102 protein-coding genes and 2 pseudogenes (1 of these 104 running past the window's edge) are annotated in these 115343 nt (G+C 36.1%); 11 read left to right on the forward strand and 93 right to left on the reverse strand.

Annotated features, from left to right (window positions below; genetic code table 11):
* Positions 1-30 precede the first annotated feature (30 nt).
* The 8 genes from PGY05_RS09665 to PGY05_RS09700 form a co-directional block, all read right to left on the reverse strand.
* Positions 31-189, reverse strand: a complete 159-nt coding sequence (locus PGY05_RS09665) for a hypothetical protein (RefSeq protein WP_158547688.1) — start codon at positions 187-189, stop codon at positions 31-33.
* A 30-nt stretch (positions 190-219) separates the two neighbouring features.
* The gene (locus PGY05_RS09670; protein WP_158547687.1) at positions 220-375 is read right to left on the reverse strand and encodes a hypothetical protein; all 156 of its coding nucleotides are present in this window, start codon (positions 373-375) and stop codon (positions 220-222) included.
* A gap of 138 nt (positions 376-513) precedes the next feature.
* Positions 514-1677, reverse strand: a complete 1164-nt coding sequence (locus tag PGY05_RS09675; RefSeq protein ID WP_117500936.1) for a radical SAM/SPASM domain-containing protein — start codon at positions 1675-1677, stop codon at positions 514-516.
* A gap of 2 nt (positions 1678-1679) precedes the next feature.
* Positions 1680-3338, reverse strand: a complete 1659-nt coding sequence (locus PGY05_RS09680; protein WP_117500935.1) for an ABC transporter ATP-binding protein — start codon at positions 3336-3338, stop codon at positions 1680-1682.
* Positions 3319-4617, reverse strand: a complete 1299-nt coding sequence (locus tag PGY05_RS09685; protein WP_117500934.1) for a radical SAM/SPASM domain-containing protein — start codon at positions 4615-4617, stop codon at positions 3319-3321. The genes PGY05_RS09680 and PGY05_RS09685 overlap by 20 nt, the downstream gene beginning before the upstream one ends.
* A complete protein-coding gene (locus PGY05_RS09690) occupies positions 4598-5752 on the reverse strand; it encodes a radical SAM/SPASM domain-containing protein (protein ID WP_117500933.1) in 1155 nt (384 codons plus the stop codon). Before PGY05_RS09690 ends, PGY05_RS09685 begins: the two co-directional genes overlap by 20 nt.
* 12 nt (positions 5753-5764) lie before the next feature.
* Complete coding sequence (locus PGY05_RS09695) at positions 5765-6769, reverse strand: S8 family serine peptidase (RefSeq protein WP_117500932.1); 1005 nt, start codon at positions 6767-6769, stop codon at positions 5765-5767.
* A gap of 1467 nt (positions 6770-8236) precedes the next feature.
* A complete protein-coding gene (locus tag PGY05_RS09700; protein ID WP_158547686.1) occupies positions 8237-8383 on the reverse strand; it encodes a hypothetical protein in 147 nt (48 codons plus the stop codon).
* 606 nt (positions 8384-8989) lie between these two features.
* On the opposite strand from PGY05_RS09700, the gene PGY05_RS09705 reads away from it, so the two are divergent.
* Complete coding sequence (locus PGY05_RS09705) at positions 8990-9241, forward strand: hypothetical protein (protein ID WP_270475762.1); 252 nt, start codon at positions 8990-8992, stop codon at positions 9239-9241.
* A gap of 1017 nt (positions 9242-10258) precedes the next feature.
* Positions 10259-10945, forward strand: coding sequence for a sensor histidine kinase (locus PGY05_RS09710; RefSeq protein ID WP_243246641.1), 687 nt, complete (start codon positions 10259-10261; stop codon positions 10943-10945).
* A gap of 513 nt (positions 10946-11458) precedes the next feature.
* Here PGY05_RS09710 and PGY05_RS16785 read toward each other — a convergent pair.
* Together PGY05_RS16785 and PGY05_RS09715 are read right to left on the reverse strand one after the other, a co-directional pair.
* Positions 11459-11602: a transposase gene (locus tag PGY05_RS16785; RefSeq protein ID WP_117500931.1), complete on the reverse strand. Its 144-nt coding sequence runs from the start codon at positions 11600-11602 to the stop codon at positions 11459-11461.
* A gap of 276 nt (positions 11603-11878) precedes the next feature.
* On the reverse strand, positions 11879-12448 hold the full coding sequence (locus PGY05_RS09715) for an accessory gene regulator ArgB-like protein (RefSeq protein WP_117500930.1): 570 nt from the start codon (positions 12446-12448) through the stop codon (positions 11879-11881).
* Positions 12449-12656: 208 nt separating this feature from the next.
* Between PGY05_RS09715 and PGY05_RS09720 the strand changes: the two genes are divergently transcribed.
* Positions 12657-13391, forward strand: a complete 735-nt coding sequence (locus PGY05_RS09720) for a LytR/AlgR family response regulator transcription factor (protein ID WP_117500929.1) — start codon at positions 12657-12659, stop codon at positions 13389-13391.
* A gap of 457 nt (positions 13392-13848) precedes the next feature.
* Here PGY05_RS09720 and PGY05_RS09725 read toward each other — a convergent pair whose 3' ends face one another.
* The 17 genes from PGY05_RS09725 to PGY05_RS09805 form a co-directional block, all read right to left on the reverse strand.
* Positions 13849-14319 (reverse strand): hypothetical protein, encoded by a 471-nt coding sequence (locus PGY05_RS09725; protein ID WP_133300848.1) that lies wholly within the window; start codon positions 14317-14319, stop codon positions 13849-13851.
* Between the two features lie 97 nt (positions 14320-14416).
* Positions 14417-14626, reverse strand: a complete 210-nt coding sequence (locus tag PGY05_RS09730; RefSeq protein ID WP_117500927.1) for a hypothetical protein — start codon at positions 14624-14626, stop codon at positions 14417-14419.
* Between the two features lie 14 nt (positions 14627-14640).
* On the reverse strand, positions 14641-15897 hold the full coding sequence (locus tag PGY05_RS09735; RefSeq protein WP_270475763.1) for a DUF3560 domain-containing protein: 1257 nt from the start codon (positions 15895-15897) through the stop codon (positions 14641-14643).
* A gap of 142 nt (positions 15898-16039) precedes the next feature.
* Positions 16040-16822 carry a hypothetical protein gene (locus PGY05_RS09740; RefSeq protein ID WP_133300847.1) on the reverse strand — a complete coding sequence of 261 codons (783 nt, stop codon included), beginning with the start codon at positions 16820-16822 and terminating at the stop codon, positions 16040-16042.
* Between the two features lie 83 nt (positions 16823-16905).
* Positions 16906-17226 carry a hypothetical protein gene (locus PGY05_RS09745; RefSeq protein WP_243246643.1) on the reverse strand — a complete coding sequence of 107 codons (321 nt, stop codon included), beginning with the start codon at positions 17224-17226 and terminating at the stop codon, positions 16906-16908.
* A 141-nt stretch (positions 17227-17367) separates the two neighbouring features.
* Positions 17368-17691 carry a hypothetical protein gene (locus PGY05_RS09750; RefSeq protein WP_270475764.1) on the reverse strand — a complete coding sequence of 108 codons (324 nt, stop codon included), beginning with the start codon at positions 17689-17691 and terminating at the stop codon, positions 17368-17370.
* A gap of 166 nt (positions 17692-17857) precedes the next feature.
* Entirely contained in the window at positions 17858-18283 is a 426-nt protein-coding gene (locus tag PGY05_RS09755) for a hypothetical protein (protein ID WP_117500924.1), read from the reverse strand.
* A gap of 225 nt (positions 18284-18508) precedes the next feature.
* Entirely contained in the window at positions 18509-18946 is a 438-nt protein-coding gene (locus tag PGY05_RS09760) for a hypothetical protein (RefSeq protein ID WP_270475765.1), read from the reverse strand.
* 57 nt (positions 18947-19003) lie between these two features.
* Complete coding sequence (locus tag PGY05_RS09765; RefSeq protein ID WP_270475766.1) at positions 19004-21022, reverse strand: cobaltochelatase CobT-related protein; 2019 nt, start codon at positions 21020-21022, stop codon at positions 19004-19006.
* A 9-nt stretch (positions 21023-21031) separates the two neighbouring features.
* A complete protein-coding gene (locus PGY05_RS09770) occupies positions 21032-22828 on the reverse strand; it encodes a hypothetical protein (protein WP_117501008.1) in 1797 nt (598 codons plus the stop codon).
* 323 nt (positions 22829-23151) lie between these two features.
* Positions 23152-25599, reverse strand: a complete 2448-nt coding sequence (locus tag PGY05_RS09775) for a hypothetical protein (protein WP_270475767.1) — start codon at positions 25597-25599, stop codon at positions 23152-23154.
* An 84-nt stretch (positions 25600-25683) separates the two neighbouring features.
* Positions 25684-27915, reverse strand: coding sequence for an SF1B family DNA helicase RecD2 (gene recD2 / locus PGY05_RS09780; protein WP_117500920.1), 2232 nt, complete (start codon positions 27913-27915; stop codon positions 25684-25686).
* Complete coding sequence (locus PGY05_RS09785; protein WP_270475768.1) at positions 27916-28239, reverse strand: hypothetical protein; 324 nt, start codon at positions 28237-28239, stop codon at positions 27916-27918.
* Positions 28227-28379 (reverse strand): hypothetical protein, encoded by a 153-nt coding sequence (locus tag PGY05_RS09790; RefSeq protein ID WP_270475769.1) that lies wholly within the window; start codon positions 28377-28379, stop codon positions 28227-28229. The genes PGY05_RS09785 and PGY05_RS09790 overlap by 13 nt, the downstream gene beginning before the upstream one ends.
* Positions 28380-28607: 228 nt before the next feature.
* Positions 28608-29171 (reverse strand): single-stranded DNA-binding protein, encoded by a 564-nt coding sequence (locus PGY05_RS09795; protein WP_117989119.1) that lies wholly within the window; start codon positions 29169-29171, stop codon positions 28608-28610.
* 476 nt (positions 29172-29647) lie between these two features.
* Complete coding sequence (locus PGY05_RS09800; protein WP_270475771.1) at positions 29648-30241, reverse strand: response regulator transcription factor; 594 nt, start codon at positions 30239-30241, stop codon at positions 29648-29650.
* A 336-nt stretch (positions 30242-30577) separates the two neighbouring features.
* A complete protein-coding gene (locus tag PGY05_RS09805; protein WP_270475772.1) occupies positions 30578-30997 on the reverse strand; it encodes a hypothetical protein in 420 nt (139 codons plus the stop codon).
* Between the two features lie 568 nt (positions 30998-31565).
* Here PGY05_RS09805 and PGY05_RS16790 point away from each other — a divergent pair.
* On the forward strand, positions 31566-31823 hold the full coding sequence (locus PGY05_RS16790; RefSeq protein WP_270475840.1) for a transposase: 258 nt from the start codon (positions 31566-31568) through the stop codon (positions 31821-31823).
* Positions 31769-32191 (forward strand): annotated as a pseudogene (locus tag PGY05_RS09815) (IS5 family transposase); the annotation flags it as partial. The gene PGY05_RS16790 and the pseudogene PGY05_RS09815, both read left to right, overlap by 55 nt.
* A gap of 51 nt (positions 32192-32242) precedes the next feature.
* On the opposite strand, the gene PGY05_RS09820 reads toward PGY05_RS09815, so the two are convergent.
* The 6 genes from PGY05_RS09820 to PGY05_RS09845 all read right to left on the reverse strand — a co-directional run bounded on the left by PGY05_RS09820 (position 32243) and on the right by PGY05_RS09845 (position 36313).
* Positions 32243-32953 carry a winged helix-turn-helix domain-containing protein gene (locus tag PGY05_RS09820; protein ID WP_270475773.1) on the reverse strand — a complete coding sequence of 237 codons (711 nt, stop codon included), beginning with the start codon at positions 32951-32953 and terminating at the stop codon, positions 32243-32245.
* 63 nt (positions 32954-33016) lie between these two features.
* Positions 33017-34309, reverse strand: a complete 1293-nt coding sequence (locus PGY05_RS09825; RefSeq protein ID WP_270475774.1) for a sensor histidine kinase — start codon at positions 34307-34309, stop codon at positions 33017-33019.
* Positions 34310-34333: 24 nt separating this feature from the next.
* Entirely contained in the window at positions 34334-35053 is a 720-nt protein-coding gene (locus PGY05_RS09830; RefSeq protein WP_270475775.1) for a LytR/AlgR family response regulator transcription factor, read from the reverse strand.
* Positions 35054-35142: 89 nt separating this feature from the next.
* Complete coding sequence (locus PGY05_RS09835) at positions 35143-35709, reverse strand: accessory gene regulator ArgB-like protein (RefSeq protein ID WP_270475776.1); 567 nt, start codon at positions 35707-35709, stop codon at positions 35143-35145.
* Positions 35702-35860, reverse strand: coding sequence for a cyclic lactone autoinducer peptide (locus PGY05_RS09840; RefSeq protein ID WP_270475777.1), 159 nt, complete (start codon positions 35858-35860; stop codon positions 35702-35704). Before PGY05_RS09840 ends, PGY05_RS09835 begins: the two co-directional genes overlap by 8 nt.
* 111 nt (positions 35861-35971) lie before the next feature.
* Positions 35972-36313: a hypothetical protein gene (locus PGY05_RS09845; protein WP_270475778.1), complete on the reverse strand. Its 342-nt coding sequence runs from the start codon at positions 36311-36313 to the stop codon at positions 35972-35974.
* Positions 36314-36436: 123 nt separating this feature from the next.
* Here PGY05_RS09845 and PGY05_RS09850 point away from each other — a divergent pair, with 123 nt between their 5' ends.
* Entirely contained in the window at positions 36437-36763 is a 327-nt protein-coding gene (locus PGY05_RS09850; protein ID WP_270475779.1) for a helix-turn-helix domain-containing protein, read from the forward strand.
* Between the two features lie 47 nt (positions 36764-36810).
* On the opposite strand, the gene PGY05_RS09855 is transcribed toward PGY05_RS09850, so the two are convergent.
* A complete protein-coding gene (locus PGY05_RS09855) occupies positions 36811-37311 on the reverse strand; it encodes a hypothetical protein (RefSeq protein WP_270475780.1) in 501 nt (166 codons plus the stop codon).
* Between the two features lie 279 nt (positions 37312-37590).
* Between PGY05_RS09855 and istA the strand changes: the two genes are divergently transcribed.
* From istA to PGY05_RS09870, 3 genes and pseudogenes are all read left to right on the forward strand, one after another.
* Entirely contained in the window at positions 37591-38787 is a 1197-nt protein-coding gene (gene istA / locus PGY05_RS09860) for an IS21 family transposase (RefSeq protein ID WP_270475844.1), read from the forward strand.
* Positions 38784-39020 carry a hypothetical protein gene (locus tag PGY05_RS09865; RefSeq protein ID WP_270475781.1) on the forward strand — a complete coding sequence of 79 codons (237 nt, stop codon included), beginning with the start codon at positions 38784-38786 and terminating at the stop codon, positions 39018-39020. Before istA ends, PGY05_RS09865 begins: the two co-directional genes overlap by 4 nt.
* Before the next feature lie 114 nt (positions 39021-39134).
* Positions 39135-39536: pseudogene (locus PGY05_RS09870) on the forward strand (ATP-binding protein).
* A 104-nt stretch (positions 39537-39640) separates the two neighbouring features.
* On the opposite strand, the gene PGY05_RS09875 reads toward PGY05_RS09870, so the two are convergent.
* The 17 genes from PGY05_RS09875 to PGY05_RS09955 all read right to left on the reverse strand — a co-directional run bounded on the left by PGY05_RS09875 (position 39641) and on the right by PGY05_RS09955 (position 70714).
* Positions 39641-40798, reverse strand: coding sequence for a cation diffusion facilitator family transporter (locus PGY05_RS09875; protein ID WP_270475782.1), 1158 nt, complete (start codon positions 40796-40798; stop codon positions 39641-39643).
* A 26-nt stretch (positions 40799-40824) separates the two neighbouring features.
* Positions 40825-42147, reverse strand: coding sequence for an MATE family efflux transporter (locus PGY05_RS09880; protein WP_270475783.1), 1323 nt, complete (start codon positions 42145-42147; stop codon positions 40825-40827).
* Positions 42148-42214: 67 nt separating this feature from the next.
* A complete protein-coding gene (locus PGY05_RS09885) occupies positions 42215-42784 on the reverse strand; it encodes a TetR/AcrR family transcriptional regulator (protein WP_270475784.1) in 570 nt (189 codons plus the stop codon).
* Positions 42777-43409, reverse strand: a complete 633-nt coding sequence (locus tag PGY05_RS09890) for a class I SAM-dependent methyltransferase (protein WP_270475785.1) — start codon at positions 43407-43409, stop codon at positions 42777-42779. Before PGY05_RS09890 ends, PGY05_RS09885 begins: the two co-directional genes overlap by 8 nt.
* Before the next feature lie 275 nt (positions 43410-43684).
* Positions 43685-44596 carry a lactate/malate family dehydrogenase gene (locus PGY05_RS09895; RefSeq protein ID WP_270475786.1) on the reverse strand — a complete coding sequence of 304 codons (912 nt, stop codon included), beginning with the start codon at positions 44594-44596 and terminating at the stop codon, positions 43685-43687.
* Positions 44597-44610: 14 nt separating this feature from the next.
* The gene (locus tag PGY05_RS09900; protein ID WP_270475787.1) at positions 44611-46080 is read right to left on the reverse strand and encodes an AMP-binding protein; all 1470 of its coding nucleotides are present in this window, start codon (positions 46078-46080) and stop codon (positions 44611-44613) included.
* Positions 46067-46297, reverse strand: a complete 231-nt coding sequence (locus PGY05_RS09905) for an acyl carrier protein (protein ID WP_270475788.1) — start codon at positions 46295-46297, stop codon at positions 46067-46069. The genes PGY05_RS09900 and PGY05_RS09905 overlap by 14 nt, the downstream gene beginning before the upstream one ends.
* Positions 46294-47319, reverse strand: coding sequence for a 3-oxoacyl-[acyl-carrier-protein] synthase III C-terminal domain-containing protein (locus PGY05_RS09910; RefSeq protein WP_270475789.1), 1026 nt, complete (start codon positions 47317-47319; stop codon positions 46294-46296). The genes PGY05_RS09905 and PGY05_RS09910 overlap by 4 nt, the downstream gene beginning before the upstream one ends.
* A gap of 53 nt (positions 47320-47372) precedes the next feature.
* A complete protein-coding gene (locus PGY05_RS09915) occupies positions 47373-57269 on the reverse strand; it encodes a non-ribosomal peptide synthetase (RefSeq protein WP_270475790.1) in 9897 nt (3298 codons plus the stop codon).
* A gap of 4 nt (positions 57270-57273) precedes the next feature.
* A complete protein-coding gene (locus PGY05_RS09920; protein ID WP_270475791.1) occupies positions 57274-62754 on the reverse strand; it encodes a beta-ketoacyl synthase N-terminal-like domain-containing protein in 5481 nt (1826 codons plus the stop codon).
* Between the two features lie 15 nt (positions 62755-62769).
* Positions 62770-64026: an ACP S-malonyltransferase gene (locus PGY05_RS09925; protein ID WP_270475792.1), complete on the reverse strand. Its 1257-nt coding sequence runs from the start codon at positions 64024-64026 to the stop codon at positions 62770-62772.
* 13 nt (positions 64027-64039) lie between these two features.
* Entirely contained in the window at positions 64040-65983 is a 1944-nt protein-coding gene (locus PGY05_RS09930; RefSeq protein WP_270475793.1) for a non-ribosomal peptide synthetase, read from the reverse strand.
* Between the two features lie 5 nt (positions 65984-65988).
* Positions 65989-66705, reverse strand: a complete 717-nt coding sequence (locus tag PGY05_RS09935; protein ID WP_270475794.1) for a thioesterase II family protein — start codon at positions 66703-66705, stop codon at positions 65989-65991.
* Positions 66706-66768: 63 nt separating this feature from the next.
* Positions 66769-67515: a serine O-acetyltransferase EpsC gene (gene epsC / locus PGY05_RS09940; protein ID WP_270475796.1), complete on the reverse strand. Its 747-nt coding sequence runs from the start codon at positions 67513-67515 to the stop codon at positions 66769-66771.
* A gap of 30 nt (positions 67516-67545) precedes the next feature.
* On the reverse strand, positions 67546-69033 hold the full coding sequence (locus tag PGY05_RS09945; protein WP_270475797.1) for an acyl-CoA carboxylase subunit beta: 1488 nt from the start codon (positions 69031-69033) through the stop codon (positions 67546-67548).
* A 164-nt stretch (positions 69034-69197) separates the two neighbouring features.
* Positions 69198-69971: a LytR/AlgR family response regulator transcription factor gene (locus PGY05_RS09950; RefSeq protein ID WP_270475798.1), complete on the reverse strand. Its 774-nt coding sequence runs from the start codon at positions 69969-69971 to the stop codon at positions 69198-69200.
* A gap of 59 nt (positions 69972-70030) precedes the next feature.
* Positions 70031-70714, reverse strand: coding sequence for a 4'-phosphopantetheinyl transferase family protein (locus PGY05_RS09955; RefSeq protein WP_270475799.1), 684 nt, complete (start codon positions 70712-70714; stop codon positions 70031-70033).
* 118 nt (positions 70715-70832) lie between these two features.
* Here PGY05_RS09955 and PGY05_RS09960 point away from each other — a divergent pair, with 118 nt between their 5' ends.
* A complete protein-coding gene (locus tag PGY05_RS09960) occupies positions 70833-71141 on the forward strand; it encodes a helix-turn-helix domain-containing protein (RefSeq protein ID WP_270475800.1) in 309 nt (102 codons plus the stop codon).
* Between the two features lie 385 nt (positions 71142-71526).
* On the opposite strand, the gene srtB is transcribed toward PGY05_RS09960, so the two are convergent.
* From srtB to PGY05_RS10135, 35 genes are all read right to left on the reverse strand, one after another.
* The gene (gene srtB / locus PGY05_RS09965) at positions 71527-72213 is read right to left on the reverse strand and encodes a class B sortase (protein WP_270475801.1); all 687 of its coding nucleotides are present in this window, start codon (positions 72211-72213) and stop codon (positions 71527-71529) included.
* A gap of 91 nt (positions 72214-72304) precedes the next feature.
* Positions 72305-77401, reverse strand: a complete 5097-nt coding sequence (locus PGY05_RS09970; protein WP_270475802.1) for a SpaA isopeptide-forming pilin-related protein — start codon at positions 77399-77401, stop codon at positions 72305-72307.
* A 190-nt stretch (positions 77402-77591) separates the two neighbouring features.
* Positions 77592-79283: an AAA family ATPase gene (locus PGY05_RS09975; protein ID WP_117500907.1), complete on the reverse strand. Its 1692-nt coding sequence runs from the start codon at positions 79281-79283 to the stop codon at positions 77592-77594.
* A gap of 71 nt (positions 79284-79354) precedes the next feature.
* Positions 79355-80623, reverse strand: a complete 1269-nt coding sequence (locus PGY05_RS09980) for a hypothetical protein (protein ID WP_243246758.1) — start codon at positions 80621-80623, stop codon at positions 79355-79357.
* Positions 80623-81738, reverse strand: a complete 1116-nt coding sequence (locus PGY05_RS09985; protein ID WP_195518848.1) for an ERF family protein — start codon at positions 81736-81738, stop codon at positions 80623-80625. Before PGY05_RS09985 ends, PGY05_RS09980 begins: the two co-directional genes overlap by 1 nt.
* Before the next feature lie 29 nt (positions 81739-81767).
* The gene (locus tag PGY05_RS09990; RefSeq protein ID WP_118622848.1) at positions 81768-82757 is read right to left on the reverse strand and encodes a hypothetical protein; all 990 of its coding nucleotides are present in this window, start codon (positions 82755-82757) and stop codon (positions 81768-81770) included.
* Positions 82754-83869, reverse strand: coding sequence for a hypothetical protein (locus tag PGY05_RS09995; RefSeq protein WP_195518846.1), 1116 nt, complete (start codon positions 83867-83869; stop codon positions 82754-82756). Before PGY05_RS09995 ends, PGY05_RS09990 begins: the two co-directional genes overlap by 4 nt.
* Positions 83870-83892: 23 nt before the next feature.
* Positions 83893-84036, reverse strand: a complete 144-nt coding sequence (locus PGY05_RS10000) for a hypothetical protein (protein ID WP_165854655.1) — start codon at positions 84034-84036, stop codon at positions 83893-83895.
* Positions 84037-84452: 416 nt separating this feature from the next.
* A complete protein-coding gene (locus PGY05_RS10005) occupies positions 84453-84716 on the reverse strand; it encodes a cold-shock protein (RefSeq protein ID WP_270475806.1) in 264 nt (87 codons plus the stop codon).
* A 93-nt stretch (positions 84717-84809) separates the two neighbouring features.
* Positions 84810-85322 carry a hypothetical protein gene (locus PGY05_RS10010; protein ID WP_117500902.1) on the reverse strand — a complete coding sequence of 171 codons (513 nt, stop codon included), beginning with the start codon at positions 85320-85322 and terminating at the stop codon, positions 84810-84812.
* On the reverse strand, positions 85312-85917 hold the full coding sequence (locus PGY05_RS10015; protein WP_270475808.1) for a hypothetical protein: 606 nt from the start codon (positions 85915-85917) through the stop codon (positions 85312-85314). The genes PGY05_RS10010 and PGY05_RS10015 overlap by 11 nt, the downstream gene beginning before the upstream one ends.
* Before the next feature lie 13 nt (positions 85918-85930).
* A complete protein-coding gene (locus PGY05_RS10020) occupies positions 85931-86584 on the reverse strand; it encodes a hypothetical protein (protein ID WP_118622872.1) in 654 nt (217 codons plus the stop codon).
* Between the two features lies 1 nt (position 86585).
* Entirely contained in the window at positions 86586-87020 is a 435-nt protein-coding gene (locus PGY05_RS10025; protein ID WP_118622874.1) for a zinc-finger-containing protein, read from the reverse strand.
* 93 nt (positions 87021-87113) lie between these two features.
* A complete protein-coding gene (locus tag PGY05_RS10030; RefSeq protein WP_118622876.1) occupies positions 87114-88079 on the reverse strand; it encodes an RNA-binding protein in 966 nt (321 codons plus the stop codon).
* 144 nt (positions 88080-88223) lie between these two features.
* On the reverse strand, positions 88224-88508 hold the full coding sequence (locus tag PGY05_RS10035) for a hypothetical protein (RefSeq protein ID WP_270475810.1): 285 nt from the start codon (positions 88506-88508) through the stop codon (positions 88224-88226).
* Positions 88509-88524: 16 nt separating this feature from the next.
* Positions 88525-90360, reverse strand: coding sequence for a VirD4-like conjugal transfer protein, CD1115 family (locus PGY05_RS10040; protein WP_270475811.1), 1836 nt, complete (start codon positions 90358-90360; stop codon positions 88525-88527).
* Positions 90361-90440: 80 nt separating this feature from the next.
* Positions 90441-91445: a DUF6017 domain-containing protein gene (locus tag PGY05_RS10045; protein WP_118622880.1), complete on the reverse strand. Its 1005-nt coding sequence runs from the start codon at positions 91443-91445 to the stop codon at positions 90441-90443.
* 33 nt (positions 91446-91478) lie between these two features.
* On the reverse strand, positions 91479-92540 hold the full coding sequence (locus PGY05_RS10050; protein ID WP_118623120.1) for a hypothetical protein: 1062 nt from the start codon (positions 92538-92540) through the stop codon (positions 91479-91481).
* 176 nt (positions 92541-92716) lie between these two features.
* The gene (locus PGY05_RS10055) at positions 92717-93430 is read right to left on the reverse strand and encodes a DUF6100 family protein (protein ID WP_207733111.1); all 714 of its coding nucleotides are present in this window, start codon (positions 93428-93430) and stop codon (positions 92717-92719) included.
* Complete coding sequence (locus PGY05_RS10060; RefSeq protein WP_117500895.1) at positions 93393-93944, reverse strand: DUF5697 family protein; 552 nt, start codon at positions 93942-93944, stop codon at positions 93393-93395. Before PGY05_RS10060 ends, PGY05_RS10055 begins: the two co-directional genes overlap by 38 nt.
* Positions 93945-94093: 149 nt before the next feature.
* Positions 94094-96697: a VirB4 family type IV secretion system protein gene (locus tag PGY05_RS10065; RefSeq protein ID WP_270475845.1), complete on the reverse strand. Its 2604-nt coding sequence runs from the start codon at positions 96695-96697 to the stop codon at positions 94094-94096.
* 535 nt (positions 96698-97232) lie between these two features.
* Complete coding sequence (locus PGY05_RS10070) at positions 97233-98021, reverse strand: hypothetical protein (RefSeq protein ID WP_270475812.1); 789 nt, start codon at positions 98019-98021, stop codon at positions 97233-97235.
* Positions 98022-98036: 15 nt separating this feature from the next.
* Positions 98037-100169, reverse strand: coding sequence for a transglycosylase SLT domain-containing protein (locus tag PGY05_RS10075; protein ID WP_270475813.1), 2133 nt, complete (start codon positions 100167-100169; stop codon positions 98037-98039).
* Positions 100170-100184: 15 nt separating this feature from the next.
* Positions 100185-102101, reverse strand: coding sequence for a hypothetical protein (locus PGY05_RS10080; protein WP_270475814.1), 1917 nt, complete (start codon positions 102099-102101; stop codon positions 100185-100187).
* A 66-nt stretch (positions 102102-102167) separates the two neighbouring features.
* Positions 102168-102662: a hypothetical protein gene (locus PGY05_RS10085; protein ID WP_330672991.1), complete on the reverse strand. Its 495-nt coding sequence runs from the start codon at positions 102660-102662 to the stop codon at positions 102168-102170.
* 169 nt (positions 102663-102831) lie between these two features.
* The gene (locus PGY05_RS10090; RefSeq protein WP_270475815.1) at positions 102832-103053 is read right to left on the reverse strand and encodes a hypothetical protein; all 222 of its coding nucleotides are present in this window, start codon (positions 103051-103053) and stop codon (positions 102832-102834) included.
* A gap of 279 nt (positions 103054-103332) precedes the next feature.
* Positions 103333-103536, reverse strand: coding sequence for a helix-turn-helix domain-containing protein (locus tag PGY05_RS10095; protein ID WP_117500889.1), 204 nt, complete (start codon positions 103534-103536; stop codon positions 103333-103335).
* Positions 103526-104041: a sigma-70 family RNA polymerase sigma factor gene (locus PGY05_RS10100; RefSeq protein ID WP_270475816.1), complete on the reverse strand. Its 516-nt coding sequence runs from the start codon at positions 104039-104041 to the stop codon at positions 103526-103528. The genes PGY05_RS10095 and PGY05_RS10100 overlap by 11 nt, the downstream gene beginning before the upstream one ends.
* Positions 104042-104317: 276 nt before the next feature.
* On the reverse strand, positions 104318-104749 hold the full coding sequence (locus tag PGY05_RS10105) for a zinc ribbon domain-containing protein (RefSeq protein WP_118621654.1): 432 nt from the start codon (positions 104747-104749) through the stop codon (positions 104318-104320).
* 16 nt (positions 104750-104765) lie between these two features.
* The gene (gene lepB, locus PGY05_RS10110) at positions 104766-105197 is read right to left on the reverse strand and encodes a signal peptidase I (RefSeq protein ID WP_270475817.1); all 432 of its coding nucleotides are present in this window, start codon (positions 105195-105197) and stop codon (positions 104766-104768) included.
* 43 nt (positions 105198-105240) lie between these two features.
* A complete protein-coding gene (locus PGY05_RS10115; RefSeq protein ID WP_270475818.1) occupies positions 105241-105582 on the reverse strand; it encodes a hypothetical protein in 342 nt (113 codons plus the stop codon).
* A gap of 15 nt (positions 105583-105597) precedes the next feature.
* Entirely contained in the window at positions 105598-106542 is a 945-nt protein-coding gene (locus tag PGY05_RS10120) for a ParM/StbA family protein (RefSeq protein ID WP_270475819.1), read from the reverse strand.
* 112 nt (positions 106543-106654) lie between these two features.
* Positions 106655-107212 carry a hypothetical protein gene (locus tag PGY05_RS10125; RefSeq protein ID WP_117500884.1) on the reverse strand — a complete coding sequence of 186 codons (558 nt, stop codon included), beginning with the start codon at positions 107210-107212 and terminating at the stop codon, positions 106655-106657.
* Positions 107194-107406 (reverse strand): hypothetical protein, encoded by a 213-nt coding sequence (locus tag PGY05_RS10130; protein ID WP_147356321.1) that lies wholly within the window; start codon positions 107404-107406, stop codon positions 107194-107196. The genes PGY05_RS10125 and PGY05_RS10130 overlap by 19 nt, the downstream gene beginning before the upstream one ends.
* 186 nt (positions 107407-107592) lie before the next feature.
* Positions 107593-108327 carry a hypothetical protein gene (locus PGY05_RS10135; protein ID WP_118621657.1) on the reverse strand — a complete coding sequence of 245 codons (735 nt, stop codon included), beginning with the start codon at positions 108325-108327 and terminating at the stop codon, positions 107593-107595.
* Between the two features lie 478 nt (positions 108328-108805).
* On the opposite strand from PGY05_RS10135, the gene PGY05_RS10140 reads away from it, so the two are divergent.
* On the forward strand, positions 108806-109057 hold the full coding sequence (locus tag PGY05_RS10140) for a helix-turn-helix domain-containing protein (protein ID WP_118621658.1): 252 nt from the start codon (positions 108806-108808) through the stop codon (positions 109055-109057).
* A 99-nt stretch (positions 109058-109156) separates the two neighbouring features.
* Here the strand turns inward: PGY05_RS10140 and PGY05_RS10145 are convergent, their stop codons facing one another.
* From PGY05_RS10145 to PGY05_RS10175, 7 genes are all read right to left on the reverse strand, one after another.
* On the reverse strand, positions 109157-109393 hold the full coding sequence (locus tag PGY05_RS10145) for a hypothetical protein (protein ID WP_118621659.1): 237 nt from the start codon (positions 109391-109393) through the stop codon (positions 109157-109159).
* Between the two features lie 140 nt (positions 109394-109533).
* Complete coding sequence (locus tag PGY05_RS10150; RefSeq protein WP_118621660.1) at positions 109534-109926, reverse strand: hypothetical protein; 393 nt, start codon at positions 109924-109926, stop codon at positions 109534-109536.
* A gap of 82 nt (positions 109927-110008) precedes the next feature.
* A complete protein-coding gene (gene ligA / locus PGY05_RS10155; protein ID WP_118621661.1) occupies positions 110009-112012 on the reverse strand; it encodes an NAD-dependent DNA ligase LigA in 2004 nt (667 codons plus the stop codon).
* 319 nt (positions 112013-112331) lie between these two features.
* Positions 112332-112610 (reverse strand): hypothetical protein, encoded by a 279-nt coding sequence (locus PGY05_RS10160; RefSeq protein WP_055303570.1) that lies wholly within the window; start codon positions 112608-112610, stop codon positions 112332-112334.
* 64 nt (positions 112611-112674) lie between these two features.
* Entirely contained in the window at positions 112675-113328 is a 654-nt protein-coding gene (locus tag PGY05_RS10165; RefSeq protein ID WP_195368646.1) for a ComEC/Rec2 family competence protein, read from the reverse strand.
* Between the two features lie 4 nt (positions 113329-113332).
* Positions 113333-114268 (reverse strand): GerMN domain-containing protein, encoded by a 936-nt coding sequence (locus tag PGY05_RS10170; RefSeq protein ID WP_270475821.1) that lies wholly within the window; start codon positions 114266-114268, stop codon positions 113333-113335.
* Positions 114265-115343, reverse strand: partial view of a sensor histidine kinase gene (locus tag PGY05_RS10175; RefSeq protein ID WP_195413071.1) — the 3' portion only. It continues 403 nt past the right edge of the window; the window shows 1079 of its 1482 coding nt (coding positions 404-1482); its start codon lies beyond the right edge, outside the window; the stop codon is at positions 114265-114267. Before PGY05_RS10175 ends, PGY05_RS10170 begins: the two co-directional genes overlap by 4 nt.

Raw genomic sequence — 115343 nt, forward strand, 5'->3', positions numbered from 1 at the left:
ATTCTCCTTTTCTTATGTATTTTAAAGACTCTAATTAATATAGGACAGTACCGCATTATAAGATATTATGCAGTCTTTTTTGCAATCAAATTTTTTATCTGTACTTCCGCATTTTTTGTAGCCTTCAATTTTTTCATCAAAGCACTTTACTCTTTCACTTTTTACAGTTACCTTATTGACCTCTTTCATTTTTATTCTCCTTATTTGTTTTTTTAAGTTCTAATTGATGTAAGACAATACTGCATTATGAGATATTAGGCAGTCTTTTTTGCAATCGAATTTTTTGTCTGTACTTCCACATTTTTTATAGCCTTCAATTTTTTCATCAAATATAGTTTCTTTACTGACTAATTTTTCCCCTTTTCTACTATTCATTTTTTTCTCTCCATTTCATTAAAATTTGTATTGATTTACAATAAAGTTCAACCGCCCAAGGGCATCGCCTCCTTTAAATTATTTCTAAATTAATCAACATTATTGTTGAAATAATTCCTAAAATTTAATCCAAATTCCTCAATATGCTACATTTCTAATCGGATGAATTACACCGTTTATATAATATGGCATTGGTCCTAAAATCTTTGCATTCTTTTCAATTTCCTCAAGTTCTTCCAAATTATCCCTCACCAATTGGTTTGCCATCTTAGTATATAGACATGAGAAATCATCCGGACAATGAATATCATTATTCTCATGTAAGCTTGCTGCAAAGCAACCTTTACTTTTACAATTTTCATACTCTTTACATGATAAACATTTGGAATTATCAATATACTTAATATCTTTTAATTTCTCTCTAAGTAAAGTCCCAAACTCAGAAAATCCATCAAATACATTGCCTAAGCTATATTGCTGATCTAACAAACTTGGACATAAAAACATTTCACCTTCTACATTTATATAAAAGCTTATAATACCAGCACCACAAGAAAATACTCTTTTTGAGATATCTGTATAACTGTCAAAGGCATTTTCTATATAGCGCCACATAAAGTAATTATTATGGTGATAACAAGTTATATAATACTCCAGAACCTTTCTGTATATTTTAAACAAACAATTAAGTTCTTCTTTATTCCATTTGGTATCTGTATTAATGCCAGCATCAATATCCAAAAATCCTAAGTCTTCGTGAAAATGTTTTATAGTTTCCAAATGATGAGTATAATTATTTTTTGTAATTACAGCTGATGCTTGAACAGCTCTTCCTGTTTTCAACTCAAAATACTTTAAATAGTCTAAATTTTTTATGACATATTTATAGGATCCTGCGCCATTTACCATTTTTCGTGATAAGTCATTAACGTTCTCATTTCCATCCAAGCTGACCTTTAACGAAAATTTGTATTTTATTAAAAACTCTATAATTGATAAATCTAAAATCGTCCCATTTGTTGTTATAGTATATAAAAATTTAATTTGATTCTCTTTGCTATTAGCTTCACAGTAATAAACTATATTTTTTACTTTGTCGAAATCAAGCAAAGGCTCTCCACCAAGAAAATTAATTTTTATTATCCTATTCCTATGGTTTTCACACTTTATCCGTTCAATAGCAAACTCCACGCTTCGATATGCGATCCTATCATCCATTGTCTTATTGGTTTTATCACCAACATAACAATAATCACATGCTAAATTGCATTTCTTATTTATCTCTAACGTCATTGTAATCATTTTTAAAATATCCTTTCTTTAATCGTGCCCTCTGTAACCCAAAATATTTTACTAAAATATTTCATTTCATCTGGATTATGAGAGATTATAAAAATAATTTTATTATTTTTCATAGAATTTACTAACTCATAAAATGCCTCTCTACTGCTATTATCTAGCGATGCCGTCGGTTCATCAAAAACAATTACATCAGCTCCTGTTAATATCGCCCTAATTATGTCTAATCGTTTTTTTTGTCCTCCGGATAAGTTATTACCATTTGTTTGTAATTCTGTATTCCACCCACCAGGTAATTCATTTATATATGTATCTATCTGTAATTTTTTACATAAATAGAGAAACTCATCTTCATCTCTCTCCTGATTTAAAAATAAGTTTTCTTTTATTGATTCTTTAAAAAATAGTGAATCTTGAGGAACATATGCTATATGCCTCCTTATATCTGTTATAGAGAAATCTTCAATTTGTTGATTATTTACCTCTATATAACCACCACTTTTATCCACTAACCTTAGTAATATTTTAGTAATAGTTGACTTTCCACCTCCACTGTTACCAATCAAACCTATAACATCTCCGCAACAAACGCTAAAATTTCCAGTCTTTAAAACAGGATTTTTAGAATTCTCATAATAAAACTCGACATTATTCCACCTAATAGAATCTATTTTTTTCAGTGTCTTTTTTGAGTTTTCCACTTCCTTAGGTAAATTAATCACACTGTAAAAACGATCTATTGCGACTAAAGTTTCTTTATAGCCATTGAAGAAACTACTAATATTATTAATTGGTGTTATGAGCATTGCCTGGTAACTTGTTAATGTAATAATTAAACCAATACTAAAATTATTTGAAAAATATAAATTTCCTCCAACAAACCAAACAATTACAATTAATAAATATACAAGTAAAGCTCCTATGTATATATTCAAATTATATGTCAGTTCTAAACTAATATCAGCTTTATACTGTTGTGCATATACATTTCTAAATTTTTTATTAATCTTTCTGTATAGATTATAAATTTTTACGTTTAAAATATTATTGTATATATCCGAAAAATAATCTATTGTCTTTGCATTCGTCTTCATATATTTTTCTGAAAGTATGTTAACTTTTTCTCCCCAAAAATGATTATTTATCAAATACAAAAAGATTACGATTCCCGTAAAAATAAACACTTTCCAACTAATCAAGTATATTGCTAAACAAGTTAATAACAAGGAAAGAATGTTTGAAACTAGTTGCACTAAAGCCTCTCCTGTATTAGATGCAATAATTTCAATTTCATTTTCATACTTTGAAAGTACATTTCCTAACCCTTCATGCTTTATTGTTTCATATTTAGCTTTTGTAATGCTTTTCAACATATCTATCCGTAAACTCATCTTAATATTCTCAGTAATTTTATTTGATAAATAATTGCCTAAAACAGAGCATATAATAGTAAATATATATGCCAAAAACAAAATTGTAATATGAATAATAAATAGTTCTTTTTCCTTATTAGGTAATGATTTATCAATAATTTCTTGTGTAATCCTAGGCGTCATTAAAGCAAGTACGCTAGAAACAATACTAACAATAAAGATAAAAGACAATAATTTTTTTTCTTTTAGAACATATTTTTTAATTACGTTCTTATATTCTACATTTAACATCAATATCCTCACTAAAATAATCAGATTCACAAATCTGCTCGAAATTATTAACTACATATTTTAAATATTCGTTTAGTTCAAAAAAGTTATTTTTATAGTTATCCTTTTTAACGAACATTTCATAGTAAATAAGTACTTTTTGTAAACTACAGTCAATACTCTCTACTCTTTCGCCTTTATCATTAACACAATTAGCTGCACACTCTCCACAACAAAAATATTTATAAGGGCAAATCTTGCATTTTGGGATTTGATTTACATAAAACAAACTTTTTATTCCAGCATTTTTTTTCTTTTCTTCATATCGCTCTAAAACAATATTCACATCTTCTTTAATATTTCCCAAAACAAACTTTTCGCTTGTTAAATTAGGACACATATAAACATTTCCGTCCGGTGCTATTGTCAGCAAATCATCAACAGCCCCACAATGTTTTTTGGGACTTAAGTTAAAGGTGAGTGCATTAATAAAATTCTTATCCTCATATTTTTTATCAAGTACAAATTGTACTGCACGCTGATACAACTTAATTTGATCCAATACTTTAATTGAAAAATTTTTCCCTCTCCCCACAGGAGCAACAATTCTAAGTTGGAAAAATGCATTATATTGTGCCGCCATATTTAATGCTTCTTCAAGATATTTCATATTATAAGGCGTTAATACATACGAAAAAGAAAGTTTAACTTTTTTTGTTTTTAACTGTTCAAATAAAGGAACCATTTTTTTATATTGGCGTTCATTACAAAACAAATTCTCAATGCTGATTTCTATAACACCGACCCTTTCTACTAAACAGTCTATAAGTTTTTTTGATAAAAGAAGTCCATTGGTTTGGAATACAATATTTTCTTTTCCTATTGACTCAGCCATCTTTTCTACTAATTTTTCTATATTCTTCTTTACTAATGGTTCGCCTCCACTAATAACTACCTTTTTTAAAGATGGTTTTAACTTATCAATAAACTTTTGTGTATCGTTTATGATTTTCTCAACTGACAGCTCGTCTTCTGTAGTAACATCTGGTCCAGAATTTGCAGCACAAAAATCACAATTTAAATTACATTTTTTTGTTGTAATAATATGTAATGTTCCTATATCCTGGCTTACAGATTTACTATTAAAATCAAATGTTTCGATAAGTTTTCTATAAAATTTATCCTTATCTTTACTTTCTCCTTCATACACTTCTAAAGGCATCCTAACCCAATTCATATTATCTGAATTTAGTAGAATTACTTTTCCATTTGAAATATATCTAAAAATTTGTCTCATCATCTTCACCTTCTTCTAACTTTTTAATAAAATCGCTAACTTCAATTTTGTGAGTTTTTGCAAAATCATACACTTTCATAAAACGAAATATTTTATTACGAAACATACTAGTAAATACTATACAATTATGTCGATATAGTATTTGTTCTAATCTGCAGGTTGCTTTACTTACTTGATTCAAATAACCAGTTAAGCTATAATTTTTAAATCCACATCTTTTTCCGCTACAGGAAAAATCTATTTTGCAGTCACAAATACTACAAGTTTCTTTTAAATGCTTTCTTATGAGCGAAATAAATTTTTCGTGACTAATTCCAGAATAAATATTTCCAATTTCCCATTCTGGATCTCCCGCCACATAATTGCAGGGATAAATATTCCCTTTACAGTCAACTACAAAATGGTTTTCAGTTCCAGCAGAGCAAAAGCAAACTTCTCTTTTTGCAATAAAAGTCGATATCTTAAAATCATAAAGATTAATCACTTTATTAGGGTCTTCAACGATGTTTTCTAGATAAAACTGATCTAGTTTTGTCATTTCTGAATCTAGTAATTGCATACTATTTTCGGACCAAGATGTAAATTCGTCTAATCCTATATAAATACGTTTCACTCCCATTTTTGAAAAAAATCGTATATTATCCATTAAATATTTAACGTTATTATCAGTAACTGTCATTCTTACATTAAATTTCTTATTATTTCTTATCAAATACTTAATCTGGCTAATAATATATTTATAATAATCTTTTCCAGATTTACTTTTTCGGTTAAGATCATTTGTTCTTCGATCCCCATCAATGCTAATAGATAATTCTATTCCTGTAGTAAATATAGTATCTAACACACTCTTATCTAATAAAGTAGCATTTGTAGTCATTTCAATATTAAATTTTTTCTTTGGATATTTTTCTGATACAAGATTTGTGATTTTATAAAATGCTTTCTTGTTAAGTAATGGTTCTCCCCCTAGAAGCATTAAATCTATCTCTTCATCCTCATGTGCCAAATTACAGATAAAATTAATTGTATCTTCTACCGTTTTTTCATTCATTATAGATGAACATTTTTTTTCGCCTTCGTAACAATATTTACATTCTAAATTACATCCCTCTGCCAACAATAAAGTACATTCCATGACCTCTACTCCTTAATTGTAAATACTCACCAATCTGTTACTGTGATCCTTTGTAATCTGATACCTCTCCCAAATATTAAAATAAGGTAAAACAGTAATAATATCATTCCCACATAAATAGCATTGCTTGATGACTTGCCTAACCTTATTTATATTTGTAATACTTTCTACATAATCACCTAATCCCCAAAAGATAATTTTTTCTTTTGATAATACCGTTTGCACATTATCATCTGTACAAATTTCCACTGATTTTGCAATGGTTTTTAGATAATTAATAATGTTATAATCATTTTCACTCATCAAACCACAAACCACATATAAAACCTGTTTGTTTATAGTAACAGCAAATCTATTGCTTATAGACTCGACTACTATTTTTTTCATATTTTCCTCTTTCAATATTCCCTTCAGATTAGAAATAAGTTCTTGTTTATCTCCACCTTCTTTATACAAATTTGCGAGAATCCCTATTAAATACGGGACAAGATAACTGTTACCTTCTCTTATTTTTATTTCCTTTTCCCACAAATACAAAACATTAAAATTGAATATAACTTCATTCTTATTAACGCTGCAATATGCTTTTTGCCTTATATCATTATCAACCGATATAATCTCTGAAAATTCTGCCGGATAAGCCATCTTATTCTTTTCGTTGGCTTTAGCTGCGACAATTAAAATATTATTACGTTTAGCTTCAAGACATATCTCATGCAGCATACTTATAATACTTTCATTATTTGATGCATATCCTAAGCTTAAATTAATAAAATCAACTTTTTGATCTATACATTTTTCTATAGCAGTTATTAAGTCAATAGCATTTCCCTTAATATTGGAATCTAAAATCGGTATTGCTGTAATATCTAAGTAAGGATTTAATGATAACAATACGTTTGCAACTTCCGTTCCATGAAGTACAGAAGTTTTATAATCTGCATTACAAAAATGAGTTTTATCAAATATTATTTGGTCTGTTCTAATTTCTGTATCAATAATCCCTATTTTGATCATTTTTTTCCTCTTATAATTTAGTATTAAATTTCTTTTCGTTGAAATTATTATATCTCTATCTTAAGCTAATACTTAATAATAGAATAAAAGTCCGTATAACATGAATAATCGTTTCATTTAATATTTTTGTTTACGTTAGTTCAGTAATAAGTGTACCGTCGTGTTCATTTTTGCCTATATATAAATCATTGATACCTAATTGAATGATGTATTTTCCTTATTGCCCTTCCTGCATCTTTCACGATTTCTTAAGATCTAGGCACTGTTTCCCATCCCCTGAAATCAAATTATCTCATGCTCATATCAAATAGTCGGATTCTAGATTTCCGAGAAGTGTTCCCCCTAGGCATCCGACTCCATGCTTTCTTACCATCTTGAACCATACTTGCTCTACTTATTTTTCTCACATTCTTAATTTTGCTCTTAGTATTCAATTATTAACTGAAAATTCTAGAATCCAACAGCAAAAAAGAACAGCATGCCTAAAAACACACTAGAACTAATATGACTCAAAGTCGAGAATGAAAACGTCAATACTAAGAATTGAGGAATAAAAAAAACGCATCTCAATGGAAAGAAAGATGGACCGCGCAACTCAAAGGGAAAAAACAGCATTTGTCAAAGAACTTAGGGAAAAAGGTGGAAATTAAATCATCTGCAAAAAGCAGTAGACATGACAAGATTGATCTGTTACTATGGACCAGTAATTCTGATACCGTAAATCTTCAGGAATTATCAGAAAAAATCGAAGGTATATTTTAATCGCTATAAAAAACGATACGGAATACAAAGGAAACATAGAAAATTTATAATCGTGTCTATAGAGTAAATCAAAAGAGAATTCAACACCTAATGCACAAAATGAGATTAAAGGAAGAGAAACCTAAGAAGAATAATCTTTCTTCTCTTCTTTTAGTTTCCCCACGAAACAAGCATCAATATTACACCCTTAGTTCAATATTTTCTTCAGAACAATACTTATTATAGCGAACTCGGTATAGCTCGAGCCAAGGCTCAGTATCAGCATGCTTACTTTAGAAATACTCTTAAAGATTATGGAATCATCCAGGCCATGTCAACGAAAGAGAACCTCTACAATAACTGTATCATAAAGACCTTCTTTGAAATGATGAAGAATGAGATGTGCTATGGAAAACAAAACACTACAGATATTTGATAAATTTTAAAGGGTGCTGAAAAAATATACAGATTATTACAAGCATGAGAAAAACCAGACTAAAGCAAAATGGATGCTCTCTGCTAAGTACAGAGAAACATCCATATGTTGGACCTCTGCCATAAATTAATGTGTCCAAGATTCTAGGTGCAATCACAACTGAACAGGGCTTATTGGAATTTTGATTTTTCAGCTACTGATATGAGTCAATATATTGTTTATGAAATATTACCGTTATATATTGCTTATATTTAGGATTATAGTATTTACACACTATTTAAAAATTTATATCATTCTTTTGTATCTTTCTTCATTTCTGTCTTAAGTGCATTTGGGATTTTAGGATCAAACATTCCTGGAATCATACATTTACCAACAGCATGTTTTCCCATATTGATTGCTAAATTACCAAGATTCTTTTTTAAACTATTTTTCATTTTTGTTCTTCCTTTCATATTTGATGATTTAAGTATAAACTATAGCTTTGTTATATTATTAAGTTTCGAATAAAATATCTTTTTTATAGAAAAAATGTAATATTTGCAGTGGAGTTCAACGTTTATTCAGTAATAATCGTTGATTATTATCAGGCACATTATAACAAACTATTTTTTCGCTTTTAAGGCATAATAAAAGAGGTCTTGGCATAAGGGAATCTGACATATTTTCCATGAGATTGTTTTACCCTGAGACCTCTTGTGTTATCATATAGTTTTGTAACCATGAAATAAAAAAGCAGAAATCTCCCCGTCCAAAGTTTGATTCCTGCTTTCACCCAAATATAGCTTATGCTACATTGATACATACCTATGATAACAATTAAAACATAAAACTACAACCTTATTTCTCAGGATTTTTACAATAAAACGATAGATTCTCTTGATCTTAACCTTGTTTCCTGTATCTGTGTCCACTCCGGCTGTCTCATCCGTTATGGCTCTTACAGACGCAAGACCCAGCTTACTGACAGGCTCCTCTCTCTTTCAGTCGTTCGAGTGTACTGCAAAGTCTGTAGGCATACCCACGCACTGTTCCTTTCATCTATGATCCCTTATTCACAGATTCCTCTGGTTCTGCACGTCCGTCTGATCCAGGCTTATGGACATGACACCGGATTCCGGAACATACTGGCAGAACAGTACAGTACCCTGCGCCTAAGCATCCACGAACCTTTCCGCCAGAGAATTGTCATGAATTATAACCTGGAAGGCATGACAAAAAACAGCAGAAGGGCATTCTTATGTTACTGCCAAACTGAATGGTGCTGGATGCACCCAAACGGTATTCGAAGATAACGCACTTGAAGCGATCCTCAATGCTGCGAATGGGACTCCACGTATGATCAACAAACTGTGCAATGCAAGTCTGTTGGTTGGAAACAGCTCAAATTTAAATATCATAACCGCCGATGCCGTTATGCAGGCAATCAATGACTTCGAACTCGGATAGCTTTAGAAACCATCATGTAAAATAATCTGCATGATGGTTTTTACTCATAAAATAGTGCGCCGAAAATCCCCAAAACTATATGCTTCATACCATGATCAGACACTCCAAAAGATCTGTTTTAATCTGACGGAGAGGGCAGCGTTTAATTTGCCGAATAACAGTTGATTTCAAAAACTATAAGTAATATAATATAAATGTCTACTAGAAAAATGTGAAAGGGTTTGGTTGTTACAATGAAAGTAATACAAATACTACCATATGTTTTATGTGTTTTTTCCTACTTACTTCCCATTTACTGCTTTCTACCTTTTAAGTTGAAATTAAAGCAGATAATTGTTTTATCTACTATATTGCTGATTAATATACTTCTTATTGGTTTTGTCTTGGGCAACATGGGTGTTATTCTTTTAATTATAAGCACATGTGTATATATTGCCTCACTTAATCCTAATCGTATAATAAATATTTGTGTCTTTATTGCAACTTATCTTTTTTGTGTGCTGTGGGATAATTTATTTTCTTTAGTATGGGATATATTCATCTATCCAGTTGCTGATTTACAGTCTCACTTAACCTATTACATTGTTTATATAATTTCATATATCTTACTTTTAGCCTGTATTTGTCCAATATTAGGCCGATTGCTCTATCTAGTAATTCATAGAATACACACTGGCCTTTCGAAACAGCTGTTATTACTTATAACTACAAATCTACTCACCTGTTTGTTTATTTTTTTATTTAACATAGCAATCGGAGATTATATTGGATATAGTCGTAGCGTTATAACCTTTAACTGTATTTTATTTGCCTGTTACTTTATAATCAGCACTATTTTAATTGTTAACATAATAAAATCCCATATGGAGAAAGTAAATCTGGATATACGCCAAGACTCTTATAATCGATTGCAAGAATATACCAATCAGATTGAAAATATGTATTCATCTTTAAGATCATTCAAACATGATTATTCCAATATAATGCTTTCTATGTCCGGGTACATTGAAGCAAACGATATGGATGGTTTAAAAGAATATTTTGATAAAGAAATCCTTCCATTAAGTAAAAAAATCACTAAGAATACTGCACATATAAACCAACTGATGAATATCAAAACTACAGAACTGAAAAGCATTATATCATCCAAGTTATTATATGCAATAGAATTGAATATCAATGTCAATATAGAAGTAACAGATGAAATAGTTTCTCTTCCAATCGATACACTAGATTTATGCAGAGTCATTGGAATCTTTCTAGATAATGCAATTGAGGCAACATTAGAAACTGATCAACCATCAATTCGCTTTGCTCTGATTAACCTGGAAACAGAATATATATTTGTCATTTCCAATACCTTTTTGGAAAAGGGAATCCCTTATGCTGCTTTAGCAAAACCCAATGTATCTACTAAAGGGGCAAATCGCGGAATAGGTCTTTATAATGCACATGAAATTATTTCAAGATATAATCACGCATTTCTGGATACCGAAATTCAAGATAAAATCTTTGTGCAACGCCTTCAGCTTTCTAAATCACTTATATAAAAAGGCAAAATTATTATAAACCACTCCCCATCAAATAGACAATCGAAAAACATAAAGTTTTCCTGCCAGCAGAGATAATCTGTTGGCAGTTTTTATGCTACCCACAAATAAATTTCAAATTTTCCATCGATTGCAAAACTACGATGTAACATTGCAGACTGTTATGATTATCTATAATAATCTTCTATCATTTTCATAAATGTTTCTCTATTTGTAAATCGTTTCCTACTGTAGCGTTCTCTTTTAAAATCGCCCAGAAGCCTTTCATTGAACCATTATCAATACGCTTTGCAACACTGGATATACTCTGTGTTACATCTGACGCTTCCAGTTTTGTAGATCATGTCAAGATTTTTGCAAAAGTATAATTCTACTATTTGATAACTGACAGTCAACCGGCTATGATATCAGACGACAGAGCATCCTCTGCCCTGAAAAGATGCTCCACATTCATGTAGCGTTTGGCATCCGGTTGATTACTGCTACATGACACAGTCTGGTATCATACAAGTATTAAAGTATTCTGCCCATCGAGAAAACACCGATTGCTTTTGTCCGGCATTTAATCTCACGGCTTAAATACTCAATGGTGTTGTTTATCCAAATCCAATTCCAGTATTGAGTAGGAAAATCTATATAAATTATCAGGTACGGCACTTATCTTGAGTTGAACAAAAATCTTTATTTTTTGAAGTAACTATAAGCGCATCTGCTCTAAACAATTGATATAATGAGATCAACTCATAAATTCTTGCATTATTAATTTCCTATCGCTTTCCTTCAGTACTTACAGTAGCTGTCCCTTTTAAGCATCACAGGGCAATATCCACTTTTATTCTAAAAAGAATGTTGCCTTTCTTCCCATAAAATATACTCCCTCCTGAATAACAAGCTTTTGTTATTTCACTTGTCTATTTAGAAGGGAGCATGTCATTAAGCATTCCTATTTTTTATATATGATGGAAAAAGTGAAATAGTTTCAAATACTACAGCCACAAATAGTAGATATGGAATATGTCCTATTGTTTTTGACATTATAATGGTTACTGTTAAATATATTAACACCAAAAATCCAGTTCTATTTCTCAATTTTTCATAATTTTCCTCTGAAATAGGATTATTCTCCGTACCCTGCGGTCCAATAACTAAGAGAATAAAAAGACAAATTAAATAAACTAAAATAGTATGAATCAACTCTATATTTAGCTGTTTAGAAATCTGAACACCTACTACTACAAATATTCCTGTTCCAATTAGACATGACAAACTTTTTTTAAAATGAACTCCTCCTGCGCTCATTTTAAGTCCTCCATATGCTGCTAAAATGATAACTGCTTCAAAAAAAATCCCCATAATTCCTGAAACTAACAGAATCGTTCCAACCATAACAATGTTATGAATTATAATTTGTAACCCTAAACTCATTCTCATTCGGTCAACATCACTCCAAATAGTTTTATCTGTATCCAGATATTTTACAATTCGATTTGCAATTGTTTCCATCTTGATTCTCTCCTTTCTAGCTAAAATAATAACAGAATTAAAAATATCAACTGTAAATTAATAATAAACGTTTAATTTCGTTGAATAAATGTTTAAATAGAAACAGTTATTCGTGGAAAAATGACACTTTCTTTTTTTCTTTAACAATGGCTTAGATTATTGTATAATGATAATGAAAAATAATAAAAATAAGGAGGGGATACTGAATATGATTGACATTTTCATCTGTGAAGATAACAAAAAACAGTTAGATCTCTTTACAACATATATATCAAATTTAATTCTTATAGAAGGTTTTGATATGAAGATTGTTCAAGCTACTTCTGATCCACATCAGCTTCTCAAAGAAATTTTAACTGCCGAAAACACCGGGCTTTTCTTTCTTGATATTGATTTAAGGTCTGATATGAATGGTCTGACTCTAGCACAGCGGATCCGACAAATTCAGCCTCGATGTTTCATTGTTTTTATTACTTCTCATTCGGAGATGAGTTTTCTCACTTTTCAATATAAAGCTGAGGCACTAGATTTCATTGTAAAAGATTCTGCTGAACACATAAAATCTAAGATTCATGAATGTCTACTAGATGTAAATAGTAAATACACTTCATCGAACAATAATGTTACTCGAACCTTTACAATTAATCAAAATGATAAGCGTATTGTAATCGATTATAATGATATTATTTTCTTTGAAACGTCCAACAATATCCATAAAATTATTCTTCATGCAAGAAAACGTGTTATCGAATTTACTGGACAACTAAAAGATATTGAGCAACAACTAGACTATCGATTTTATAGATGCCATACATCGTATATAATTAATAAGGATAATATTACCGATATAGACTTCAAAGAACTACTGGTTCATATGAACAATGGAGAAACATGTCCTGTTTCTGTGAGAAAAAAGAAGGGATTAAAAAAATTAGTGAGTTAAAAAGAAAAAGCTCAAATTTTGAGGGTATGAAGAAAAGTCTCATACCCTCACATAAAATAGGAAGTATAGGCAGCATCGGTCTGACGGTGTTACTAAAATTTCTTCTTCTCTTTCTTCCCAAAATTTTTCTTGTATCTATGGGATTAAGCTTTTAGTTTCAACAACCACTGGTGTATAAATCTAAGTAAGATACACGACATCCGTTTCCACAAAAGTTCCTCCTAGTACTCCTATGGAAGTTTTTATAAAATTTTACAGTTTTATTAATATCAATGACGTATGAATACAGATCTTTTCATTTTTTCAGAACGATTCTTTTATATCTAGCTTTTACATTTCTGTATTCTTCTAAAACACAATGCAAAACCTCCTTCTGGTTTATTGGGATTTCCGCATTGGCTGTTACCAGACCGTCCACACATTGAAGCACCATTGTTTCATTGTAATAAACTTCAAATCATAAATCATATCCTCCATTGCTTATTTTCCATTTTCCCAAAGAATAATTTCCTTTCCAGCTATGCTCTTCAAAGGTTTTCAATAACAAACGCAGTTGGTAAAGTTCCAAATCATTCTGCTTTTGAATCGCAGCATCCTCCAATAGGTTTATTATTTTCTTCATATCCGTTCCCATAAGATTCCCTACAGCTGAAAGGATCTTTTTTAAATCGTCATATGCTTTTTCCCCTTCTTTTGTAAATGGACTTTTCGATTTTTTCTCTTCTGAATATGGGATTTGAGCCCCTAGTCTTTTTAGAATATCTTCCAAAGATGACAGTTTCCAATTGCTGTTTATTTCCCTTTCCTGCTCATAATCACGGCAAACACTACGCAGCCTGCGTATCGCCTGCTGGCATGTTAGAAGTTGAGTTTCTAATTGTTCCAGTTCTTTATTCTTCTCTTCCAATAATTCTTCCATACAATTCACACATAATGTCCTCCTAAAAATCAAATATGTGCTGTATCCAGCATTTCCAGACACAGTACATGTTCTAATTTTATAACTTCCAAATACAGACTATTTATTATGTCTCTATACCTATATCTCCTTCCCTTTTCATAATACAATATTGAGTATCTGCTAAAGCACAATCCACACATCCCCTGTAATAGAAACAATCGCTGCATCCTTTTATTACTGGCATGTATCTTTCTTCATACTCTTCTCTGTTAGCTGAAGGACAGCTTCCATCTACACAGGCAACTCCGACATAATTTCTACATCTTTCTTTCATTCAATATCCCACCTTTAAATCCAAATTCTGTTTAGCTCTATTTTGCACTCTTTACACTGCTCAGGATCTTTTTTATAAATAGTTCCGCCAATACCATCTACAACACCGATAGCCCAACTATATCCTTCTCCATCTCTAAACTTTCTGGGTTTCTTGGTAATAGCTCTATCTGTACCAGATTTGATAGTAACTTTTTCCTCAGTTACCTTCGTGACCCTATATTCTTTCTCGATTCTCCTATTCTCTGTACTGCTCCATACTTGAACCGTATAGGTCTCTCCCACTTTAAAAGGATGCGGATCCACCTGTACTGTAGCAGAAACAATCTTATCAATTTCAGAGTATGCTGCTTTTAAAAAGCATCTATCCTGAACATCCATCACCTCAAAGGTAAAATAAACTTTTCCGGTTCCTATTACTTTACAGTTTCCCCATCTGCGGATTTCCACAATATATCCAACTTTAATATTGTCCTTCGAAAAGATTATACCACCCACTTCTTCTAAGCATTTATGATAATAAACTGATTTACTGATAGCATTTTCTATAATTAATTCAGCTTTTTCAATCCATTCTTGTACTATCTCTGGTGTAATAATCTCTCCATTGTAACGCTTATAGATTTTACCTACTTCCATCTGTTTCAGCATTTTGCAATATGATTCCAAATTCTTTTTCTGTGCTCGGATTGTCTTTTCTGCTTCCTTAATCCGCCTATCAATAAATCCCTTATCTGTAGGCTTCGTTCCTGCTGCTGTATGTCGAGCTGCCTCTGCACGTTCCGCATAATATTCCGATTTCTTAAACTCATCAAAGCCTTTTTCCCATGCTGCGAACATCTTATTTCTCCTGTTAGAAAAAGCACGGCCAGCACTGCTATTTATATTGGGCTGTGTAAAAAAGGCAACATCTCCTCTCATATCCTCTATAGGTCTTTGTAAGCTTTTGCCTTTATCACAAGCTCTTTGAGACCTGTCATCGTATCTTTCTGCCCTCGTTTTTGCCCTTTCCGCTTTGCGTTCCATCTGCTCCTCAAAGGTTAATGTTTCACCAACGTTCTCCCCCTTGACAAGACCTATTTTTTTCGCTACAGCTTCTGCATGCCATAAATTAGGAAACTTTGCCCGGCTTACCCAGGCCCCATGCTTACGGCTGAAAAGAAAGTTGCTTTTAATTTCTTTCTTCAATTCATCTGGCAGCGCCACATAATCCTCTTTCTCAAAATACAATTCCAACTTCTGGGTTTCCATATTCATAATATATTCGCTCATATTCTATCTCCTCTTTTAACCTATACAGCCAGAAGAATTTTTCTTTTGGCTGTAGTAACAAAGCTTCACGTTTCCATCTAATTACCCATATTCTTAAGATACTACAAAAGAAATCTATTTTATTTCACATCAATTATCTGTATTACCTTTCCGTTTCGGATTCAAACGGTATACCACCTAGGATATCATCCATATTCCCCACTCTTTTTGACCTCCATTCCTGATATCTTTCATATCGCCTTACCAGCGCATTAATACTCTCAGACCGGAAATGACACCAAAACCTTTCTCCGTTTTCATCTTCAGCGCAAACTCCTATATCCAATTTATCTCCTGAAAATATTGCCGTCTTAGGAATGATATCCCTGCAATGTCCTAATATAGACAACTTTTGACGGACACATGCCTGTGCCAGCTCCCATGGATTACTTGACAGCCATGCATTGTACATCTCATGACAGCCTATTTCATCCCGTTGCATGACCTTTTGAATGTCTTGGACTACGTCTTTCGCTTTTCCATTATATTTTTCACGAATTTCTTCGTCTGTTAGTTCGATTAAAAATACTGCATCCGAATTTATTTTTTCTTCTCTTCCTCCGGGATTCCACATTTCCACTGCCACAAATGCCGGATTCACTTCTTTAACATAGGCAGTAAAACCAGAAGAAGTATTCATATATTTAATACCGCTGATCTTCTGCCCTTTTTTCAAATGTTTATATGTCACTTGTTTTTCTTCAGTCATAATCCACCTCCTAAAGATTTTTATGTTAATCTGTATGCCACCAAATAAGCATTCTCCAATGTCACACATCCTTCGACATGTCTTTCGTCTTCTTTTTGTGAATAGCTCATCATTCCTACATAGTCCCGGACAAGTGTAAGCTGCCCTGGGAAATATGGATGTTCTATCACTTTTCATCTGACCTTTCTTTTTCCTTTTTCTACTGTAAAAATTTTATTAAGTTGCATTTTAACGAAACTCCTCCTAAATCATATATCTTTTCATAAATCATTTAAGTAACACATGACACTACAGTCTGGTATAATTTCATCTTCCATTCTTCCTCTCCCTGGTTCCAGTTCATCTAAAAATATTCCATTGATACAAGAATGTCCAATCTCTCGTTCCAGTTTTGCCATACGCTCAAAAACTTCTGGAAAATCTATTCTGATCTTATTCCAATATCCCATTCCTCCTTTCACACAGCCGATGCAATTATTATTTCGATATCCTAGATCGTACATGGCAAGATCCAGATGTCCCAGTTCTACAAACTGCGGAAACAATAAGGAAAGCGTATAATTTTTTCGTTTCCAGAACATTTCTGTAATCTCTTCACCTGTCAAAGAAAAGTATGCTGACAAATACTGTTTGAACTGTTCAGATGTGTAGGTATTTTGCTGCAATGTTTCCAATACCCAGTTTTCAAAAGCATCTGGTGTAAGTATCTGTTTCAGTTCATGCTATTTCGTATCTGTAAGATCAATCAAAAACCAATTGCTATGCCTTTCTCTATAATTGTCACATTCGTATAGCAGCTGATATGTTTTTATATTCTGGACTTCCAACCTGTAATAAAGGTAATCCATGATACCGTTCTCCCCTTCTAATCGCACTGGAAAAAAACGATACTTTTCAAAGAGGTTTCTACAAAGTTCATACGCTTCTTGAGAATAATCTTCCTGTCCACTCAAAAATAAAAGACATGTTTCAACCGCCATTCGTTCTGCAGTCATACCATCTATTTTAAGTTTTGTGTAAAGGTCGGTCTGAAAAAGCAATGTCATACTAAGAAACATAATCTCTCTTTTCGAGTATCCTGCTTCTATTAGCTTTTTCCTTGCCGTACTGCCTTCTTTTGCATAACAGCATGGAAGCCGGAACAGATATTTTAATACTTCTATATCTTTATTTATGGTAATTTTTCAACTTGCATGAAAATTTTTCCGTAAGTCAGATATAGACTTCTTTATAAGCATAAACTGAGAAATTACGTTCTGTTCCAAGCAGCTGGTTCAAATCGTGTTTCCGCGTCTCCCAAAACTCATCATCATACACAAACATATGCAGCATAAAAAGCAGTTCCTGCAGCTCCTGAATAGGACAATTGCACATTTTCTGATACAATTTTGATTTTTCCTTGTCATCACAGAGATATAGGATCCCCATCATATAAATATCGTTTTTTGCAAGAATTCGTCTGAACTTTTTCCAAAATGAAGCCTTCTGCTTTCCAACAAACATACCGGCATTTTGAAATTTCCTGGTTTCTGCAAGCGCAAGACCAAGTGAGCGTAATTGTTCCACCTTGACCTCCATTTTTTCTTCCAGACGTTCCAAAACCTCTCCCGGATAATGCAGACCGTATCTCTCTTCCACGCCCTGTTCAGGACAGCTGAAAAATAGAGCATGGTCCTGAAATTCTCGATATGCCTGTTCTCTGTTCGTATTTTCTGAAATCTGAGAATCAAATCTACCATTTGACAGTAAAGCTCCACATCAAAAATATTTTCAAAAAATTTTTGTAACATTACATTCCTTCTTTCTTTTAAGGGAACCGCAAAACGGTTCCCCCTATCCATCCATAAACATCCGTAAATTTTATCAGGCTGCTATCACCATCTGCTCTCTACGGAAACACTGCTGTTCTATCATGCTTGTGTTTTCCAGGTTATGTACTTTTTGATATCTCTCTGCTTCTCTATAAGTAGTGAACGTAACTGCACTTTGAAACTGGTCTGAAAAAACAGTTCCCGTCCAATATTCTGCTAACCCCTCTAACTCGTACTTATGCGAAAGCAGTACCCACAAAATTTCACAAATCCATGCTTCCAATCCAACGTAGCATAAATGCTGGCTGATACACTCTGCCGCCTGCTGTTTGCTACGAAAACGTATTGCCCGTTCCAGCGGGGAACTTCGTATACTTTTTTTGTTATAACCGCTCAGATATTTTCCCGTTTCTAGCTCTATGATATATCCACTGGAAAACAGCTGATCCATATCCATAGTTTCATTTTTATCTCTTATTTTTCCCGCCATATTCATTCGTGTCCTCCTTTCCAAAATAAAAACAGCCTGTTTTTGGCTGCCATTCTTTTATCTCCGTATTCGTTTTAATATTTCCCTCGCAAGTATAACCGTAAGCGTGTCTAGATCCGAAATATTCAGATACCCTTCCTGATAAATTCTTTCAATCGTTTCCTTATCATCTCCAATTGCAGCCGCCATCACGATAATACCCTTTGCTTCTAGTTTCTTTTTGATATTCCGAATATCTGCTTCTGCCTCTTCCCCACAATACAATGCACCATTGGGGCGGCCGTCACTGATACAAAATAAAAGCTTTGTCCGTTCCGGTCTTCTGGCTAGTTTTTCACCTGCATAGATTAATGCTGCCCCGTCTCTATTAGATCCTGCCACATCTATAGATGCGATACGATAACAGTCATTTCTGTCCTGCTCAAATTCTGCAAGAGAATGGAAAGTCACAAGTTCTTTCCGTAAAGTTCGCCCTTCTCCGTTCGTATGGTGTCCATAAACCAAAATCGGAATTCCCACGCTGATACAGAACTTATACAGGCACAGACAACAACATCTTGCCTTTTCCAAGCGCCTTCCCCACATGGAAGCTGACAAATCCATCAAAACTACAACCGCTGCATTTAATGTCCTTGCAGGCTCTCTTTTCTGATAAAAACGATGAAATGGATCATAAAGCATCTGCATATTGATGGAAGTCCCAAAAAACAATTGTTTTTCCTTACGTTCCCCTTGCTGACAGAACGCCGGCAGCAAAACCGCATTCATTTTCCGTACTGTCTGTTTGATTTGTGGCTCTAATAGTTCATACCGCATGATATCCCGTTGGCTTATCTGGGACTTACGTTCCACTATCATTTTCACTTTTTGGTGATCGCCATTAAATTCTGTACCGCATAACTCCTGCGAAAGTTCCTTTAAAATTTCTGCATTATATGTTTTTTCTGCTTTGGACTCTGCAATTTTTTCTATACACCGTAACAACTGTTCTTTTGTTTCAATTGGCTTGATTTCCATCTCCTTCTGCTCCCTCTTGAGTTCTGCCGGAGTGTTATTCATTCCTGTTTCCTCTTTGGAACAAAGAAAATCCGGAAGTTCGCTTTTAATTTTTCCCCATTCTTCCTGAACCTTCTGCTCTGTGTTAGATGAAACGGCATCTTTTCCATCACTTTCCTTTTGCCCGTTTCCATTCTTTTCAGAGGGCTGTTCTTCCTGTTTTATATTTTTCTCCATCTCTTCTATCTCTGTTTTCAACAATTCCCAAATCAACAGAAGAAGTCTGTTGACCGCCTCCAGACGTCCCAATGGTTCTTTACATCTGACTCCGGAATCAATAACCGGTTTTGTCTCTTCCAGCAAATCAAGTAAAATATCTGTTTCCATCTCCCAGTTATTTACCGTTCCTGTCAGGGAATATTGTGCCATCAGATTTAACATCACTGATATCTTTCGGTATCCCTCTTTTAATTGGACTTTCATACTGGGAACTCTCTCCATGTTCCGCATACGGTTCTGTAAAATTCCACGCCTGATACTTCCCGGATACCTTCTGCACATGATTTCTTCTATATACACATCTTCAATCATATTCTGGATAAATGCGGCAGTCTCTGTCATTATATATTTTGCAGCTGGATGATCTCCAGTAAGAAATTCTTGAATTTCCATCATCTGTTCCTGTCCAGTCCAGTCTTGTGGAAGCGGCAGCTGTATCATCCATCTTCCTTGCCTCATTTCATCCAGATAGGTTTTTCGGAGTTCAAAATCTGATAAGTTCCAGTGTCCGCACTCATGTCCCAAGATACCAACGATACTATCACTTCTTAATGCAAGCGTTGGAAAACTCATAGTTACCTGATTTGCGATATTGAGTAGCACCCGTAAACTGGAACATCTTCCTCCATAAGGTTCATTTGGTTCTTTTACAAGATTCACCGTTTTCAAAGTCCCCGCCGTTATTTCATAGGCAATCGAATGTAACATTGTCCTGTAATCCGCCGATTCAAAAACTTCATAATCCTCCAGGTTTTCTTTTTCTTCCTGCACACGTTGTTTCCATTCCTGATGATTTCTCATAGTCCTCCTTTATGCCGCCTCTTCAAAAGCCGGCTCAATGAATGTACTTAAAATAGTGTCCCTTTCTTCTGGAAATGGAGAAACTTTACTAATTACAGCATTTACTGCTGCTTCCAAAACATCTTTTGATGTCATATAATTCCACACCCAGTTTTCCAGTTCCCGATATCCGCATACACCGCCGCGTATCTGCTTATCCCTCAGATATTTCTTGATTTTACTGATGGCTGCTGCCATCTGGTAAATCAGCTCTTTTTCCTTGCAGCCTGTTTTGAAAATGGCACGTTCCGCCATTTCTTCCACACTCAATTCTTTCCGGTGCTGTACCAGATGCATTCTTGACAATACTGATTCATTGAACATCTGGCATCCGATATAATCCATGTTTGTTGTCATGATCACCACCGTATCCGGGTGTCTTTCTATTACTTCGCCATTCAGTAGGTCTGTTTTTGCGTCGTCATCAAATAGAGCATTCAGTCGAGTAAGGGTTCCCGGCTTTTCAATCATAGCAACTTCCTGAATTTCTATTACCGCCGGCATCCGGCAGGCCTGAATGATTGTAGATTCTGTTTTCACGAAGTCCTTTTCCATTTTCGCCTGTTTATATCCCTGCTGAACTGCTGCATTCAATATTTCACGAAATGCGGTTGCTTCATCAATTTCCATCTGGTAGTTCCCTGTCAACACTGCCAAAGCAGAAGCGGGATCTATCTGAAAATCTTCATATGTCGGCAATTCACTTTCTGATATCTTTGCAGTCGTATCTACGTTTGGAACAAGAGATACCATAAGGCTCACCTCTTCCGTTCCCGGTCCGCATGTAAATACAAACCGAGGATACCCAAGCAGCTGTGCAATAATCTTTGTGTCTGTTGTTTTCCCTGAACCAGAATCCCCTTCCATCATAAAAAGCCGGGAAGGAGTATTTACAATCATGGAAAGAATTTCTTGTGTAGCCGTATTCACTTTGTAATCATCCGGTAACTTTGGAATCAAGGCCTGATACTTTTCCTCAACTTCCTTCCCCTGATAATAAAACGCTTTCAGTTCCCCGATTGTTGATTCTGTAAGCTGTCTTTTTGCTGTCAGCAGTTGAAACACCCCTACCTCTGTCTGGTTTGCACCATATAAACCGGATTTCAACCGATAAGACTCAATAAACTCACAATTTGTAAACTGTGGCTCCCCTATCGGTATTCCGCCATCTTCTAATGGAAGACAGGATTCCACCCGCCGGTACAAATTGTCACAACAAATATACGCACTGGACAGAAACTCCTCTTCATCTATTTCTTCATTCATATCCAGAATTTGCATTATTTTTTCAAAATGCTGCGTGAATTCCATATCATACAATTCTGTTCCATAACACGTGCTGGCAAACGCAAGCAGTGCAATGTACCGTTCTGCTATATTCTGTTCCTCCTGTATGGATGGTAAAACCGACACCGTATCCGCTTTTTGTACACAGCCTTTAAACTTTCCATTTCTCCAGTTATAAATCAGAGCATAATGGCTCTCGCCATTTTTACATTCCATACAATAATAATTTGTTGTATTGCCCTCACCGAACTGTCTGCCGAGCGCACCTTCCGTCTCTGCACCTGCAAATACCCCCGACAGCCATAAAATTGCACGTAATGTGGGCGCATGCAATGTGGCAGATTTTGCCCGAAGTGAATTATATTGTGAGCAGTCCGAAACTTTTGTACTCGTTTTGGTTCTTCCCAGGTCATGAATCAATTTCTGAAATAAATCCGGTAATTCCTCCTGAAATGTCCATGTTTCATATAATGCCGCCATAAAAAATATTCCTCCTTTCGTTCTTTTCTGCATATTCCAAATGAACATCGGCATTCTTGGCCATGCGTTTTCTTTATCCTCCTTTTTCGCAAATAAAAAAGGCAAAGCATGATTCTTTCTTTTCATACTTTGCCTGTCATTTTAAATTTGAAATTTATGCAGAATTCTCTGAAATTAAAATACTTCCATCCTAAATGCCGATGGAACTAAAGTTACAGGACACATCATAGATGTGTAAAATAATAATTACAACCTTATCTTAGCATTGTCCATTCTTAGTGTCAAGAAAAAGAGAGACTCTCTTTTTCTAATGTCTAACACGTTTATGCTGCTGAAAGATAAGTATTCGACACCAAAGAGTTAATCCCCGTATTCGGTTCTTTTTCACAAACAAGTTTGCACTTGACCGCATCTGAGTAAAATGTTTTCAACTGTACTTCTTTCGGCTTCATCATTGGAAATCTAATTTCAATCTGCTCATCATTGTACAATATAAGATCATTATAGCAGGTGCCTTGTACAACCCATCCTACCTGATATTGTTTCATAAGCTGTTCTGCAGCAGTGCGAAAACAAATTTTTAAAATTTGATTATAAACCGTATAATTTGGATGTACTTCAATATTGTCCAACACCAGACAATTATAAGGTTCATTGATCCATATCACAGAATTGGCAATCACTCTGTTCTTATAATAAACATTTACAATTCCAAATCCTCTTTCCAGTGCATACTGTTTTGCCTTGATACTGCCATAGCTCATGCAGCACACCGTTGCATCACCCGCTGTCAGATATTCCGGGGAACCTTTTGCTTCTACTAACACCTTAAAGTTACATAGTTTCTTTAATTCATCCGGAAGATTTTCTACATTATGGAATTTCATAATTTCCAGCACTTCACGATACTGAACCGGCGTCAGTTTTTCTTCTAAAACTGTATGCAATAGGTTTTCCTTTTTCAGCCTGCGATAAATATGTTTTGCCTGTCTTGTTTGCTTTTTCAACAATGTTTTCACAAAGGATGATAATCCCTCATAAGACAGACGGATTTCCTGCGCTTTAAACAAACAGGGATATTTTCCACGTATGAATTTTGACAGGTTATGATCTCCATATTCACGAAACAAATCATATAATACAACATTTGGACAATACGTCTGTATGCGCTGCATATAATCTGTCAGCATCTCTTTTTCCATTTCTGAAAAATTCAGTTTTTTACTATATGCTTCCATTACATGTTCTTTTAATTCCATCAGATAATCATTACAATCTTTATTTTTTCTAATAAGACTGCTCAATCTTTTACGTGCTCTTTTTTGACTAGGCTGCAATTGTAATTCCTTTTCTATTCTAAGGTACCGGCATACGCCTTCTATAACTTTTGATGTATTTAAAGCTTGATTATATGATTTTGTTAAAATAGCTTTCATTGCACCAGTTGTAAGAAGCATTTTCCCATCAAATAATGTTTGTACAATCAGATTCCAGTCATGGAAATAATTCCCCTCTTCTTTGTTTCTTCGTTTGACGATATTTTCAATACACCCGGATGCATATTTTTTTGATACTATATGATAAATTGTCTCACACATGGAAATAAACTGTTCATTTTCATTCTCACACAATTCATTTAATTCTTTTAAATATTTATCAATAATAAGCATTCTGTCCAAATAGAACAAATATAAATTTTTTGTTATATACGGGACCGGACACATGGGATGATATAAACCAAATTTATTAAAATAACTTACATAATATGTGCGTTTATATTTTCGAAAATACTGTTCTCCAAATTCTCTGGAGGTACGTTCCAGCCAGCGATAGCCTGATAACGAATTTCGATAGGATGTGTTATAGATTTTGCCTTTATTGTATATTTTAAGGCATTTTCTATAGTCATCATAACAATATCCTTTTTCATTATCTCTCATATCTTTCTTTTCTTGGTATCCAAATAACTGATAACGATCCAATGCTTTTTGAAAAAACTTATGTATAATCTCATGATTATCCATGTCCTTCGCTTCTTCCGGGATCCTGTTATATAAAAAATAGTCAGATGTTATAGGGATCGTTTCTCCGAACATACTATAGTAATCTATCCATTTTTCAATCATATTACGCATTATAAATTTCATATGATTCTTTTTGTGAAAATCAACACCATCCTGTATCGGTTTCTTCAAAAATTTCAGCACTGACGATATATAAGCGCTTTCTCCAATAGGCATCTCATCAATCTGTCTCCAAAAACCATATTTCCAATTGCTTTCTTCTAATATTTCTAAATCGACGCTAAAAATCACATGATGAGCATCTTCTCCATTATCGTAATATTTATGCAAAATATGATCTTCTATAATTTTTATCCCCCTTTTTTTGCATTTATAAAGACTATCCAAAAGATGGTAGGATGTACTTCTCATTTCTGCATGAAAAAGCTTCTTATTACGGTTCCATTTTTCGCATTGCTGGAAAAAGAATAACAATAATCTTGGTAAATATTGAAAATTCGGGCAATTTACATCAGCTATATAAATCTGCTTTGAGTGATACTCGGCATAAATCTGAGGAATATATGCAACAATGTAACACACAAGTTCTCCTTTAGAAAAACCTGCTACTGAATAATAAAAAAACTCCGGCTGCGTTGCTTCCTCTTTCAAACCTTCCATTCCCATGCGCATTTCTTCAGGATAAGATTGTTTTTCTAAATCAATAACAGCCGGAAAATACTCTTCGCTCATTTTTGTAAAATACATAAGCTTCTCCTTCCATATTATTAAGAAAAGCGATTCATCGTAATGATGAACCGCTCACTTTTATTTTATAATAATTTTTATGATTTATGCACTACGCTGTTCATATGCATTCAATAATTCTTTTCCTACCTGTTTTAAACGCATTCCGAAAAGTGTATTACGTTTAGCCGTTGTATTATTTCGGATAGCTTGAGCAACTGCCCGTTTACTTCCTACAATAATCACCTTTTTTGTTGCACGTGTGATTCCAGTGTAAAAAATATTTCTCTGTAACATGCGCCAAAAGCACCCCAGCATAGGGATTATAACAACAGGGCACTCATTTCCTTGAGATTTATGCACCGACATTGCATACCCATGAACCAGCGGCCAGTAATCATCATCAGAGAATTCCACAAGCCGATCATCTCCAAAGTCTACGCGCATCACCGTCTTTCCCTCCTTCTTAAAAATGCTCACAACTTCGCCAAGATCACCGTTTGAAATATCATCTCTGTTTTCTGTCTGCATGACCTTATCTCCCTCTCGGTAAAGACGTCCTCCGTTCTTTATTTCTTTCCGTCCACGCCGTTTTGGATTAACCACTTCCCGCAACATCTCATTGAGTGCGTCGGAACCTGCCGCAGTATTCTTTTTCAATGGTGAAAGTACCTGTATATCATCAGTCTGTTTCCCATGTGTTTTCCAGTAATCCTCATACAAATCACGTATGATCTCTGAAGCATCTTCCGGCGCATTCGCTGAATAGAATTCAAAGGTATCATCATATATGAGCTTTGTCTGCTTCCGATTGATGCGTACTGCATTTTCCACGATCGTACTTCCTTCCTCTTGACGAAAACAGGAATCGAGAATGGTAGTCGGAATCATCCCTGAAATGATCATCTCATGAAATACATTTCCTGGTCCCACGCTGCCAAGCTGATCTTTGTCTCCTATCATAACAAGGGTTGCATCCTTTTTTATGGCTGAGAAAAATCGGTCTGCCAGATACATATCACACATGCCAAACTCGTCTGCTATGATAAAATCATCTTCCAGTTTACCGGCATGCCACGATTCCTCCTCGTCCTCATTCTCTGAAGGAATCCCCACTGCTTTCTGCATGGTCATTGCCGGAAATCCAGTTTTTTCATACATACGCCTTCTTGCACGCCCGGTCGGCGCACAAAGCAAAATTAAAGAATCTTTGTTTAATTTTTCCTGAATTCGGATGATAATGCGAATCAAAGTTGTCTTTCCGGTTCCCGGCCCTCCGGTGATGATAGATACCGGATACTGGAACACTTGGCGTACTGCCTGCTCCTGTGTTTTACTTAATGTAATTCCTTCTTCGGCTGTAATCTGCTGCAGAAGAGGCTCTATATCCACTTTCTTCCTCTTTCGCTTTAAAAGCCGCATCAACTCTGCCGCAGCTCCCATTTCCACTTCAAAATTTCGTTTGGTATAGATTCCACCACCATTTCCAATCAATGTCTGATCCTTACGTATCATTTCATTCCCAATATCCTTAATTATACGTTCCGAAACTTTCTGTCTGTCTTTTGCATGATTTAAAAGCTCGGCAGACCGTTCTACAATTTCTTCACTTTTCAAAAACAGATGTCCTTCCTCATCAGCGGCACGCTGAAGCACATACAAAATTGCTGCTTTGATGCGTTCCGGATTATCTGCTTTAAAGTTTTTCGCTTTTCTGGCAATCGGATCTACCGTCAAAAAACCAAATCCTTTAATTTCACACAATCGGAACGGATTTTTCTTAATAATTGGATAAGCATTGTTTCCAAAATGCTCCTGTATCCGCATTAACTTGTTCGAGGTCACACCAAAAGGCGCCAGATAAACCATCAATTCTCTCAACTGCCGGCTCTTCTGATACCCCTCCATGATTGTTTCCAGCCTGCTCTCGGTAATCCCTGAAACCTCCAGTAGCTTCTCTGGCACATTTTCCATAATGTACAATGTTTTCTTTCCAAATTTCTCAACAATGCGTTCCGCTGTTACCGGGCCAATCCCCTTGATCATGTCAGATGCAAGATAAGCTTTGATTCCCTCCGTTGTTTCGGGAATACAGATGCGAAACGATGAAACGTCCAATTGCATGCCATACTTTGTCTCTTTCCAGTCACCGTCCAGTTCAACCTCTACACCGTCACCGGTCGGAAGTTCAATCCCAACTGCCTGAAAATATCCGGTGTTTCCCGGATGAGAACGGACAATTTTTTTCGGTAATTCCTCTTCTGTTTGGTAAGCGGCAACAGTATAACCATTCCCGGCATTATAAAATATTCGTTCAATGGATTTTGCATGTATCATTTACTTACGCTCCTTTCCCCACGATAACCATAGATATTTTCCTTTTTTTACAGCATGGATATGATCTTTATGTAAGTACTGGATTAATATCTTTGTCTCGTGAGCCGGGAATGCCCGCAACATCCCCACTCTTCGAAAATATTTTCCTTCCGGCACACAGCAGACACCTTCCGGAGTGATGGAAAATCTCCAGATACCTGTTTTTTCTAATTTTGCCTTCAGGTTCTGGATTCTTTCCTGCCCCTCCATCTGATACCAGACAACCGCCTTGCATTCCTCCTCACTTTTCTCATGCTGTATACTAGGTTCCTTTAGCGGCTGCATTCCTTCTTTTTGGTATCTTTCCGATAAATCTGCCTTCTCATCTTTCTGATACGCTGAATCTCTCCTGTCTGATACATCTTTTGAGGTATCAAAATCTGTGCTTTCGGTCTGGTTACTTCCATTGTTACTCTTCTGTTCATCTTTTTTTTCCTCCCGTACAGTTTTTATAATAAACGCTGCTACTATGATGGGCGCCGCAAGACTTAAAGACTGGAAAATAATCATAAGAAAAAACGGCCATAAAAAAGGGGATAGAAAAAATCCAATCCCACCTGTAAGAATACAAAGCCATTTATATTTTTCTGCCAACCTCTTTAGCTTTTCCATAAACTACCTCTTTCTTCCCGGGGGAAATCCCCCAGGATGCTTTAATCAAATTCTTCGTAATCCATATCATCAAACTGCTCATCCACATCATCATTTCTGGATGACCGACCTCTTTGGCTACTACTGCGGCTGCTCTTTCCGGAAGAATAATTGGAATTTCTGCCTGATCTACCCGAACTGCTTTTTGATGAGCGCTGGCTTCCTGAACTCTTCCTTCCTCTTGATGAACTCTGTCTGCTCTTATTACTTCTGCTCCTACTTTTGGAATCATCTTCATCGTCGTCCTGACTGTTCTTACTTTCGGCAAATTCAATCTCATCACAGCAGAGTCTTACACCGTAAACTTTATCCCCATCCTTGTTGGTGTAATTATTGTTTTCCATTCTTCCGGTGATTACGATTTTAATACCCTGATACAGATACTTTTCTACGAATTCTGCCAGCCAGCCGAATGCCGTACATGGAAAAAAATCGGTTTCGTCACTGTATTTTCTATCTACGGCAATACGGAAGTTTGCTACAACAAATTCATCCCCATCTTTCTTTGTTGTGTAATTAATCTCCGGATCTCTTACCAGTCTTCCCATCATAATTGATTTGTTCATGTATATCCTCCTTCATTTCCTGTTAAAAAAAGCGCTTAGAAACTTCTTTCTAAACGCTTTGTCATCGGTATCGTATTTTATTCGTATTCACTTTATTCGTATCCTCCTTTCTTTCAATTTTTCTTTACACCTCCTTATCCTTTTCTTTCATCTGTACTTGTCTTCATCCTAACCGCATACAAAACACAAAAAAGGCACTTAGAATTTCTTCATTCTAAATGCCTCACTTATATTGCTTGTGACAGACAGGAATCTTAAATTCCTCATAATTCACTTCCGGACTTTTCCGAAACCAAAATACACTACCCATCTTTTGATGAATACAAATACAAATTTCATTTTTATAGTAACACAACATATAGTGGCAGTCAATATGTATTCATACAATTTAGTGTTTGTTAAAGTACAAAATGTTATAGATGGATAAGCCAAAGTCAGCCATTTATCCACCATCTTTGAAAAATATTCTAAGAGACCTATTGAGGAAATTCCCCAAAGCGGTATCCGACACCATACACATTCTGTATATATTCCGGTTTTTTTATATCTCTTTCTATCTTCTGGCGAATCCGGTGTATGTGTGCCATAATATTTCCATCATCCTGAAGATATTCTTTATTCCAAACAGCTTCGTATAGTTCTTTATAGGTAACCACCCGACCATTTTGTTGTGCCAGAAAACATATGATGTCAAATTCTATTTTCGTTAATACTATTTCTGTCCTCCCATAAAAAACTTGTCTACTTTCCAAAATAATTTTCAACCCTTGAAAATGCCAAATATTTATTTGCTCATGAATACGCTCTTGCATTCTAATTAATGCCCTTAATCTTATCACTATTTTTTCTACATCTAACGGAAAACCAAGATAATCATCTGCACCACTTTCAAACGCATAAACCGCCTCGCGCTTTTGCTTTTCTGCTAAATTAGCTTTAGAAACAAAAAAAATCGGGGAATTAGAGTTCTGACGGATTTTATTAATCAACGTTTCACTCGTTTGTGTAAAATTTGTCATTTCTATAATATATAAAGCATATATATTTTCCAACATCTGACTGGTTTTCATTATTTTTGATATTGATTTATATATTACCTGATATTCTCCATCCAAATATTTACAAATATTGTGGCTCTTGAAGGAGGAATAATACAAATAAGATTCTACATATCACATATAACATCTTCCTTTTCCAAAAGATAACACAAATAGGACAGTACCATTTCATAAATCTTTTCGTTACAATTACAGATTACAAAATTATTGGACTTGTATTTTATTTTGAATTATACAAGTTTAGGATATAAAAGATGGTCTATAGATTCCTAGATGATTACTCTTCTATATATATAACAGCCTCGTCTATTCTATTGCGATAGAATTTTCTCTGCTTCCATAAAAATGTTAGGAAGTATTTGTTAATTTTCCATCAATATACATCTGAAACTTTTCTGGATCATGAAAAATATCATATTCCTGTCCCCATTCATCAGGTAAGTATTCCACTACCATTACTGGTTCCCGACCATTTACCTGATCTTCCCACAAGTATACTGAAAGGTACAGACTAGTAGCATATCCATAATCTATAGAAAATTTAATAGTCTTGAAAGTATTTTCTTTACATTTTTTGATGAGATATTCTGCAAAGTCCTCTTTATTATTAATTTGATTTCGATTTGCAATAATAATCAGTCGTTCATCTTGATTTGTTTTCATACTACTAATAACATCAGGTTCTCCTTCTACACGCTTCTGCTCACAACTTGAAAGTGAAAGTATTGCAACTATTAAAGACAAAATAATAAACTTTTTTCTTTTCATTTTATAGCTCCTTATTCTCTTTCTCTTAAGTCATGACGATATAATTATTGTTGCCTTTTCTTATTTTAACCATCAAATTCGTAATAAGTGGTTATTATTAATTCGAATAAACATTTCCAATTATAGAAAAGTATCTCTCATCTGCTGTGTTGTTCCAAATTCCGCATTATTATATTCAAAAACGGAGCAATGCATTTTGCACCGTTCTTATCCTATTTGCTTAACCAAAAAAATCTTATTGGTTCTATTAAATGTATAATAAATTATATCTTCAATTTCATCTTAAAATATCTTCTATTCTACTCTCCTATCCCTTTAGTGGCTCACTATTATGTTTACTTTTCCCTAGAGCGTGTTTGAAAATTAAAAATTTTATAAAGCATGTGTTTCTATCCCATTTTCATGATAGAATAAAGAAAAAGGGGGCTTTCATATGTCAAGACGTTATGAATTAACTGATCAGGAATGGGAACAGATTGCTTTGCTACTTCCTCCTGAAAATACCGGAAAACCACTTCGAAAGACAATCGTTTGATGCTTAATGCAATGATCTGGCTTGCACGCAGCGGTGGGTGCTGCGTGGAGGGACCTTCCGGAACGATATGGGCCTTGGACAAGTGTATATAGCCGTTTTCGCAAATGGATAGAGGATGGAATTTTGGATAATATCTTTCGGGTGTTAAGTCTGGAAGCAGAATTGGGAGATTTATCTATAGACTCTACCATCGTTCAAGCCCATCAACATAGTGCTGGAGCAAAAAAAGGGGGACTCCAAGTGAAATTGGACACAGCCGAGGTGGTGCAAGCACCAAAATACATGCGGTAGTGGATTCTTACGGCTATCCGATCTACCTGATGCTCATCGAAGGACAGCGTAACGATTGTAATCTTGCGATCCCCGTATTAAAGCATGTTCATTTGGAGGGCTGTAATGTTCTTGCAGACCGTGGATATAATAGCGATGAGCTGATTGATTATATCTATACACACGGTGCAGAACCAACAATCCCATCAAAAAAGAATGCAAAATTTGAACGTCACTGTGACTGGTGGCTATATAAGGAACGTCATTTAGTTGAGAAATTATTTCTCAAATTAAAAGAATTTCGAAGAATTGCAACCCGGTATGATAAATATGCATTCACCTATTTAGGATTCATATGTCTTGCTTCTGTTTTAATTTGGTTAAAATGACTAATTTGCAGCAATTTTCAAACACGCTCTAGTAACAACTACATTTTTTGACTATTTTTGTAACATATTACAGAAATAATATCCAACACCATACTGATTACAAATGTATCGTGGATTCTTCGGATCTTTCTCAATTTTTCCTCTAAGACGGTGTATATGAGCCATAATGTTCATATCATCATGAATATATTCCTGTTTCCAAACTCTTTCATATAACTCTTTATGCGATACTACATCTCCCTTTTTTTGAAAAAGATAATAGAAAATATCGAATTCTTTTCTTGTTAGATTGACTCTATTCTCATTAATATATAGTTTCCTTTTATAAGGATATATCTTAATGACCCCATCTTCTCCAATTGCTTCAACCTTTTTTTCTGCTGGCATTGTTTCTTTTTTATCCTCTAGGTCAAGAACCCGATCAATTAGAAGGAAAAATTCTTTTTTTGCAAATGATCTTTTGATCAGAATGTCAATCATTCCTATAATTCTCAATTTTTCTCCAGGGTAACTCTCAATAATATTCTTCTCAAAAACACAAATAGGTAAAGAATAGAACTTCTTAACAGATAAAGCGAAATACCTTATTTCCTGAACACTTGCCGGTACTTCAAGGATGCATAAAAGATAATCATATTCTTTTTCTACTCCTATTTCCCAAATAAAATCGTTTATATTTTTCAGACTCTCTATATGCTTCCATATAAAAGTTCCCTTTGTATTCGATTTTTCTCCTGTCAAAATTAATATTCGTTTATCCATATAATATTTTCCCAATAAGTTTCATCTTTAAAAGAGAGTTTGCATCTATCGCCCTAAATCTGTTTATTCTTTATTTCCAGCTAATAAAATAATTTTAGTCTCAAAATATTCCTCAGAATACTCATAATTTATATTTCCCCAATACTTTTCCGCAATTTCTTCCATAATAGATATTCCTAATCCTAAATGACCAAGTTTTGTCGAAACTAATTTCTTATTTTTTAATTTCGGGCGGGTACCAACCGTATTTTTCATCTTTATTACTATATAATCTTTAAAGCTGTGTATTCTAAGAAAAATTTCCTTTTTTTCTTTGTCTGATGCGAGACATGCTTCGATACCATTATCAAGCAGATTTGCAAAAAGCGCCGTCACCTCTGGCTTATTCATAAAGTCAAATATTATATCCTGCATACTAATATCAAATTTAATTCCATAGCGTTCGCAACTTTCAATCTTGTTCCATATAATTGAACATAAAATCCTGTCACTACAAACAAATTGTGGTCGGATATTTTCAATAGAGTTAATAAATTCTTCTGCGTATTCATTTTGAGTTTTTTTATCAACTTGCTCTAGTTCATTTATTGTCTGGATATGTTTCTTCATATCATGCAATGCTTTTTGTGTCTTCTCATAGTTTTCTTGGAGATCTTCATAATACTTTGCTGTCATTTCCAACTGTTGTTCTATTAATACGCTTCTTTGCTCATATTTTGCCTTTTCAGATATCTTTTTGTATAAATATAAAATACCAGCATCCAAAATAACAAACCCTATACATAAATGTAAAAGAGCTATGTTACTGTTTGGGTTTGTATCGATTTTGAGAAAAAGAAGGATGATACCAAATTCAAATATCATTAAAAACATCATATATAAATGCAATATTTTTGAGATACCGCTAACTTGGCAATGCTGTAAAATTTGTATGAATAAACTATTTGTACAAATTACAACAATCGCATTTCCGACACTTGAAAGTAAATATGATTTTGGGTGCATTAACACTGCATAGGTACTGCCATTTACAAAAAATGAAAAAGCAATGGTCACACAAACATCAACAATAGCCATATATATGATTACCATTGCTGAATTCATAAAAATATTTTTTCCACATGGCTTGTATAGGATGAAAGATATAAACCCCAATGCAGCCATTGAATACCCTAAATTCAATGCAGGTATGTTTAGATATGATATCATCATATGCAATAGGAAACATCCAAAGAATGATAAAATATAAACGCCCTTCTTTTCCGGATATTTTCTCTCATATATAGCATCCATTATCCTAAAAAAAACAAAATCTGTAACAGAACAAGAACATATCAGTCCGATAATATGAAGCATATACACCACCAAATGTCCCCTTTCTTAAATTCTGTCAAATGTAGACTGTAAAAAATCATTAAATTTATTTTTAAAGTCTACCGCTCGTTTTTGTGCCAAGGGCACTATATCATTATTCTCTAGAAGTATATCAAAACCCTTAATTCTTTTTAAATATAACAAATTTACAATAAAGCTTTTATGTGGCGATTCAAAGTTATATTTTTTAAACTTTTCATATAGTTCTTTCAGACTATATGACGCAAAGTAATTTCCTTGAGTAGTATGAATAATAACTCTTCTACACGAATATTCAAAGTAATAAATATCCTCTATTTCAATAGTTACTAATCCTTCTTCTGTCTCAAATACACATTTTTGCTTTTCGATTGCATTATCTAAATAGCGTACTGCTTCGCCCAATGTTTTAAAAATATCTGTGTCTTTAATGGGTTTACTTATATAATCAAAAGCATGTACTTCGTATGCATTTCTTTGATAGTGGTCATAATTTGTTACATAAATAATTTTACTAGTAACATCCCACTTTCTTAGCTTTTTTGCAGTTTCAATGCCATTTAGTTCTGGCATTTCTATATCAAGAAAAATGATATCAAATCTTACTTTTGCACTTAAAAGTTCTTGTCCTCTTTTGAATCCGGCAACCCATACTTCTCGTTTAATTTCACTGAAGTATTGTTGGATAATTGTCAATAATCTGAGACGGACCTGTTTTTCATCATCACACACAGCAATCTTTATCATCCTGTATGCCTCCTATCTCCTTTATCATTTTATTCTCCACTTACAATCATACAATAAAAAAAGAATCCTTTCAGCAGATTCTTTTTTAACTATACCGTATATTTTTTTGCAAAGTATCTTCCAAAAAACAACATTGCCATCTGAACTATCCAGGAACAGACAATTCCAACCGCAACCTCTCTGCTTAAGACGCATCCAATTCCAAAGATAACTGCTAAGCAGAGCAAAATGGATCGTGTTTTTTTTCTATAAATTACTTTTTCTTTTTCTGATAGTGGTTTAGTAGGCGCTTCTTGCGGAGATCCTCTCCATATAACAATTCCACTGATCAGCATACATATACAGATCAATCCAACATTTAGCTGCCGAAATATAAAGAACATCACAAGCACAAATATAGTAACGAGTATGGTACAATAGTAACATCCTTTTGACGTCCTTGCATGATATCCTCCTGCATACTCACGTAGCCAAGCATATGTGACTAGGAAAGAAACCATTTCTAAGAAATGTCCGAAAAGGAAACCAATTATTAAAATTAGAAACGTATGAATTATTATTTTTACAATAAGATCAAAGCCATATTGATAAATCTCGATCTCATCAGAAGTAATTACATTTGTTTCTAATAGAAACTTGGTAACTCTGTTATTCACATTTCTCTTTCTCTGTTTTGTTTAATTTCTTTACGCTTTCTGGCATTTGGGGTTGTCCATGCAGAAAAACACAAGCTGTGTTGGCATTCTTTTCAGCAACCTTATATGATGTTTTTGCAATAACTTTTGCAACTTTTTCTTTCATATTCATACGATAACCTCCGTCTCTATCCATATAAGTTGTTACATGTTAATTATATTTAATTAGTCATTTAATTTCAATAAGAATGGACAAACTACGAGATTATTGTATAAATGACGATTAGCAAGTCACAATAATAGAAAAATTTTTATCGTTTCTTGAGAATGTAATTATTGTTTCCTTATTAATTTTCAAACACTTCTTTTGTATATCAGCAATCTTTACCTCTGACAAATTCCATTCCCCAACGATTCTTATTATAATCCAATTTTTGTATCCGTGCATCCTAATATATATCCGCTCTCTAGCCTTTTCTCCATATAATTCTTTGATCAAATTTGTAATCAACTCATAGTTTTGGTTTACTTTTTTGCCATATAGTTCCATATTTGTTCGGTCGTAAAATAGTTCTATTTCGTAATCAGAAAGCTCTTCTATTATCATGTCCATGTAATTTTGCATTATATGTATGCTCCTTTTAGCTATTTCTTTAACTATACAACTTTTAGTTCTAATATTCAACGCTAATAGTTTATTTCAGAATATCTCTACGTAAAATATAATTAAACAAGTTGGAGGAGTTATATGCATACATTAGATTTATTGTCATTTGGCTCAAGGATTCGGAAACGTAGAGAAGAACTGCTTATTTCCAAAAAGGAGCTTGCAGAAAAATTAGGTATTACTTCAAAATTCATGGATGATATAGAAAGTGGCGCACGTGGAGTATCCTTAAAGAATCTGGTACTTTTATCTCAAATTCTGGAAATATCAACCGACTATCTTCTTTTTGGAAATGGTTCGAAAGCTAGTAAACAAGTGTTTAATAACATTTTAGAAAGCTGTCCACAAGCTAAACTGGAAGTTTTAGCAGAAATAATAGGCAAAATTATTGAGTCATATGATGAATAAAAATACCGGAGGTACAGATTTATCACCTACTCCTCCGGTATTATTGTTCATAAGATTAAACAGATAAATGTATATGTGTTCTTTTTTTCTTTTATTGTAAGAGTGCCTTTGTTATCTTCTACAATCGAGCATAGCCATTCCTTCCATTTATCATTTATACTGTTTTTTTCTCCATTCCGATATATAAATTCATAAATGCAGTAATTTCTTTTTTTTCTAATTGATAAAGTTACTATGGTTCCATTCTTTGCACCTTTCACACACATCATCAAAATCTTTGAAAAAATATACTTTAAAGTGATGTAATCACTGTATATTGTAGGGAGAACTTTTCTGGTGATTGTAACATGTAGAACCAACTCCTTGTTTTCAAATACTTTAGATGCCATATTGACTACTTCAAAACTAAACTCATCTAAATCAATTTTGTCTTCCTTTGTTTCTGCTTTTTCGTTTGGCAGTCTCCCTTTTACATAATTAATAATTTTTATAAATTCTTTTGTATTACTTTTAAGATTTAATTCTAACCTTCTATAATTTTCAGTCATACTTTGTATCATCCATTTTCTTCTAAATCTATTTGTCTATAAATGCTAATCTAAAAGTGAGCCACTTAAAAAGTACTCTGAATAAAAGTCTTTTTATTCGGAGGGAAATAAGGTGGTTATCACAATGCAAGATTACGATGAAATTCGCAGACGTTTCCTTGCTGTTGAAAGTCAGAGACATATCGCAAAAACGATGGGCATGTCCAGGAATACCGTTAAAAATACTGTGAAGGGAATACTGTCCCCTGGGAACGGAAAACGCCTGACCGTGAATCGACGATTCTTACACCAGACGTAGTCCGATTTATACAAAACTGCCTTGAGGAAGATTCCCGTCAAGGTCTTAAAAAGCAAAAGCATACCGCAAAACGTATCTATGACCGGCTTGTTGAAGAAACCGGATTTACAGGTGGGGAATCTACAGTCCGTGCAAAAGTCCATGAACTAAAGGAATGCAAGCCTAAAGCATTTATTCCTCTTCAGTTTGAACCTGGCAAGGCAATGCAGGTGGACTGGGGTGAAGCTACAGTTTATCTCAACGGTCAGAAAACTGTGATCGATCTTTTCTGTGCGCGGCTTTGTTACAGCTGCAGACCAGTTGTACTTGCCTATCGTCATCAGAATGAAGAAAGTTTTCTGGATGCATTCGTTCGTACTTTTGATATCCTGAGAGGCGTTCCTCATAAGGTTATCTTCGACAATTGTAAAGTTGCTGTAAAAGAGGGATTTGGGAAACATGCACAGGCGCAGAAAGGATATACTGCTCTTGCGGCTCACTACAGTTTTTCCGCCCTTTTCTGTAATCCTGCTGAAGGACATGAAAAAGGACTTGTAGAAGGATCAGTGGGATGGGCCCGCAGAAACATTCTTGTTCCTGTTCCCTACGCTCCTGATATTTCCGAACTGAATACACTACTTTTGGAACGCTGCATGAAATATGAAGCACATCAGATTAAGGGCAAACCCGATAAAGTTGGAGTAATGATGGCTGAATTCCATCCTCTCCCCGGGTACAGATTTGAAACTGCCAAAAGCGCAAACGTCAGAGTGAATGCTTTTTCCACTGCCAGGTTTCGGACGAACAGTTATTCCGTTCCGGTTCAATATACTGGCAGAATGGTAGGGATCAAAGGATATCCCGAAACAGTAGAAATCTACTATAAAGGAGTATTGATTGCAGTACATACCCGGTGTTACGGGAAACATCAGAGTATTTACCATCTGGAACACTATATGCCGCTTCTTGAAGAACGGCGGCGGGCGATCCCTGACGCAGCGCCTGTGAAGCAGAATGTTCCGCCGGAAGTTCTGGAGGAACTTCGAAAAAACAACAGCAATTATTCCAGAATGATGAGCATTTTTCACGATTTCGTTGACATCACAAAGCCCCAGATCCAGGATCCGGTAAAGATCCTTTCGGTTGACCTCCGACAATACGACCAACTGAGTCTCAGAGAGGAGGTGAACAGCAAATGAGCACAACAGTAATTGAAGATCAAATCCGGATGTATGCGAAGCTGCTTAAGATCCCAACCTTTACCACCTATAAAGAAGCACTCCGTCAGCTTTCTCCTGATTCTGATATCAGTGAGATCCTGCTTTCATTAATGGAAACAGAGTATGAGCAAAGGCAGGAAAATCAAAACCTGCGCCGCCTCAAGAGAGCGGGATTTCCATTTACCAAAACATTGGAAGAACTGGATCTGTAACTCTACAGTGGTTCCATAAATGAACTCTTCTTAAACGAACTCTCAAGCTGTAAGTTTATCAAGGACCGCAGAAATATCACAATGTTGGGGAATCCAGGCCGGTGAAAAACGCATATGGCAATCGGTCTGGAGCTGAAAGCGTGCTCCATGGGAATGTCCTTTCTGTTCAAAAATGCATACTCCCTGTCAACGGAACTTTCCGAAGCTCGGGATAACTATTCCCTTGGCAAACTGGAAAAACGAATCCAGAAGGCAGATCTTCTGATACTGGACGAAATGGGGTATGTCAGTTTTGACCGCTACTAGCCAGAACTCCTGTTTAAGATCATTGCTGACAGGAGCGAGCGCGACAGCATTATAGTAACAACAAATCTGCCATTCTCTGAATGGATAACCTTTTTTGAGAACACAGCCATGGTAGCCGCTATGATCGACCGTCTGACTTTTCAGTCCTATGTGCTAGATATGAACGGAGAATCGTATCGGCTGACCAAAACCAAAGAAGCCAGGAAGTAAAGGTGACTCACTTTCTGGCCATCACTGGGTGGCTCAAAATCAAGTCAGCGAATGGCTCACTTTCTAGTTGACGAACATAATTTATCTTCTATGATATATCTTAACTATTGTTTCTGTATTTTATAAAAAAGTGTCCTATAATTGTTAGAAATTTTACAATATACAATTGCTTTAATCTCTGGATCAAATTTTTCTATATCATTTCTTATCGAATTTATAATTTCGTCTTTATGCGCCAAATTGGTTGTGGGTAAAATCAAATCAAATACTACATATTTCCCAGTTAACATTCTATAATTATTTATCTTTAGTTCAATGCCATATGTTTTTATTCTTTCAATAATCAATTCATAAAGTTGATCTGACCGAGTAATATCTTCAGTTGCTTTTTCTTCATGGACAGTACTAAAAAATCCTAATTTAGTATATATATCATATTGAATCTGCTGTGATAACGTATTTGTAACATCGTCATATTCTTTTACTAATATACTTAAATTAATAATCATATTATTTAGTCCATAATCGTGAATCATAATATCATAACAATTAATTACTATTGGATATTTGAATACAATCTGCCTAATTACCTCATACCTTCTTTTATCCGCTTTTCGACCAAGTATTCTTCCCAAAATATCAATGCAAATCTTTGCTCCACTTTTTATAACTAGAACAGCCACAATTATTCCTAAAAATCCATCAATATTCCATTTAAAATAATTTTGTGTTAGATAAGCAACTAAAACTGCCCCTGTTGACGCAGCATCACTTAATGAATCAACAGCAACAGCTTTCAATGATACTAATTCATACTTTTTACTAATCTTTGAATTAAACAAAAAAATATATATTTTTGTTAATATTGAAATTATTAGTAATAAAACTATTAAATTAGAATATTTTAAATCTTTTGGTTGAAACAAAAAACTCCATGACACTTTAAATAATTCTATCCCTATATACATTATACAAAACGATGAAAACAAGCCACATATCCATTCAATTCGTCCATGTCCAAATGGATGATGCTCTCCTGCACCAAAACCTGCCAATAGTATTCCGACGCAGGAAACTATAGTAGTTCCTATATCCGATAGGTTATTTATTCCATCACCTATTATTGTAATAGAATTAGCATACAATCCAGCAACAAATTTTATGGAGAACAAACATATATTTAGTATTATACCTATCAGGCTATACTTTATAACATAATATGTGTTACTCCTAGAAATACATTTTTTTTGTTGATTAAACATAAGTTTGTTCCTCGATAATTCTATAGTTATATGGATAGAAATCTTATGCGATGGATTCCTGTTATTGTTGCTACCAAACATGCAATAATATGGCTAATTAATACTGCCAGCCAGATTCCGCTTAATCCTAACGGAGTGAATGATGATAAAATAAATGCTAGTGGCATTCTAACAGCTATATAATAAATTATCATAAGTAGCATGCTTATAGATGGTTTTCCCATTCCATTTAAAGCCCCTAAATAAATATTTGTAATTGTGTTTAATACATATCCAAATCCAACAATCATAAAATACTGGGAAACAAGTTTTGATGCATTTGCACTATCAAGAAACAATCTGGATAACGGCCTTGCAGAAACCACAAATATAATTGATAAAACTGCCAATCCCAAAACGCCATAAATAATAGAACATTTTAGATAATTTCTTGCTCTGTCAACTCTCTTCCCACCTATACATTGACCTATAATTGCTGTGAGCACCATATTTAACCCCATTGCTGGGTATAAAAGAACAGTTTCTAACTTGCCTATAATTCCATATCCTGCGATGGCTGCAATGCTATATGAACTTACTAAAGCGGTCAAAAAAGTTGTACTTATTGCGGGAATACTCTGCTGGATGATTGAGGGAATAGCTTTTTTCACGATGTCTAATAGTACTTCTTTATCACATAATTTTATATATACTTTAAAATATTTTTTTCTAGAAATATATATAATCATAAAGAACAAACAAATAGTTTGTGACAATACTGTCGCTATAGCAGCCCCACGAAATCCTAATAAATTAATAAATATTGGATCTAGAATAGCATTTAATCCAGTTGATACTAAAATAGCTATCGCTTGAAACATAGAATTTCCAAAGCTCCTTAAAACAGCTGTAAAATATAAAAATAAATACACAGCTAAGTATCCCACTATATAAATACTTAAGTACTGATATGCCATTTCCAATATTTCTCTAGGTGTATTTAAAGATATAAGTATTTTTTTCAAAAAAATTTCCAAAATAATAGTTATACAAATTGCAAATAGTATTGAAATAACTAAAGAAGTTGAAATTACAGTATTTACTTTCTTTAAATCTTTTTTTCCCAACGCCTGTGAAATTGAAATCGTAATTGCATTCGTAGCTCCCATCCCTATTGATGTTAAAAGTAAAATAACGGGAGTAGAATTCGTTAATGCAGCATATGCAGACTCTCCTAGTAAATTTCCGATCCATAAACTATCTACAATGTTATATGCCATATTTAAGTACATAGCCAAGATCATAGGGATAGCCATAGCTGCAAAACTTTTTTTTGTATCTCCATTTATAAAATCAATTTTTGTATTCATACTGCCTCTCCTGTAATGAATGAAACTCATTCATTTTATAACTATAAATCATTATTTAAATAAAAGTTTAAATTTTTAAAATAAATTTTAAAAATGATTTTATTTTTTCCGTTTTTTCCGTTTCTAAAATATTTCTATCTAAAAGAATTCCCAGCTGACCATAAACACAAAATGAAGTAGCTGCAGCTACGTCTGGTATTTCTATTTGATTAGTGGCAACTGCATCTTGCAAATACTTCTTGACTACAGGAGATAACTTTTCACAAACGCGTAGTAAAAGCTGATCATGAAGCTTTCTATTATGTTCACCATGAAAAAGACTATAATGTACATCTGTGTCACATTCATAAGAAGTTGCTATTTTATTGATTACTTCGGATAAATTTTGTTCTTGTCCAGTAAATTCCTTCATCATATTTCCTATAAGAATGTCCGAATATTCTTCAAGTGCAGCGTCAAACAATTCCTCTTTAGAAGAAAAATACCTATAACATAGACCTTGCGCTATATCTATAGACTTCGCAATATCTGTTATAGAAGTTTTTTCATAACCTTTTTCAGAAAATACTTTTATAGCGGCATTTAATATTTCTTTTCTCCTTTCTTCTGGTTCTTTTGTTATCCTAATTTTAGCCATTTTTCCTCCTCTCCTTTTGAGCTATACAAAAGCATGATGTATTATTCAATTTTTTCCATGTTACTATTTTAAATTTTGTTCTTAGCATTGTCTCCATTTCTTTTTTAGAATATATTTTTACATCTCCCTCTTTACTGTGCTTCATGTAAATGTTCATTATTATACGTCCCAAATATGGTTGCCAGCAGTCGCAAATAATGAAGATTCCTTCTTTTTTTAAAACTCGGAAAACTTCTGATATTACATTATCCGGATTAGGATAGTGATGAAATGAATCATTACAATACACCACATCAAAAAACTCATTTGGATATGGTAGATTTTCGCTGTCACCAATTCTTAAATCTACAGCTTGTGGCAGTTTCTTCTTTGCGACTTCAATCATTTTCGGAGAAATATCAATTCCAGACGCCTTTTTTTTCTTATCACTAGCTAGAATAATTTTAATCATTTCACCAGTACCACATCCCAAATCCAAAAAATTACTATATGTAATTGAACTTAAATAATTTAGTATCTCTGGATACATTGTGCGTGCATGTCTGCCTTTTATATCATAATCATATGAATATGCCTGCTCATTAAAGGCCTCTTTAGAGTTCTCTTTTATTAATTGATCCTTCATAGTAATATAGTCTCCATTTTCACCATTAATTGCAAAGATTATACATTTCAGTATATACACTTACATTAATCTATGTTATCAGCTCAATTAAACATCCCCTCTTTCCTTTCTTTAATAGATATTTTTCTCTTTTGATGCGTATACTTAGAAATCTATCAATGTTTTATCATTATGTTGTTGGAATTTATAAAACATTGATAGATTTAAAATACGCATAGGTATTAACAATTACAAATATCATACTCCAATTTATGAGAATTGTCAATGAATAATCTTCATTCGATTAGCAAATGCTTTTTTATTGTCTCTTTTGATTTTTTAATTTTATATAATTCATGTTGAGAATACTCCATCTCTAACTGTCTTTGAATTCCCGTTCCTCCAACTAAAACAGGTACACTACTATATGTATTACCATTTAATACTGATAAGGTAATTTCTTTATTTGTATTATTGAAAATGCTTTCTATAATTTCAGCAGTAACATTGGCAATTCCAAACGTTGTAGCCTTTTTATAATTGGCAATATCCCACCCAACTTGTTTTACAGTATCCTCTATTCGAATTTTTAGCTTTTCAATCTCCTGGTTTTCTACTGCTATTTCATCAACTAATTTACCTCTAATCTTTGTGTTGCTCCAACTAATCACTTGGGAGTCACCATGTTCACCAACTACATACGTTGATACATCAGCTATGCTCACCTTAAATGTCTCTGCCAATTCTTTTTTTAATCGTAGTGTGTCTAAAAATGTGCCGGTTCCTATTACTCGTTCACATGGTAGTCCAGAGTACTTGTATACCAGATATGATACAAGATCGACAGGGTTTGTAACAACCAATACGATGCCATTAAATCCAGATGACATAATTTGGGGAATAACATCCTGCACTATGTTTTTCGATGTCTCAAACATATCCAATCTGGTTTGTCCTAACTTTAAAGGTGCTGCTGCTGTAAAAACGACCAAATCAACATCTCCAAATTCTGAATATTTCTTTTCTTCTATAAGAATATCTCGATTCATTAAAACAGCAGCATGCTGCAAGTCTAGCAATTGAGCATGTGAAAGTTTTTCATTCTTATCAGTAACAATCAACCTGCTACAAACATTCTTTAAAAGCACAGTATATGCAATAGTAGATCCTACATTTCCCATCCCGATAATTGCAACCTTTTTTTCCATATTATTTTGTCCTCTCAATATGCTCTGGTATCATTAATTTCTACCAGTAACTTTTTCCGATCTATTTTTCCATTAGCATTCCTTGGAAGTTCATTTACTATATAGAACATATATGGAATAAATTCTCTTCCCAAAGATTTTGATACCATTGCTTTAAGTTCTTTTATATCGCATTCACTAATGTATTTTTCTTCCTCAATATACGCAACTATTTTTGTTGGTTCATCTTTAGAAAGCTTTCCAGAAATTACAGCCTCCTTTACTTTAGGATGCTTGTTTAAAATATTAGCAATTTTATTTGAGTCAACCCAACTGCCATTTATTTTAAAACTATCAGAAACTCTTCCCATATACCAGTAAAAATTCTCCGAATCTATTTTTACTAAATCTCCTGTTTTTAGCCAAACATGCTCGTTTTCAATAAATACTTCATTCGAATCAATAATATCAGTACTTAAACTATTGCCCGAAACACTTAACTCCCCAATTTTATCTGGGCCTAAAATTTTTTTGCCATTTTCGTCTCTAATTTCTACGTTATATCCTTTTAATACTTTTCCCAAACTTCCTGCTTTATTCTCGCATAGAGTGTTTGAAATATATAAATATAAGAGTTCTGTACTGCCTATACCCTGCAGAATTGTTTTCTTAAATATAAATTCCCATTCAGTTATTATCTTTGGAGGCATAAGCTCTCCAGCTGATAGAAATACTCTAACTGAACTGAAATCTAAATCACTGATCTTCGCCATTCTGATTAAATTTTTATATATAATCGGGACTGCAAAAAAAAGCGTCGGTTTCTTTTCCTGAACTGTTCTAACAATTTCAAAAACATCACCATTAGTATTAACAATAGTAGAAGCGCCAAAAGCAAATGGAATGAAAATCGAACTTACAATACCGTAAGCAAAGGCTAAACTTGATTGCGAATAAAATACATCTGATTCCTGAACATGCATTATATTTTCATCAGAACTTTTAATACATGTTAATACGTCATCAAAGCTATGTGAGATTAGTTTTGGCTTTCCACTACTTCCGGATGAAAAAATCGAAAAGACTTTTGTTTCATATGCCCAGAATTCTGCTGAAGTCTTCTCATAGTTTAATGTTAAATTATCTATATGAATAAATCTTATATCATTATTCTTATTGTAATCACATATAACTAGCTTTATTTTTTCACGTTCCAGCGTGTCCATAATATTTTCAATATTATGATTTCTGTTCAAAATGATAGGATGTATCCCCACTTTGATTGCCCCTAAAAATAGAAATATACTTTGGGGCTGATCTTTAATATGTATAATTATTTTACTACCTAAGGATAACCTTGTTCTTAAATATTCTCCATATGTATCCACTTGGTAATATATTTCTCTATATGTATATTCTGTATTTCCATAATATAAAGCAACTTTACTAGAATCCTTTTTGTTTTCTAAAAGATATTTACATAGATTTTTTTCAATTACTTTCATACTTAATTCTCCTGGATATGTACTCATCTAAGATCTTAAAAGACATATTATCAAGTTCTGATAGTTTTACTTCTATACCGTATTCTTCTTGAATTGATAGAAGCAAATCCACTTTTTCAAGCGAGGTAAGATTCAAATCCAGAATTGTTTCTTGCGACATTTCTTCTTCAAATCCCATATCTCTAAATTTTTCTTGTAAAAAATCTCCTACTTTCATAATATATTTAAATCATCCTTTCCCACTCTATATAACATGGCTGCACTAGTATATCCGGCGCCTATACCGCACAAAACAATATAGTCTCCTGTTTTAATTTTCCTGGATTTTTTTGCATCGTATAATGCAAATATTGGACTACATTCACCAGTATATCCGTATTTATCTCCAACATATGTGTAGTGTTCGCTAGAAAGATGTAATTTCTGTATAGTACTCTTTATATGATACAAAGAAAATTGTGAAAAAATATATTGCGATATTTCTTCAGGAGTCAATTTATTTTTTGCAAATAAATTTTCTAATTGTTTGGACCATATTTCAGGTATAAAAGATATATCTAGTCCTTGATCCATTCCCAATTTTAAATCTTCATCATGTCTTTTTTCATTCCTCAAGATTTCTGAGAATCCACTAGCCGGAATAACATCCATCTCCATATAAGAGCTATCTGTTACATAGTTAGTATCTATAATACCGTATGAACTTTCTGCCTTTTTCAAAACGATAGCAGAAACACCATCGGAAAAAGTGCAATATGAAATTGGATTTTCAGAAGTAAAAACATAGCTTCCCATAAATGCACAAATTACTAAAGCATTATTTATGGTTGTATTTTCTTTCATATAACTACTTACTTGATCTAGCGAAATAATTCCTGCTGCACAATTGGCATTCATATCAAATGCTACCTTCACATTTTTGGCTTGCAAAATATTAGTTATTCTAAGTGCATTTGTTGGTGATAAATATTCCGGAGTATCCGTAGCTACAACGATCATATCTAAATCATTAATATTAATCCCAGCTGCTTTTATAGATTCTTTTGAAGCATTTTCCATCAATTTATAATATTCATCACTATTGTTTCCAGTAAACCGTCCATTTTTACCCAATATTTTCATCAAACTTTTTATTCTTATTTTTTTATCTTGGTAATACTTTCGTAAACTATCGTAATCTACTTTTCCATAACTTGGATAATCAATACCTATTCCTGAAATTTCAATATTTTTATTCATGTCTCTCCTTTCATGCCCCCTAAACTAATAGGGGGCAGAATTCTTATAAACACCTATATCACCTGATTGAGGTTATTAATCCATTCAGAAGCTACAGGTTCTTGGATAATTTGATTATGATTTACTGGATACATTAACATTTGATTGTTCGGGAAAAGTGTATTCCATACTTCTAAGTCCATATTAATATAAGACTTTTCAGCTTTGACTAATACAACAGGTATGTCATAGCTTTCATTTCCCATTTTATACTTACTTTGTGCACTCGAAAGTGTTCGGAACAGATTAAAATGCTTAATGCATTCTACAGGGTCTGCTTCTTGCAATACGAAACTCAAATCGCCAAAACCATTTATAAATCGTTCATAAGAATGCGTGTTCTTTTTAAAATAGCCAATTACCATTTTCCAAAGCTCTTCTGTATTAGGTGCTGAATCTACTTCAATTGAAGGCGAAATATATTGTTTCACAATTTCTTTTTCTTCATTTAATGTAAACTCCAATGGCATATCAAATACAGCATCCGGTTGAAGAGAATCAATTATAGCTAGGTATTTTACTTTACGATAAGCTCTCAATTGCTTATAAACCTCTAGAACCCAAAGACCACCAAAGCTCCAGCCCCCTAATATAACTTCATCTTTATCATCCGTTAACTCTACTATTTCATCTACATATATTTTTGATAATGCTTCAAGCGTCACATTCATTGCACTTAATCCATTAAACCAATTATCTTTAACACCATACAAACAGTATTCATCTTTTACAAATTTAGCTAAAGGATAATACTGATCAATAGCTCCTTGTACCTCGCTAAAAAGGAAAAACTTTTTATGCGTATTTGATCCTTGTTTAATCATCTCAATATTATTGTTCATTTCATGTTTCTCTTTCACCTCATTTCTCTTATTTTCAATGGTTTCTACAACATCTGAAATCTTTGAATTTTCGAAAATCTCAAACCCAATTTTTACTTTAAATATTTTTTCTACTTTTGCGACAAATTCTGTCGCTCTCAGAGAGTCACCTCCAATTTCAAAAAAATCATCTGAAATCTGCACTCCTGAAACCTGTAATACATCTTCCACTATATTGCATACTTTTCTTTCAGTATCAGTCTTTGCAATCACCCCATTTTCTTTTCTATTAACTTTAATATTGAATTTAGGCAATTTATTTCGATCTATTTTCCCATTACTATTAAGATAAAAACAATCTATTTTCATAAAATATTTAGGGATCATGTAATCAGGCAGAATTCCTTTTAACGATGTCTTCAGTTCCACCTCATTCACTTCGCTATTCGCTGTATAATAGGCAATTAAAACATCTCCAAACTGATCAGTCTGCACTTTTACAACACAGTTTTCAATATCATAATTTGAAGTTAGTGCGTTTTCAATTTCTTGTAATTCAATCCGATATCCATTTATTTTCACTTGATAGTCTTTTCTACCTAAAAATTCAATATATCCTTCCTGATGCATAATACCAAAGTCACCTGTGCGATAAACTCTTCCATACCTTGGATATGTAATAAACGCTTGATTTGTTTTTTCTTCATCGTTACAATATCCCTTTGCTACACCCATACCTCCAATACAAATTTCACCTTTCACTCCAACTGGGAGCACATGCCCTTTTGTATCCATAATATAAACTTTTTGATTAGCTAAAGGATATCCATATGGAATACTTTTCCACTTTTTATCAACATCATCTACAGGATAATATATTGACCAGATGCTGGCTTCTGTTGCACCACCTAGGCTTACTATATTAGCATTTGGTGCATATGATTTGATTTTTGATGGGAGATCTTTTGGAATCCAGTCACCACTAAGCATCACCACGCGTAAATCGCTATTTACCAATTGACTATTATCTGATTTATCTTTTAGATCTTGATTTACAGGTAACATAGCTAATTCGCTGTTATCTTTCTTTATTCCGCATTCAACTGTATGTATCCACATTTGGCTTTTTTTCATTTTAAATTTCTTAGCTATTTTGGAAAAGTTCATATCACCTATTGAACAAGTTCCTAAATTTAAGTATTGGCAGATTTGCGTGAATAGTGCTGTCATAATACCCGTATCAATAAATCCATATTCGTACCCCGCTCCACCATACCTGGGCATTGTAACTGCAGCATTATAAACAAAAAATAGTGAAAATGCTGATGAATTAAAAATGGATTTATTAGTAAAATAATGGGCATCGGAAGAGATAACTTCACCATCTTCTACTACGATTAATCCATTATTCACTGGATTGTAATAGTATAATCCAGGATTTACACTTTCAATTCGATCCTTTTTAATATAAACATATAGATCAATTGGATATAAACCTCCAGCACTGGAGTAGTTATATTTTACCTTTCCCTCTGTATTTCTTTGTGCAAATACTGATAATGCCGCTGAAAATATACTAAATGGAATCTTTTTCTTTTGATTAAATTCTCTACAGCTTTCCCTATCATTTATTACATCCGGATATTTGATATTATTTAGCAGCTTAATTCTCTCTCCTCTGTAATCCAACTGCCGACGCATCTGCATTTTTTTAAACTCTTTATATGACTCTGCATCGTAAATGAGGGTTTCTCCAAATGTATGTTGATATAATTTGTCCTGTGTTTCAAATAATTCTTCTGGGGACAAAATAGAGTCTATTAGAATGTGCTCTTCCAGCAAATTTTCTATGGACTTCTGCAGATCTTTTTGCGGCAAATCAGAAAAATGATCTAAAATTTCATCTTTGCTTCTTCCATCCTGCACATAAAAATATAATTCCGGTAAAAATTTCGCCATAAAGGAATCTTCAACTACTTTATTATTTATAAATAAAGCGTTATTACTAATTTTCCAAACTGCTGCTGGAGACCAGTACAATTTTTTATCATGCAGTTCATAATCTTCTGCTTCCATATCCCAAGCATAATCATTTTCTCCAGATGTCTTTATATAGCGAATTCCCATTTCCATAATTGCAGGAACTGAATTCCACACGGTAACCTTATTTTTTTCAACAGTTTTAATGACATCCTGCATATTGCGCTGATCTTTGATTACAACCATACTCGCTCCTGCTTCAAAAGCGCCAAAAATGTCATAGACAGAAAGATCAAAGCATAGTGATGAAATTCCTGCTATTCTATCATTTGAAGTAATACCAAATTTTTTATTAATATTCAAAATAGTATTAACTGCGGCAGAATTTGAAATCATTACTCCTTTGGGTTTTCCAGTACTACCTGAAGTATAGATAATATATGCGAGGGAGGTTTCATCAAATTTCTCGATTTCATACTGGCATGCGTACTTTGTCCACTCATTTTCATTTTTTGTATCTAATAAATACTTGTATTCACTATTTTTCCTTATGAATTCCCTTCTTTCTTTAGGAACTTCAGGATCGAGAGGTACATATGCGGCTCCAAGTTTAAGAATACCTAAAACACCTACAATAGTATTAAAATCCCTGTATCCTAAAATAGCAACTTTGTCACCTTTTTCTATTTCTTTTTCTTTTAAGTAATTGGCCATCTGATTAGACATCTGGTCTAATCCTCCATATGTAATCATGTCATCATTATCAATAACGGCAATATTATCAGGATATTTGCGTACCGATTCAGTGAATAATTCAATTAAGCTCTTATCTGATATTGTTGTTTCAGTCATATTATATTTTTTAAGTAAGTTGATATCAGAGGTATTTAGCTGCTCTTCAAAAAGGACGTTACCATCAATTATGTTATTAACATTGCTTATATATTGCTCAAACATTTTTTCAATAACATCCTTATCGAACAAATCTGACACGTAATCCCATGTGAGATTTAGATTGCCATCCATATCATTTGCCTGATGGTCCAAAAATACCTGTGTTGTTTGTGTGGATGTATATACTTGTTTTCCAATTGTGTGATTTGAATCCTTGTGTTCTCCAAAAAGCATACTTGTAAACACTATTGGCATCACAGGTTGATTAACCATTCCCTTTTTTCTTGCGAGATCTCTAATAACCTGAATTCCTTCATACAATTTATGTTCCATAGCCTCTGCTAAGGTTCTTTGTATATTAGAACACAGTTCTGAATAATTATCTGTTTCACTGCAATCAATGTCTAACAATAATACAGATGTAAAATCTCCCACTAATTTATCAACATCTCTATGAAATGGATATCTGTTAAACAATGTCAAATTTAATGCAATTTTCTTTTGGTTGCACCAGTCGCTTAATACTTTTGAATACGCAGCGCATAATACAACTGAAACTGTCGTCCTGTTCTTCATAGCAAAATTCTTTATTTTTTCATATTTCTCTTTGCTTATAACAGTACTTAATCGCTTAAATGTCCATTTTTTTTCTTGTAGTCCTTCTTTTATAATAGGGAGCATTGGTGCTTCTGGGAAAATATCTATTTTTTCTTGCCAATACCTTTTATCTTCATCATATTTATCTTGCGTCCTCATCAGTGAATATGTCTCCATATAGTCTCGGAATGTAATCTCTGTATTCTGAATTGTTGCATTTGGATGAAAATAAAAGTCTAAAATATCATTTGTAATAATCTGTATACTTGTCCCATCCGCAATTAGCTGATCGAACTCAACAAATAAATAGCTTTTTCCCTTTCCTAAATAAAATGCTTCAAAATTAAATAGCGGCCATTTTTCCGTATCAAATACATGAGAGGATAGGTTTTCACGTTTTTTGACAATTTTATCCTGTTGCTCTATTTCTGACAAATCCGAAATATCCTCAATAAAAATACTATATTCAGGTACATCTTTTAAAATTATTTGTTTACCTGTTTTATAAACAATTGCTCGAAGCATTCCATGGCGTAAGATCGTTTTGTTTAAAGCAACATTGAATTTCTTCATATCAAGCTCTGTAATAAGTTCCGTGTACATATGCGTTGAGACACCGCCGGATTTTAAAGCTGTATTCCTACCTACTAAATAGGCCATTTGAATATCCGTTAATTCAAATTCCTCATACTCTTTATTCTGATCAACGCAAAGCTCCGGATATTGCGTGAGACTTCCAGTTTTTTTTGAATTAATAACGAGGGCATTCTGCAAAACTGTAGGATTTTGAATAAATTCACTATACGAAAGTTTTACATTCATTTCCTTTTCGATTAATGCAAGAAGTTTAATCATAGTAATTGAATGTCCACCTAACATATAGAAGTCTTCATCGACTGAGAACTCCTCAATCCCTAATGCTTGCTTCCATAACTCATATACTTTTTCTTCAGTTTCATTTTTAGGCTTGATATAAACTTGTGGTTTGCTACAACCATTTTTAGAAAGATCTAGTAACACTTTCGTATTAATCTTCCCATTTCCGGTAAGAGGTATACTATCTACAGTTATTATTTGATCCGGTATCATATATTTAGGAAGATACTTAGAAAGGTTTTCTTTAATATATTTCTCTTGCACTTCTGCAGAAGTTTCGACATATGCGTTTAAAAATTTACTACCATCTTTACCCTCTTTAACTAAAACAACTGCTTTTTTAATGCAATCTATAAGCATTAATTTACTCTGAATTTCGCCCAGTTCTATCCTATATCCTCCAATCTTAACCTGAGAGTCTCTTCTTCCCATAAATTTGATATAACCATCTCGAACTAATACGCCATAATCTCCTGTTCTATACAGATAGCCTAGCTCGTGTGAAATAAATGCTTCCGCTGTTAATTTAGATTCATTCACGTATCCAGCCGCAACACCTCGACCTCCGATATATATTTCTCCGATGACTCCAACTGGACAAATCCTCTTCTTACTATCCAATATATACATTTTTTGATTTCTAAGTGGACAACCATATGGAATACTCTCCCACTCTTTCTTTACTTTATCCACTTTATAATATATTGACCAAATACTTGCTTCTGTTGCTCCGCCAAGACTGATAATCTCAGTTTTTCCAAATGTCTTGCGAATTTTATCAGGCAAGTCTGTAGGTATCCAATCTCCACTCAAAAGAACCAGTCTAAGATTGTTATTTGTTGGCTTCATATTTGAAACAACCAATTCCATTATGGCTGGAACTGAATTATATACTGTTATATTCTCTTTTTTTATCACGCTACAAATTTCATTAATATCCTTAGAATCTTCCACTTGGACAAGTGAAGCGCCTGCCATATGTGTACCAAATAAATCATATATTGATAAATCAAAGCAGAGTGATGAAACACCAAGAATCTTGTCTTCTTCTGATATATTAAATCTATTATTAATATCAAAGATGGTATTATAAGCTGCTGCGTGTGTGATTTCAACACCTTTAGGCATACCTGTACTTCCTGATGTAAAAATAATATAGGCTAGATCTGTAGGCAAACTCGAAACTTTCAAATCTTCATCACTAAGCGTTTCCCAGATTTTTTTCTCGGGATAGCTCTCTACCAAAAGTTTTGAATTGCATTTATTAGTTATGTATTTAATACGCTCTTCTGGGTAGCTTGAGTCTATAGGCACATAAGTTGCTCCAACTTTCAAAACTCCATATATAATGGCAATTGTCTCTATTCTTGGTTTCACAAGAACACATACCACATCTTTTCTTCTAATACCCTGAGTACATAGATAGTGTCCAACTTTATTGGATAATTTGTTAAGTTGCTCGTAAGTTATAGATTCAGTGCCATTTATAATAGCTATATTATTAGGTATCAGTCGAGCGTTTGTATATAAGGATTCATATAATAACCCTTGAGGAATATAGTCTTCTGTAGAATTATACTGTTCGATAAATTCCTTGTCATCTTTAGGCATTTCCATTTTAATTTTTTTCTTTCCATCGATAACATCAAAAAGCAGTTTTATATAGCAGGTAAACATATCCTCAATTGCGGTTGCATCAAATAGTTCTTTAACATAATCCCAGCTCATTTTTAGCTGATTATTATCATCACTTGCTTGGAAGTCGAGGAATACTTGTGAGGTCTGGCTTCTTTCATATTTTGTTTTTCCAATTGCGTCAACATAGTTTTCCTGGTGATTACTTTCATCAAAAATCATACTTGTAAAAACAATAGGCATGATTGCCATATTTTCTTGATGCCTGTGCTTTGCGATTTCTCTAATAAATTCAACACCATTGTAGTCTCTATATTCCAACGCCTCCATCAAAACCTCTTGAGTTCTTGCACATTCTTCCCAGAAGTCATCAGACCCTTCAAAATTCACATCCAGTAACATCGTGGATGTAAAATCTCCTATTAGTTTATTTACATCTGGGTGAAATTTCTTTCTATTAAATACTGTTAGATTAATCGCAAAATGCGATTGATTACTCCAAAATTCCAATACTTTTGAAAACGCTGTACATAGAACGGATGAAACCGTCACATTATGTGCTCTAGCAGCAACCCGTAATTTTTCTAACTCTGTTTCATTAAAGATTTTTTCGACTCGCTCAAAATGAGGTGTATGAACGTCTTTCACCTTAGTTACATAATTAAGAGCCGGTGCACTTGGAAATTCATCAATTTTATCCAGCCAGTATTTTTTCGCACTCTTATATTCATCAGTTTTTTTGAATTCTTCCAGTGCTAACATATAATCTCTAAATGTATAGTTTAACTGTGGCAATACTAGTGATGGATTATTATAAAATTCCATAATTTCATTTACCAAGATTCGCATGCTCATACCATCACCAATAAGCAAATCTAATTCTACAAATAAATAGTTTGTATTATGGGGCGTCTTAAAGGCTTTAAAGGAGAATAATGGCCATTCATTCGGTTTGAAAACATGATGTGATGAGTGTTCTCGTTCCATCAAAACTTTCTCTTGAAACTGCTCTTCCGTCATGCCAGAGTAATCAAGCACCTCTATCTGATATTCTTCAGTATTTTTTAATATTTTCTGCATACCATTAGGTAAAATAATCGAACGTAGAACAGGATGTCGATCAATAACTTTTTGCAGACTTTGATTAAATAGTTCTATATTTAATGTTGATTCTATTTCTCCATACGCATGTGTAGAAGTTCCGCCAAGCTCAAATGCTTCATCTCTCCCCATAAAATATGCTAACTGTACATCACTAATTGGAAATGGATCGTATAAATGTTCTTTATCGCTTGCCTTATACACCTCTTTATGCTCTACCGTGCTTATAGTTGATTCATTTAATATTTCTGCTAATTCATGAATATTGTTTGCTTTTAGAAATTCTTTGAATTTCAACTGAATTCCAAGTTCCTTTTCTATTTCCCCGACAAGATTTACCATTGAAATTGAATTTAAACCTAATTCAAAGAAATTATCATTAGCACTTATATCCACTTTTGTCGGAAATACATTTTTGAGTAATTGAATCAGTCTTGTTTCTAATGAAACATTTTTCTCTGCAGTATTTGTCACCAATTTATTTTGAGATATCCTTTGTGTTTTCAGTGCATTTCTATCTACCTTTCCATTTAGAGTTAATGGTATACTATCTATTTTTACAAATTCGGTAGGTATCATATAGGTAGGTAAATATGTCTGCATATATTTTTTTAAATCAGGCAGAAATTTTTCCTCCATTACATAAAAGGCACACAAGATATCACTATTAGCTTCATTTTTTATAATTGAAACGGCAGCGTCAGTCATGCTAGGAAATTTCTTCATAACAGATTCTATTTCTCCTAGTTCTATTCGATATCCATGAAGTTTGACCTGGCTATCTTTTCGCCCTAAAAACCGAATGTAGTTCTCACGTGTCATTACACCGTAATCACCTGTCCTATATAATCTCCCCAATTTACTATGCTCGACAAATGCTTTCTCTGTTTTAATCTGATCATTAATATACCCTTTCGCTACTCCTTGCCCACCTATATATATTTCTCCTTCTATCCCATACGAACATAATTTTTGTTCGTAATTTAAAATATAAATTTTTTGATTAGCTAAAGGATATCCATAGGGAATACTGTTCCAAGTGTCATTTACCTTATCTATTGGAAAGTAAATGGACCATATAGAAGCCTCTGTAGCTCCACCAAGACTTATTACTTTACAGTTTGGAAATTTCATTTTTATTTTATCTGGTAGCTTTAGTGAGATCCAATCTCCACTTAATAAAGAAAGTCTTACTGAATTGTTTTTATAGCTTTCTTTACTATTATTTACATATAATTCCATTGTAGAAGGAATAGAATTAATAATCGTAATACTTTCTTTTTCAATCAAAGCCAGAATATCTGACACATCTCTCGGATCTTCAATCTGCACTAATGTAGCACCTGTTGCGAAGGTTACAAAAATATCAAAAACAGACAGGTCAAAACACATAGAAGATACTCCTAGTATTTTATCTTTTTCAGTAATATTGAATTTTTCAATCACATCCAAAATTGTATTAACTACTGCCTTATTTGAAATTTCTACCCCCTTAGGGTGCCCTGTACTTCCAGAAGTATAGATTACATATGCCGTTGCCTCGAACTTATCAGTTTTTACCAATTCGCTTGTGGTTTCATAAATCTTTGGTAATGCATTATCTTCCAGCAGTGCTTTACATTTACTATTACTTACAATAAATGTTTTTCTTTCTTCAGGGAATTCCGGTTCTATAGGAACATATGCCGCTCCTGCCATTAAGGTACCAATAATATTAATTAATGTCGAAATTTTTCTTGAAGCAATAATTCCTATTTTATCTCCTGATCGTATACCTTTAGCGTTTAAACTATCAGCAACTTTTACAGCCATTTTGTGCAGCTTCTCATATGAAATCTCTTCATTTCCATTTTTGATTGCGATATTATTGGGATATTTTTTTACGGTCTTGTTAAAAAGATCAATCAATGTATAATTTTCAAAAGTTTTGTCTGTGGCATTATACTTTGCATAGATTTCTTCTACACTAGATTCCCTGTTCATTTTATCAAATAAATTATAACCCATAGTTTTATTCCTGCCCTTCTGCGAAAAATTCTAATACATCTGTATATTGTTTAAACATACTATTAATCATATCCTGATCAAATATTTCACTTACATAATCCCAGTTAATAACAAGTTCACCTCCCATTTCTCCTGCCTGATGATCCAAATATACTTGTGGTGTCTGACTAAGTCCCATAATAGTTTTCCCTAATTTATCCCATGGATTATCTGCATCATTGAATAACATACTAGTAAATACAAATGGCATTATTGGTTCTCCAATACGATTCTTCTTGCGTGCTAACTCTCTTATGAACTCTACTCCGTCATAATGCCTATGTTCCAAATTTTTCATTATCTCTTTCTGAATACTTTTAACTCTTTCTTCAAATATATCAGAGGTTGTAAAATCTATTTCTACTAACATAACCGAAGTAAAATCACCTACTAAAAAGTTTACTTCTTCATTGAAAGGGTATCTGTTAAATACAGTTAAATTAATAGCCATATGAGGTTGATTACTCCAATATGCAAGGACCTCTGCATAAGCAGCACACAGTAATGCTGAAGTAGACACTTTTAGATTCTGTGCTGTATTTTTAATTATTCCCCACTTTTTTCTATCAAAAGTAGCGGTTAATCTGTTAAAATGTGGTTTTGTTATAAGTTCAGGTTCACAAACATATGGAATACTTGGAGCATCCGGAAATGTATCTAAGCGTTTTAACCAAAAATCTTTGTCCTTTCGATATAAATCGCTACTTTTTAGTTCCATTAATCCTTTCATATAGTCCTTAAAAGTAAAATTCAATTCCGGCAACTGAATATTTTCATTGTCATAAAATGTCATCCAGTCATTTCCAATGATTTGAAGACTACTTCCATCAGCAATCAGCATGTCAAATTCGATAAACAAATAATAACTATTTTCTTCAAGCTTTAATGCTGATACACCTATCATGGGCCATTCCCCAGTTTGAAATACATGATGCGAAATAACTTTTCTTTCTTTTTTTATAGCATCCTCTTGTTGATTTTTGTTGCTCATTGATAAATCTCTAATATTAATATGATAATATGGAATTTCCTGTAAAATTTTTTGTTTTCCATCATTGTTGACAATAGCACGTAACATAGGATGACGTGCAATCACTTTATTTAAACTTCTCTCCAAACGTGCTATATCTAATTTTGTAACTACTTCAAGGTAAACATGGGTACACACACCTCCCATTTCAAAGGATTCTCTTCTGCCAAGTAAATAAGCCATCTGAATATCTGTTAACATAAATTCATCATATAAAGTCCTTTTATCCGGCACGATCTGAGGATATTGTCCTATAGCATTCTCTCCCTTTTTGGACTCAACTATTTTAGCTAACTTTGAAATTGTGCAATTATCATTAAATTCTGAGTAAGTTAGCGAGACACTATATTTATCTTGTAGACTATTCACTATTTCCATCATAGCAATTGAGTGTCCACCCATTTCATAAAAATCGCTATTAACGTTTATCTCTGTAAATCCCATTACCTTCTTCCATACCAAGGCAACTTCCTTCTCAATATTTGAAAAGCTATTCCCATCACGTCCAAGCAAAATTATATTTTCGATATCTCCGCCTGAAGTATTATGATTGACACAACGTTGAACATTTTCTTTTTCATTAGATTCTCTAGGTATAGTAAGCCAGCATGGAGTCTTTTCAAAAGAATATGTAGGCAGAGATACTATTTCAAATTTGTCTATATACAATTCATCCCAGTTTGGAATTTGTCCATCCATAAAGCTCACTGCCATATTATGCATATATGAAAATGTATTTTTATATATATTCTTTAATTTTTCACACTCGCTTTCAAACAAGTTCTTTCCATTTCTTATAAAGCAACTAATTTCCTGTTTTAGCTCGGAAAGATTTTTCACAACAAATGCTATTCGCTCATCATAGTGTGGTCTTGCCTTGCATAGTGTATAGCAAATATTTATCAGGGGAGGAGTTATGTTAAATTGCAAAAAATTGTTATACTCATATAATAAATTCCATAATGCATTTTTGGTTTTTGCAGATAAAACAAATAAATATTCTTGTTCCCTGTAGTTGATATTTGAATGAAAATCATTATCTTTTGCTTCTATAACCATATGACAATTTGTACCGCTAAAACCGAATGCGCTAACTCCTGCTATTCTCTTTCGTCCCTCTTTTTCCCATTTTTGATTTTCTTTTAAATAATAGACAGGTGAGTCTTCGAACGTTATAGCATTATTAGGTATTCTTAAATTGATATTTCCCGGTAATTGTCCGTATTGCATCGAAAGCAATATTTTCAATAAGCCAGCAGCACCAGAAACAGCATCTAAATGACCGATCATAGATTTTACGCTGCCTATACCGCAAAACTGTTTTTTATTAGTATATTTCTGAAATGCTTTATCTATAGAGTCAACTTCAATAGGATCACCCATGTTGGTTCCAGTCCCATGACACTCAATATATGCCATATCTTCCGGCCTAATCTTCGCATTTTCCCATGCCTTCCTAAGAACATCAATCTGAGCTTGGGGATTCGGAGCAGTAATTCCTGCTGACATACCGTCTTGATTAGTTGCACTTCCCTTAATTATTCCATATATGTGCTCATTATTTTTCTGTGCATCTTTCAATCTTCTTAAAACGAATATAACAACGCCTTCTCCCCATACAGTACCATTGGCATTTTCATCAAATGCATATAACGAAAAATCAGGTGATTCTATTCCTATATTTCTATTTTTATTAGAAACAGGCATCAAATTTATCCTAGCACCCCCAGTAATAGCCATGTCACATATATTATTTTTTAATTCTTCACAAGCCGTGTGTATTGCAACCAAAGAGGACGAACAGGCTGTATCAATTAGCATACTGGGGCCTTTTAAATTGAACACATATGATAATCTACTAGGAATTATAGAAGAAAGATTCGGTGCAACTGCCATACTATACGAAAGGGGTTCAATATCATTTACCATTTTCCAATAATTAAATCTAAAATCATTTGTGTAACCTATATAAACACCAGTATTAGTTCCATAAATACTTTCTTCTGTGTATCCTGCATCAATAATCGCTTTCCATGCTTCTTCCAGAACTACTCTTTGATGTGGATCCATTAATTCCGCTTCTTTAGGTGTTATATTAAAGAATTTATAATCAAAGCAATTATAATCGTCTATGTATCCTCCTTCCGAGAAAAAATCATCTTCGTGTAAATCCCCAATAAATTTAAGATATTTTTCACATTCATACTTTCTTTTTCGTTCAAGTAATCCTTTGCAATCTCTTCCATGTATTAGATTATCCCAAAATTCAAAAATATTATTTGCCCTTGGCAATCTGGCTGAAACCCCTACTATTGCAATATCATCCGATTGAGAAGCCTTTTCTTCAGTTTCATCGTTCACACTAATTAACAGAGTTTTACTATCAATAAATTTTGATAAACTTTTGATTGTAGGATTTGCAAAGAGATCCGAAACTTTCAAATTTAGGTTTAATTTTTTATTTATTTCACTTACAAACTTAGTTAGAAGTATTGAATCCGTCCCTAGCTCTCCGAAATTTTGAGAGACATCAATTTTATCGACTCCTATAAGTACTTGTAGTATATTTGCCACTTCCCGCTCAGTTTCGGTATATATTGCATCTTTTTTACCTGTTAATTCCAACTTATTAGTCGTTTCAGGTTGAGTTCTCTCAATATGATATAATTCCGAAGAAACTCTAAATGATTTGGGAATTTCTAGCCAATAGTTTTTATTATGAAATATTGTTCCCGGTAACTTCACATATCTGATATCATTTGTCTTTGGTTCAATAAAACTATTTATATCATTCCCTGCAAGAAAACACTTATAAAAATCTGGTAGTTCTCCTAATTCCTCTAATCTTGAATCAGAAAATATCCATTTTCTATGTTTTGGACCTTCTTCTAAAATATTTATTAGTTCCTTAATATTGGAGAAATTTATAACACTACGCAAATTGTAGTGGTTCTTTCTGTATAAAGCACTGTAGCAAATTTCTTCTGAAGTAATATCCGTATTCTTATTCAAAAATGCTACATATTCATCTTGTAGTTTTTTATAATCATCCTCTCTTCGAACAGATAAAGCCAAATAATAATTTGAACCAGCATATTTTGATATTGTATGGATTCTTTTTGGTTCTGCTTCTTCTATTAGCATATGAACATTGGTACCACTTACTCCAAAAGAACTGATACCGCATATCATTTTATTTTTTACGTAAATTGTATTTGTTGGTACAAAAAGTGCACTGTTTTCAAATGTAATATTTTGATTTGCTATATTAAAATTGGTCATAGGAGGTATAATCTTATGCTGAATGGATAGGAGAACCTTTATCAGTCCAATCACTCCTGATGCATGTACAGTATGCCCAACATTTGCTTTGACACTTCCTATTGCACAGAACTGCTTCTTCTTTGTAAAATGATTAAAAGCTCTAGTAAGGCCTTCCAATTCTATCGGATCACCTAATATTGTTCCTGTACCATGTGTTTCAATATAACAAATTTCTTCTGGATTAATCAAAGAATCCTTCCAGGTATTAACAATTAATTTTTCCTGAGCTTTTTGGCTTGGTGCTGTAATACCGGCTGATTTTCCATCTTGATTCACGTTGCTACTTTTAATGATTCCATAGATTCTATCATTATCTTTTTTTGCATCTTCTAATCGTTTTAAAACTACTACTCCTACTCCCTCTCCCCAGGTAGTCCCATCAGCACCATTATCAAATGGTTTTGTTTTATAGGTCGGAGATTCCACACCTATATTAGAATTATTTTTATTAGGCAATACACTAAGTTTAATGCCACCTGACAGAGCCATATCACATTCGCCAGACCTAAGTGCTTTTGCCGCCACATGTATGGCTGTTAATGCAGAAGAACAAGATGTATCAATCATCATATTAGGTCCTTTTAAATCCCAAATATAAGATAATCGACTAGCTATTACTGGCCGCAAATTTCCGGTTTTAGCTATATCTGAAAACTGATTTTGCAAATCTTGTACTAGCGTATAATAGTCGGAATCATCTCCAAATCCCACGTATACTCCTGTGTTAGTATTCTTTACGGTAGCTAATGGGTATCCCGCATCTTCTAATGCTTTAAAAGCAACTTGTAAAAAAATCCTCTGATTCGGATCAAGCAGTTCAGATTCTTTTGGCGTTATATGAAAAAGTTCATTATCAAATTCTTCTATATTCTCAATATAAGCCCCTTCAGGGCATACTATTTTATCTCGATGATTGCAAGGTATTGTATTTATATATCTATTCAACCAATGTCGTCTTTTTGCCGGTAACATTTTTACCGTATCAATTTGATTGACTATGATATTCCAAAACTGCTGCAAACTATTTGCCTGTGGTATTTTTATTGCCATACCTATAATAGCTATATCCATAACATTATTCTTATCTTTCATATCTACTACCACCTTTTAGGAGAACCTAGTCTTAATTTCATTTGCTAATATTCTTTGCAGCTGTAAATCCGCTGTATCATTCTCCAGTTTATGGAACCATTTTTTTTGTTCATCAGGACTTATTTTTTTTGCATTTAACATTTCTTGTAAGCAATTAATTATATCTTTTATCAATAATTCGTCGATTCTTTCTATGCCATTACAATGCTTTATCATACCTCGTAATCTCTTTCCTCTTTCGATCACTTCTATCTGATAATTTTCCATGCTATCATTACAATTACGTGTACAAGCAATTATAGTAAGTCCTCTTTCTATCAGATTTCTAAGATTATTAGAAACAGAATACCGTTCTCTAATAATATGCTTTATTTCTTCTCGATCTTTTGAGTACGAGTAAGCTGAAAATCCTGAAACTGTTTTTACCAGATTAGTAAGCGTCTTTTGAGGTCCACACTCTATAACAATATCTACTTGCTGCCTTCTCAAAGCATGCATTATATCATTCCATAAAACAGGTCTACTTAATTGCATCTTTAATTTTAATCTAATATCATCTTCGCTTTCGTATGCCTCGGCATCTACATTCGAAAAAACAATATTTGTATTCATTCGGAATTTACATTTCTGTAATTCTTTTTCAAAAGCATCCTCTGTTGTTCTCATTAGTGGACTATGGAACGCTCCGCTAACTTTCAATAGCTTAACTGAAATATTGCTTTTTTCAAAATACTCCTGTGCTCTTTCAATCTGTTCAACTGTACCTGATATAATTGTTTGATGATCGGAATTATAATTTGAAATAGCGATTTCATTGCCTTCAGAATTCTGCTCTTTACAATACATTTCAATATTTAAAATATCATCATCTAAAATAGCTAACATTCCACCCGCTTGAGCTATATTTTGCATCAGACTGCCTCTTTTGTTTACTAAACGAATTCCATCTTCAAAGCTAAGCATTCCTGATGCAATTAATGCTGCATATTCGCCTACACTATGACCAGCAAATAGTTTAGGCAAAATTCCATTTTCTTTTACAAAAAAATCATATAATGCAACACTATAAACTACTGTGCTTAATTGTGCTATCCTTGTTTCTTTCAGCTTTTCTTCAGAGGCATTAGAACAGATATCTATCAGATTTAATCCGCAGAGTTCGCTTGCATTTTCGAAAAATTCTTTTCCATTGGGATACACTGACATAAGTTCTTTGAACATACCTGGATATTGTGATCCTTGGCCTGAAAATACAATACCTAATTCTTTCATCACTGTTACTCCTTTATTTATTGATCCTATCCACTATTAATTCTGATAATTCCTTTACTGTAGGTGCTTCAAAAATATCAATAGCAGAAACACTGTCAGGGTACTTTTCTTCAATTTTTGTTGTTAATAAGATTAGGAGACTAGAACTTCCACCTAAATCAAAAAAATTATCATCGCTCTTGATATTGGCATTATTTAAAACGTTTTTCCAAATATTTAAAATACTCGATTCTACATCTGCTTCATCTAAATCGCTGCTATCTTTCTTGATATTATACAGTCCTAGCAAATCATCATACTCTCCAGCCAGAAATTGTTTTTCCATTTTTAACCGCTGAATTTTTCCGCTTTGCGTTTTTTCTAGTTTCTTAACTGGAATTACCATTTCCACATATAGTCCCAAACTATCGGTAACTCTATTTAATATTTTTGATGAAAGGATAGAAAATTCATCAAAACTATATTCTGAGGATTCTAAAAAGAAATATATTTTATCTGTTTGAATATCATCACTAAAAATTCCGCAACAAGCTATTCTTCCAGCTAGCCGTTCATCCGCCTCTTCTACCACTCGCTCAATGTCCATTGGATAATAGTTTTGCCCATTAATAAAAATAATTTCTTTAGCCCTTCCTGTAATTATTACAGAATTTCCATCTCTGAAACACAAGTCGCCTGTATTAAACCACCCATCTCCTACAAACGATTCCTTTGTTGCAGAGGCGTTATTATAATACTCTTTTATTACATTCTCCCCTCTTACCTGCAAATATCCAATCGAAAAATCTGCAAGTATGTTGTTATTTTCATCACAAACTCTTACTTCACAATTATCTACAGGTTCTCCTACGCTCACGAAAGCAGTAGCATTTTTTTCAGTATTATCACACAAAACAACTTGTTTCCCAATATTCAAATACCTTCTGTCAACAAAATATTTCTTTAGTTCTTTCCCCACTTCAGGAATTGAAATAACAGAAGTAGCTTCGGAACAACCATATGCTGGATATATAACGTTTTTATGTAAACCATGTCTTTGCAAGGTGTCTACGAACTCTGTGCATAGTTTATAATTGATAGGCTCTGCTCCATTAAAAGCCACTCGAATATTTGATAAATCCCATTTTTCATTTTGCACTGTTTTATAATGCGTAAGTAAATATTTAAACCCGAAATTTGGAGCATAAATCATTGTTACTTTATATTCACTTGCCTTTCTCATCCATATTAAAGGATTACGAACAAATAATTGCTTTGGCATTAAATACTGATTTGTAGCGCAAAAGGTACCCACAACATGAACTGATATCAGCCCTAAATTATGACTTAATGGTGCCCAATTCAGCATTTTATCATTGTCCGTAACAGCCTCTCTTTTTGCTAATGCATTTACATGTGTTGATAAAGAAGTATACAGAATTGGAATTCCTTTCGGAACTCCAGTTGATCCAGATGAATACTGAATCAATGATATATAGTCATGATCATGTTTATTTATATCGAACGTTTCAGCAATAGTGTTACTAATAACTTTTTCATAAAAAATATGTCTGTTTTCAAGCAGCTTCATTTCCTCTTCATAATTCTTTTTATATTTAAGCAAAACATTAAAAGTCTCTTCATGAGCTAAATAAAATGGATTACTTAGGCTTTTCAAAATTCTAAAAATCTTTTCTACATTCTCATTGTTTTCGCCAATATCAATTGGAACAGCAGTAATGCTCCCCATTTGACAGGCCCAAAAAGTATAAATAAACTGCTCAATATTCTCTGTTTGAAACAACAACTCATTGCCCTTACAAATGCCATATTCATGGAACACTTTTAAATAACGTAATGCACTCTCATATACTAAGCTATACGGTATAAACTTTTCTTTACTTTCATCTTTGATAATAGTTATTCCTCTATTTTCCAGTCGTGTATTTTCTATAAACCTTTTCATTAAATCTTGCATCACTATTACTCCTTTTCAAACAATATTTTTTCAATAGTAAAAACTACATTTTCTTTATCACTATCAATAAAGAAGTGGTTTCCTTGGAAATTGAATAGCTTCATGTCTCTTTTAGTACACTCATTCCATGCCAAAAGACCTTCATAGGGTATATTATCTTGTATGCCATTAAATATACTAATGCTACAATCCAATAATAGATCGTTCCTTGCGCAAGAATACTCTTCAATTAACGTATAATCTTTTCTTAAAATGTCGATAAAAATAGTACCAAATTCTTTGTTTTCTAGAATTTCTCTCTTCCCTCCTCCTAACTTAAGTATTTCTGATATAAATTCATCCGTTGGTAATGTGTGAATTTGCTTTTCTTTATGATTGTAAAATGGGGCCCGATTAGCAGAAAAGAAAACATGCATTAAATTTTTTTCAAATTCAGTATTTCTAATTCTCCTGCAAATTTCATACACAATCCAGCTTCCCATGCTATGACCAAAAAAAGCAAATTTATCATTCCCCTTAACATTATTAATTATATAATTGTATCCTTCATCCGCCATTTCTCCAAAATTATTATATGGCTTATCAGTATACCGATCCCCTCGCCCAGAGAGTTGTACAGGTATAATCTCTATATTCTCTTGTAAATATTGTCGCCATGATAAATAGTAACTGGCAGAACCGCCTGCAAAAGGCCAACAAAATAACTTTATTTTCTCCGACATATTGTTTATTAACTCCTCTCATTATCGTTTTGTAAAATATTTTCACTGTATGATATTCTTAGTTCAATGAGCACCTATTATGCAATTCGCTTTTACTAATGAGTTGGCTTCAACGCTTTTGGCCACCCAAGCATTGCTCCCAATTATGCTGTTTTTTCCAACAATCGTATTTCCACCTAATATTGTTGCATTTGCATATATTGTCACGTTATCCTCAATTGTTGGATGCCTTTTCGTCTTAAAATCAACGCAGTCGCTTATATTCTTTCTGAACGAATAAGTACCCAAAGTTACTCCTTGATATATAGTCACATTGTTTCCTATAATAGTGGTTTCTCCAATTACAATTCCTGTACCGTGATCAATAAAAAGATTTTTTCCGATTTTAGCTCCTGGATGAATATCAATTCCTGTCATTGAATGTGACTCTTCACTTATTATTCGGGCTAGAATATTAAGTTTATTCAGGTACAAATAATGGGAGATTCTATGTAATATAATAGCTTTGATATAGGGATAACATAGAATGACCTCTTCTTTACAAGTAATTGCAGGATCACGTTCATGTACTTGTCCTATTTCATCTACTAAATCATAAAAGATAATCCTAAACTTTTCTTTTGCATCTCTATGGCAGAATGTTGGACTTTCATTAGTGGGAATAATTTCATTTAATTTTGTTAGCATCGAATTAAGGTCATATATCAATTCATCGAAAATTGTTTCCATATTTTTTGCATCAGATAATAACACTACTTTGTAACTCTGTAATATCTTATCTGCTAATTGTCTTGAAGGTATACTCCACATTTTCTCCTCCCATAATTAATAAAGCGGTTTCTACAACGGGATATTAGTGTGCTTTTTTATTATAGAATCTATAAATTCTTTCTTACTAATAGTCTTGAGTGCATCGGCAATTCTAATTACTGTTTCGTCCGGATCTACTTCAGCATCCACATATCCTTCAGCTAAGGCCATGTGAGAATTTATGTATCTATTATTATATTCCTTTATTTTGCTTTTCTTAAAAATGTCCTTTTCTTTCTCATCGCATATGCTCCGCAATTCCTTTTGATAAAGAATATCAATTGCCCCCTCTGCACCCATGACAGCAATTTCAGCATTAGGCCAGGAAAACACAAAATCAGTACCTAAATGCTTACTTCCCATAGCGATATATGCTCCGCCATACGCCTTTCTAAGAATAACTGTAATCTTTGGGATATGCGCTTCTGCATATGCTGTTACCAGTTTAGCTCCATGACGAATAATCCCCTTCTTTTCTTCGTTTTCACTTGGCATAAAACCTGGTGTATCAACTAATGTAATAATAGGAATGTTGTAGCAATCACAGTATCTAATGAAACGTGCAGCTTTTACACTTGAATCAGCATCTAGAACCCCGGCCTTTATCATTGGCTGGTTGGCAATTATTCCGACAGTCCCATTGTTTACTTTTCCCATGCCTACAATAATATTGGGAGCATATTGTTCCTGTATTTCTATAAAAGATCCCTCATCACATATTTCATATATAATTTTTTTTACATCATATGGTAATCTTTTATTTTGTGGAACCAATCCCTTAATATTTTTGTTTTTCTTAAGATTACTGTTTAATTCAAACTTATATGTACATTCATTATTATGAGGAATTAATTTCAATAACTTCCTTATTGCATCATAGCATTCGACTTCTGAATTCATCACAAAATGAGCAACACCTGATTCCTTCCCATGAACGTTAACTCCCCCTAGTTCCTCGGAAGAAATAACTTTTCCAGTAGATTCCTTTAAGACTTGTGGGCCTGTAACAAACATTTTGGAGATATCTTTAATAACATAAATAAAATCTGTAAGAGCTGGAGAATATACCGCCCCTCCTGCACAAGTCCCAGCAATTACTGAAATCTGTGGAATATATCCTGAAGCTAAAACCTGATAGTAGAATATTTCACCATACCCCTTCAACGAATTTACGCCTTCCTGAATGCGTGCACCTCCAGAATCATTAATTCCGATAATAGGGCATTTATCAAGTATAGCTCTTTTTAAAATATTTACTATTTTTCTTCCATGTTTACTTCCTAAAGTTCCTCCATTAATAGTAAAATCCTGAGAATAAATATATACTCTTTTCCCGTTGATTTCCCCTACACCTGTTATAACTCCATCGTACGGAATATTTATCTCCTTCCAGTCGCCCTTTTTACCGCTTACCGCTTGTCCAAGTTCGAAAAAGGTATTTTCATCTAATAGCCGTTTTATTCTTTCAATGGCATGCAGTTTTCCTTTTTGATGTTGCTTTTCAAATTGATAGTCCATAGTATCACCTCATATGTATTATATCACTCATTGAATAATTTTCATTCATCATGTAATTATTCTCAGCAAAATGTAACTTTTATCTTCTATATACTTACACTTTATTTGATAATAAAAAAGCGCTATCGTACTAATACTATGCTTAGTGCGATAACGCTTTTTTATTATTTACTTTGTCTGGGTATATTACATTTTTCTAATTGCTCTATTGTAGATTTTTTCCTCTTTCTGCTTATTCCTAAAATAGTTCCATCAATAAGTTCCACAATTTCTTCTGTAAAGTATTTCACATAAAGTACATTAATTAGGAAAGATTGATGTATTCTACAAAATAAATTGGATAATACCAATACTTCTGACTCTACTTTATTTAAAGATTTATAGCATGAGTATATTTTGTTAATTTTATTGTTTGTTATTATATATGTAATTCTTTTGTCGCTTTGAAAATATATTATTTCATTTAACAATATTTTATATTGAATCCTATTATACTGGAAATTATACACCTTAGATATAATAGGAAATTTGGATAATGCCTCATAGAAATATTTATCAAACATTACTTCGTTAAGTGGCTTAACTAGTAATCTAAATACTTCTAATTCTATTAATTCTTGAGCATGACCATCATCGGCAGCAATTGCTATTAATATTTTCTTTTGCTTAGATTTATTATGAGCTGCAACTGCTCTAGCAATGTCTTCTTCACTTTTTAAATCAAGAAAAATAATATCGCATTCATTTATATTGTTTCTTATTAAGTCTTTTAAGGAGAATATATTTATTTGAATGGTAATTCCTGACATTTTTCGTTTTTTACAAACCATTCGTTCAATAAAATTTTCTGTTTCGGTACTGCCATTGCATATCCCTATCTTCAAATTTAACATATTATCTTGCATTTTATAATACTCTAAATAACTAAAATCATACATAATTAACTGTTTCTGATTTTCCTATGAACCACATTCATTTGTGTCCAATCAAGGATTTTTTAATCAAAGACATGCAATATATCATTTATTTTAACTCTTCTTATATCCATTTCATCATTGTATTCACTGCATTCAGCTACAATATAATTTTCTAATTCTTCTGAAATTTTTAAATAAACATGATTATGTTTGAAAGGTGTTTTCAATGTGCACTTACCATTGCTGTCAAAATTAACGCTAAATGAATTCAGCGGAATGTTTAGACCCTTACCAATATACTTTATGTAACTTTCTTTCAATGTCCATATTTGCATAAATCTTCTATATGACAGTTCTGGGAACTCTATAATATAAGTATATTCATCATTACAAAATTGTACTCTTGCAATGTCGAGATCAATGTGTCTAATGTTTTCCAAATCTACTCCAATCTCGTGATTGCTCCACGCACATATAATCCAGTCACATGAATGAGAAATATTAAAATACAAGTCATTGCTATTTTTTATATATGGCTTACCATATTGATTATATTCCATCTCAATCTTACGATTTGATGTATTATAATTCAGCCTCAAATAGTATCTAACTAAAAGTTCAGCTCCAACAGTCCTTTTGGCATCTTCAACAAAATAAAATTTATCAGCTCGTTTTCTGCATTCTTTTGATACAAATTGTTTTAAATATTCATATTTGTTCCATTCTCCAAATTCATTTACATTTATCATATATATTTTAGCCATTATAAATTCCTCTCTATCCAGCTGGTTATCCTAAGATACATTCCTCTTAATATAATCCCTACCTAATGCATTTTGCAATACGAGATGAACAAATTACTAGATACTGAGACAATCAATCATGTATATATATTTCAAACATAAACTTCTTACTTTATGCATCTTTCAAATTGTATTTATAATAATAAATCAAGAAAAAACAGAAATCAAAAAGAATTTGGGAGAAGTCTTAAAAGAACACCGTGTAGCCTGTAAAATGACACAAGAATTTGTTGCAGAGAGGATTGGGGTTAGCAGGCAAGCAGTTTCAAAATGGGAAAGTGGTATTTCTAATCCAAGCACATCTAATTTGATTGCACTTGCAAAATTATTTGGTACCTCTGTTGAAGCCTTACTTGCAGAGGTTAACAACCAGAAGAAAACAAACTGAATGAGGAACTATCAGCTAAATCATAATATTTTATGAGAGCCAGACGCATAGCCGATAACCCGCAAGCCTTTTTGGCGCGGATTATCGGCTCTTGTTTTTTATGATGGCAATCAAAAAAGAGCGGCAGTTAAAAATATATACGACGACTTTATAAAAAACGGGGATGTGAAAAAACTCGATTGAGTTTTTTCGCATCCCTCTTTTTGCTTATCCATATTCAGCCTTTTCTACATTACCAGATTTCAAATACACGATCATCGTTACAATAATTTCCCTGAATCAATCAACGCCCAGAATATTTCATCTTTCTATTTGTCTTCTATTTTCCTTCCAAGACAGTTCTTTTTAATTTACTGCTACAGTTTTAATCTTCTGTTCTATCTTTTCATCTAAATTGAACTTCCTCCATTCTGCACCTTAAAATCAACCTTGTATCGGAAAAAGAACTACAGGTAGACAGTATGATTTCTTCCGGCCAGTCACAGGTCATATTGTATTCCAAAGCATATGCTTTATCTCTCATGGATACTCTTTCACATGCTACAATTTCCAACTGCAGGGTTTTCTCCGGCAAATACAGGTATGCAGTCCCAGATTCTTTCCGAAATGCGTTGTCCTGATACTTTTTCAGATTACTGAACATACTGCCGTCTTTCATATTGTGCCCGTATATGATCACACGTTGCTCTGTAAAATCTGCACGATTCCGATAATCTAAAAAGATACTTCCTGCCTTATTTGCTTCTTTTCGGAACGTATGATGCAGATAATACTCGTTATCCTCTCCCTGTACTACCGGATAATCCACACCAATCCCTGAAATCTGTATCCAGGCAACAATATCCTCATTGATTTTGCGAAGCTCCGCAAAATCAATCGTCTTCTCTTCTGCTTCACTTTCTGTCGGATCATCCTGCTGCCCGTTCGGTTCTTCTTCTGTGTATTCCTTAAGTTCCTCATACTCTTTCTGTCCGTCATAATATTCCTTTCCTATTTCCACAAGGTTCATGGCTGCAATTCCAAAAAACACAATGCAGAGCACCAAAATAATTTTTTCTCCAATATGTCGCATATTCTTTCCTCCAATAAAAAAAGAGATTGCCACCTCAAATTCCAAGTGACAATCTCCATCATTACATGTTACATTCTACGATTATTATATTCTATCTTTTCCGTCTTCGGATACGGATTACTATAAAGAAAGCACCAAGTAAAGCAGCACTCATAATTACAACCGGAATCCATGCTCTTGTATCGTCCCCGGTCTTCGGTGCATCCGGCGGCGGAGTTCCTAGTTTTCTAGTATTTTCAACCTCTTCTGTTACTTCAATGATTTTGGTTTCATCATCCTGATATTCAAATACCACTTCCACCTCTTCTGTATTCGCTTCATAGCCTTCTATCGGTTTCGTTTCCACAAGAACATATACAATCGGTTCTACATATTTGCCCTCTTCATAAACTGCAATCGGCAGTTCTTCACTCTTTGCAGTTCCATCCTCGCCGGTCACCAGTGTTCCAACTACTTCCCCAGTAGCTTTATTGCGAAGTTCAAATTCTACGCCTGCAAGCGGTGCTTTATTTTCCGCATCTGCCTTCTGAATCAGGAGCTGACCGGATGGACGTTCATCTTTCATCTCTACTTTCTGAATTTCCCCTGTTTCTTCGACAACGAAAGGAACATCGGATACAACAAGATATCCTTCCGGGGCTGCCTCTTCATGCAGGATGTATTCGCCCGGTTCTAACGCATACACTTTATGCGGTTCTTTTGTGGAAACCCATTCTTCCACTATTTCCCCGTCCTTATTAAGGATTTGAAGTTTTGCCCCTTCCACGTCCTTTTCATCTGTGATGTCAGTTTTTGTAATTTCTACAACTGTCGGCTGATTTTCAATTTCTTTTGCAAGGGAAATCACCTCCAGCTCCGGATTCTGATAGGTTGCGTCAAAGGACCATGTTTCTTCTGTTTTCAGATACCCCGGTGCTGCTTCCAACTCTTTCACCATATATTTTCCATGCGGAAGGTCAATGTCAAATCGGAGGGTTCCATCTTCTGCCGATTCTGCTTTCGCAAGAAATTCTCCTGCCTTTACAATCACTTCCCCTGTGAGGTCTAAAATATCTTCCTCTGCATACAGCCCAAATACGGCACCCTGTACCGGTTCTTTCGTTTCCTTAGATTGTTTGGTAAGGACAAGTTCTATTTTCTGGCGTTTATTTTCAAGTTCCATAGAAACATAATCTACCGCTACTTCCTGTCCCTGATATTTGATTTCAAATTCTTTTGCTTCAGGATCCAGAACAAAATGATGATTTCCAACATCCGTTTCCTTCAGATAATAGGAACCAATCGGAAGATTATGGAGTGATACGCTGCCATCTTCTCCGGTCACAAGTTCCGCCACAAGCCCGTCTTTTTCATACAATACTTTCCGGTTACCTGCTTCATCTTTCTGTCCGTCCGGTGTATAAATGGTCTCCTTTGCATAAACTTCAAAGGTCACTCCCTCTGCCCCTTTGTTCTCATACTGGAACATATAGCCGCTGTCTTCTTCTATAACTTCCTCTTTGCCGAAAAATTCAATGATAGAATTTATTGTGCCTGCTATGCCATTTTTCATTTTTGTAAGAAGGGAATCTTCCACATTCTTAGCACCCACAATATCTTCTCCTGTTTTCTTGATGGTCAGACTGCCTACCGCTTCATCGTTTTGCTGGCGTACTACGACAATATATTTTCCGGTTTCTTCCTCTACTTCATAAGCTGTTTCGGAATTCACAGTGATCGTAATGAAATCGCGTTTTGCATCTTCATAAGCGCCTGTCTGTGACAACTGGTTTAATGGAATATCGCTCTCTCCGTCTTTCAACGCCATTTCATACCCTGGCTGTACATATAAATCAGGAGCTTTTACTTCTTCTATGCGGTAAGTTCCCATCTTTAGCTGCTCCGGTGTCATAAGATAACCTTCGTCATTCGTTTCAAATACATCCAGTTCCTTTTCTTCCGGATAGCGCACCTTCATTGTCACATATTCTTTCTTTTTCACATCATAGATTTTATATTGTGCGTGATTATTTAATACCGGAAGATGTGTCTGTGCATCTTCCTTGATAATCTTAAGGAAAAACTGGATTGGTCTATCATCAAAAACACGCCATGGCTGCGGTTCCCTGCTATCTTCGGAAATGGTTACAAGGAATGGATTGATGGTCTGGAGATTTTCTGGAGTTGTAGATTCAAAAACCACATATTTTCCATATGGAAGTTCTGGAGAACGTACAAATCCTTTCTTGTCTGTAAACAGTTCTTCCACCGAAACTTTCTTACCATTCTCGTAATAATGTGCCGTTTCATCTTCTGAATAGTCATATCCGATAAAATCCTCTGCTCTGAAAGCATTTCCTTCCGATGGTTTCAGGCTTCCATCTTTCACACCTTTTAAATCCTGAATAAGGAATACCTTAAATCCGGCTCCTTCCAACAACTCCGTTTCTGTCTGGTTGCCATCCTCAGAAATCTTAATTAATTCAAAAGCCTGTTTTTTTACCGTTTCTTTTACCGTTACATTCCGGTGTACAATAGCAACCTCCTGTCCTTCATAGCCAACTTCTACCGGATATGCTGTTTCATCCAGCAGGTATCCTTCTCCCGGCGAAATTTCTTTTACATAATAATTCCCCAGATACAGGTTGGTAAAGTCCGCCTTTCCGTCTTGAATGGTATCCTGGGCTACCAGCTCGTCCTTTTTATGGACATCTTCTGACTTCCCGTTCGGATGCCGGATATCTTCTGCTGCATACAGTCCATATACAGCGCCATCCAGATTAGCATCTCCCTGGCTGATATATTCTTCCGCATCTTTGTCTATCTTGAAGACATGGACTTCCCCACGCACTTCTTTATTGGAAAATGTGTGTGTAAATTCGTAAGTATACGTTGTGTCGTTCTCATACTCAAACAGGAAGTCATAACGGTCCGTACTCATATAATAAAATTCCGGTGCCTGAATCTCTTTCAGATAGTAACAGAAATTAATCGGAATATCCGCTTGGAACGCTGCCACTCCGTCTTTATCAGATGTAACGCTCTCGATTAAGGTATCTTTCTTCACAACAACGGCTCCGGCTGCATTGGTAATGTCTTCCCCTGCATACAGTCCGAATACAGCGCCCTCTAAAGTCACCTTGTCATTTTCAGACTGTTTCACTGCCTGCACCTTTACTCCCGGCCTGGCATTCACATAAGCAGCTTCCTCCTGCACCAGTTCTACCGTCTGTCCGGCATAAGAAAGGGTGACAAATTGTGTACGGTCTGCCTCAGTCTTTCCAATGGTAAGGTCTGCCGGTGCTTTCTGTTCCACAATCTTATACTTTCCTAAGTGCAGCTCCTTACTTGTGATGCTTCCGTCTGCCTTTGTTGTCAGCTTGTCCACCAGCTCGCCGGACTGATAGATCGGTGTCTTCTGATCCTGGCTTACAATGTTTTCTGCTGCGTAGATAAAATAACTTGCCTCTCCAAACGGTGCAGACTGATACTGGAACGTAAGATGCCCTTCTTTTCCGGATACGGAAGAAAGCACCTCACCGCTCTTTCGGATTGTGATTTTTCCTTTCTGCTCCTCATTTGTCACCGTCTGGCTCTGGGTTTTCCCTGCCTCCAGTTTCACATTGAAAGATGAAGTATTCAGCTTATATCCCTGGGGAACAGAAATCTCTTTTAAATATACCGTATCCTGTGTCTTCGGGATCTCTACCTGTGTTTCCCCCTTTTCATTGGTTGCCGGCATCTTGGTAATCAGTTTGGTACACTCTTTGTCACTGTAAATTCCAAAGACGGCACCGGCAAGGGCTGTGTTGGTCACGTTATCCTTTTTCATGACCTTGACTTTTGCATAATCCATCCATTTTACCTGAAAACTGACAGAATCACTTTCCTCTTCAAAAAATGTGCCATAGCCAATATCCTGCGTGGTTCCCCCCGTAGAAACAACTAAAGTTTTCCACTGTGTTCCCATCTGCCCTGCCAGGGAACCTGAATTCCAAGTTCCGGTTACTGTCATCGGGGCGCTGAAATAGAACTTTGTACCGCCAGTAATTTTCACACTGCCTGTTTGCGTGGCATCGCCGCTATGATAAGTCACATTCTCCGGCAGATTCAGCGTAATATAGTTTCTGTGATCGCCTTTTAAATGGAATTCTTTTGTACGCTGCTCCCCATTGCTTTCATATGCGGCAGCCGAAGTCGGAGAAAGATCAATTGCAGCTTTTGGAGGTGCCTCCAAACCATTTAAATACTGGATGTAATCCCATAATCCTGACGACTGGATGTTTTCAAATGTACAGCCATAAAAACCGTCTGTTCCGCAATATGCATAGGATGCCGCAATGTGTGTGAAGATATATTTCAGTTTCCAGTCAAACCCCGGCATATAACTGTCTGTAATATCTCCCGGTCCTCCATATCCATAATAGAGGACTTTCTGTAAAGCCAGATTGCTTTCAAATATGTTTGCAACATAATCACTGGATGGCGGTGAAGTCTTTGCCGATTCCAGACAATATGCTACATGCCCATTTACCGTAAAATAGGTTGTAGAATAATTCCCCAAACTAGATGGATACGGAAGTCTTTCCCCCACTACCAGATTGGCGTTGATCGACCTGTTTTTTGCCATGCTTTCCGGCACAACTGATAAAAAAGCAGCATTATCCGGAGATACATCCAGTTTCAAATGCTCTGTGTTTTCCGGTACCTCCGGCGCCTCTGTCAGGACGGGTTCCGGCTCAGGATCACTTTCCTCCGTATCCTCTTTGTTCCCTTTCTGTCCATGATCTGCCCCTTTGCTCTCAGCCTCACGAGGCTTAACTACGATCTTACGTGTCACTTCATAACTATCACCTTTTTCCGGTGTAATCAGATAGGTACTCAGATAAGTGCCCGGACGGTCCGCAAAAAATCCTTGTCCATCTTCACTGACAACATCTTTCAATACAGCCTTTTCGCCCTTTTTCAAAGAAAGACCTGTAAAATCTTTTTCGATTTCAAATGTTTCTCCCTGCTCAATCGTCAGGGTTTCGGCGGTGATCTGTTCCTCTCCCTCATCGCCTTTTTCCTCCTTTGTTACATTTGTCTCTGATTCTGCTATTCTGCCTTTTGATGCCGCAAATACAGCATTCCCAGACGGAATAAGTGCAGAACAGGATAAAAGAAAAGCCAGCGTTCCCGCCAGCCATCTGTGTTTTCTATGTTTCAATTGCAACGCTCCTTTCCTGTTGGTTTTTGAGTGTGATTGTGTATTCTTATTTCCCCGAATCTTATGTAGGGCGTTCCCGTATGTGCATATGCCTCATCTCCTTTCCTCTGGCTCATAAATCAGGCCATAAAAAAACGGAACTGCACTCTTACAGTTCCGCTTTTTTATCACCTGATTGTTTTGGGACGTATCATGAATCTGCCAGTTTTACTTTGCATCGTTTCATATAACACGCAATCCCATATTTTAAAATTTTATCCACTCCGTTCTCCCGGAGTTCTTCATCATATTTCTTTTCCTCTATCTGCTGTAGTGCCTGTTCACAAGCCTGATCAAGATTTCCGTCATTGGCATACTTAACTTCGATAAGAATAACCGTTTCACTGTTTTCAGTTTCAACGAGAATATCGCTGTATCCTTCGCCACTTTCCTGATTGGACGATACGTACCATTCTTCCTTCACGCCCAGGATTCCAAGCAGTATCCCATGATAAAAGTTCTCCTTGCTTGCTTTTCTCACAAACGTATCCCGGATACTGATGGTCTTTTTCAGGTAGCTTTCAAAAATGTCTCCTACCTTCGTTTCCTCACCGTTTTTCAGGGCATCACAGAATCGGCTTAATGTATCGCCGTCCTTTGCAACGCTCTCTTTAAAGTATTCCATGATCTGTGTTTCAAAAATATCCCGGATTTCCAGATTCGGTATCGCAAGTTTATACCGTTTTGCATCAACCCTTCCACGCTGTGTTAAATATCCCGTCATAAACAACAGGCTCCAGACGTTCTCTAACGACTGATACATTTCCGGATAGACAAGCTCCTGATGAATCTCTTTTATGATTTCCTCTCCGGCAAGCAGAGTTTCAATCTCACGCTTGGTTTTAAAATTACCGGACATTTGAATGAATTTCTTGACGGCATCATTACTGCTGGTGTTGATCCAATAATTTTCCGGAAAAGAATCCGCATGGTCTTTTAATTTATCACAGTAATTCAATACATCCCAGGGGCAGTACACTTCCACGCTGCCAAACTGATACCCGTCATACCAGTTCTTTACTTCTTCATAATGATCCTCGATTTCATAATACTTCAGCATTTCTCTTACTTCCGTATCTGTAAAACCGAAATATTCATCATACCGTTCATCTGTAATGGACAATACTTTCAGGTTATTAAGCCCCGTAAAGATACTTTCTTTTGAAATACGCATGCATCCTGTCATCACTGCAAATTTCAAGCTGTCATTCGTTTTCAATGCCTGTTCCAATAAACTACGGATTAAAAAGATCATCTGATCATAATACCCGTTTTCAAATGCTTTTGCTAATGGAACATCATACTCATCAATCAAAAGAACTACTTTTGTTCCATAATGTTTCTCCAATAATTCCGATAATATTTTCAATCCACCGCAAAATGCAGCCTCACTCATATTATTATTCAAAAGTTCCTTATATTCTAACTTGTCATAATCACTTAAGGCATCACTCCCCAAAAGAAACTGAACATTACGGGCTACTTTTTTCATGATTCGAACTGCAAAATCAAATGCATCCTCATAAGTGGCGGCATTGATTCCTTTCAGGGAAATGGAAATAACCGGATATTTCCCCATATACTCTTTACACAATTTTGTATCTTTTGAAATTTCCAATCCCTCAAAGATACTTTGGTCTCTCTCTATGGAAAAAAAGTGTTCCAACATACTCATATTTAAGGTTTTCCCAAAGCGTCTTGGTCTGGTAAAAAGATTCACCATTCCACCGTTACGGATCAGTTCTGAAATCAGCCCCGTCTTATCCACATAATAATAGTTATCGTTAATAATCTGCTCAAAATTTTCCAATCCCACCGGAAGGCGTTTTTTTTCTTTAACCATATCATTCACACTCCTTCTCTATTAGTTATATTATAACAAAGATACGCCCAAAAACCTATACCTAACTTTTTTCATAATTCCCGTAATTCCCAGTCGTCAATGCCTTTGTAATTCTCCTCCCAGTAACCTTCGTCATCTGTATCCCAAACCGCACGCTTACAGATCAAACCCAGTTTTTCACAAATCTCATAGAGTTTCAGACATCCTTTCCGGATATGATCCCGTTTTTCTCTCTTCTTCGGACATTCATGACTGCTGCCCTCACAGTCTGCACAGGCTTCGCTGTAAGCGCGATCACAATGAAGACGTATACATTTGTCCATATCATTTGCTTCAATGACTACTTTTACTCCATGAGCTTTTAACCGGTTCAGCGCCAGTTCCAATTCTTTATAAGCGGACACACCCGGATTTCCGAGATAAGGATGTCCGGTTCTCTGGTAAGCTGCTTCTGCTTTCAAAACACCTTCCGTCACGTAAACCACCGGACTGTTCAGGACACCGGAAAAACTTACCGGACTTCCAGGAGAACATCCCTTTTCCATCTTCGCACTGCTGAGCCATACATATTTCCGTTTCTGATAAGGTACATCCAAACGGATCTGGAACGCAATGAGCAGTCCCTCATCACTCCACACCGGACAGAGATAGCCGTTATTCTTCTGATAAAAGGCAATTTCCCAGTCACCATGATAATTCATGAAAAAACCGGGCACGCCCTCCAGCCTGCAACCACGTTTCAGTAATTTTCTGGCGATTGCGACAGATTCTTCAGCACAGGTACTTTTATACCCCAAGGCTTCCATATTTGCAACTTCCGTTTCTGTAAGCCCCCTGCTTAACAAATCTTTTCTATGTTGAGGCGATAGCTGCAGCAAGGTTAGAAGTTCCCGGTACGTATGATCCCGTCGCTTATAATCTACAGGTTTTGCCAGGGACTCTTTCTGCTTCTTTTTCCGGCATTGAATTTCCAGTCTCTTTTCCATCTGTTCACCTGCACCCAAATCCAGCTTCTTCTGTATTTCATGGTAAGCTTTTTTATAACAGTCAGAACCATATAGCCCTGTCAATTCTACATATAGTGTAAGCATATTTCCTGCTGCATCACAATGGAAGCAATGATAGACGTTTGCCAGTTCGCCATCTTTGTATACAACAAAATTACACTTCCCCCTCCTGTCTCCGCAAAACGGGCAGACCACATTATAGGAAGCGTCATCACCGCCGGAAAGTCGCTCGATTCCTAAAAGGTTTCCCACATCTGTAATCGTAAATGATGTCATATCCTCTACCTCAAAAGAACATGGTCCCACAGGGGAACCATGTTCATACAAACTCATTATGCAGCCTTTAATTCTTCGGATTCACTTTGATAATCCAGAAGTGTTTTTGCCGCTTTTACCAGCTCTTTATTCGGACCTTTATACTTATTGGCAATCCATTTCAAAGTTTCAGTACCCTTGACTCCGGCTTCCAAAACCTGTTCCATCGTCTTGCCCTTAAACACGCCAAAGTCACACACGAATTTCTTTGCCGCCTCTACTTCGGAATCTGATGTTTCTTCTTCCAGTTCGCCTTGAAGTTCTTCCATAAAGTCAGCATCTTCTTCAAATGGAACTTCTTCTGCATTGACAGGAATAAATCCATCCGCATCCTCAGGTTTGTCCGCCAAAGCTGCCTCTTCTGTGTGCAGTTTTTCTCCTCCTTCAGATGTTGCAACTTCTTTCTTCTCCTCAGATTTCGTTACATGCTCTGCCTGCTTTTCCCAGACTGCCGTATCTTTCTCTGTCTTTTCCGTCACTCTAGTCACCGGAGTGTTCCCCAGCAGAGTTTTCATTTCCTTACTTTTCCCGGAGGATACCGCCGGATTCTTTTTGTCTTCTGCTGTCCCTTTCTTACTTTCTGAACTTTTTACCGCCTTATTTGTTTCCTTTTCTCTTTTGTGAGTTTCTTTCGCCGGCCTATCCGCAGCATTTGTGTCCTGTTCCACATCATGCTTTGTGTAATCAGGATCTTCCTGCTCGCTTCCAACCTGACGGATACAGAATTTATTGCGGAAATAGTATTTCAGTCCATAAGTCAATGCAGTACCATGTGCCTTATCCGGAATCTCGTTTGTTCCGGTAATATGGATTGTCGCATGTCTGCATTCCTCCGGCCGGTCCGCATTTGTCCAGCTAAGCTCTACGTCTGCTTCATATCTCCAAAAGTCATCTTTATCTAATACAAGATATGTCGGATGCCCCTCTTTGTCATACTGGGTAGGTATTTCACGCACAATATCAAAGTTCACGCCATATTTATTTAATGCCGGTGTCATTGCCTCGTAAATATCATCCAGTGTGGAAAAATCATACTCCGCCTCATCATTGTAAAATTTTTTTAAAAGAGTTGGCATTTTCCTTCTGATTCTTAACATTTTCTGTTCCAGATTTAAATATTGATAATTTTTCATTAATTCGTTTCCTCCTGTTTCTGCTAATTTTATGCTGTTTTCTTCTTTGTATCTTCATAAAGAAGCTCTCTGCCGCATGACACACTCTGTATATCTTCTATCCGGAATTCTGCTGCCTTTCCAAAGACACGATATAAAGCTCCCCTGTCTTTTGGGACAAGGCTCTTAACAGCGTAACATCCTTTGGGATTACATATATCCACCGCTCGCACATTTGTATGAATCACCTTCCCATTCCGACAAAGGACTATCTTTACTGTCCTGCTATTGTTTCCTTCAAGTGCCTGTATCAGACGTTTGATTTTATGGATACGGTCATTCGGAGTATTTAAAATTTCCCTGAATTCATCCCGCACGCAGCCGAAAAGAATTCGCTGCTGCGAAATATACGCAATATTCCGTTTGATCCACCGCTTTGCAATCTTTTCCACCACCTGCTCTCCATATTCCAAGAACAGCAAATACATGGTATCGGAAAAAGATGTCTCCAAAGAAATCTTCGGTACGAATTTGATATCAGCAAGATTCCTGCCCTGCAGATAATAGTTCTCTGCACGCTCTCTGATTTCACTACGGACCACCAGCGGAATCAAACTCTTGGTATCAAGCCCGGATTGAAATAGGAACTCCTGCCAATGCATTTCCAGTATTTCATCAGCTTTCTGGCTGGCTCGTTCCTCTGCTGCTCTCCTGATGTCTGTTCTACATGGAAAACCTATTTCTTCCGGAAGGCCAAGTAATACAGCAAGTTCCATATCCACGTCATACAGATTGTAATTTTTTCTGACAAACAATCCCGCAAATTTCAGATCATGCCCGGGCACAAGATTTTTTCCTGCCCCTTTCTGGAGATACAGATAGATAAAATTTCCCTGCCTCATTTTTACCACCGTATCGTTCTGGTGTTCCCATATATTGCTTTTCTCTGCTTCATTCAGCCATGCAAAAAAAGGTTTGGTATAAACTCCGGACAGCACCCATACAGGCAACATTTCAGATTCTGCCTTTTTCAGTTTCATAACGAAATCTCTCCCGGTATGTCATAGTCATGCCAGCGTACATTCATGCACCTTGCGATTTTTTCTTCCATTTTTACAAGATTGGATGGGCTGCTGCCGCTTTTCCTTGCAAAAAAAAGTGCCTCGCAAAGCCCGCAGTAAATTTCGTAAGCACTACATGGCTGTTCACCGAAGTTTGTCTTGAAACGTTCTACCGTCTCCGCAATCAGCTTTTTCCCAAAACTTTGTTTCTTCATGACTTCTGAGAGGGCATTCACCGGATACCGGATACGGATATCACACAGCTTTCCTATGTCCCTTAGTTTCTGTTTGTAATACTGGAAAATGGATTCCATATTTTCACTAAATTCTTCTAATCCCTGTTTATGCCGATGCTTTGTACGCAGCGCTTCCCCTAAGACAATCGTAAAGTCTCCATCTAAAATGGAATAGAAAATATTTGCTCCCGATGCTCCCACATCAGAACTCACAATGCGGATAAATGTCTGAAGGTTTCCAAAAGGTTTTTTCCCATGTTCCTCCATCAGATCTGCATAGGCTTTCGTCATCTTTTGATCGACAATCTTCCAAGTGATCTGTGCCATATTGTGGTCTGCATAACCATAAATAAACTCGCCATTACGATCACCACTGATATATGCTGACGCAACCATAAAGAGTTTCGGCATGGAGATAATCGCATAATCTGCTTCATCACCGGAGAGTACTCCCCTTACCTTACCTTCTGAGATCCGCAGAAGCGCATCCCCTTTCGCAACCTGCAGGCATTCATTAAGAATATCCGCCAGCACCGATTTTTTAACATCCATAAGTGCCGTACCCTTGATTCTTGCGCGGTCTTTCAGCGTACTGACTGCCGTTTTTCCCAAGGGATACATTCCTTCCGGAAACTGTAACAGTAATCCGGAATGCTTCTTTGTATCTGCCAGTAAGTCCTTCATATCGACACCTTCCATATCCGGCACAAGTACTTCATGGCCGGAAACTGTCAGGACGCTTAAGCTTCGTGACGGTGTACGGATCCATTTTGCCCTTTCATCAATTTCCTCCAGATACTCATGGAAACTTAATTCATCTTTAAATTCCTTTCCAAATTCATCATAATAATACATACTGCTCCTTTCTGAGATTCTGCTTATTTCAAAATTCCAGTCACCATCAGGATATTCTGGATTCTTCCGTTTTCAATCTCAAAAAGATAACCATCCTTGCCCATTTCCGTTAATGTCATAAGATCCAGCTCATTGATACCGTCCCACATTACTTTGATTGTCTGCATATTGTTCCTCCTTTTCTTTTGCTTTTCTCTGCGACATCATACCTTGTCCTGTGGTATTTCTTTTCTGCACAGCCTGACGCTGCCCATACCTCTTGTTGCTTTCATTCGTCATCCTCCTTTCTGAAAAATGGACACAAAAAAAGACACAAAAAGATTCTTTTACTTTTTGTATCTTCCTTATAGACAGTGTCCTTTTTAAGTGTGTTTACACTTCAACTTTAACTTCCGGTTCTGCCGGAACAAAAAATTAAAAACTCTGCCTGTTCTTAGCCTGAACCTGCATAAATTTTAATTCAATCTAAGATTAGCACAATATATAGTTATTGTCAACTTATTCATTCTATATATTGTGTTTAAATTTGTTTTTTCAAGAGCCATGACGCAAGATATAGTCACAGCTCTTTTTAAGGTGCTTCTTATGTTTCTTCCGACATGCCTTCCGAATCGGTCAATTCTTCATCTCCTTGGGAATCTGCCGGATAGATTTCTTTTGCAAGTCCTCTTCCCTGGTCATCTTCCTCTGTCCGGAAGGTAACTGCCTGCCCTGTTTTTAGTTTCCGGAATCCCTCTGTCTGGATTTCGCTGAAATGTGCAAAAAAGTCATTTCCCTTTTCATCTGTGATAAAACCATATCCTCTCCTTGCGCTGAACCATTTGACTGTTCCTGTTTTCTGTGTCATAATCATTTCTCCTTTTCTAATCTTATTATCTCGTGTTGGCGCCACACGAAACAGGGCGGCATGGACTCGAACCATGCCCTGACTCCCCTTGCCCTACTCAATTTCTTCCGCCCCATAATAAGAGCCTACATTTAAAGCAGCATCTAACTTTTGGATTCCAAATAGAACCCCCTGCTTTCTTTTGTTAAAATAGAACCGATATTTCTTCCCAATTGTAAACTGATGTTTCTTATCCATCAGTAACACAGTCTGTTTTCCGTCAGAAAGACGGATTCCCACTTTACAGACACGCCCGGGAATGCGTTTTCCCTTTATCTCATACACCGTTCCTTCGATTGTCTCATATTCCTTTTTCTCCCCACACCGTAGCAGATGGAACGCATATCCGATTCCAGACAGCCACATAACGACTGACCATGCAATAAAACTTGCTGAATCCATCTGCCTTCCCATATAACTTCCAAGAAAAAGAGCAAGAAAAGACAGAGCGCCTATTTTCAGGGCTCTGTCTGCTAGTACATTGGGAACCTTTGAAAATCCTTCCATGCGCTGATTGATATAATCGGCAATACGTTCCCGTCTGTTCATTTTTTTCTTATGCTTCAACAGTGACCTCCTTTACTGAACGGATAAACAGTATTTTCTTCTGATACAGAAGAGACAGCATTTCCAGTATTTCATTTGGCTGCTCTGTGGTTTCTAAGTAATACCTTACCTCTCCGCATTTTTCTATTTTAAGTAGAAATTGCCGGTACCTTTCTTCCATGGGTTCTTTTTTGAATACTCTTAGTGCTTTCCAAAAAGGTGTGCCACAGGCAAAGCTTTCACAAAACATCAAAAAACGTTCTCCGCTGTTTCTCATCACTCTTGCAACTATCGCATTCTGCAGCATGTTTTCTGCTGCTTCTTTTTCTGTTTCACATTCACAGAATGTAATCAGTCCCCTAGTGATCAGCCTCCGGAAGCAGAAGTTAAATTCATCCTTTCCTGTTTTCCCATCCAGATCCTTTTCCGGAAATACAGCCTTTAACAACTGTACCATCCTCCCGTAAATCTGTGTTTCTTCCACGAATGACCAAAGCAGCGCATTCCAAATAAAGATTTCCATACCGGATAATATTTTGTTCTCCGTTCCAACCTGTACACAAAACAGCCCTCCCGGATGTTCCATTTTTACCCCCACAGCCGTATACCATCTCATCATGTTGCCCTCCTTACAAAATCCCCAGATTCAAACAGACCTCTAGGATTAGATATACCGCCCCTGCACAAACAAAAAACATCCATCCCTTATGCGATTGTTTCATATCCCACACGGTCTGATATTTTGTACCTACAATCCGGACTTTACCGGGAACTTCCCAGCGAAGTCTTCGATAGAACTCTTTAAATTCTTCATGGCGGTATCCCAAGGACCTGACACAGAAAATCTTCCGCATCTGTTCTTCTCCATTTAACAGAATAAAACTTTTCTGGTTTTCATCTCCATGTACGACCACATAGAACTCAGGGACTCCTCTTCTGCTGCCTTCCACGATCTTTTCAATTTCCTGATAAAAAATACGGCAGGCTTCATACTGTCCATTTTTCTCTGGCTGGTATACTGCCAAAGAGTCTTCATCCAGTTCCAGATAGCACCGTTCCGCTTCCATAATCCGTTGGTTGATTTTCCATGTATAATACAGCAAAAAAATCATTCCAACAATAAGAACTGAAAGAAAATACAGATTTTCCCAATTGCCATACCCATATGAGATGAAAAGAAGTAAAACAACAGATACGATTCCACAAAGTCCTGCCGCCCCCAAATACAGGTCTCTTCGATCCATCAGTTTATAAACATCATCTTCTTTTGCCATCAAACGCATATCATGCCCCCTTTCTTTTCTGATGCCATTCGGCTAATTCATTACATACCCGAATTGTTTCCTCACAGTAATACAGGGAGAACTTTGCAATATGCATGTCTTTTTCCCGAAGGCACAGCTTATTCTGCAGCCAGATATAAGCACTCTTCTTTGTCATGTATCCCTCTTCCAAAAGGGTATTCAACGCGCGGTGTGCTAAAATCCGTTTGTTACGAAGCTGTCCATCCGCCAGTTCCCCTTTCGGCAGAAGTGATTTTTTATGTGCACCCACATATGCATCGCAGTTATCAGGATACCCGTCACACACATAAAGATAACTTTCTGAATCCAAATTGTCACTGCCATACACATAAGATGCCGGGTGCAGCCTTGCCATGCGGCCACAATACGGACACCGTACCCGGATATTTTCCGGTTTCTGTCTTTTCTTTTTCATTAGTACCGCCTCCTGTCAAATGTTTCTTTTAGTTTGCAGGTATTGTAAACAATCTGTTTTCTGTGAGTCAACAGTATCCCTACACTTTTTTTCTTATGCACCACGTTTGATCATACGGGTAATAATGCCTTCTGCCACCTCAAACTTATCGTTAATTCTGGTAACAACAAATCCCACCTCGTCACGTTTTGACGGAAGGCTTGCCATATTACAGGAATGCGCAACTGCATTGACGCCAATATTAAGCCGGATAAAATAAGTTCCTTTATATACATCAGTAATGATACCCACATATTTTCCCTGACGCACACACCGCTTCAGATTATCTTTATTGACATTGGCAGTTGCACTTTTGGCATCTACGGAAATTTCCATTTCTTCCACTGATCGGATATTAATTTGATTCACCATCACGAGTGTAAGATCTCCCACCTGGAATTTCTCACTAGCATCCACCATCCATTCCCATGCCATATCCCTTGCACGCACAGAAACCTCCACGCCGAACACTTCTAACCGGACGACTTTTGGAGCAACTGCAATGACACGTGCTTCCACAATCCTTCCTGGGTACAGCATCGGTTTTTCTTCTTCATCTTCATTGAAATAGAACATCTGACGTTTTTTCAGCATGGCATCTTTTCTTGACGCAACTACGCTTCTGCTCTGTTCATCCAAATCACGAATGATGAAATCAATGTCACTGCCAAGCATATTATTGGCAATCCTTGTCTGCCTGTTCAAGGTATCTGAATGCTCTCTTCCATCTCCCGAAAGATTGATCATCATCTCATCCATCGGAATTAAGATACGGAAACCGTTGTAATAGGTAATCGCTACTGTCCATCCGCTGTCCAGTTTCTCAATACCTCCAAGTTGTCCGGTCAAAATTTTCTTCGTGCGGTGTGCGTTCAAAAGCTGATGCCATCTGGCATCCTCCTGTTCTTCCATTGTTTCTACATGGGAATCTACGTCAATCGTTAAGATTCCTTCCGATAACACCGCTCTTGGTATCCCCTGCTCTTCCATCTTATTAACTGCTTTCTTTAATTCTGCCATTGTAAACCTCCATTCATCCTAAAAAGGGCACAAAAAAACAGCCCTCTGGCTGTCTTCTTATGCCCTATCACTATTTTACAGATACTATTTTATACGGACCACATTCGAATGTCAATTCCATCACCATTGCAATACAGTCGCATATCAGATGCAATCTCGTTTCATTAACTTTTTCAGCCCGTCTTGATAACGGATTCTGGAAAAATACCACATCTTTCCCTGAATTTCTACCAAAACCCTGTGTTTTAAAAGATATTCCAAATTTGCCTCTTCTGGATTATCCCGTTGCCAGCCTGTTGCCTTATAAAAGTCTTCCACGCTGTCATAAACCTCGATACAAGTTTCTGCAAGTTCTATTTTTTCTGTTTCATGCTCTTTCAAGTATATACCAAACTCCAGTTCCAATATTTTTATAAATCCATATTTCACAAGGGAGTTTCTCAACCTAAGCCTCCTTTCCTTCAGACGAAACAGGCGCAAAGAGTTCTTCCACTTTCATCACTCTTTTTCCCTCCTGCTGCCTGCTCTCTTTGATAGCCTTCTGTTTTTCAGATTTCTTAATCTCCGTATCAAGCATAAGCGGCTCGCTATCTTCCTGACACGATACCTTTTCCTCTAACGGTTTCTCTTCCTGTTCAGTATGTATCTGAAAATCACACTTTTCCTTTTGCCACTTTTCAAACCACTCCGGCACATGCTCCTCCACTTTTTCCAGTTTCATATATTGGGCATCCGGATGCTCCAAATAGTCCATCTTTTGAAAACGGCATACCCTCTGCCCACGGATAATCAATAGCCCCTGATTCAGTGGGAAACGTAAAATTTCATCCGGGAGAAGCAGCATTCTCTTTCCAAGTGACGTTGACTCGGAATACTCCGGCACGTAGTCGGTTGCACGCAGAGTATAGTAATTCTTTCGTATGGAAGATACCGACACAGTGATTTCTCCTGTTCTGTCACTATAATAGGATGCCGTCGTCATATCATTACAGCCTAAAAAGATCGAAAAGTCACATCCTCCTAAAATTTCTTCCCACTGATTATCTGGATACCGGTTCTGCAGCTGTGGAATATTTTGAAACAGAATACTCATGCCAATTCCCCTGCTTCTTGCTGTTGCCAGTTTCTTTTTAAAATCCGGTACAACGCCAAGATTTGGGAATTCATCCAGTATAAATTGTATCGGCACCGGCAAACGTCTTTCTTTTGTACGGTCAGCATAACGCACCAGCTTGATACTTAGAAATGACGTAAACAGCGTGGCTAGCATATCAAAAGTACTGTCCTGATCGGAAGTAATACAAAAATATGCACATTTTTCCCTTCCCGGCAGCGACAGGTCAATTTCATCATGACTGGTAATCTGTTGTACCAGTTTATTCTGCATAATCTGCAATCTTGTTCCGAGTCCCAAAACCGCATTTCCCTTTACCTTCTCAGCCTTCGCAAATAGCTGGTACGGACCGCGTGCAGGGTGATGTGTCGGCAGCCTTTCAAAAATAGCATCCAGCATATCTACACTTTTGTTAATCAAAAGTTTATAAGCTTCCGGAAATGTTCTCTTCTCCGGTGGATACTCATGAAACACATAAAGACAAAGTGCTTTTAAAAGATCCATTTCCGTATTGTCATAAAAATGGTCGAACTTATCCGTTGTATTACGGATTACTACATCACAGAATACGTCTATCAGGCTGCCGTCATCAATTTCTCCAAGACAATCCCATGCATCAGAATGTTCTAACTGGATCAGGTTTAACTGTTTCACCGTATACCCGCATTCCCGGCAGTAAGAGGACAAATCCTCGTATAGTTCTGATTTTGGATCTGTCAGATAGATGCTTTCCCCCCTGCGGATGCATTGTAATGCCATTACACGCGCAAAAGCTCTGGACTTCATGCTTCCCTGACTGCCACATACAGCAAAATTCCGGTTAAGTCTGGACTCAACCGGAAGACTTATTATTTTTTTATCCTGGATGTCTCGCCCAAATATCACACCATCTACCTTTTCCAGATTCTTGTCGGTTCTTAAAACCTGACTGCGTTCCTCTTCCCCCATAAACCCTGCTGTTCCGTATGTTCCCTTTTGAGAGATTTCAAAATTCCGTTCATCATAACTTTCTTTGCCCGAACCTCTCCAGATAATCAGTCCCGCAATTATACCAAACAGAAAAAAAGCAACAATTGAGCACTGTATTCCTGCCGCCGATGATATACCATGTTTAATTGTATCTATAGGCTCTAACCTCACTACTGATTCCATGAACAGTTGTTCCATAAATCCGCCCACATATAAAACCAGAATAAAAAATGCTGCTGTCAGTCCTATGATTTTTAAAACTGTAACACCTTTCCGGTCTATTCTTCCACCTCCTTTACTGTATAACTCTCTGTTGCCATATGATGCTGTACAAGATTCCCGTAATAGGTCGAAATGGTATGAACAGAATTATATAGGGCAGTTACAAGAAGTGCCCGAATATTGCGTGCCTTTGTCTGGCTCTCATTCATACTGTGCAATACAAACTCAATATGATTTTTGGTGATTTTATGAAATTGTCCTTTTACCACCTGTGCTGGTTTTTCCTCCCTGTTTACGCGGATAGTTTTAGAACTGGAAGTCAATATCTCCACCATAATCCCAAGCAGTTCATCGATTCTTTCATCGTATGGATTATCATTTTTCAATGCCTCATAATCAATCTGTGCCTTTACCATATCTTCCACATACTGATAAGACTGATAGAAATCTTTTGTACGGTAATCTTTTGCTGTACTCTCTGTATATGTTTCACTGGTTTTCGTGCCACCTCCCACAAATTCCGGGGATACCCTCTCACTTATTTCGGTGACACCCCTCCCCGATTTCGGTGAGACGGTATCCGGCGGACACCTGCCTCTTGCCTCTGGTGTCCCTGCTTCAGCTTCTTTCGGATACGTCAGATGCTCTAAAACTGTTACGTTCAAATCCAAAAATAATACATTGGACACAGTTTGTCCTTTGACCTCAACTGTTCGGAATACCCTGCGCACAACACCCAGCTTTTCAAGTTCTACAACTGCATTCGTAGCATCACGCTTGGTAATCCCAAATTGATCTGCAAGCTGCTGGTAACTGCGTTGCAACATATCTGAATGGAATTTTTTTCTCAGACCAATCAACTGCCCTGTCATTTCATCTCTGATTTCTACCGCCCGATACCAGTACACAATATCCGCCAGTATAATGATTGCATTTAAATTCGGTTTCCCCGTTGGTTTGCGGATTGTCTTATACCAACTGACGGGGATTACGTTTCCGGATATCTGCAGCCGGCTCATACAATCTACCGTAAGACTGCCCGTTTCAAACGGACCGTTCATGCCCGCACCTCCTTCACCGCATGAAGGACAGTATTACAATCCTTCTAAATATTCCATAACCTTTTCTGTTAAAATTTCAAGATATGACACCTCCTTCCCAAAATAGTATTCCAATATAGATTTTTGATAAGAAAAACACAGAATGGTTCCCTGCTTTTTCCACCCCAACTCCTGTTTTACCCGTAACAGATGCCGAAGTTCCAGTTCGTAACAAAAATAGACCGGGTTCCCTGTCTGATCTGTCCCTGCACTCACCTGGTATTCCCGGGTTCCCGGTTGTTCCAGTATTCCACATAAGAACCGGTACAGTCCGATTTGCTTTTCTTTGTCTGTTAAGAGTTTCACTTGGATTTTTGCACTCTCAATGGTGGGAATGTAGTAATAATTTTCGTAAATATCGTCTACTTGAAATAGGTTCCCCTTTATACCACCGTCACTTTCCAGAAGTTCTACTAAAAACTCTATGGTATCCCCCATAATGACCGCATCTATCCTTTTGAGTGCACCAGCTTTCATACATTCTCGTTCTACAAAGCTTCGCATGGAACGCTCCATTTTCTTCGCCCACCGCATTTTCTGTGCCAGCGTGTGATAAATAATATAGCCGGACTCCCCGGACAGCATAATCCCACAAGCTCTTGAGCCTTTGATTGCATCTGTCAATCCTTTAAACTCCAAACTTCCGTAATATGCCGCTTGCCCCCTCCCATTTTCAGAATCGGAACAAAACAGTTCCGGTTTTTGGCTTCTGAAGATAGGAATACCCGTCTTCCAAAGAAAGACCCATACCTTGCTCATCCGGTGCAAACGGAGACGTTTCTCAATTTCCGTCTTCACATGGTTTGTCTCCACTGACCCCTGTAAAAAAGAAGCAGCATCTTCACTATATTGTGAAAGGACATATCTCTTACCCTTTGCACGCAGCACATATCCTTTATACCCGGCTTTATTTCGCACAGAAATATATCCCTCTTGTTTTAGCCTGGTAATAACCGCAGCGGTATAGGATACAGATCCTATGATGTGTTCAGCAAGGTCTGCCGGCATTTCTCCGCTGACTGCTATCATCAAAAGTAACGTATCCTGTTTTCGCATATAACCTCCTCCTTCCATCGGTTCTCCTTTTTCAAAACAGTACCCTATCTGCTTGACACTTAGGTACTATTTACTTTCTGACTCCCGAAAAACTTTGCTTTTTCTCTATTTTTCTTCCACTTTTCTGCTATCGAAAAAGGTGCTCTGACAGCAGGAGTATTTTTCGATACTGTTTTTCACATTTTTTGAAGCCATTTTGGAAAGTTTTCTGTATCCATAATATAAACCTCTGTTGCATCCTGTTCTGCCATTCTGGTAATGTGGTAGGTATCCACATGCAGACCGCTATCTGATGCCAGAAAGAAATTTGATATCACATCCAGTACGTGTTTTTCTTCAAAATTATCGTGATCCCGAATGCGTCCCAGCGGTAAATCCCGGTTATACAGATGTACAAAGCAAACAGTACATTTCTCATATTCCGGTATCCTTTTCTGTTCCTGATTTTGACAGATACACCACTGTTTAAATGCGATATATAAAGGTTTGTACAGATAATCGGTATAGTGTTCTTTCCGGTGCGGAATCAGAACCGGCATAATGATTTTTAAAATTTCATCGGAATAATCCATTTCAATCCCATGTACAGCCACAAGTTCTGACTGATACTGTTCATATTTCACCTGATCCAGCACGACTTCTAAGGATAAACGCCTCAATTTTTCTGTTAAACGCTCCCCCTTTTTCGACGATTCCAGTATCATATCTGTAAAATTTTCATAACCACTTTCCGTTTTACATCTGGAATATGCGATCAGAATATTTCTGGCTTCTGCCATAAGCTCTCCCACCTCTGAGGTCATTTTCTGTGCTTCATCTAACTGTTTTTTCACCTTTTGAAATATGTCCTGATTACTGGCTTTCTTTTTGATAATATTCGACTTCACCATCCCCCTTTACCGTGCAATATCCAATCACATCCGGAATCCGAATCTTCGGGATACTTTCCGGTTCTTCCACTACCACAACATGCCCGCATCCGTCTATTTTTTTCCGTACAAACAATTGATTTGTCAGTTCAATATCCTCCGGTGCAATATAAAGGATGTCATATATTTCTCCGTCTCCTACAAAAATAATCCGTATCGGATATTCCTCCTTAGATGCGAGAAAATGCTGCTCAATCTTCTTTTGATTCATCAGGTCAATCAGTACCCACAGGCAGGTACTTATCCCACGTTCCCATGCTGTATGTGCAGATTCATTAGCAGCCACCTGTTTTGTTTCGTTATTCACATATATCATGCGGTCTTTTTCCAGTACCTTTAAAGCCCGCCCAACAAATCTTTCCCGTCCGTCTTTTTCAAAGTAAGCATACAACTGACTCTTATCCAGCACGTTATATTTTTGAACCAATTCTTTTAATTCCCGTTCCACGTCTCTCTGCTTATTCTGATTTTCCATAATGCCTGTATCCTTTCCAAATAATCATAGTTACTTAATGACATATAAAAAGCGCATTGTATGACAAGTTATTACCTGTTTTCTTTCGCAGATAATCTTGTGACGCATACAACAACGCTTTTAATACGCATTATTACAAATCTGTTCCGCTATGTAGTCTGTTTTCCGTATGCCTGTTGTCCATACTTCTGCAGACGCTCCTTTAATTCCTGCAAGTCCTTTCTGTCCGTTGTGATCAAGTCTTTTTCTAACTGACTCGCCTTAAAATCTACGATTAGATTATTGCTGTTCGTAGAAATCAAACCTGTTCCCCTTTCAAATCTTGTAATGGACATTGCTTCTGCTTCAGATAAATCAAGTTCCTCCCGTATATTCTCTGCTTCGCTGGTCTCCATGTTGAGAATGATTTTGGTCTTTGAGTTATTTAAGATTCCCCTTCCAAATTTGCCACCTTTTAATGCAAAGAAATCCACGAGATCCTGTGTTGCACAGATTGCAGAGCCGCCATAAGCACGAATTACTTTGAAAATCTCCAGCAGGTATTCTCCTGCCAATTCATTTGACACCAGGAGTTTCCAAGCCTCATCTACAAAAATTGCCTTTTCCACAGTTCTGTCCTCTTTTGCCTTCGCCCAAACAAAATCCAAAGCAACAAACATTCCAAGCAGCAGATCGCCGGAAAGCTCTGAAATATCCAGAACTACATATTTATTTGATAAATCCACATTTGTTTTCTGGTTAAATGTTGAAGCAGAACCATGTACCAATCGGTTTAAAATATTAGCCATTCTCCGGCACTCCCTCTTTCTGAGCAGAACCTCATACAGATCACCCAAAATCGGCATATCTTTGTATTGCCCCGGCTTGTCTGGATTTTCCAAACTTTGATTATCGTGCGTAATCCCTTTTTCCGCATAGGTAATTACCAATGCCTCATCTAAAAGCTGCTTTTCTTCGTGACTCAAATCCGGAATCAGTAAGCTGAAGAAAATATGCAGACTTTGTATTTTCATTGCCAGTTCTGAGCGTTCTACTGTGTAACCATCTAATATTTCACTGGCACTTGTATCCGTGGGACGAATTTCCATTACATTGATACAATTTGGTGAAGCTGGAGAGATCTGTATAAAAGCCCCTCCAATATTATTACAGGCTCTCGCAAACTCATGCCCTTTATCCGGTGCAATAATAAATACCTGTACATTCTTTCTTCTTAAACGCAGTGCCATTAACTGCATGGTAAAAGTCTTACCGGCGCCGGATGTCCCCAAAATGGCAATGTTAGCATTCTTATATATTTTCGTATTGAAAATATCTACGATTACTAGTGAATTGTTTGCTTTGTTGACACCCATCATAATTCCGTCTTTGTCCGACATTTCATAGGAAGTAAATGGATAGCAGCTCGCCACTCCGGAAGTCAGTACATTCCGCTTTGAACGTTCATACAGTTTCTTATCCAGATACAATAAAGGCAGCGAAGACAAAAACGCATTTTCTTCACGAAACATACAGCTTATCACTCCGATATCCTGAGAGTTCAATAGCTTTGTCATTTCTTTTACACGCCACTCGACTTCTTTTGCGCTGTATCCTGTAATAGTGATCAGAGTGCTCATATAATAAAAATCCTCACTCCCGCTTAACCCACGTTTCAGATAATATCCTGCATGGATAGACTCACTCAGATCATCAAAATCCGTATTGGTGTCATAGGTATCTTTAATTTTGGAACGATTTAGACGGATTCTTCTGCCGATACGTTCCATGGATTTACTTTTATCCTGTCGGAAAAAGAAAACATCTACATCAATTCCTTCACCTGCATTGATCAATAGTGACAGCCATCCCGCTGGTACTCTTGTCCTGTATTTATGGGAAGGTATCAGAAGATAACTGTAATACATACCGTCAATGACAAGATGACTCCTGTGCCGCATATCCATTGTTTCAGGTGCAATCAGTTCAGTAACCGGAATGTAGCTGATACTCTCCCTACCATTCTCTCTCTGGTAATACCTTGCTACTTTTTTTGTCCGTTCCTCCAAAGTTTCATACACACTCGTCTTTCGATTTAAAATTTGATACAGGACATCCACCAGAAAACGGGTGTCATTTTCATATTCCAGTACAACATTCCCACATTGAGAAAGATACTTTTTTGCAGTCTGTACTACTGACCTCATGTAAAGCAGTACCTCCCGCTCTTTTGGATTTTTGTTATTGTTATAGGACTGATATTCAAACACCATAAAAAATCGTCTGGTAATTGCCTCTTTTCTTCCCAAACGCTCAATGAGTTTCGCATAATCCTCCTGAAGCAGCTTTACCCTGTGATCCGGTTCCCGTTCTGCCTCTTCTTTGATTTTTTCTATATACTCCGAAATATCCGCTTTCTTGGATACCACTTTAAACTGTATTTTAACAGGTGCTATTTTTAAGTAGGACATAAAAGACATAATGATATTGCGTTGTTCAGATGAGGAGCGCAACAGGAAGTTGATCGGCAATATTTCTATCAGTTTCACATATCGGTGATCTGTTGTATAGATAACCCCGTTTTTTATCTGACGTATCGGAAGATATGAGGATACCCAGGTTACCGGAAGTAAGTCCAAGTCCGGTTTTCGTTCTTTTTTCTCCTTTCTCCGATCATCTCTTAAATTACTGATATTTTCTTTTTCTTTATGAACTTCTGGCTTGTCCAGCTCTTTTTTCAGCTTCTTTTCTTCTTTCATCTGAACTTTTCGCATCCGTTCTTCTTCCCGGAAACGTGCCTGCTCTAACTTCTGCTGCTTTTTACGTTCTTTTTTCTCTTCTTTAAGATTCTGTTTTTCCGTCTGTTTTGCTTCTTTTAGCTGACGTTTTAATTCTTTTACCTCGTTTCCTATGACGCTCGCCTCCTTTTCCACTCTGGCTCCGGTATTGCTGTTTTCTTAATCTGCGATTCCTTTTTAAACGATATTTGCCGTCTGGAACTGTAAGTATTCTCCGCCCCCGCAGGTATTTCAGAAACTGAAATAAAAAAGAAGTCAGGCTTTCCCCCTGTACCCCTAACACCGCAAATATAACAACTGGTATCATTACAATTATCCCGGCATAGATTTTTCCTTTCACGCTGAGGTTCGTTGCCATAAGCAACTGAAATAAAAGAAGAGCCAGAACCCCTGCTTCAAATGCATTTCTTAATCTGACTCTTCCTGAAAAAATAGTGCCTTCTTGTGCAAAATTAGGCGGAATTGTATATACGTCTACCTTTTCTCTCTGTGCGATTTTGACCACCTCCTGTTAGTCATATTGATTTCTTTTCTTGCGGAACAAAAGTCCAATGCCCAGAACCGCTGCTAATAAAATACAGCCACACAAAACATACTTTTCTCTTGTGCTGCCCTCCTTCAAAAGAATCTCAATCTTATTCTCCCTATCCGCTATATTTCTTGTCCCAGCCTTTTCAACCATTTTTGTTTCCCTTTTTTCTGCTTCTGCCACCGTTCCTGTTTTTTCCTTTGTGACGTTGATTTTCAAGAGAAGTAATTGATTCTGTTCCATTTCCAATACATCCTTTGCATATTCCGTTTTATAGATATACTGTTCATCTACTGCCTCGACCGCTTTTACTTTATAAACTCCGTTATTTACCGCAACATTTTGTTCATACAGATTATCCGGCGACAATTCATATTGCCTGCTCTCTCCGTTTTCTTTCTGTATCGTAACGTAGACAGTTCCCGTAAATTTAGGAAAATACTCCGTCCGTAAAGCAAGTGTGGCTGTTGCTTGTTCCGTATCCGTAAAATTTTCAGCATACGTTTCACGTTCTTTCCATTGATCTGTTTTCGCACTTACATTGCCCATGTCGTCAAATAATACATACTTCCCTTCTACGTTTACGGTATCATATGCCCATGATCCAACAATTTGTTCTCCTTGTTCATCAAAGCCCCTACCTTCTTCCCACCGAATAATCTCTGGTAATTCCTGCTGCTCGTTCCCTTTTGCAAATATCTCTGCACGAAACATACAAACTAACAAACTGCATGTGGCAATCAAACAACACATTTTCCTTTTTGAATACATCTGCCACTCCTCCTACTAATCTTTTCCAATAATCCAAAATGCCCCGGCACTTAAATCACGACCGTATGATTTTATCGTATCAACGCTGTATGCCTTTGTACTTCTCTCCCTGCTCGCACAATCTGCAATGGTAATATACCCGTCTCTCGTAACGCCGGTAAGCACGATAAAATGTCCGCTGCCACTTCCCGTTATGGTGTATGCTTCACAGATTTCCACAACCATTTTCCCTTCTTTTAAGGATTGCACAACATAATCCATACGATCTTTTCCTACACGTTCACAAGTTAATCCCCAGTTACTTGCAGCATTTCCGATAAAAGAATGTGCCGTACCTGCTCCCGGTACATACTCTCCGTTATTCATGGAGAATGCACAGGTTGTCTGTGGATTTACAATCTTTCCGGTAAGCGTAGATATGACAATGGACATTGAAGTTGGTCCGCATCCAGCTGCCCCTATGGTGCTTGTGCCATACGGCATACTCCCCCAAGGTTCTTCCGTCTGATTAAAATAGACTACTTTTTTGACTCCTTTTCCAACCGTATCGTAGGTGAAAATATCGCCTGATGCATCAATATTGCTGACGTAGGTATCCTCCCCGCCGCCAGTTACAAAATCTTTCCATGAAAAGAGGGAAAAGAAAGCATCTTTCAAGGCAGCCACTCCTTCATCCATCACTTTCAATACCTTTAAGACCAATTCAAAAGTACTCTGGCTTGTAACGTATTTATATTCATATCCGCTTCCGGATACGGGTTGTGAACTAAGAAGAAGTGCAAGGGTATATTCGACTGTTTGCTTCATCACAGGAACAGTTTCCTTTACCACGTTTTCCCCATCTGCCTTCAGCTTTTCATAGGTGGTTTGATCAATCTCCTGCTTCCCTGATTCTAAAATCTGATAATATACGGACTCCATAATCTCACGTTCTTTTTCATCTGTGACAGACCATGAAAAAAAGCTGTCAACATGTTCTGTGACAGCAGTTTTTAACTGTTGATATGGTTCACTCAAATCTTCATCCGTCTCTGTTCCCTCGTTGTTTCCATTCTTTCGTTCCTCAATTGTCAGATATCCCAAAACCTTTTTCACATAATTTTGAGTCTCTTTATACGGCGGAATTTGATATCCATATTTTATAACTGCCCCCGGACCTGCGTTATAAGCAGCAATCGCAAGTTCTAAACCATTGGAATAGCCTTTGAACTGTTCCAAATTTCCAGCAATATATTTTGCACCGCCCATAATATTTTGACGGGCATCATAAGGATCTACCCCTAGAGAAGCGGCAGTTCCCGGCATAAGCTGCATCACTCCGATTGCTCCTGCACTGGAAACGGCACTCTGATTAAAATTTGACTCCGTTTTTCCCATTGCTTTTAATAAAGCCACCGGAACACCATAGGACTGTGCAGCCTCTTGGAAGTAAGCATCATATGGACTTGACAGATTTGTTGTCATATCTCCCCACTCACTGGAATATCCTAAAAACTCATTTCTCGTGTTGGAATCCCAGATATCCAGTAAAAAAATAGAAAGATAATAGCTTGCATTTCTCTTAAACTTTGTTTCATATTCATCTATCACAGACAATTCGTAATCATTATAATTTTCCTGCTTATCTGCAGCAATCTCTTCCAACCTTACATCTCTATTCTCCTCAATGATTGCCATAATCTCATGCTCATACTCTTCCTTGTCCAAAATCTGCTCTACCCGGACTTTCAGATTGGCAAGTTCTTCCGACTGGGCTTCATTTGCAAAGGCATCTGCATCAGCGAATCCAAGATAAGTCAAAATAATACCAATGAGATTTGCAATAATAAACATCCATAAGAAGATTGCCATCAAAATACCACCGACTACCTTCCAAAATGTTTTACTCGTTACAATCACGCCTACAACTGTCCCCAGCGGTCCTGCAAGGGCGGTTCCTGTTGTTGCACCAGCTGCTGCTGCACCTCCCTGTGCCGAAGCAGTTGCGGCGTAAGCTGCCTGTGATGTATGAGCCGCCTTTTGTGCCGCACCTGCTCCCTGTCTGGCCTGATTTACTGTTTTCTGAATTTGCCCCGCTGTTTGTGCTGCCTGACTTACAGTACCAGCTGCACCATCTAAAGGAGAGGCATTTGATTTGTCATCTCTCATACATTCACCCCTTCCTTATGTCAGAAAATCATCTTCATTCCGTCTGTGATTTTTCTGGTTTCGCTGATTAAGTTCTTCCCTTGATTTTGGAACTTCCCAGCTTTTCCTTGTTTCAGCACCGTTTCTCCTGTCCTGGCTTCTAACCTCTTCCGTATTTAAACCATTTAAACTATGGTCTGTATCCATGGTGGAAGAAGTATTTTGATGTATCGGTACATCAAAATCGTGATATCCTTCTGACTGATAGCCTCTGTTCTCTCTATCCAAGCCATCATTTGTATGCAGAGATCTACCCTCTGCTGTATAGTCTTGTCCACCTGCATCAAAAGAATCGGACAGCATTACACCGCCATCTCCGCCTATTTCGCTGATAATTCCACCAGACTGTCCGGATACCTGTTTACCAGATAATTGATTTCCTCCAGAAAGCGGCGATTCTCCACCGGATGTATCCATTCCACTTCCAATTCCGATATCTTCGCCACCAGTACTACCAATTGCATTTCCGTCTAATTCCATTTCAGGCTCTATGGAATCTCCCGTTTCTGCTTCATCTTCCTCTACCGGATAATCTCCGAAATCACTCACCATACTTCCCTCTCCTGTGAGCACGGTATCCATATCTGTACTATCTGCACTTTCCACAAGACCATCTGTACCTTCCACGAGACCATCTGCAGCATTCTCTGACAACTCACCGGAATCAAAGTCTGTGCCATCGGAGAAACCATTCATATCTGTCATTCCCTCTTCATCAGCAAACGTATCTTCAGGCATCATACCCATTTCTTGCAATACACCGCCCTGTTCCTTATCCATAGAATCAAAGTCGTTTCCATCTGCTTCCATATCTACTGCTTCATCAACTGTTGCACTATCAAAATCATTTTCGCCCTCCATGTGCATCGCATCACCGTCGTTTCCAAATCCCATTGGAATCGGACCTGGTGCAGCATCCGTCATTCCGGCTCCATCTGTAGATACCTGGCTATTTCCTGCATGATCACTTGCTCCTGCTGAGTCACCGACGCCCCTTCCAACATGTGACAGCACTCTTCCGGCTGCCATCATCAGACCAAGCGCCCCGATTCCAGTTGTTGGTCGTCCTAAATTAACGCCCAGTGAGGATAAATATGAGTCTAATTTAAACGTGACTTTACAAAAGCCTACCAGACATAACGTTGCGACAAAGAATTTGGTAAATCCGTAACTGCTTGCATTAAGATTCCCATACCCTGATAAAAACATTTTCAAACACCATGAATTCAGAATAATTAACACAATCTGTCCGCCAAACATCTTCGCCCATGATGCCAAAATGTTATTTGTTGCTTTTGAACCGCCCGTACCAAATGCTAAAGGTGCAGTGTAGGAAAATACACCAAGCAATACATATCTCTCTGCAATTACAAAGAGCATTTTAAAATAATTCCATGCAACTACAAACTGCATGATTAACATAAGCACTGCTATGTTTAAACTGTCAATTCCCAGTCCGCCAGTCAGTCCTTCCAATGCTGATACATATTCGGAAAAGCTGCTTACCTCAATATCCGTTCCCGCAATCCATTGATACGGTGTACCTGCCACCGTCAGAATATAGTCAACTAATGGCTTTGCCGCCACAATAAAAAATAGACTGATTCCAGTCCGGCATACCAATTCTATTGGATCTTCACTGGAAACTCCTGCTTTTCCAAACATGCTTTTAAATAACTGCCAGACACAAATCAAAAGAAGCAGGGCTATTCCCATCGGTAGCATCACATTCGTATACAGGTCTCCTACCACAGAAAATAATTCTTCAAATAAACTAAGGTCACAGGACAGTAGCTCTGTAAACATATCCGTCACAAGCGTCATCATGTCGATTACAAACTGTGACAGCATTTCTCTGATTCCCTCGACCAATAATTCTAATAACCAACCCATGTATGTCTCTTACCCTTTCAGGCAACCTCCTTTCTGCCGGGAGAGCACCGGCTTTTTCTGTTTACATTAACCGCCGAACATACTCTTTGGAATGATACTCTCGAAATATGTTACAATCGCTCCCATTGTCATGAGTGCTGCCCAGCAAATGATGATTCTCTTTAACCAGGATCTTGATTCATCTACTGTCCGACCTGATTTAGAAAAATTCATTAAGAATAAGCAAACTGCCGCACACACAACCGCTGCTACTGTTGCTATCCCCGCTACATCTTTGTAAACTGTCTGCATCGCATTTTTTGCTGTATCAAAAATACCGGCGGCAAAAACAGGTGATGCCGAAACCGCAATCAGTGCAACAGCTAAAAAAGCAATAAATGCAAAACGAGGAACCAGTTGCATGTACTGATTCCCCGCTTTTAGACTATCCATATTCTGTTTTTTGATATTTCCTGCCAATAACTTCCCTCCCTTCTGTATGAAAATCAACTTACTTTTTGCATAAAAAAAGACAGCCCTTTTGTGACTGTCTGTTTGCTGTAATGTTTTGCGGCTCTCCATGCAAGTTCCGTTCATGCACAAAACTTTACTTTACCATTGTATCTTCAAGGAAGTCATCTGTCAATAACAATGGGGTTGCAATATAGTCGCATACTCATGGCAATTTCATCTCTTTTTTCCCTTATAGGGGAAAGACCGTCAATATATAACAGCCTTTCCCCTCTTCCTTCTATGCCGCTGCTGGCAGTACAGCACTTTCTACCATTCCAAAATCAATACAATAACGAATACGGTCTGTTTCGAACTTAATATATGTATCCGTCACCTCCACAATACGCCTGACTTTCGCTGTTTCTTTCCATGTTCCATTGCTGAAATACTTTGCGCTCATTCCTCTGATTACCGGCAGCATGACTTTACCATAAATCTGTATAAATTTCTTCGTTTTCATTCGTGTTCCTCCTTTCCATGTCCTGTAGTTTCCGTAACACTATCCTCCTTCCCGATACATTTTTTCAGGCAAACAAAAAAAGACACCGATCATCCTAAAATAATCAATGTCTTTCTTCTTAATTTACACGCAGTAAACTGCCTAAATTTTAGTTCCAACCTATGCCGAAACAAAAACCCCTCTTTCAGAAATCATTTTCTGAAAAATACTTGTACCAATTTTATCTTATAACAATATATGGTTTGTGTCAATACTAAAATACAACATATAGTACCCCCCTTATTCTTCCGGTTTTGATTGAGGATATGGGAATTTTAAAATACACATCAACATGGTATAGACAAATTCCTGATATAGATCTTCATCAAACTTTCCATTCACAACCGACTTACTAATCAATAATGGACGGTACATTTCTATTATATCCATCATCGCTCTTTTATCATATGCTTTCGCATACTTCAACATTTCTTTAAACTCCATGACGTTTACCTCCCATTAATTTCCGTAGCTTTCTGATAGCATTATAGTATGTATTTTCAGCTTTTTTCTCTGGAAATCCAAGAATCCAATCAATTTCTCGAAATGTTTTTTCGTAAAATATACGGAGCAAAATTACTTTTTTCTGTTCTTCAGATAACGTAATTAATGCTTGTAAAAGCTGATAATCTTCTATCTGTTCTAAAAGCAGCCTGCTCTCTACTATCTCACTAAATACTTTCCCTGACAGTTTTTCTATTTTTCCAAATAGTTCTTCTGTATCCTGCTTCAGAACACTCAGGTACTCTTCATAATTTACTTCAAGACTTTCAATCCTGTATTTTTTCCTCAGGTATTGTCCTCTCCTGTTTAAAATTGACTGTTTCACATACGCACTAAACTGCATTTTTAATTCATCATTATATTTATCCATCTCTGCCTCCTGAAAGTTTTTACTCATTTCGCTGAACCTTTCAGGCGGTGACCTTGCCCAGTATTTTTTCTGCATCCGCATATATTCATGCAGAAAAATACATTTTTCGACAAAAAAATAGACTGTCAGGATCATGTCCCAACAGTCTGTTATTTCGCTTATATTACCTTGATTGCAGTATTTCTTTTTTATAACTCTACCGTTTATCTCTAGAAATATCTGCCAAAATATTTGTTATACTTCTATATGAGATTATACCTTTCTTTTGTATCTTTCAATATTAAAATGGTTATTTAGTATAATCTTAACACCAATCTCTTATGTCAATTCTTACTTTTTACTAGCATTTTCTTAATTCACAGTTAATATATTCTCCTGAGAGTCCTTTTTCTCCAAAAATTCCTGTATATCCCCATCGAAAGAAGTAAATGTGTCTACTGCCACTTCCTCAATTTTCTCAAAGTCACAATCAATCATTTCTGAAGTTCTTTCTTCCTCTTCAACACATCTCTGTTCAATCATCTCCATTAATGCTTCTTCCGATACAGCCTGCATATACTGATTTCCGCATTTTGGACAGATACGTGCTTTCTTCAGTATTTGTGCCTTGCACTTTGGACAAGTCTTATATTTTCGACGTTCCATATCCTCTCGTGCCACAAACAAAATAATTCCTATGACACCGAGAAAGACAATCATACTTCCTGCTACCCTATTCATAAGCTGTACACCTACCCCCATAAGCTGCACTGCACACAATCCATATATTTTGTTCATTTTCATGATTCTTCTGCCTCCTCTAAAATAATTTTTTTATAACGATCCCCTGGACAGCACTTCTGCCTATACATCCCCAAATACGTGAGTCCAAAGAATCCATCATATTATCCCCGATTAGAAAATACTGATTTGCAGTTACTATAAATTCCATACTCGTCCGTTTCATATCAACAGATTCCGCAGCTTTTTTCCCATTCACGTATACACCACTTTCGTCTATACTGACTACATCACCTTCTATAGCCAGTATTCTTTTTACTACCATGAGGTCAAGTTCTTCTATGTATGCGATAATAATATCATCTTTTTTTGGTACTCCCCATTTCTTTAATAAGAGTGCATCTCCATTCTGAAAAGTCGGTTCCATTGACTTCCCGTTTACATACGCTACTTCAAAAAAACATTGAAACAAAAACCTGATCAATACCGCAATGATGATTGCCAGCGTCATTCTGCCTGCATTTCTTTTTGTTCTCGTATACCTCTCTCCTTTCCTACTCCATATCCTCAAACATTGCATAATTCTGACGCATCAAATCAGCTTCCTCCCGATCCAGCCCACTATCCTTTACATCTTCTACCTGAATCAGTCTGTCCGCCTTATCCTGTTCTCCTATTTTATGAATCGCTGACTCTGTTTCTGATAACTGTTTCCTTTCCGGCTGTTCTACAACCGGTATCCTTCCATCTTGCAGCTCCCAATAGGCAAGTACCGCCTTTACAATGTATCTTGCCTTTTTTCTGCCACATTGGTTCAAATAGGCACTTACCCGTCTATGATTTTCATCATCTTCATCAAATCTCAAATTAAAACGGTGTTCATCCTGTTTTGCCATAAGGATACCTCCCTTTTACTGCATTTTTTTATCAAACAGATATTTTTTTCGGTACCCATGTACATTGACTTTTGAATCATTTACCACGTAATATTCTCCGTCATATCGTTTCCACACGGTTTCAATTATCTTTGATAAAAGAATTGAACCTCCACCTACAAAAATCGTCATTGCCGAACGCAAATCTATTCCGCACTCCCGAAACATTCCCAGTATTTCTTCCACATGTTCGGTAACGATTTCTACTACCCGTTTTCGAATCGCCTCGCCGTACATACAGCTTTCTTCTTTCAGAACAGAATCAATATCATTTTCTTTTAAGTCCAAGTCAAACTTTTCACGAATCCCTTTATTTACCCTCTGATACATGGAGATAACGCCTTTTCCTGTTGAATCTGTGTAATTCCACAAAATCATACCCTTCTCCAATAACATGTAATCTAAGGTATATCCGCCAATATCAATCATCAATACTTTTGGATATGTAGACAGTTTCAGTTCTTTCGCCAGATACAGATATGCAGCGTATGTCTGCATATGAACATATACATTAGAGAAAGTCAATCGGTATGACCTTCCCATATATGCACAATGAACCAACCGCCCCTCTCGATAAAAGTAGTCTCTGAACTTTTTGTACTGACTCCGATAATATAGCGGCGGAAGTCCTACTACCAGGTCCATACTAATCAGTTCCCCCGGAATAAATGGTCTGGACTGTCTCAGCTTTTCCAATTCTTTTGCAATTGCAAACAGTGTCAGTAGGTAATAACGGTCATCCAGCGTCTTATCCGGCAAATACACATTTCTTTCATGGCTTAACCGATAATATTTATCTTGAAACATTAACGCCTCTTCATTTTCCCCCGGCATGCTCTCCAATGCCGTAATCCCAGAATGAAACTCAAAATTTTCTGTTTTAATTGCTTTATTTCCTGTGTCAATCGGTATCATTAACATATTTTGTCTCTCCTTTCCGGTACAAATCTTTCAAAAATTATTGTGTAATTTATGCGCATTGATTACTTGTACCTAATATAAATTTTTCGCACTTTTCATGTCAACAGAATATCTATTCCACTTCAAAATTATTTTTGAAGTACTCAATAATCTGTCTGCTCTCGTCTTCATATCCCCACAAAATACTGCTGACAGCTTGAAAAGCCTGCTCTCGCCACCGGAAATACGTTGCCCGGTGTATTCGTGTGATTTTTGGAAAATGCGGCTCTAACAGGTCTAATATCTCATCTATGTTCTCTGCTTTTCGTGCTGACATATAACTGTAATATAAAACCCAGTAATAACGTTCTCCTTGCGGATGAAAATTTCTCATCAACTCTACCGCTTCATCTATCAGTTTCAGAAACTTATTAGATCGGTTGATTACTTCTATCCTCTGCTTCATATCATCTAAATCCTGATTGATATCCATACCAGCCTGATAGATACTATCCAAAAATTCATCAAGATCCGTTCCATACTCTTCCCGTATCCGGTGCTTTACTTGATTGACTTTAATCTGCATTCTCCAGTTTACGGCTCGATATATTTTAAATAGCCGGATTACATCATGGTAAACGTTATTTTCCTCCCCAGTAAAATCCCTATTTATTACTCCTGTTTTTCCCATATATCTGCCCCCAATTTCTTTGCAGTATCTTTACTTGTTTTCTGTTCTTCTCTTTCCTCATAATCTGCCAGTTTTCTATCACTTCTTTTTCCTACCACAAGGCAGCAATACAATAAAAAAAATAAAATGCCACCTATAACGCTTAACAACAACATATAATTCCTCCAAACTGTTTTCCATTCTCCTGTGTACATCCGTCTGAACGCTTCAGTGACTACTGTATTTAATTGTCAATGTACCAAACTTCAATAAATAAAAAGGCGGTACATGTGATGTTTCTGTAAATAAATATAAATTTAAGTGTAAAAAACCATAAAAAAAGAATTTCAATTATCAACTGATAATCAAAATCCTTTAACTTGTCTTATAATACATAAATATTATTCTATTCTTTTTTCCCCATTTTCCAATATCGGTGCATAAAAGGCTGTCACTTTCAAGCCTTCCTCCTGATAATCAATTTGCACATAATAATCTCGAATCATATATGCTGTATATTGTCCCTGTAGGGAATACAGTTCCATGGTTTTAAAATCTATAAGAAATAAATCTCTTACCTTAGGGCTTTTGTCTTCCGGCACATACGTTTCTGTTACCCTTTCCAGCTTCTCCAGACAAGCTTGGCAGAATAATTTTCTCGCTACCTTTCCATCTAAAATACTATCTTCTCCATAGTTCACTTTTACATTAGAAATCCCACGATTACTCATAGGGCTGCTGTAAAAGAAATTGCCACCCTCTCCCGTTCCTGTAATTGTATTTACAGAACCGCTGGAATTAATCAGTTGTCCTGCATCATCCCTGTTCCGTGTACGGAGATTTTCCACATGCCAATGGTTAACACTGACAATTCCCAATTCATCAGAATTCCGATACATTCCCATAAGGCTGCGCTTATTATTTCCGCACAGATAACAGTCCACCGAATCTTTTACTTTTGAATGAGCAAATTCGATTTTTTTATATTCATAAGAAACCTCTTTCTGATTTTTTCTCTCTTCAATAAGATTATCTTTCTGACTGAAAAATTGAACCCCGTTCCACAAAAGAGATGCAAAAGATAAGAGCACCATTCCCCAAATTAGCTTTACATGTACCACATAATACCGTTTCATTTTCCTCTACCCTCCTAACACTCTCTATTTATGATTCTATCAGTCATTATTTATGTTTTATCATAAAACAAATTCAAAAAGAGGGTATGAAACGATGTGGAATCCAACCGCCAACTTGCAGTGCTACTCCAGAAAATTTCATTGATGGCGAAATAATCCATGCACAGTTATTCCTTCTACATATGTTTTATAAAAGGATCTCCAACAAGAGATTATTTTTCAATCTTTAACCAATGCCATGAATATCCTGCTCTCAATATTCTTGCCCTCTCACATGGCTCGTTTTTCCTACTTTTTCAAAGGTTTTTCTATTTCATTTGTAAAATATAAATTTTTAAAAATTTTTTTACCACATTCTTCATTTTGCAACCTATTCATTGCAATTATATCCTCTTTCTCCCATAGAATCAAGATAGCAATGCAACGTATTCATTGCAAATTTTTCTGTAATATGTATATAAGTAAGGGAGAAAATAAAATGGATCAAAAATTAAAACAGGACATATCAATCGGCACTAGAATCCGGGAACTTCGGATAGAACGCCATATGACTCAAGAACAGGTAGCAACAAAACTACAACTTCTGAATTTAGATATCACTCGCAGCGTATATTCACAAATAGAGAACGGTACATATAATATTCGAATTTCTATCTTAGCAGGCTTGGCACAAATCTTTCAAGTGGACTACAATTGCTTTTTTCGTGATGTTCACCTCTCCATTTCTTAGGTTTTTTAGAATTGAAAATATCTATTGCATTACTAATAGTGTAAATTACAAAAAAAGTACTGGACATCTCCAAGCCCAGTACTCTTTTGCATCATGCTCTTAATTCTCTTCTTTCTCTTCTTTCAACATTGCTATAACTTCTTCCAAACTCTTACCTGAGTTCTGAACTAATCTATAAAGTTCATCCTTTTGCTGTTCTTCAATCTTTATTTTCAAATCTTTTCTCTTCAGACGTAAATTTTTTAATGAACTCTCTGTAGCCTCAATCTCCTTGTCAACCAAAGCTAACTGTTCTTCCAAAGTAATTTTTTCCATTTTCTTTCTTCCTCTTGGCATAATTATATCCTCCTATATGATTATATTTTTTATTCTATCACTTTTCTTCTAATAATACCACAACTTCTTCATTACACTCTTTATCCCTCTAGCCCTTACTAGATTCATATAATTATGCTTCCTTAAAAACACTTTACAGCCTAAGTCGTTTTCGCCTCCCTTTTAATAATTTCAGAAAAATAAATTCTTTGCATTTCTAATGAACCATATTCCTCCCAATCAAAGTACTCTGCATCTTGATCTGTCAACCTCTCTCCGCTTGCAACAATCTTCAATCTGCGTATTATTTCTTTGACGGAAGGAAATAATACCTTGCTGTCATTTGTGTAAAACAAATACATATATCCTCTTGATGTAGTAAGATTTTGCGTACTGCCAATGATAATGACTTTAAATTCTGCATCATTTACTACGGAAATCTCTGCTGTTTTTAACTTTTGATTCCAGATAATATCTAAACATTTAAATACTGGCTCTCTTTTTAAACTGCTATATCCATTCTTTATCTTTACTGCAAGCTCTCTATACCCCATACTATTCTCCTTAAAAAGGCATTGACTATTCCATAAAATAATCAATGCCTTTCTGATCTTTACCTATTGTCCCTTTCTTTACCTATGCAATCATATCCAAAAATTCTACTTCTGAAAGAATTTTTATTCCCAATGACTGTGCCTTTGCTAGTTTACTTCCAGCCTTTTCACCGCAAATTAGATAATCTGTATTCTTACTGACTGAACTCCCTGGTTTTCCACCAAGTTCCCATATCTTTGTATTGATTCCATCACGAGTAAAGGTCATAAGTTTACCTGTAACAACAATCGTACAGCCTTGAAACGGATTATCAACCGTTACTAACTTGTTTTCTTCTGTTTCACTCTCCATAGGTCTAAAGCTCATTTCCATTTGCAAATCCCTCCACAAGCTCAAATTCTCTTCATTTGCAAACCACGTATGAATATTTCGGTTTAAAACATCTCCGAAATCTTCTATCTTTGAAAAATCAAAGTTTCCTGTAGCCGCTTTCTCAAAGCTGTCCAAATTTCCTTCAAAAATTTCACACAACACCCTGCTCTTTGTCGTACCTACCATTGGAATGTCCATTGCAGTCAAATAATGGATAAAATCTGTGTTTCTGCTCTCATTGATTGCTGTCCAAAGCCTCTCATAAGACTTTTCCCCATATCCATCCAAAGCAACAATTTCTTTTCGATACCTGTCTAAATGGTAAATGTCCTGGAATGAAGTAAGCCATCCACATTCCAAAAAACGCCGCAAATTTGATTCGGAAATCCCAGATATATCCATTGCCTTTTTCGCTACAAAGTGAACATACTTCTTTAATATCTGGCTATCGCATTCCGGATTGTCACAGTATATAGTCTCCAAAGTATTTCCTTTATTCGTTTTCCCTTTCCGTATTCTTGTATTACGGCCACAACAAGGGCATTGAAGCGGATAAGTGTCATAATAAAACCCCCTATCAAGGTTATCCTCTATATGTGGAATAATCATATTCCGCTTTGAAACCAGAATACGGCATCCAGGAACCAATTCCAAATTCTTAATGAAAGACAAGTTATGGAGTGATGCTCTTGAAACATCCGCACCGTCAATCTCTACAGAATCAAATACAGCAACCGGTGCTAAATCACCAGATCGTGAAGGTGTCCATTCTATTTCTTGTAGTGTTGTTTCATAAGTTTCATCCTCAAACTTGTAGGCAAGTCCATCCTTATAATGGTGTCCAGTTTTACCACATTTAAAAGAATAGCTAAGATTGTCATAAATAAGAACCAAACCATCTATGGGAATTCCCTTTTCACTTGCAACAGTTTTCAACTTCTCAATCTGCTCTTTAAGTTCTTTCTCACTGTGTTTTCCTGCTTCCATATATACATAAGGACAAGTATCAAATCCCAAGACTCCAAGTTGCATTAGCTTAAACTCCCTACTATCAACACCAGTTCCTTCATCCATCCCCTCTAACACATTAAAGGGAATAAAATGAACATGTCGTCCTTTACACACTTCTGGATTCAGATTACGGACAGAACCGGAAGCCAAATTGCGGGCATTTTTATAAGGTTCTCCATTTCCATCTCGGATTGTATCTTTTAACTGGCGAAAATCGTCCTTATAGATAAATGCCTCGCCAGTCGTAACAAGCCTTTCCCTATAACTGATAGAAAGCGGAACATTTTCAAATGCAGGGATATTGTGGGTAATATCCTCTCCAACATTTCCATCACCACGAGTAGATGCCTGTACCAGCCTACCCTCTTCATAGACAAGCTTAACAGTCAGTCCATCCAGTTTCAACATCAGTAAGGTATCCTGATTTTCCATAAAATCAGCCAACTCCCTAATCTGTTTTGTTTTTTCAAGCGAAAGCAACGCTCTTGTATGCCTTACTTTCGCTAATTCACTGACTGGATAATAACCGACACTCTGCGTTGGCGAATTAGAGAAGATAATTCCTGATTTTTTCTCCAGTTCTTCCAAACGGTCAAATAGACGGTCATATTCCTTATCAGTCATCTTTGGGGAATCCTTATTATAATATGCATCCCGCTGTTCATTCAATGTCTGAACTAATGTTTTAATTTCCTGCAACATGTTACCCACAGCTCCTTTCTACTACTTTGATTGTTTAAGCGAAACTATGTCCTACTTTCTGACACAACTTTTGTTAAGACAAAAAAAGACACTGATTATTCCATAAAAATAATCAATGCCTTTCTGTACTCAAAACACGATAGCAGACTTCATCTGCAAAAATCATGGTTCTAATCACTCTGCTTAGAACAAAAGTTTTATAATTCCTTCTGTATCTCGGAATTATAAATGTGTGTCATACTTATTTTATATGTAGAACCTATAACTGTCAATAGAATACTTTGATCATTAAATTTGCCCAATACTATCAAAATATTTTCTAACTATACTCATGTTTTAATCTTTTATATTCGCTTTTCGCACGTAAATAACTATAATAATTCCAAATATTTGCTGTAATTGGTATATCTTTCAAATATACAAATTTACTCATTACATGTATCTTATGAACAACACACCAACGATAAATATCTCTCATATATAATTTCTCACCTGCTTCTATCCGATTGCTTAAATACCAAAATTTAGAAATATCTTCATCTCTTTTAAATATGATGTAAAACTTTACATTATAATACTCCACAACTGCATACTGCATACACATCTCTCCTCTTCCTGTGTTTCCTGTATCAAATAATATCTTTTTTCACGCACAATCAACATTATACACATATATATCCACTAGTACATTTTTTGGCAAGCAGATGCCCGATCCCTGCCACCCGGTAAAGTTCTTTTACTTTCTCTTCTGTATAAAAAGAATCTCCCAGAAGAACCGCACACAAAATACCCCCTCGACGCTTTCCCATCTCTCTGCAGATCTCATCTGCGGTCCGGTTCCTAAACTGCCACAGCTTTTCGCGGAAGGAAGTCTTTTTCACCTGTTTTTCCAGAACCTTCCCTTTCCATAAGACTGCCTGGATATTCTGCTGCTTATAATAATTTTTCTGGTCAAAATTGCCCGGATTGGCCGCCGGATCAAAAAATCCCACATTGCCTTTAACTAGGATCCGCTGTCCGATTTCCGGACCATTTCCCTTTTCATCCAGATAGACAAGCAGCCTCTCGTCAGCGACTGCTTTTCCATTCCCCATCTCTCTGATCTGTATTTTTTTCAGATACAGGATCAGTTTTTCTTCTTTTCTGGTTTTCTGATAAACCTCTCCTTCCACCATCACTTCTTCCGACTCTTTCCAGAGCTTCTCACACCTTGACACACCGAGTCTTCCAAAAATCTTTCCTCCCCCTGTCAGATACAGTACCAGAATCAGTCCTGCCAGAAGTATTCCGGCAAAACCAAGTCTTCGCTTGATCAACCGATCAATCCTCCTTTATCATTTCCTGGTTTCTGCTCAGAGGTTCATCCAGCTTTATACTCTCCTGATATACAATACTGCTGTCTCCGTTGATTGAAATCTGTACTTCAGAGACATTTCCACCATCGATCACTGAATTTACGATGGAATAGATCACCGTCTCCGGACTGACTCCCGGAGCAATGTTCCGAAGTCCTTCATCAAAATTCAGATAGCAGATATGATCTTTGATCGACACACCCAGCAGCTTTGTTCCTTTTGGTATGGTAGCAAGCAGTCTGTTATTGGATGGTCCTCGCATCAGCTGTTCCACTACAACCCGTTCCTTCGACTCATTGCTGTTATACCGCACCGTATCCTCTTCCTTTTGCAGCTTTTCTCCAGATGAATCTGCATAATACAGCGTAAGCTTCATCTCCTGGAAAGAGTTAATAGAAGAGCCTGTGTTCTGTACAAAATCTTCTGCCTGCTGGTATCCATAAGTATTCCCTTTTTTATCCGTAAGTGGCGTTCCATCTACACAGATCATCACCAGATCCACTCCATCGATCTGCGTCAGTGAACGGACAAGCGCTGCCCTGCACAGAACCTCTCTTACCGTATCCATCTTTCCGTAAGCCGCATTATAGTACAGGATCAGCTTTTCATCCTCCAGAGTGTATCTCTCCAGTTTTACCTTTTTCGGCAATGCCGCCTGTGCCTTCACCTCGTCATCACACTTCTGCAGCGCAGACAGCATTCCTTTTACTTCTTCGTCCACCGACTTTCCTGTTCCATCGTAGTCCTTCGGAACCAACGCCGTTCCGCTCTGGTTAATCTGGTAAATCGTGTATTTTGCATCTGCTTTCTGTTCCTTTTTACTGCATCCCACAATGCCTGTAAGAAGACACACCGCAAGAAGAATGCTTATGATCTGGTAAATTTTTTTCACTCTTCTCATCCTTCCCTCTTGATATAAGTAAGCGGGATCCGGACTGTAAATGTCGTTCCCTCTCCCGGTTCACTGTAGACCTTGATCGCACCGCGGTGCATGACAACCGCATTTCTTGCAATCGAAAGCCCAAGACCGGTTCCGCCGATCTCACGAGAATGGGATTTGTCCACACGGAAAAATCGCTCGAATATATGATCCGTATCTTCTTTCGGAATCCCGATTCCAGAATCCGCAACCTTCAGATAAAAATACTTATGATCCGCATTTAACGACACGTGTACCCATCCGTTCTCTTTATTGTACTTGATCGCATTTTCCACCAGATTCGTGATCACAAGTGCAATCTTTACCTCATCAATCTCCGCTGTCACCGGACGAAAACTCTCAAATACCAGTTCAATATTACTTTTTGCCGCAAGTGGCTGTAATCTTTTGAGAATCCGTTCTACCAGTTCATTAACATCCTGACTCTTAATATTTAAGTTTGCACCCTTCTTATCCAGTTTTACAAGATCCAGAAGGTCATTGATGATCTTATTCTCCCGCTCGATTTCTTCGGACAAATCACCCATAAATTCCCGGTAAAGCTCCGTCGGTGCATCCGGCTGCATCAGCAGTGAATCCGCCAGCACCTTCATAGAGGTCAACGGTGTCTTCAACTCATGGGATACATTTGCCACGAACTCTTCTCTCGATGCATCCAGTACTTTATAGCGGTCCCACAGCTTATTAAATGCATTGGAAATCCGTTCCGTTTCATCGTAAGCATTTTCATGGAGATAATTATCTCCATAGCCTCCTGCCATCTCCTCGATCGATTGAGACATCCTTTTCAGCGGCCTTACAAGCAGCATACCGATGATTGCTGATAAAAAGATCCCGATAATACTGATTGCAACCGTTGCAATTCTTGCCTTTGTCTGCAATGCCTCTACATTGTCACGCAGACTGTCTGTAGAAACACTAACCAGAATCATTCCTTTTACCGGCTCTTCCCCTTTTTTGACCGGGACTGCCACTTCAATGTACCGGCTCTTTCTGTCATAACTTGCCGGCTTCTCGCCGCGGAAGCATTTGACTA

The sequence above is a fragment of the Coprococcus sp. AF51-11b1 genome (assembly GCF_027682785.1).
Taxonomy (GTDB): domain Bacteria; phylum Bacillota; class Clostridia; order Lachnospirales; family Lachnospiraceae; genus Allocoprococcus; species Allocoprococcus comes.

What these genes read in the sequence shown, in the direction of transcription:
- PGY05_RS09735 (WP_270475763.1), bottom strand. Translation starts at nt 15,897, where the DNA reads ATGAGCGAATATATTATGAATATGGAAACCCAGAAGTTGGAATTGTAT.
- PGY05_RS10090 (WP_270475815.1), bottom strand. Translation starts at nt 103,053, where the DNA reads ATGAAAACGAAGAAATTTATACAGATTTATGGTAAAGTCATGCTGCCG.
- PGY05_RS09750 (WP_270475764.1), bottom strand. Translation starts at nt 17,691, where the DNA reads ATGACATTGCTTTTTCAGACCGACCTTTACACAAAACTTAAAATAGAT.
- PGY05_RS09730 (WP_117500927.1), bottom strand. Translation starts at nt 14,626, where the DNA reads ATGAAAGAAAGATGTAGAAATTATGTCGGAGTTGCCTGTGTAGATGGA.
- PGY05_RS09720 (WP_117500929.1), top strand. Translation starts at nt 12,657, where the DNA reads ATGATTGACATTTTCATCTGTGAAGATAACAAAAAACAGTTAGATCTC.
- PGY05_RS09920 (WP_270475791.1), bottom strand. Translation starts at nt 62,754, where the DNA reads ATGAAAGATAAGAATAATGTTATGGATATAGCTATTATAGGTATGGCA.
- PGY05_RS10055 (WP_207733111.1), bottom strand. Translation starts at nt 93,430, where the DNA reads ATGGTGAAGTCGAATATTATCAAAAAGAAAGCCAGTAATCAGGACATA.
- PGY05_RS10125 (WP_117500884.1), bottom strand. Translation starts at nt 107,212, where the DNA reads ATGGGAAAAACAGGAGTAATAAATAGGGATTTTACTGGGGAGGAAAAT.
- PGY05_RS09820 (WP_270475773.1), bottom strand. Translation starts at nt 32,953, where the DNA reads ATGGATAAACGAATATTAATTTTGACAGGAGAAAAATCGAATACAAAG.
- PGY05_RS09850 (WP_270475779.1), top strand. Translation starts at nt 36,437, where the DNA reads ATGCATACATTAGATTTATTGTCATTTGGCTCAAGGATTCGGAAACGT.
- PGY05_RS09790 (WP_270475769.1), bottom strand. Translation starts at nt 28,379, where the DNA reads ATGAACAGAAGAGTAACAATGGAAGTAACCAGACCGAAAGCACAGATT.
- PGY05_RS09880 (WP_270475783.1), bottom strand. Translation starts at nt 42,147, where the DNA reads ATGAATACAAAAATTGATTTTATAAATGGAGATACAAAAAAAAGTTTT.
- PGY05_RS09865 (WP_270475781.1), top strand. Translation starts at nt 38,784, where the DNA reads ATGAGCACAACAGTAATTGAAGATCAAATCCGGATGTATGCGAAGCTG.
- PGY05_RS10085 (WP_330672991.1), bottom strand. Translation starts at nt 102,662, where the DNA reads ATGGAGAGCCGCAAAACATTACAGCAAACAGACAGTCACAAAAGGGCT.
- PGY05_RS09855 (WP_270475780.1), bottom strand. Translation starts at nt 37,311, where the DNA reads ATGACTGAAAATTATAGAAGGTTAGAATTAAATCTTAAAAGTAATACA.
- PGY05_RS09760 (WP_270475765.1), bottom strand. Translation starts at nt 18,946, where the DNA reads ATGGCGGGAAAAATAAGAGATAAAAATGAAACTATGGATATGGATCAG.
- PGY05_RS09765 (WP_270475766.1), bottom strand. Translation starts at nt 21,022, where the DNA reads ATGAGAAATCATCAGGAATGGAAACAACGTGTGCAGGAAGAAAAAGAA.
- PGY05_RS09890 (WP_270475785.1), bottom strand. Translation starts at nt 43,409, where the DNA reads ATGAAGGATCAATTAATAAAAGAGAACTCTAAAGAGGCCTTTAATGAG.
- PGY05_RS09700 (WP_158547686.1), bottom strand. Translation starts at nt 8,383, where the DNA reads ATGAAAAATAGTTTAAAAAAGAATCTTGGTAATTTAGCAATCAATATG.
- PGY05_RS10145 (WP_118621659.1), bottom strand. Translation starts at nt 109,393, where the DNA reads ATGCCAAGAGGAAGAAAGAAAATGGAAAAAATTACTTTGGAAGAACAG.
- PGY05_RS09775 (WP_270475767.1), bottom strand. Translation starts at nt 25,599, where the DNA reads ATGTATTTTACAAAAATGAGCGAAGAGTATTTTCCGGCTGTTATTGAT.
- srtB (WP_270475801.1), bottom strand. Translation starts at nt 72,213, where the DNA reads ATGCGACATATTGGAGAAAAAATTATTTTGGTGCTCTGCATTGTGTTT.
- epsC (WP_270475796.1), bottom strand. Translation starts at nt 67,515, where the DNA reads ATGTGGAGTATACCTTCAAGACAATTAGCAGATAAGATATTACAGAGT.
- PGY05_RS09955 (WP_270475799.1), bottom strand. Translation starts at nt 70,714, where the DNA reads ATGGCTAAAATATATATGATAAATGTAAATGAATTTGGAGAATGGAAC.
- PGY05_RS09875 (WP_270475782.1), bottom strand. Translation starts at nt 40,798, where the DNA reads ATGTTTAATCAACAAAAAAAATGTATTTCTAGGAGTAACACATATTAT.
- PGY05_RS09845 (WP_270475778.1), bottom strand. Translation starts at nt 36,313, where the DNA reads ATGCAAAATTACATGGACATGATAATAGAAGAGCTTTCTGATTACGAA.
- PGY05_RS10005 (WP_270475806.1), bottom strand. Translation starts at nt 84,716, where the DNA reads ATGACACAGAAAACAGGAACAGTCAAATGGTTCAGCGCAAGGAGAGGA.
- PGY05_RS10170 (WP_270475821.1), bottom strand. Translation starts at nt 114,268, where the DNA reads ATGAGAAGAGTGAAAAAAATTTACCAGATCATAAGCATTCTTCTTGCG.
- PGY05_RS09975 (WP_117500907.1), bottom strand. Translation starts at nt 79,283, where the DNA reads ATGGTTAAAGAAAAAAAACGCCTTCCGGTGGGATTGGAAAATTTTGAG.
- PGY05_RS09715 (WP_117500930.1), bottom strand. Translation starts at nt 12,448, where the DNA reads ATGGAAACAATTGCAAATCGAATTGTAAAATATCTGGATACAGATAAA.
- PGY05_RS09825 (WP_270475774.1), bottom strand. Translation starts at nt 34,309, where the DNA reads ATGCTTCATATTATCGGACTGATATGTTCTTGTTCTGTTACAGATTTT.
- PGY05_RS10100 (WP_270475816.1), bottom strand. Translation starts at nt 104,041, where the DNA reads ATGCAGAAAAAATACTGGGCAAGGTCACCGCCTGAAAGGTTCAGCGAA.
- PGY05_RS09950 (WP_270475798.1), bottom strand. Translation starts at nt 69,971, where the DNA reads ATGTATGATTTTAGTTATTTAGAGTATTATAAAATGCAAGATAATATG.
- PGY05_RS10070 (WP_270475812.1), bottom strand. Translation starts at nt 98,021, where the DNA reads ATGTATTCAAAAAGGAAAATGTGTTGTTTGATTGCCACATGCAGTTTG.
- PGY05_RS09960 (WP_270475800.1), top strand. Translation starts at nt 70,833, where the DNA reads ATGTATATATATTTCAAACATAAACTTCTTACTTTATGCATCTTTCAA.
- PGY05_RS10130 (WP_147356321.1), bottom strand. Translation starts at nt 107,406, where the DNA reads ATGTACACAGGAGAATGGAAAACAGTTTGGAGGAATTATATGTTGTTG.
- PGY05_RS09740 (WP_133300847.1), bottom strand. Translation starts at nt 16,822, where the DNA reads ATGAAAAGTGATAGAACATCCATATTTCCCAGGGCAGCTTACACTTGT.
- PGY05_RS09840 (WP_270475777.1), bottom strand. Translation starts at nt 35,860, where the DNA reads ATGAATATGAAAGAAAAAGTTGCAAAAGTTATTGCAAAAACATCATAT.
- PGY05_RS09915 (WP_270475790.1), bottom strand. Translation starts at nt 57,269, where the DNA reads ATGGGTTATAATTTATTTGATAAAATGAACAGGGAATCTAGTGTAGAA.
- PGY05_RS10120 (WP_270475819.1), bottom strand. Translation starts at nt 106,542, where the DNA reads ATGTTAATGATACCGATTGACACAGGAAATAAAGCAATTAAAACAGAA.
- PGY05_RS10080 (WP_270475814.1), bottom strand. Translation starts at nt 102,101, where the DNA reads ATGGGTTGGTTATTAGAATTATTGGTCGAGGGAATCAGAGAAATGCTG.
- PGY05_RS09995 (WP_195518846.1), bottom strand. Translation starts at nt 83,869, where the DNA reads ATGTATTATTATGATGAATTTGGAAAGGAATTTAAAGATGAATTAAGT.
- lepB (WP_270475817.1), bottom strand. Translation starts at nt 105,197, where the DNA reads ATGACGCTGGCAATCATCATTGCGGTATTGATCAGGTTTTTGTTTCAA.
- PGY05_RS09690 (WP_117500933.1), bottom strand. Translation starts at nt 5,752, where the DNA reads ATGGAATGTACTTTATTGTTGGCAGAGGGATGTAATTTAGAATGTAAA.
- PGY05_RS09885 (WP_270475784.1), bottom strand. Translation starts at nt 42,784, where the DNA reads ATGGCTAAAATTAGGATAACAAAAGAACCAGAAGAAAGGAGAAAAGAA.
- PGY05_RS09900 (WP_270475787.1), bottom strand. Translation starts at nt 46,080, where the DNA reads ATGAAAGTAATTGAAAAAAATCTATGTAAATATCTTTTAGAAAACAAA.
- PGY05_RS09705 (WP_270475762.1), top strand. Translation starts at nt 8,990, where the DNA reads ATGATCCCTTATTCACAGATTCCTCTGGTTCTGCACGTCCGTCTGATC.
- PGY05_RS09745 (WP_243246643.1), bottom strand. Translation starts at nt 17,226, where the DNA reads ATGTTCTGGAAACGAAAAAATTATACGCTTTCCTTATTGTTTCCGCAG.
- PGY05_RS09935 (WP_270475794.1), bottom strand. Translation starts at nt 66,705, where the DNA reads ATGTCGGAGAAAATAAAGTTATTTTGTTGGCCTTTTGCAGGCGGTTCT.
- PGY05_RS09685 (WP_117500934.1), bottom strand. Translation starts at nt 4,617, where the DNA reads ATGATGAGACAAATTTTTAGATATATTTCAAATGGAAAAGTAATTCTA.
- PGY05_RS10115 (WP_270475818.1), bottom strand. Translation starts at nt 105,582, where the DNA reads ATGGCAAAACAGGATGAACACCGTTTTAATTTGAGATTTGATGAAGAT.
- PGY05_RS10040 (WP_270475811.1), bottom strand. Translation starts at nt 90,360, where the DNA reads ATGGAACAACTGTTCATGGAATCAGTAGTGAGGTTAGAGCCTATAGAT.
- PGY05_RS09785 (WP_270475768.1), bottom strand. Translation starts at nt 28,239, where the DNA reads ATGCAGCCGCTAAAGGAACCTAGTATACAGCATGAGAAAAGTGAGGAG.
- PGY05_RS10075 (WP_270475813.1), bottom strand. Translation starts at nt 100,169, where the DNA reads ATGAGAGATGACAAATCAAATGCCTCTCCTTTAGATGGTGCAGCTGGT.
- PGY05_RS09695 (WP_117500932.1), bottom strand. Translation starts at nt 6,769, where the DNA reads ATGATCAAAATAGGGATTATTGATACAGAAATTAGAACAGACCAAATA.
- PGY05_RS09925 (WP_270475792.1), bottom strand. Translation starts at nt 64,026, where the DNA reads ATGAAAGAATTAGGTATTGTATTTTCAGGCCAAGGATCACAATATCCA.
- PGY05_RS09985 (WP_195518848.1), bottom strand. Translation starts at nt 81,738, where the DNA reads ATGAAAAATTATCAATATTTAAATCTGGAACAGAAAATGTTAAGAATC.
- PGY05_RS09670 (WP_158547687.1), bottom strand. Translation starts at nt 375, where the DNA reads ATGAATAGTAGAAAAGGGGAAAAATTAGTCAGTAAAGAAACTATATTT.
- PGY05_RS09910 (WP_270475789.1), bottom strand. Translation starts at nt 47,319, where the DNA reads ATGAATAAAAATATTGAAATTTCAGGAATAGGTATTGATTATCCAAGT.
- PGY05_RS10065 (WP_270475845.1), bottom strand. Translation starts at nt 96,697, where the DNA reads ATGCGAAAAGTTCAGATGAAAGAAGAAAAGAAGCTGAAAAAAGAGCTG.
- PGY05_RS10050 (WP_118623120.1), bottom strand. Translation starts at nt 92,540, where the DNA reads ATGCGAAAACAGGATACGTTACTTTTGATGATAGCAGTCAGCGGAGAA.
- PGY05_RS09710 (WP_243246641.1), top strand. Translation starts at nt 10,259, where the DNA reads ATGGAGAAAGTAAATCTGGATATACGCCAAGACTCTTATAATCGATTG.
- PGY05_RS10135 (WP_118621657.1), bottom strand. Translation starts at nt 108,327, where the DNA reads ATGAAACGGTATTATGTGGTACATGTAAAGCTAATTTGGGGAATGGTG.
- PGY05_RS09805 (WP_270475772.1), bottom strand. Translation starts at nt 30,997, where the DNA reads ATGAAAAGAAAAAAGTTTATTATTTTGTCTTTAATAGTTGCAATACTT.
- PGY05_RS10000 (WP_165854655.1), bottom strand. Translation starts at nt 84,036, where the DNA reads ATGCAGACAATCAAAGTAATGTGGGACGGTATCAATGAGCTGGATCTT.
- PGY05_RS10060 (WP_117500895.1), bottom strand. Translation starts at nt 93,944, where the DNA reads ATGGAAAATCAGAATAAGCAGAGAGACGTGGAACGGGAATTAAAAGAA.
- PGY05_RS09680 (WP_117500935.1), bottom strand. Translation starts at nt 3,338, where the DNA reads ATGTTAAATGTAGAATATAAGAACGTAATTAAAAAATATGTTCTAAAA.
- PGY05_RS10150 (WP_118621660.1), bottom strand. Translation starts at nt 109,926, where the DNA reads ATGGGGTATAGAGAGCTTGCAGTAAAGATAAAGAATGGATATAGCAGT.
- PGY05_RS09945 (WP_270475797.1), bottom strand. Translation starts at nt 69,033, where the DNA reads ATGGACTATCAATTTGAAAAGCAACATCAAAAAGGAAAACTGCATGCC.
- ligA (WP_118621661.1), bottom strand. Translation starts at nt 112,012, where the DNA reads ATGTTGCAGGAAATTAAAACATTAGTTCAGACATTGAATGAACAGCGG.
- PGY05_RS10025 (WP_118622874.1), bottom strand. Translation starts at nt 87,020, where the DNA reads ATGAAAAAGAAAAGACAGAAACCGGAAAATATCCGGGTACGGTGTCCG.
- PGY05_RS09905 (WP_270475788.1), bottom strand. Translation starts at nt 46,297, where the DNA reads ATGAAAGTAGGAGATTTTTTACAAGAAAAATTTAGAGATATGGGATTT.
- PGY05_RS10105 (WP_118621654.1), bottom strand. Translation starts at nt 104,749, where the DNA reads ATGAAAATGAACAAAATATATGGATTGTGTGCAGTGCAGCTTATGGGG.
- PGY05_RS10030 (WP_118622876.1), bottom strand. Translation starts at nt 88,079, where the DNA reads ATGGCAGAATTAAAGAAAGCAGTTAATAAGATGGAAGAGCAGGGGATA.
- PGY05_RS10095 (WP_117500889.1), bottom strand. Translation starts at nt 103,536, where the DNA reads ATGGAGTTTAAAGAAATGTTGAAGTATGCGAAAGCATATGATAAAAGA.
- PGY05_RS10160 (WP_055303570.1), bottom strand. Translation starts at nt 112,610, where the DNA reads ATGCAGTATGCAGTTGTGGAGTATTATAATGTAAAGTTTTACATCATA.
- PGY05_RS09795 (WP_117989119.1), bottom strand. Translation starts at nt 29,171, where the DNA reads ATGAACAAATCAATTATGATGGGAAGACTGGTAAGAGATCCGGAGATT.
- PGY05_RS09895 (WP_270475786.1), bottom strand. Translation starts at nt 44,596, where the DNA reads ATGGAAAAAAAGGTTGCAATTATCGGGATGGGAAATGTAGGATCTACT.
- recD2 (WP_117500920.1), bottom strand. Translation starts at nt 27,915, where the DNA reads ATGATACATGCAAAATCCATTGAACGAATATTTTATAATGCCGGGAAT.
- PGY05_RS09830 (WP_270475775.1), bottom strand. Translation starts at nt 35,053, where the DNA reads ATGATAAAGATTGCTGTGTGTGATGATGAAAAACAGGTCCGTCTCAGA.
- PGY05_RS09675 (WP_117500936.1), bottom strand. Translation starts at nt 1,677, where the DNA reads ATGATTACAATGACGTTAGAGATAAATAAGAAATGCAATTTAGCATGT.
- PGY05_RS10045 (WP_118622880.1), bottom strand. Translation starts at nt 91,445, where the DNA reads ATGAACGGTCCGTTTGAAACGGGCAGTCTTACGGTAGATTGTATGAGC.
- PGY05_RS09800 (WP_270475771.1), bottom strand. Translation starts at nt 30,241, where the DNA reads ATGAAAACCAGTCAGATGTTGGAAAATATATATGCTTTATATATTATA.
- PGY05_RS10140 (WP_118621658.1), top strand. Translation starts at nt 108,806, where the DNA reads ATGGATCAAAAATTAAAACAGGACATATCAATCGGCACTAGAATCCGG.
- PGY05_RS10015 (WP_270475808.1), bottom strand. Translation starts at nt 85,917, where the DNA reads ATGAGATGGTATACGGCTGTGGGGGTAAAAATGGAACATCCGGGAGGG.
- PGY05_RS10020 (WP_118622872.1), bottom strand. Translation starts at nt 86,584, where the DNA reads ATGCGTTTGATGGCAAAAGAAGATGATGTTTATAAACTGATGGATCGA.
- PGY05_RS09770 (WP_117501008.1), bottom strand. Translation starts at nt 22,828, where the DNA reads ATGGCGGCATTATATGAAACATGGACATTTCAGGAGGAATTACCGGAT.
- PGY05_RS09930 (WP_270475793.1), bottom strand. Translation starts at nt 65,983, where the DNA reads ATGCAAGATTTAATGAAAAGGTTTATAGAAAATACACGACTGGAAAAT.
- PGY05_RS09980 (WP_243246758.1), bottom strand. Translation starts at nt 80,623, where the DNA reads ATGAGTTTGTATGAACATGGTTCCCCTGTGGGACCATGTTCTTTTGAG.
- PGY05_RS09665 (WP_158547688.1), bottom strand. Translation starts at nt 189, where the DNA reads ATGAAAGAGGTCAATAAGGTAACTGTAAAAAGTGAAAGAGTAAAGTGC.
- PGY05_RS09990 (WP_118622848.1), bottom strand. Translation starts at nt 82,757, where the DNA reads ATGAAACTGAAAAAGGCAGAATCTGAAATGTTGCCTGTATGGGTGCTG.